106 protein-coding genes, 2 tRNA genes and 2 pseudogenes (2 of these 110 cut by a window edge) are annotated in these 115,343 nt (G+C 42.8%); 75 read left to right on the forward strand and 35 right to left on the reverse strand.

Annotated features, from left to right (window positions below):
* Together nadB and nadA are read right to left on the reverse strand one after the other, a co-directional pair.
* Window positions 1-669, reverse strand: partial view of an L-aspartate oxidase gene (gene nadB / locus NJD71_RS00250; protein ID WP_319049929.1) — the 5' end (the start) only. Its footprint begins 1,362 nt before the window's first position; only the first 669 of its 2,031 coding nucleotides appear in the window; the start codon lies at window positions 667-669; its stop codon lies off the left edge, out of view.
* Between the two features lies 1 nt (window position 670).
* Window positions 671-1,810, reverse strand: coding sequence for a quinolinate synthase NadA (nadA, locus tag NJD71_RS00255; RefSeq protein WP_319049930.1), 1,140 nt, complete (start codon window positions 1,808-1,810; stop codon window positions 671-673).
* Window positions 1,811-2,155: 345 nt separating this feature from the next.
* Between nadA and NJD71_RS00260 the strand changes: the two genes are divergently transcribed.
* The 3 genes from NJD71_RS00260 to NJD71_RS00270 all read left to right on the forward strand — a co-directional run bounded on the left by NJD71_RS00260 (window position 2,156) and on the right by NJD71_RS00270 (window position 5,098).
* A complete protein-coding gene (locus NJD71_RS00260; RefSeq protein ID WP_319049931.1) occupies window positions 2,156-3,187 on the forward strand; it encodes an NUDIX hydrolase in 1,032 nt (343 codons plus the stop codon).
* A gap of 176 nt (window positions 3,188-3,363) precedes the next feature.
* A complete protein-coding gene (gene nadC, locus NJD71_RS00265) occupies window positions 3,364-4,224 on the forward strand; it encodes a carboxylating nicotinate-nucleotide diphosphorylase (RefSeq protein WP_319049932.1) in 861 nt (286 codons plus the stop codon).
* A gap of 232 nt (window positions 4,225-4,456) precedes the next feature.
* The gene (locus tag NJD71_RS00270) at window positions 4,457-5,098 is read left to right on the forward strand and encodes a MarC family protein (protein ID WP_319049933.1); all 642 of its coding nucleotides are present in this window, start codon (window positions 4,457-4,459) and stop codon (window positions 5,096-5,098) included.
* Window positions 5,099-5,273: 175 nt separating this feature from the next.
* Here the strand turns inward: NJD71_RS00270 and NJD71_RS00275 are convergent, their stop codons facing one another.
* Window positions 5,274-5,876 carry a LysE/ArgO family amino acid transporter gene (locus tag NJD71_RS00275; RefSeq protein ID WP_319049934.1) on the reverse strand — a complete coding sequence of 201 codons (603 nt, stop codon included), beginning with the start codon at window positions 5,874-5,876 and terminating at the stop codon, window positions 5,274-5,276.
* Window positions 5,877-6,058: 182 nt separating this feature from the next.
* On the opposite strand from NJD71_RS00275, the gene NJD71_RS00280 reads away from it, so the two are divergent.
* From NJD71_RS00280 to NJD71_RS00290, 3 genes are all read left to right on the forward strand, one after another.
* Window positions 6,059-6,823, forward strand: a complete 765-nt coding sequence (locus NJD71_RS00280; RefSeq protein WP_319050416.1) for a hypothetical protein — start codon at window positions 6,059-6,061, stop codon at window positions 6,821-6,823.
* Between the two features lie 212 nt (window positions 6,824-7,035).
* The gene (locus tag NJD71_RS00285) at window positions 7,036-7,725 is read left to right on the forward strand and encodes a hypothetical protein (RefSeq protein WP_319049935.1); all 690 of its coding nucleotides are present in this window, start codon (window positions 7,036-7,038) and stop codon (window positions 7,723-7,725) included.
* A gap of 53 nt (window positions 7,726-7,778) precedes the next feature.
* Window positions 7,779-8,345 carry a hypothetical protein gene (locus NJD71_RS00290; RefSeq protein ID WP_319049936.1) on the forward strand — a complete coding sequence of 189 codons (567 nt, stop codon included), beginning with the start codon at window positions 7,779-7,781 and terminating at the stop codon, window positions 8,343-8,345.
* A 171-nt stretch (window positions 8,346-8,516) separates the two neighbouring features.
* Here the strand turns inward: NJD71_RS00290 and rluB are convergent, their stop codons facing one another.
* Window positions 8,517-9,464 (reverse strand): 23S rRNA pseudouridine(2605) synthase RluB, encoded by a 948-nt coding sequence (rluB, locus tag NJD71_RS00295; protein WP_319049937.1) that lies wholly within the window; start codon window positions 9,462-9,464, stop codon window positions 8,517-8,519.
* 576 nt (window positions 9,465-10,040) lie between these two features.
* On the opposite strand from rluB, the gene NJD71_RS00300 reads away from it, so the two are divergent.
* From NJD71_RS00300 to NJD71_RS00420, 25 genes are all read left to right on the forward strand, one after another.
* The gene (locus tag NJD71_RS00300) at window positions 10,041-11,126 is read left to right on the forward strand and encodes a polysaccharide biosynthesis/export family protein (protein ID WP_319049938.1); all 1,086 of its coding nucleotides are present in this window, start codon (window positions 10,041-10,043) and stop codon (window positions 11,124-11,126) included.
* A gap of 12 nt (window positions 11,127-11,138) precedes the next feature.
* Window positions 11,139-11,570, forward strand: coding sequence for a low molecular weight protein-tyrosine-phosphatase (locus NJD71_RS00305; RefSeq protein WP_319049939.1), 432 nt, complete (start codon window positions 11,139-11,141; stop codon window positions 11,568-11,570).
* 58 nt (window positions 11,571-11,628) lie between these two features.
* Window positions 11,629-13,833: a polysaccharide biosynthesis tyrosine autokinase gene (locus NJD71_RS00310; protein WP_319049940.1), complete on the forward strand. Its 2,205-nt coding sequence runs from the start codon at window positions 11,629-11,631 to the stop codon at window positions 13,831-13,833.
* Window positions 13,834-13,937: 104 nt separating this feature from the next.
* Window positions 13,938-15,215 (forward strand): Vi polysaccharide biosynthesis UDP-N-acetylglucosamine C-6 dehydrogenase TviB, encoded by a 1,278-nt coding sequence (tviB, locus tag NJD71_RS00315; protein ID WP_319049941.1) that lies wholly within the window; start codon window positions 13,938-13,940, stop codon window positions 15,213-15,215.
* Window positions 15,216-15,241: 26 nt separating this feature from the next.
* On the forward strand, window positions 15,242-16,279 hold the full coding sequence (locus tag NJD71_RS00320; protein WP_319049942.1) for an NAD-dependent epimerase/dehydratase family protein: 1,038 nt from the start codon (window positions 15,242-15,244) through the stop codon (window positions 16,277-16,279).
* An 11-nt stretch (window positions 16,280-16,290) separates the two neighbouring features.
* Window positions 16,291-18,093: an ABC transporter ATP-binding protein gene (locus NJD71_RS00325; protein WP_319049943.1), complete on the forward strand. Its 1,803-nt coding sequence runs from the start codon at window positions 16,291-16,293 to the stop codon at window positions 18,091-18,093.
* Between the two features lies 1 nt (window position 18,094).
* Window positions 18,095-19,705 (forward strand): aldolase catalytic domain-containing protein, encoded by a 1,611-nt coding sequence (locus tag NJD71_RS00330; protein WP_319049944.1) that lies wholly within the window; start codon window positions 18,095-18,097, stop codon window positions 19,703-19,705.
* The gene (locus NJD71_RS00335; protein WP_319049945.1) at window positions 19,702-20,394 is read left to right on the forward strand and encodes an acylneuraminate cytidylyltransferase family protein; all 693 of its coding nucleotides are present in this window, start codon (window positions 19,702-19,704) and stop codon (window positions 20,392-20,394) included. The genes NJD71_RS00330 and NJD71_RS00335 overlap by 4 nt, the downstream gene beginning before the upstream one ends.
* A complete protein-coding gene (locus tag NJD71_RS00340) occupies window positions 20,391-21,056 on the forward strand; it encodes an HAD family hydrolase (protein ID WP_319049946.1) in 666 nt (221 codons plus the stop codon). The genes NJD71_RS00335 and NJD71_RS00340 overlap by 4 nt, the downstream gene beginning before the upstream one ends.
* Before the next feature lie 175 nt (window positions 21,057-21,231).
* Window positions 21,232-22,458 carry a hypothetical protein gene (locus tag NJD71_RS00345; protein ID WP_319049947.1) on the forward strand — a complete coding sequence of 409 codons (1,227 nt, stop codon included), beginning with the start codon at window positions 21,232-21,234 and terminating at the stop codon, window positions 22,456-22,458.
* A gap of 19 nt (window positions 22,459-22,477) precedes the next feature.
* Window positions 22,478-23,476, forward strand: coding sequence for a UDP-N-acetylglucosamine 4,6-dehydratase (inverting) (gene pseB, locus NJD71_RS00350; RefSeq protein ID WP_319049948.1), 999 nt, complete (start codon window positions 22,478-22,480; stop codon window positions 23,474-23,476).
* The gene (pseC, locus tag NJD71_RS00355) at window positions 23,477-24,634 is read left to right on the forward strand and encodes a UDP-4-amino-4,6-dideoxy-N-acetyl-beta-L-altrosamine transaminase (RefSeq protein ID WP_319049949.1); all 1,158 of its coding nucleotides are present in this window, start codon (window positions 23,477-23,479) and stop codon (window positions 24,632-24,634) included.
* Window positions 24,631-25,317, forward strand: a complete 687-nt coding sequence (gene pseF / locus NJD71_RS00360) for a pseudaminic acid cytidylyltransferase (protein ID WP_319049950.1) — start codon at window positions 24,631-24,633, stop codon at window positions 25,315-25,317. Before pseC ends, pseF begins: the two co-directional genes overlap by 4 nt.
* A complete protein-coding gene (gene pseG, locus NJD71_RS00365) occupies window positions 25,314-26,411 on the forward strand; it encodes a UDP-2,4-diacetamido-2,4,6-trideoxy-beta-L-altropyranose hydrolase (RefSeq protein ID WP_319049951.1) in 1,098 nt (365 codons plus the stop codon). Before pseF ends, pseG begins: the two co-directional genes overlap by 4 nt.
* Window positions 26,401-27,309, forward strand: coding sequence for a UDP-4-amino-4,6-dideoxy-N-acetyl-beta-L-altrosamine N-acetyltransferase (gene pseH / locus NJD71_RS00370; protein WP_319049952.1), 909 nt, complete (start codon window positions 26,401-26,403; stop codon window positions 27,307-27,309). The genes pseG and pseH overlap by 11 nt, the downstream gene beginning before the upstream one ends.
* Window positions 27,310-28,347, forward strand: coding sequence for a pseudaminic acid synthase (gene pseI, locus NJD71_RS00375; RefSeq protein WP_319049953.1), 1,038 nt, complete (start codon window positions 27,310-27,312; stop codon window positions 28,345-28,347).
* Between the two features lie 31 nt (window positions 28,348-28,378).
* Entirely contained in the window at window positions 28,379-29,362 is a 984-nt protein-coding gene (locus NJD71_RS00380; RefSeq protein ID WP_319049954.1) for a glycosyltransferase family 52, read from the forward strand.
* A complete protein-coding gene (locus tag NJD71_RS00385) occupies window positions 29,349-30,470 on the forward strand; it encodes a glycosyltransferase family 4 protein (protein ID WP_319049955.1) in 1,122 nt (373 codons plus the stop codon). The genes NJD71_RS00380 and NJD71_RS00385 overlap by 14 nt, the downstream gene beginning before the upstream one ends.
* A gap of 133 nt (window positions 30,471-30,603) precedes the next feature.
* Entirely contained in the window at window positions 30,604-31,695 is a 1,092-nt protein-coding gene (locus tag NJD71_RS00390; protein ID WP_319049956.1) for a glycosyltransferase, read from the forward strand.
* Between the two features lie 66 nt (window positions 31,696-31,761).
* Window positions 31,762-32,946 (forward strand): hypothetical protein, encoded by a 1,185-nt coding sequence (locus NJD71_RS00395; RefSeq protein WP_319049957.1) that lies wholly within the window; start codon window positions 31,762-31,764, stop codon window positions 32,944-32,946.
* A gap of 57 nt (window positions 32,947-33,003) precedes the next feature.
* A complete protein-coding gene (locus NJD71_RS00400) occupies window positions 33,004-34,164 on the forward strand; it encodes a glycosyltransferase family 4 protein (RefSeq protein WP_319049958.1) in 1,161 nt (386 codons plus the stop codon).
* Between the two features lie 174 nt (window positions 34,165-34,338).
* The gene (locus tag NJD71_RS00405; RefSeq protein WP_319049959.1) at window positions 34,339-34,953 is read left to right on the forward strand and encodes a sugar transferase; all 615 of its coding nucleotides are present in this window, start codon (window positions 34,339-34,341) and stop codon (window positions 34,951-34,953) included.
* A 48-nt stretch (window positions 34,954-35,001) separates the two neighbouring features.
* Window positions 35,002-36,444, forward strand: coding sequence for a capsule assembly Wzi family protein (locus NJD71_RS00410; RefSeq protein WP_319049960.1), 1,443 nt, complete (start codon window positions 35,002-35,004; stop codon window positions 36,442-36,444).
* A gap of 343 nt (window positions 36,445-36,787) precedes the next feature.
* Window positions 36,788-37,672, forward strand: coding sequence for a bifunctional methylenetetrahydrofolate dehydrogenase/methenyltetrahydrofolate cyclohydrolase FolD (gene folD / locus NJD71_RS00415; protein ID WP_319049961.1), 885 nt, complete (start codon window positions 36,788-36,790; stop codon window positions 37,670-37,672).
* 91 nt (window positions 37,673-37,763) lie between these two features.
* Window positions 37,764-38,282 carry a phosphate-starvation-inducible protein PsiE gene (locus NJD71_RS00420; protein WP_319049962.1) on the forward strand — a complete coding sequence of 173 codons (519 nt, stop codon included), beginning with the start codon at window positions 37,764-37,766 and terminating at the stop codon, window positions 38,280-38,282.
* Between the two features lie 64 nt (window positions 38,283-38,346).
* On the opposite strand, the gene corA is transcribed toward NJD71_RS00420, so the two are convergent.
* Together corA and NJD71_RS00430 are read right to left on the reverse strand one after the other, a co-directional pair.
* Window positions 38,347-39,501: a magnesium/cobalt transporter CorA gene (gene corA / locus NJD71_RS00425; protein WP_442967634.1), complete on the reverse strand. Its 1,155-nt coding sequence runs from the start codon at window positions 39,499-39,501 to the stop codon at window positions 38,347-38,349.
* Window positions 39,502-39,681: 180 nt separating this feature from the next.
* On the reverse strand, window positions 39,682-40,071 hold the full coding sequence (locus tag NJD71_RS00430; protein ID WP_319049964.1) for a DUF2237 family protein: 390 nt from the start codon (window positions 40,069-40,071) through the stop codon (window positions 39,682-39,684).
* Window positions 40,072-40,577: 506 nt separating this feature from the next.
* Between NJD71_RS00430 and NJD71_RS00435 the strand changes: the two genes are divergently transcribed.
* From NJD71_RS00435 to NJD71_RS00500, 14 genes are all read left to right on the forward strand, one after another.
* The gene (locus NJD71_RS00435; protein ID WP_319049965.1) at window positions 40,578-41,873 is read left to right on the forward strand and encodes an ATP phosphoribosyltransferase regulatory subunit; all 1,296 of its coding nucleotides are present in this window, start codon (window positions 40,578-40,580) and stop codon (window positions 41,871-41,873) included.
* A 153-nt stretch (window positions 41,874-42,026) separates the two neighbouring features.
* A complete protein-coding gene (locus tag NJD71_RS00440; RefSeq protein WP_319049966.1) occupies window positions 42,027-43,316 on the forward strand; it encodes an adenylosuccinate synthase in 1,290 nt (429 codons plus the stop codon).
* 332 nt (window positions 43,317-43,648) lie between these two features.
* On the forward strand, window positions 43,649-44,080 hold the full coding sequence (ndk, locus tag NJD71_RS00445; protein ID WP_057759031.1) for a nucleoside-diphosphate kinase: 432 nt from the start codon (window positions 43,649-43,651) through the stop codon (window positions 44,078-44,080).
* 285 nt (window positions 44,081-44,365) lie between these two features.
* Window positions 44,366-45,463: an RNA-guided endonuclease InsQ/TnpB family protein gene (locus NJD71_RS00450; RefSeq protein WP_319049967.1), complete on the forward strand. Its 1,098-nt coding sequence runs from the start codon at window positions 44,366-44,368 to the stop codon at window positions 45,461-45,463.
* Between the two features lie 190 nt (window positions 45,464-45,653).
* The gene (rlmN, locus tag NJD71_RS00455) at window positions 45,654-46,883 is read left to right on the forward strand and encodes a 23S rRNA (adenine(2503)-C(2))-methyltransferase RlmN (protein ID WP_319049968.1); all 1,230 of its coding nucleotides are present in this window, start codon (window positions 45,654-45,656) and stop codon (window positions 46,881-46,883) included.
* Between the two features lie 298 nt (window positions 46,884-47,181).
* Window positions 47,182-48,489: an RNA-guided endonuclease InsQ/TnpB family protein gene (locus NJD71_RS00460; RefSeq protein WP_319049969.1), complete on the forward strand. Its 1,308-nt coding sequence runs from the start codon at window positions 47,182-47,184 to the stop codon at window positions 48,487-48,489.
* 114 nt (window positions 48,490-48,603) lie between these two features.
* Window positions 48,604-49,539 (forward strand): type IV pilus biogenesis/stability protein PilW, encoded by a 936-nt coding sequence (pilW, locus tag NJD71_RS00465; RefSeq protein WP_319049970.1) that lies wholly within the window; start codon window positions 48,604-48,606, stop codon window positions 49,537-49,539.
* Complete coding sequence (locus NJD71_RS00470; RefSeq protein WP_319049971.1) at window positions 49,530-50,357, forward strand: helix-turn-helix domain-containing protein; 828 nt, start codon at window positions 49,530-49,532, stop codon at window positions 50,355-50,357. Before pilW ends, NJD71_RS00470 begins: the two co-directional genes overlap by 10 nt.
* Window positions 50,358-50,466: 109 nt before the next feature.
* Window positions 50,467-51,582 carry a flavodoxin-dependent (E)-4-hydroxy-3-methylbut-2-enyl-diphosphate synthase gene (gene ispG, locus NJD71_RS00475; protein ID WP_319049972.1) on the forward strand — a complete coding sequence of 372 codons (1,116 nt, stop codon included), beginning with the start codon at window positions 50,467-50,469 and terminating at the stop codon, window positions 51,580-51,582.
* 127 nt (window positions 51,583-51,709) lie between these two features.
* Entirely contained in the window at window positions 51,710-52,999 is a 1,290-nt protein-coding gene (hisS, locus tag NJD71_RS00480; RefSeq protein ID WP_319049973.1) for a histidine--tRNA ligase, read from the forward strand.
* Window positions 53,000-53,069: 70 nt separating this feature from the next.
* Window positions 53,070-53,864 (forward strand): YfgM family protein, encoded by a 795-nt coding sequence (locus tag NJD71_RS00485; RefSeq protein WP_319049974.1) that lies wholly within the window; start codon window positions 53,070-53,072, stop codon window positions 53,862-53,864.
* A 143-nt stretch (window positions 53,865-54,007) separates the two neighbouring features.
* The gene (gene bamB, locus NJD71_RS00490) at window positions 54,008-55,228 is read left to right on the forward strand and encodes an outer membrane protein assembly factor BamB (RefSeq protein WP_319049975.1); all 1,221 of its coding nucleotides are present in this window, start codon (window positions 54,008-54,010) and stop codon (window positions 55,226-55,228) included.
* A 332-nt stretch (window positions 55,229-55,560) separates the two neighbouring features.
* Entirely contained in the window at window positions 55,561-56,982 is a 1,422-nt protein-coding gene (der, locus tag NJD71_RS00495; RefSeq protein WP_319049976.1) for a ribosome biogenesis GTPase Der, read from the forward strand.
* Window positions 56,983-57,202: 220 nt separating this feature from the next.
* On the forward strand, window positions 57,203-59,164 hold the full coding sequence (locus NJD71_RS00500) for a sensor histidine kinase (RefSeq protein WP_319049977.1): 1,962 nt from the start codon (window positions 57,203-57,205) through the stop codon (window positions 59,162-59,164).
* Window positions 59,165-59,484: 320 nt separating this feature from the next.
* Here the strand turns inward: NJD71_RS00500 and NJD71_RS00505 are convergent, their stop codons facing one another.
* Together NJD71_RS00505 and NJD71_RS00510 are read right to left on the reverse strand one after the other, a co-directional pair.
* On the reverse strand, window positions 59,485-60,651 hold the full coding sequence (locus tag NJD71_RS00505; protein ID WP_319049978.1) for a D-alanyl-D-alanine carboxypeptidase family protein: 1,167 nt from the start codon (window positions 60,649-60,651) through the stop codon (window positions 59,485-59,487).
* A 462-nt stretch (window positions 60,652-61,113) separates the two neighbouring features.
* Entirely contained in the window at window positions 61,114-61,548 is a 435-nt protein-coding gene (locus NJD71_RS00510) for an MCR_0457 family protein (RefSeq protein ID WP_319049979.1), read from the reverse strand.
* Between the two features lie 631 nt (window positions 61,549-62,179).
* On the opposite strand from NJD71_RS00510, the gene surE reads away from it, so the two are divergent.
* The 12 genes from surE to modB all read left to right on the forward strand — a co-directional run bounded on the left by surE (window position 62,180) and on the right by modB (window position 72,957).
* Window positions 62,180-63,058, forward strand: coding sequence for a 5'/3'-nucleotidase SurE (gene surE / locus NJD71_RS00515; protein ID WP_319049980.1), 879 nt, complete (start codon window positions 62,180-62,182; stop codon window positions 63,056-63,058).
* Between the two features lie 223 nt (window positions 63,059-63,281).
* Entirely contained in the window at window positions 63,282-64,070 is a 789-nt protein-coding gene (locus NJD71_RS00520; RefSeq protein ID WP_319049981.1) for a LysM peptidoglycan-binding domain-containing M23 family metallopeptidase, read from the forward strand.
* A gap of 109 nt (window positions 64,071-64,179) precedes the next feature.
* Window positions 64,180-65,478, forward strand: a complete 1,299-nt coding sequence (locus tag NJD71_RS00525; RefSeq protein WP_319049982.1) for a lytic murein transglycosylase — start codon at window positions 64,180-64,182, stop codon at window positions 65,476-65,478.
* 471 nt (window positions 65,479-65,949) lie between these two features.
* The gene (locus tag NJD71_RS00530; RefSeq protein ID WP_319049983.1) at window positions 65,950-67,245 is read left to right on the forward strand and encodes a molybdopterin molybdotransferase MoeA; all 1,296 of its coding nucleotides are present in this window, start codon (window positions 65,950-65,952) and stop codon (window positions 67,243-67,245) included.
* A gap of 132 nt (window positions 67,246-67,377) precedes the next feature.
* Entirely contained in the window at window positions 67,378-68,475 is a 1,098-nt protein-coding gene (gene moaA / locus NJD71_RS00535; RefSeq protein WP_319049984.1) for a GTP 3',8-cyclase MoaA, read from the forward strand.
* 125 nt (window positions 68,476-68,600) lie between these two features.
* Window positions 68,601-69,131, forward strand: coding sequence for a molybdenum cofactor biosynthesis protein B (moaB, locus tag NJD71_RS00540; RefSeq protein WP_319049985.1), 531 nt, complete (start codon window positions 68,601-68,603; stop codon window positions 69,129-69,131).
* Window positions 69,132-69,149: 18 nt separating this feature from the next.
* Entirely contained in the window at window positions 69,150-69,908 is a 759-nt protein-coding gene (mobA, locus tag NJD71_RS00545; RefSeq protein WP_319049986.1) for a molybdenum cofactor guanylyltransferase, read from the forward strand.
* 42 nt (window positions 69,909-69,950) lie between these two features.
* On the forward strand, window positions 69,951-70,457 hold the full coding sequence (gene moaC, locus NJD71_RS00550; protein WP_319049987.1) for a cyclic pyranopterin monophosphate synthase MoaC: 507 nt from the start codon (window positions 69,951-69,953) through the stop codon (window positions 70,455-70,457).
* 75 nt (window positions 70,458-70,532) lie between these two features.
* A complete protein-coding gene (locus NJD71_RS00555) occupies window positions 70,533-70,814 on the forward strand; it encodes a MoaD/ThiS family protein (protein ID WP_319049988.1) in 282 nt (93 codons plus the stop codon).
* A 53-nt stretch (window positions 70,815-70,867) separates the two neighbouring features.
* On the forward strand, window positions 70,868-71,359 hold the full coding sequence (locus NJD71_RS00560) for a molybdenum cofactor biosynthesis protein MoaE (RefSeq protein ID WP_319049989.1): 492 nt from the start codon (window positions 70,868-70,870) through the stop codon (window positions 71,357-71,359).
* Window positions 71,352-72,209, forward strand: coding sequence for a molybdate ABC transporter substrate-binding protein (gene modA, locus NJD71_RS00565; protein ID WP_319049990.1), 858 nt, complete (start codon window positions 71,352-71,354; stop codon window positions 72,207-72,209). The genes NJD71_RS00560 and modA overlap by 8 nt, the downstream gene beginning before the upstream one ends.
* Window positions 72,210-72,255: 46 nt before the next feature.
* Window positions 72,256-72,957, forward strand: a complete 702-nt coding sequence (modB, locus tag NJD71_RS00570; RefSeq protein WP_319049991.1) for a molybdate ABC transporter permease subunit — start codon at window positions 72,256-72,258, stop codon at window positions 72,955-72,957.
* Between the two features lie 204 nt (window positions 72,958-73,161).
* On the opposite strand, the gene NJD71_RS00575 is transcribed toward modB, so the two are convergent.
* Window positions 73,162-73,238, reverse strand: a tRNA-Asp gene (locus NJD71_RS00575).
* A 52-nt stretch (window positions 73,239-73,290) separates the two neighbouring features.
* Window positions 73,291-73,366: transfer RNA gene (locus tag NJD71_RS00580), tRNA-Val, on the reverse strand.
* Window positions 73,367-73,647: 281 nt separating this feature from the next.
* Between NJD71_RS00580 and NJD71_RS00585 the strand changes: the two genes are divergently transcribed.
* The 7 genes from NJD71_RS00585 (at window position 73,648) to NJD71_RS00615 (ending at window position 84,134) form a co-directional block, all read left to right on the forward strand.
* Window positions 73,648-75,285 carry a cardiolipin synthase gene (locus tag NJD71_RS00585; RefSeq protein ID WP_319049992.1) on the forward strand — a complete coding sequence of 546 codons (1,638 nt, stop codon included), beginning with the start codon at window positions 73,648-73,650 and terminating at the stop codon, window positions 75,283-75,285.
* Window positions 75,286-75,393: 108 nt separating this feature from the next.
* Window positions 75,394-76,893, forward strand: coding sequence for a sel1 repeat family protein (locus NJD71_RS00590; protein ID WP_319049993.1), 1,500 nt, complete (start codon window positions 75,394-75,396; stop codon window positions 76,891-76,893).
* A 145-nt stretch (window positions 76,894-77,038) separates the two neighbouring features.
* On the forward strand, window positions 77,039-78,655 hold the full coding sequence (locus tag NJD71_RS00595) for a 3-deoxy-D-manno-octulosonic acid transferase (RefSeq protein ID WP_319049994.1): 1,617 nt from the start codon (window positions 77,039-77,041) through the stop codon (window positions 78,653-78,655).
* Between the two features lie 81 nt (window positions 78,656-78,736).
* Window positions 78,737-79,459, forward strand: coding sequence for a 16S rRNA (uracil(1498)-N(3))-methyltransferase (locus NJD71_RS00600; RefSeq protein WP_319049995.1), 723 nt, complete (start codon window positions 78,737-78,739; stop codon window positions 79,457-79,459).
* Between the two features lie 263 nt (window positions 79,460-79,722).
* Entirely contained in the window at window positions 79,723-80,850 is a 1,128-nt protein-coding gene (locus tag NJD71_RS00605; protein WP_319049996.1) for an extracellular solute-binding protein, read from the forward strand.
* A gap of 157 nt (window positions 80,851-81,007) precedes the next feature.
* The gene (locus NJD71_RS00610) at window positions 81,008-82,684 is read left to right on the forward strand and encodes an ABC transporter permease (protein WP_319049997.1); all 1,677 of its coding nucleotides are present in this window, start codon (window positions 81,008-81,010) and stop codon (window positions 82,682-82,684) included.
* A 124-nt stretch (window positions 82,685-82,808) separates the two neighbouring features.
* Window positions 82,809-84,134, forward strand: a complete 1,326-nt coding sequence (locus tag NJD71_RS00615; protein ID WP_319049998.1) for an ABC transporter ATP-binding protein — start codon at window positions 82,809-82,811, stop codon at window positions 84,132-84,134.
* Between the two features lie 64 nt (window positions 84,135-84,198).
* On the opposite strand, the gene NJD71_RS00620 is transcribed toward NJD71_RS00615, so the two are convergent.
* The gene (locus NJD71_RS00620; protein WP_319049999.1) at window positions 84,199-85,056 is read right to left on the reverse strand and encodes a methyltransferase domain-containing protein; all 858 of its coding nucleotides are present in this window, start codon (window positions 85,054-85,056) and stop codon (window positions 84,199-84,201) included.
* A gap of 162 nt (window positions 85,057-85,218) precedes the next feature.
* Complete coding sequence (locus tag NJD71_RS00625; protein WP_319050000.1) at window positions 85,219-85,500, reverse strand: hypothetical protein; 282 nt, start codon at window positions 85,498-85,500, stop codon at window positions 85,219-85,221.
* A 469-nt stretch (window positions 85,501-85,969) separates the two neighbouring features.
* Between NJD71_RS00625 and gyrA the strand changes: the two genes are divergently transcribed.
* The 6 genes from gyrA to NJD71_RS00655 all read left to right on the forward strand — a co-directional run bounded on the left by gyrA (window position 85,970) and on the right by NJD71_RS00655 (window position 93,833).
* Entirely contained in the window at window positions 85,970-88,756 is a 2,787-nt protein-coding gene (gyrA, locus tag NJD71_RS00630) for a DNA gyrase subunit A (RefSeq protein WP_319050001.1), read from the forward strand.
* Between the two features lie 142 nt (window positions 88,757-88,898).
* Window positions 88,899-89,969 carry an EamA family transporter RarD gene (gene rarD / locus NJD71_RS00635; RefSeq protein WP_319050002.1) on the forward strand — a complete coding sequence of 357 codons (1,071 nt, stop codon included), beginning with the start codon at window positions 88,899-88,901 and terminating at the stop codon, window positions 89,967-89,969.
* A gap of 240 nt (window positions 89,970-90,209) precedes the next feature.
* On the forward strand, window positions 90,210-91,280 hold the full coding sequence (gene rarD / locus NJD71_RS00640) for an EamA family transporter RarD (protein WP_319050003.1): 1,071 nt from the start codon (window positions 90,210-90,212) through the stop codon (window positions 91,278-91,280).
* Window positions 91,281-91,608: 328 nt separating this feature from the next.
* Window positions 91,609-92,277: a glutathione S-transferase gene (locus NJD71_RS00645; RefSeq protein WP_319050004.1), complete on the forward strand. Its 669-nt coding sequence runs from the start codon at window positions 91,609-91,611 to the stop codon at window positions 92,275-92,277.
* A gap of 114 nt (window positions 92,278-92,391) precedes the next feature.
* Complete coding sequence (locus tag NJD71_RS00650) at window positions 92,392-92,664, forward strand: hypothetical protein (protein ID WP_319050005.1); 273 nt, start codon at window positions 92,392-92,394, stop codon at window positions 92,662-92,664.
* A gap of 32 nt (window positions 92,665-92,696) precedes the next feature.
* The gene (locus NJD71_RS00655) at window positions 92,697-93,833 is read left to right on the forward strand and encodes a ribonuclease Z (protein WP_319050006.1); all 1,137 of its coding nucleotides are present in this window, start codon (window positions 92,697-92,699) and stop codon (window positions 93,831-93,833) included.
* A 71-nt stretch (window positions 93,834-93,904) separates the two neighbouring features.
* Here the strand turns inward: NJD71_RS00655 and NJD71_RS00660 are convergent, their stop codons facing one another.
* Complete coding sequence (locus NJD71_RS00660; RefSeq protein WP_319050007.1) at window positions 93,905-94,846, reverse strand: ATP-binding protein; 942 nt, start codon at window positions 94,844-94,846, stop codon at window positions 93,905-93,907.
* Window positions 94,847-94,910: 64 nt separating this feature from the next.
* Between NJD71_RS00660 and NJD71_RS00665 the strand changes: the two genes are divergently transcribed.
* Window positions 94,911-95,975 (forward strand): serine/threonine-protein kinase, encoded by a 1,065-nt coding sequence (locus tag NJD71_RS00665; protein WP_319050008.1) that lies wholly within the window; start codon window positions 94,911-94,913, stop codon window positions 95,973-95,975.
* A gap of 623 nt (window positions 95,976-96,598) precedes the next feature.
* On the opposite strand, the gene NJD71_RS00670 is transcribed toward NJD71_RS00665, so the two are convergent.
* From NJD71_RS00670 to NJD71_RS00710, 10 genes and pseudogenes are all read right to left on the reverse strand, one after another.
* Complete coding sequence (locus NJD71_RS00670; RefSeq protein WP_319050009.1) at window positions 96,599-97,762, reverse strand: Arm DNA-binding domain-containing protein; 1,164 nt, start codon at window positions 97,760-97,762, stop codon at window positions 96,599-96,601.
* Between the two features lie 208 nt (window positions 97,763-97,970).
* Complete coding sequence (locus NJD71_RS00675; RefSeq protein ID WP_075106291.1) at window positions 97,971-98,237, reverse strand: hypothetical protein; 267 nt, start codon at window positions 98,235-98,237, stop codon at window positions 97,971-97,973.
* Between the two features lie 2 nt (window positions 98,238-98,239).
* The gene (locus tag NJD71_RS00680) at window positions 98,240-98,437 is read right to left on the reverse strand and encodes a TraR/DksA C4-type zinc finger protein (RefSeq protein WP_160021621.1); all 198 of its coding nucleotides are present in this window, start codon (window positions 98,435-98,437) and stop codon (window positions 98,240-98,242) included.
* Window positions 98,438-98,680 carry a hypothetical protein gene (locus tag NJD71_RS00685; RefSeq protein ID WP_286797791.1) on the reverse strand — a complete coding sequence of 81 codons (243 nt, stop codon included), beginning with the start codon at window positions 98,678-98,680 and terminating at the stop codon, window positions 98,438-98,440.
* Complete coding sequence (locus tag NJD71_RS00690; RefSeq protein ID WP_319050010.1) at window positions 98,677-98,955, reverse strand: hypothetical protein; 279 nt, start codon at window positions 98,953-98,955, stop codon at window positions 98,677-98,679. Before NJD71_RS00690 ends, NJD71_RS00685 begins: the two co-directional genes overlap by 4 nt.
* 14 nt (window positions 98,956-98,969) lie before the next feature.
* Window positions 98,970-101,840: a toprim domain-containing protein gene (locus NJD71_RS00695; protein WP_319050011.1), complete on the reverse strand. Its 2,871-nt coding sequence runs from the start codon at window positions 101,838-101,840 to the stop codon at window positions 98,970-98,972.
* Between the two features lie 14 nt (window positions 101,841-101,854).
* Window positions 101,855-101,938, reverse strand: a pseudogene (locus NJD71_RS13970) (hypothetical protein); the annotation flags it as partial.
* A gap of 12 nt (window positions 101,939-101,950) precedes the next feature.
* On the reverse strand, window positions 101,951-102,112 hold the full coding sequence (locus tag NJD71_RS00700; protein ID WP_160021626.1) for a hypothetical protein: 162 nt from the start codon (window positions 102,110-102,112) through the stop codon (window positions 101,951-101,953).
* On the reverse strand, window positions 102,105-102,383 hold the full coding sequence (locus tag NJD71_RS00705) for a hypothetical protein (RefSeq protein WP_075106283.1): 279 nt from the start codon (window positions 102,381-102,383) through the stop codon (window positions 102,105-102,107). Before NJD71_RS00705 ends, NJD71_RS00700 begins: the two co-directional genes overlap by 8 nt.
* 26 nt (window positions 102,384-102,409) lie before the next feature.
* Window positions 102,410-102,616 carry a hypothetical protein gene (locus NJD71_RS00710; protein WP_319050012.1) on the reverse strand — a complete coding sequence of 69 codons (207 nt, stop codon included), beginning with the start codon at window positions 102,614-102,616 and terminating at the stop codon, window positions 102,410-102,412.
* A gap of 118 nt (window positions 102,617-102,734) precedes the next feature.
* Between NJD71_RS00710 and NJD71_RS00715 the strand changes: the two genes are divergently transcribed.
* Entirely contained in the window at window positions 102,735-103,175 is a 441-nt protein-coding gene (locus NJD71_RS00715; protein WP_160021629.1) for a helix-turn-helix domain-containing protein, read from the forward strand.
* A gap of 68 nt (window positions 103,176-103,243) precedes the next feature.
* Here the strand turns inward: NJD71_RS00715 and NJD71_RS00720 are convergent, their stop codons facing one another.
* The gene (locus NJD71_RS00720; RefSeq protein ID WP_319050013.1) at window positions 103,244-103,948 is read right to left on the reverse strand and encodes a hypothetical protein; all 705 of its coding nucleotides are present in this window, start codon (window positions 103,946-103,948) and stop codon (window positions 103,244-103,246) included.
* A 188-nt stretch (window positions 103,949-104,136) separates the two neighbouring features.
* Complete coding sequence (locus tag NJD71_RS00725) at window positions 104,137-104,304, reverse strand: hypothetical protein (protein ID WP_319050014.1); 168 nt, start codon at window positions 104,302-104,304, stop codon at window positions 104,137-104,139.
* 129 nt (window positions 104,305-104,433) lie between these two features.
* Between NJD71_RS00725 and NJD71_RS13975 the strand changes: the two are divergent.
* From NJD71_RS13975 to NJD71_RS00740, 3 genes and pseudogenes are all read left to right on the forward strand, one after another.
* A pseudogene (locus NJD71_RS13975) lies at window positions 104,434-104,575 on the forward strand (Arc family DNA-binding protein); the annotation flags it as partial.
* A 332-nt stretch (window positions 104,576-104,907) separates the two neighbouring features.
* On the forward strand, window positions 104,908-105,750 hold the full coding sequence (locus NJD71_RS00735; protein WP_319050016.1) for a hypothetical protein: 843 nt from the start codon (window positions 104,908-104,910) through the stop codon (window positions 105,748-105,750).
* A 132-nt stretch (window positions 105,751-105,882) separates the two neighbouring features.
* Entirely contained in the window at window positions 105,883-106,809 is a 927-nt protein-coding gene (locus NJD71_RS00740) for a hypothetical protein (protein WP_319050017.1), read from the forward strand.
* Window positions 106,810-106,811: 2 nt separating this feature from the next.
* On the opposite strand, the gene NJD71_RS00745 is transcribed toward NJD71_RS00740, so the two are convergent.
* The 10 genes from NJD71_RS00745 to NJD71_RS00790 all read right to left on the reverse strand — a co-directional run.
* Window positions 106,812-107,825 carry a contractile injection system protein, VgrG/Pvc8 family gene (locus tag NJD71_RS00745; RefSeq protein ID WP_319050018.1) on the reverse strand — a complete coding sequence of 338 codons (1,014 nt, stop codon included), beginning with the start codon at window positions 107,823-107,825 and terminating at the stop codon, window positions 106,812-106,814.
* On the reverse strand, window positions 107,822-108,247 hold the full coding sequence (locus tag NJD71_RS00750; RefSeq protein ID WP_319050019.1) for a phage tail protein: 426 nt from the start codon (window positions 108,245-108,247) through the stop codon (window positions 107,822-107,824). Before NJD71_RS00750 ends, NJD71_RS00745 begins: the two co-directional genes overlap by 4 nt.
* Before the next feature lie 20 nt (window positions 108,248-108,267).
* A complete protein-coding gene (locus tag NJD71_RS00755) occupies window positions 108,268-110,760 on the reverse strand; it encodes a phage tail tape measure protein (RefSeq protein ID WP_319050020.1) in 2,493 nt (830 codons plus the stop codon).
* Between the two features lie 79 nt (window positions 110,761-110,839).
* Window positions 110,840-110,956 carry a GpE family phage tail protein gene (locus tag NJD71_RS00760; RefSeq protein WP_319050021.1) on the reverse strand — a complete coding sequence of 39 codons (117 nt, stop codon included), beginning with the start codon at window positions 110,954-110,956 and terminating at the stop codon, window positions 110,840-110,842.
* A gap of 8 nt (window positions 110,957-110,964) precedes the next feature.
* The gene (locus NJD71_RS00765; RefSeq protein ID WP_319050022.1) at window positions 110,965-111,291 is read right to left on the reverse strand and encodes a phage tail assembly protein; all 327 of its coding nucleotides are present in this window, start codon (window positions 111,289-111,291) and stop codon (window positions 110,965-110,967) included.
* 81 nt (window positions 111,292-111,372) lie between these two features.
* The gene (locus tag NJD71_RS00770; RefSeq protein ID WP_240365240.1) at window positions 111,373-111,900 is read right to left on the reverse strand and encodes a phage major tail tube protein; all 528 of its coding nucleotides are present in this window, start codon (window positions 111,898-111,900) and stop codon (window positions 111,373-111,375) included.
* A 38-nt stretch (window positions 111,901-111,938) separates the two neighbouring features.
* The gene (locus NJD71_RS00775; protein ID WP_319050023.1) at window positions 111,939-112,538 is read right to left on the reverse strand and encodes a phage tail sheath C-terminal domain-containing protein; all 600 of its coding nucleotides are present in this window, start codon (window positions 112,536-112,538) and stop codon (window positions 111,939-111,941) included.
* Between the two features lie 16 nt (window positions 112,539-112,554).
* Window positions 112,555-114,363 carry a hypothetical protein gene (locus tag NJD71_RS00780; protein ID WP_319050024.1) on the reverse strand — a complete coding sequence of 603 codons (1,809 nt, stop codon included), beginning with the start codon at window positions 114,361-114,363 and terminating at the stop codon, window positions 112,555-112,557.
* Window positions 114,364-114,554: 191 nt separating this feature from the next.
* On the reverse strand, window positions 114,555-115,106 hold the full coding sequence (locus tag NJD71_RS00785; RefSeq protein ID WP_319050025.1) for a hypothetical protein: 552 nt from the start codon (window positions 115,104-115,106) through the stop codon (window positions 114,555-114,557).
* Between the two features lie 38 nt (window positions 115,107-115,144).
* Window positions 115,145-115,343 carry the 3' portion of a phage tail-collar fiber domain-containing protein gene (locus NJD71_RS00790; RefSeq protein ID WP_319050026.1) on the reverse strand. Its footprint extends 803 nt past the window's final position, so 199 of the gene's 1,002 nt are visible here — the last part of the coding sequence; its start codon lies off the right edge, out of view — the gene reads right to left on this strand; its stop codon occupies window positions 115,145-115,147.

Below are 115,343 nucleotides of genomic sequence, written 5' to 3' on the forward strand. Positions count from 1 at the left end.
GAATACAAGTGCGCCTTGGCAGTGCTTGGTACCATAGCCACCGAGGTGTTGAGTATCAGCTATAGGCGATGTGAGTAACTCTAGAGCCTCGTGATAAGGCAATATAGTAATATTAGTCGCAGACTGTGCTTTTAGGATCAAGGTGTCCATCACGTGCCTGCCAGTCGCATCATCTGCGTGGGCGACGCGTCTACAGCCATGCCCGCCTTCTTTTGTTAAATGCAACTCGCTAATCTGTAACTGAGAGAAGTCTTGTGCGTTTATTTTATCCGAAGCTTTAGGTGAGTTCTGAGTAAAGGGCACGCCTTGCGCGCATAGCCACTGAACCGCTTGTTGTCCAGCACCCAAAATGCTGGCAGTATTGTCAGCCGTGCACAGTCCTGCACCAGCCACTAGGGTATCAGCGATATGGTCACTGACAGAGTCATCTTTGTCTAAGCTGGCGGCAATACCACCTTGGGCATAGTGACTTGAGCAAACCTCAAGTGCTGCTTTACTCAAAACGGTAACATGCAGTGATGTAGGTAGGGATAGTGCAGTGCTCAAACCTGCCAATCCAGCACCAATAACAAGGACGTCAGTTTTTATAATCGTGTTCATGTTACTGTTACTCCCATTATTATCAGGTTCAATAGTGCTGGCATGGTTGGCTGAGTGCTGCTGCTTCATATTATGCTGCTCCAACATTAGCGAACAGTGTACGGTCTTTGACAATATCGCCACTGGCAGCGACGTTTTGCTTTTGTGCTTCAGCAAAATCAAGCATACGCTGCAAAGGTTTTTTGGCGGCAACTGCCAGCTCAGGTGTCATCAACACCTCACCGCTGTTATTAGTTAGGCATTGCTCGATACCTTTTAGACCATTCATCGCCATCCAAGGACAAAACGCACAGCTCTTACAGCTCGCACTCTCACCAGCAGTAGGCGCTGCCAAAAATCGTTTGTTTGGTGAGCGTTTTTGCATTTCGTGCAATATGCCTAAGTCAGTGGCAACGATAAAGGTATCAGCGTCCATCTCGTAAGTTGACTTTAACAATTTACTGGTCGAGCCTACTACGTCAGCGAGTGCAACCACGCTATCAGGTGACTCAGGATGGACCAGTACTTTGGCCTCTGGATGCTCTGCTTTTAATTGTTCAAGCTCAGTAGCTTTAAATTCATTGTGTACAAGGCAAGAACCCTGCCACAGCAACATATCTGCGCCCGTCTCACGAGCGATGTATTTGCCCAAATGCCGGTCAGGTCCCCAAATGATGGGCTCACCTTGCGCATGTAAATGACGGATGATTTCGATACCGACAGATGAGGTCACTACCCAGTCAGCTCTTGCTTTCACCGCGGCACTGGTATTAGCATAGACAACGACCGTACGCTCAGGATGCGCGTCACAAAATGCCGAAAACTCATCAGCAGGACAGCCCAAATCTAGCGAGCATTCCGCCTCTAGATCTGGCATAAGTACCGTTTTTTCCATACTTAATATCTTTGCCGATTCGCCCATAAAGCGCACTCCAGCGACCACGAGCGTTTGGGCACTATGGGCCTGACCAAAACGCGCCATCTCGAGCGAGTCACCAACACAGCCGCCTGTTGCGAGCGCCAAGTCCTGGATAAAAGGATCAACATAATAATGCGCTACCAGTACGGCGTTATGTTCCTTTAAGAGTTTCTTGATGTTCTCTTCAACCACGATGCGCTCAGAACGCGGCAAGTCAGCTGGCATCTTTGCCTTGGCATAGTCGATATTCATTTGAGTAGCGATACGGTTGTCGGTACTCATAATGGGTGCGTCGTAAGGATAAATTTTCATAATGGCGACCTCTATTGGTACGATAATGATAAATGTATGTGTCAAAAATTCAGATAATTTAAGATTAGAAAATGATTGAGTTAACTTAATTATGCTCATTTTGAGCATAATTACAAGTGTTTTTTGTATACGGATGGATATACATCAGATGATTAAGCGCTCCTAATTCATATATTTTGGTGATTTTACTAAGCGAAGCTGATGCATTATGTTTACAACGGCGGTCTACGATAGTGTCAGTTTCACGCTATAATATTCTGGATCCACGTTATACTGAGGCGTAAGAGATTCTTATTATTGGTAGTCTGTTCGCCGCAGTTCAAAAAGAAGGTAGTCCTAAACATTATGACGTTGTCTTATTCACATGCGCATCAGCAGGGTAGCGGCACGACAGAAGTTGTCGCCGTTTTGGTTGCTATTACTGATCATATCGCTCGAGTCCTGACCGTTGATCAAGGCAAGCTATTGCCAAATGGCCCCCTCATGCCGCTACACCGATCATTACAGGCAGGCGTACGTCAGTGGGTGGAAGAGCAGACACAGCAGCCGCTTGGATATTTAGAGCAGCTATATACCTTTGTCGATACCAATAGACGTAATATCGACGGTCATGCGCTCGTCTATGTCAGCTATTTAGGTCTGGTACAAGAGACACAGACGCAAGAGCTGCAAAGCCAAGCGTTATGGCGAGACTGGTATGATTATTTCCCGTGGGAGAATCACCTAGATGGTATGCCAAGCATCATCATGGATTTTATCGTGCCTGTGCTTTTGGAATGGGCAAATGCCGCTGAAGACTCAAGTGTTCGAGAGCGTAGACATCAGCGTATTGGACTATGTTGGGGGCTAAGCGAGTCGTTTTTGGCAGGTGGTGAGTTGACGAATATCAAAGCAGTAAATGATGACGCTCATGAGCAGCGAGAGTGGATTGCAGAGCATGTGCTGCTACGTTATGAGATGCTCTACGAGGTAGGTCTAATACCCGAAGCGCCTAATTACCCACCCAATTATCAAGCAGTTGTGCTGCCAGAGGATTGGTCAAAGCGTATCGGTGTGCCCATGTACTATGATCATCGCCGTGTCATCGCCACTGCAATCTCAAGACTGCGTGCTAAGATTGAATACCGACCACTTATTTTTGGTTTAATGCCAGATGTATTTACCTTATCGCAATTACAGCAGAGCGTTGAGGCTTTATCAGGTATGCGTTTGCATAAGCAAAATTTCCGTCGTCTGCTAGATTCACAGAACTTAGTGATGGAGACTGGGGAGAGCAGTAGCGCTCAGCGTGGTCGCCCTGCCAAACTATATTGCTTCCGCCACGATATCGAACTACAGAGTTTATTGATGGATAGTAAACTTCCCAAGCGTAAATAGCTTAGAGCATATGCTCAGTTTAAAAGGTGTTCAATTTCACTCTGAAAATTTTTGATGAACCAATAAGTTTGTCACATATCCTTGCCAGTTGGTCAGCTTTGCGTTATATTTATGCTCATTTTGAGTTTAAATGCTTAGCAGTTTCCATTACTATCATGGCTATATGAGGGTCAAAAATGACAATTGAAAAAGAACCAGCATTAGATGAAGTATTGCTCACACCATTAGTCAAAGATGCTTTGAATGAGGATCTGGGGAGACGCGGTGATGTCACGTCACAAGCGACTATTCCAGCTGATATGCAAGCGAAGCTACAGATCAAAGCACGGCAGGCAGGGGTGATATGTGGTATGGATTTGGCTCGCTTGTCATTTGCAGCAGTCGATAAGCAGATTGAGTTTGTGGCACACGTCCATGATGGCGAAACCGTCGCCGCTGGTACAGTACTAGCAACGGTACGCGGTAATGCGCGTCATTTGCTCACCGCTGAGCGTACGGCATTGAACTTTATGACGCATCTTAGTGGTATTGCGACAGCGACCCGTCAGATTGTCGATAGCGTGGCACAATATCCGGCGCAGATTACTTGTACACGCAAGACCATTCCAGGTCTACGTATCGTCCAAAAATACGCGGTACGCTGCGGCGGTGGTCGCAATCATCGCCTAGGGTTGGATGATGCTATTTTAATCAAGGACAATCATATCGCTATTGCAGGCGATATCAAAACTGCCATTCAGCAGGCACAAGACTTTGCTGGGCATCTGATTCCCATTGAAGTTGAAGTAGACACATTAGAGCAATTAGAGCAGGCATTAGATGCCGGTGTGAGCTTGGTGCTACTAGACAATATGTCGCCTGAAACGCTATCGCAAGCAGTGGATATGTGTAAAGGACGTGCAAAGACTGAAGCGTCAGGTGGTATTACGCCTGAGACTGTAGAGGCAGCCGCAAGTACAGGCGTAGACTTTATTGCTATGGGTTATCTGACACACAGTACTACGGCTTTGGATATTGGCTTGGATTTTAGCGCATAATACAAACGCTTAGCGAATTGTAGGAGATAGATTGTCTACTAGTGATATCGCTCTGTAGATACAAACTGTTTAATAACATAAAGCAAGCGTGTAATCGAGCAAAGTTAATGATTTAATTCGCTTATCTGCCTATGTTACAATGCCGTTTGTATCTGCCTATTGGTCATCGTTGCACTCGCACGATGGCCTTATCTTTTTGCACAAGTGGTATTAATAGACAAGCGAGCGCTCAGTGAATACTGAAATTATCAAGATAATCCTAGCTTTTATGGTGTTGATCAATCCATTTAGCGCATTGACGTTATTTTTGGATTTGACTCGTGGCTATTCGATGAACAACCGCCGCAAAGTTGCGCGCGTTGCTTGTTTGACCATTTTTATCACTATCAGCTTTTTTACGCTTGCAGGTGAGACCTTACTAAAAACCCTTGGTATTTCTATCGGCTCGTTCCAATTGGCGGGCGGTATATTGGTGTTTTTAATTGCCTTAAATATGATGAACGGAGAGGGTAACCCCGTAAAACCTGATCAAGAAAACTTCGATGTGGATCATGTGAAAGATGCGCCTGTTTCTATGGCAGCTGCCGTGGTACCTCTCGCCATTCCAATGATGATCGGGCCTGGTGGTATCTCTACGGTTATTATTTACTCTTCACAAGTCTCAGGCGTGTTGCAGGTGTCTGCCATATTGATCGCGGGTCTGTTTATCAGTTTGTTTTGCTATTTGGCACTGATGGCAGCAGGTCGTATCAGCCGCTTGTTGGGTGACACCGGTCTAAATATTATGAGCCGAATCATGGGCATGCTACTGGCGGCTGTTTCTATCGAAATTATCGTTAATGGCCTGCGTACCCTGTTTCCTGCTTTGATGTAGGCTGTCTACTTTGTCCCTGATAGCAATTATAATTCTAGCAACTACAACTCTAGCAACCATAATTCTAGTATCAATCTTCACCGCATAAAGTCCCAATAGTTAAATTAAGAGGCCGTGCCAGATACAAATAACGACCTCTTAATCTAACACTCTATATCTAATGGCTAGCCTGTCTTTAGCTCTGGTATAAATGCCAAGCCAAATACAGCATCAGCAATCCTACCAACGCATCGAGTATATTCCACGCTTTTGGCTTCGCAAATAGAGGTCTCAGCAAACGTGCGCCATAACCAAGTGCAAAGAAGAAAAAGAACGACGCACTAACCGCCCCTGCGGCAAAAGTCATCTTGCTACTTGCACCTGTTGAAACCATCCCAACGAGCACCAATGTATCTAAGTAGACATGGGGATTTAGCCAAGTGAAACCAAAGCATAAAAGCAGTGCTTTTTTTAAGCTGGTCACCACTTGACCATCGACTGTCATTGCATGCGATCGTTTAACACTGGCATATAAGCTCTGTAAGCCGTAAACCAGCAAAAATAGCGCGCCTGCCAGTCTGGCTATATCGACAGCATGTGGATAGCGAGCCGTTACCGCACCAAACCCAGCGACGCCTGCTGAGATCAGTAGCGCATCACTAATGGCGCAGAACAGGCAGATAAAAAAGATATGTTCACGTTTAATGCCTTGCTTGAGCACAAACGCATTTTGAGAGCCAATTGCCAAGATAAGCGACAACCCAAGCAGAAAACCAGAAATATAATCGGGAGCATTCATAATAATAAGGTGCTTAGCGTTTAGAGCATCGGTGCAGAGAGTAAGAATGTTGACACTTTGCGTACTGGCAGGTCAGCAAAAACCTGTTAAGATACGCTATTGAATGAAGGTATGCAATACAGGCACAATAGGCATGTATTAGATGAGGGGCAGAGCGCGTCATGGTAGTTAGTTTGACAAGAATGCTAAAGTCATTTGGGCAAGCTCAAGATGATCTACCGACGCTCGCTGCCAAAAACGTGCAGCAGTTAGTGGACAGTCATCATGTAGAGGATGTCAATCATACTAGCGATGAGCATAATAATAGCAGCACTCCATTAAACCCCGCACGTACTGCAAGCCATGAACGTACCGCGCTGACACCGCCTGAGCGGATAGATCGTATATGTCATGCTTTGGCGCAAGTCAGCGATATTCATTCAGCAACGCCTTTGACTGATCAGTATTTAGCCAATCATGCTCAAATGCGCCCAACCAATAGACCGCCTTTTGACCCAGATACTTTGTGGTATCTCAAACATGGACGTTGTCCGATTATGACTGAGCTTATTGACGTGGTCGATGAGGCCACCCTAAATGCTATGCCTATAGAAGCCGTTGCGATACTCGACCGTATCAATGGTAAGCTAAAGCGCTATCGCGAGTGGAGTAGCGAGCTAAATGAACAACAACAGCAGCAACATAATGAGCGTCAGTTCGTCATCGACAAGCTCGTATCTGAAAGTATCCCTGAAGCGCTATACCATTATGAGCAGCTACAGCGATTTAGCCCGCATCGCACCAAAAACAACATGGCACAAGGTAAAATGACTGCTGGTGATATGTTGACCGATTTGTTTTTAGAGATTGATTATGAGCTTGATGAGTTGTTAGATGAGCTGCATCAAACGGTGTTGAATCGTCTTGCCTCGACACATCGTTACGTCAAGAGCCGTACGCAAAGCTAATGGTTTTCTCGTTTACTGTGAGCAAGTCATAACTGATAAACACAATCGACTCAGTACATAACAATATAGGGCTTTAATAGAGCCTTATTTTTTTGTTTAATAAAAGCAGTGCCCTATATATGACTGGCTATATTGAAGCTACTTAGCTGAGCATATGGGCTAACATAATAAGAATTTACCACACCATTCTGCCGAACTATAAGGATAATCTGATGACCCAAGTGACTGCCATGCTAGTAATGTTTGTACTGTACGGGGTGCTACCAGCTGCTGGGTTATATCTGGGATATCGCGGTATCAAAAAAGTCACAGCGCCCAAAATGCTTGAATATACGGCGATGCCACAATTGGGATATATCCCAGAAAAAAGCTTGCCAGTTGATGTCAAAGCAGCCCTTGATCAAATCAATCAAAAAGGCAAGAAGTTGCGTTTGATTTATGGCGATACCAATAATGATGGAAAAATAGACGATAAAGATACCGTCAATGAAACCTATATCATGATTCAGAATCTGATGGACAGACATATCCCACAAGCAGTGGCAGACTATCGCCGCTTGCATGATTTAGATGGGGCAGACGGCGCGCGCGCTGATACTACCAAAATTAAACACTCAGACGTTACTGGCAAACAAGCTTTGCTAGACGTGCTCAAAACCATCAATGTTCAGTTTGATGATCTACTAAATGCGTCATACCATCAAGATGGACAAAAGCTACTTGCGACCAATCGTTATTTGCAGACGCGCTTTGAAAACCCAAATGCGAATTCAACGACGCAGTCATTGAGTGAGCTGAATGACAATACAGATATAGAGACGATTCAATCTCCTATGTCAAAGAGTGTTGCATCAAAGAATACCGTTGAGACAAGCGAAACGGTAGACAATATCAAGCTGTAAGTGATAATGATGAGTAGGGGTATACAGAATTGAGTAACAAGTAGCGAGTGTATATGAGTATATTAATAGGGACTGGCATCGTAGTGACTGTCGCTACTTTCTATCTGGGCAAAAAAGGCTGGCACGCGCTGCATAAGGCGGTTGGTATCACACCAGGTGTGCTCACGTATCAAGAGAGTAATGCAGCGTTATCATTAGCTACGATAAGTTGGCAACAGCTAAAACTAAATAAAAAGCATCTACAAGACCTACCTGAACAGCAGCTAAGGCAACTACGAAACATAGATAACAAAGTCACTCACTATCAAAGATATCAGAAGTCACAATCAGTGCAGACAGCTCAAAACAAAGTACCAGAAGTGACTGAGCAGCAGTTTGTGTTGAATAAACTACTGCAAACTCGGTTACCTGAAATGCTGGCTAGTCATCACCATTTAATGAATACTTATGCAAGTACTGACCACGCAAGTGACGAGAAAAAGATTGAAGCCAATAGATTGCTACAAAAAATGTTAGATAATATCGAGCAGCGTCTAGATATATTAATGGCGCAAATAGAGGCACAACATTTACAGGATTTAAAAGCTATGAATAGCTACATGGACAGCCATGATGATTAAATCATTGTTCATATGTTTTATATACTGGGTATGAAAGTCATGTATAAAGAATCTATCAGACAGACAAAATCTCAGACATACAAATATAGAAAAAGCTGCCAATGACTATGTATCATTGGCAGCTTTTTTATAACACGTCTAATGCTGTAAGTGTTTTACAGAAAACTTAGACTAGCGCTTATTATTGCGGTCACGAGTGTTACGTGTACCGCGGCTTGCAGGGCTAGCGCTACTTTTAGGCTTTGCACTGCTATTACGGTTGTCGCTACCGCTGCGGTTATCACTACGACTGTCCGTAGTACGGCGTGCTTTGAGCGGCTTGTTTCTGATACGTTCTTGCTTTTCTTTGGCTGCGCCATGCAGACCCGTACCATAACGTGGACGTAAGCTTACTAAGTCCGTCAACGTATTGATTTCTTTTTTGTCGAGCTCTAAGAAACGACCAGTACGTAGCTCTTTTGGTAGGGCAATCGTACCATAGCGCGTACGTAGTAGGCGACTGACTTTTAGACCTTGAGATTCAAACAGACGACGTACTTCACGATTACGGCCTTCTTTTAACTGAACGTGATACCACTTATTGACACCTTCACCGCCACCGTCTTTGATATCATCAAACTGTGCCATACCGTCTTCTAACATGACACCAGAGGTCAATGTGCGAGCGATATCAGGAGTCACTTCACCCAATACACGTACCGCGTATTCACGAGTCACTTCACTAGAAGGATGCATCAAGCGATGCGCCATTTCACCGTCATTGGTAAACAATAGTAGACCAGTCGAGTTGATATCCAAGCGTCCAACCATTACCCAGCGATCATGAGTCAGTTTTGGTAGACGCTCAAATACAGTTGGACGACCTTCTGGGTCTTTTGCAGAGCAAACTTCGCCTTCAGGCTTATAGTATGCCAATACACGACGACGCTTCTCGTTTTCAGCAGTATATTTAATCTGACGACCATCAACGCGAATCTCATCACCCTGTGAGACGCGATCACCAATGGTTGCCGGTCCGTTATTGACAGAGACGCGACCAGCTTTGATCACTTCTTCCATTTGACGGCGTGAACCCAGCCCCATACGGGCTAGTGCTTTCTGTAATTTTTCATCTTTCATCTTGATGTCCTTGAGTCGGTGGGTTTACATTTCTCAATGTATGACTGTTTATAGCTTCTAGACATTGGCTAAGTATAGACAATGTTTACTACTACTAATTAATAGGTAGATAGTATATTTGCTTTTAGCGACACATATTATACTAATAAATTGAAATAATTATCAGACTTTTTAGTCTTTTATTTTATCCGCTCAATAGCCATTCTTCTTTACAACATCCGCATATGACATGGTAAGTATGAACTTACTTTCTAAATGTGTTTTGAACTTGGTTAGGTAACAGTTGTAGGCTAAGTTGACAGATCTTTTATTGTGCCCTTACAGATACTGCTTGAGATTAATGTATGTAAAACAATGAATTAACTGTAGAGTAAAAGTAAGTATGAGTACAGGAAGTATTGAAATAGCTTTTTGTATCAATCAATAAGAACATTGCTTACTGTTAGCTAACTTATGTTATGATGCCGATTATTTTTGTTAAAGATGTAAAGAAATAACATCAAGGCAAAAGCAGCAATATAGAATTGTTTTCTTAATCGTTTTACGTGATTGCAGTAACAGAAGAGGCTCCTTGATATGAAACAGACAACTAAGTTGTTGAGTACAGCGTGTTTGTTAGCTAGCAGTATGCTTTATGGGTGTGCTACTACAACCATCAATTCTGGGCTTCAAGCTGGAGAGTTACCACCCAGTGGTTCTTTTACTGCAGACAACGGTATTGACTTTAATGTACTGCCACTGACACTCGCCACATTACCGCCTAAGCAAATCGCTCGCTCACAAATGAGTAGTAACCTGTCTAACCTAGTACGATCGTCTAATAGGATGAATTACCGTATTGCGCCATCTGATGTATTGAGTATTGTTTTGGTGGACTATCCTGATATTAATGCTGCAGGAGCATCTGGTTATCCTGTTGATCAGCAAGGGTTCATACAGTTTCCATTGATAGGTCGTATACAGGCGAGTGGGCTCAGTGTGCCACAATTCACTGCAAACTTGAGTTCACGATTACAGCGCTATCTAAAATATGCAGATCCGCAAGTGAAAGTTGCTGAATATCGGGGCAATAAGTTTTTTATCGATGGTGAAGTTAACAAGCCTGGTCAATTCAATATTGCCGACGAACCTGTATCATTATACAGTGCAATATCTATGGCTGGTGGTACGACGAGAGAAGGTAACTCAAACAGTATTGTGTTGAGAAGAAATGGTATTGATTATCGTATGGGATTACAGTCTCTGCAGCAGGCGGGATTGTCAGCCAATCAAATTTATGTCCAAGATGGTGATTCTATTCGTGTCAGTAGCGAAGATATCAATAAAGTATATGTCTTGGGAGAGTTTGGCAAAGTTGCGCCTGTACCTATTCTTGACCAAGGATTGAGCTTAGCGCAGGTGATTGGGGAGTCAGCTGGACTGAACTCTAATACGGCTAATGCCGCTAAGATCTACGTAGTACGCGATCAGCCTGAATATCAGCGTACAAACATATACTACGTAGATATGCAAGCTCTGACTAGCTTCCCACTGACTAGCCGGTTTGAGATGTTGCCTAATGATATCGTTTATGTCGACCCAACAGGTCTGACACGCTGGAACCGTGTACTTAGTTCCCTGTTACCATCAACTTCAGCAGTCAGAAGTTTTTCAACTCTATAGGAAGCAATTATTATGGCGTTTGATAATATTTTGGTCGTCTGTGTCGGTAATATTTGCCGTAGTCCGATTGCTGAAGCTTTACTAAAAGAACAGTATCCGCAAAAAAATGTTAACTCTGCTGGACTCTCTGCAGTAGTTGGTAACCCAGTGGATCCAAAATCACAAGCAGTAATGGATCCATACGATATCGATATGTCAAATCATATAGCAAAGCAGATAAATGAAAAGCTGGTTATGAATGCAGATCTTATATTTACTATGTCAGATGGTCAAACCAAATGGATAGAGGAGCGATGGCCATTTTGCCGGGGCAAAACATTTAAGCTTGGTCACTGGCAAAATAAAGATATTGCTGATCCATATAAACATGAAATGAGCGCTTTTGAGACGGCATATCAAGATATTGTTGACGGCCTCAATCAGTGGGCCGACAAAATTAGTTGAACAAAAAAACTAATTAATTGGTATCAGATAATTAACCTAATACGATGAATATATAGTTATGACCCTAGATTCAGATAATCTATCGAAACCTTCTGCAGAATCAAATAATGATATAGACATACTAGCCATTATATTTTCAATATTACGCGGCTGGAAGACAATATTGTTTCTTGCATTATTAGGTTTGCTAATAGGCGTACTTTATAGTCGTTATGAAACGACTATTTTTAAATCGGATGCTTTGATACAGATCGAATCCTCTTCTGGAGGCGTCTCGGCATTGGGGTCAAATATTTCTGATTTGGTAGCTTCAGAATCTAGTCTTGCGCAAACAGAAGCTGAGCTGATTAAGTCACGTATGGTGCTAAGGCCTGTGGTAGATATGCTCAATTTATCTATTCGCTTAAATGACCCGACAGTTGATGCAATAGATAAAATCAGAGCCAATCGCACTTATACTCAAGAAAATATGCCTGAGTATGTATTCCTCGCTACTGGTGATGGGAATGCTCAAGTCAGTCAGTTTAAGGTATCAGAAGACTATCTAGACAAGTCATTTACTTTAGTCGGTTCAAGTGAAGGCTTCACATTGACTAATGGACTTGACACGTTCAAAGGCCGCTTAAATACGCCAAATCGCTTTAACGGAACAGATGGTTTTATTGAAATTACGGTTGATAACTTACCAGCTAATGAACGTCCTATCAGTATTACCAAGCAGTCATTACAAAACACGACAGATGCAATAAAAGGTGCTTTGACCGTATCAGAACTCGGTGCCAAGACGGGTATTATTCAGTTATCTATGATCGGCCCTAACCAAGAGCAAATCAGTCGTATTTTACGTCAGATTATTTTATCTTATATTGATCAAAATAATTCTCGTGGTTCGGAAGAAACGACTAGAACAATTGCATTTATGGAAACTCAAATTCCAGAGTTAAAACAAACGCTTGAAGCGTCTGAAAAAGCATTTAATGATTTTCGTACTGAGAACGGTACTATCGATATCGGACAAGAATCAAGCATACTATTAGCAGAAAATGCCCGAATTGATAGTCAACTCAGTGAGCTTAGACTCAAAAAAGCTGACTTGACAACTTACTATACAGAAGAACACCCTCTAGTCATTCAAATTGATGATCAAATAGCAGAATTACAAAGCCGCATACAAGTTATCGATAACCGGATTGAAGGCTTACCCGAAGTACAGCGCGAGTTCTTACAATTGTCAGAAGATGTGAATATTAATAGAGAAATATATTTGAACTTGCTAAAAAACTACCAGCAGCTACAAATTGCTCAGGCAGGACAGGTCGGTTTTGCGCGTATTATTGATCTACCGATTAATACCTATCGCGCGATCGCACCCAAGAAGTCGCTCATCATATTGATTGCAACGCTCACTGGTTTATTACTGGGTATCATGCTTGTACTGCTCAAAAATCTACTGAGAAATCTTGTCAAGGACCCTGAACGCCTTGAATCAAAAACAGGCGTCCCTGTCATTGCAACAGTGCCGCGCTCTCCGCTACTGGCTAGAATTGGCAAAAATAGCAAATCTACCAACCGGCTATTGGCATACAGCGATAGCAATAGTTTGAGTTATGAGGCAATCAAGAGCTTAAGAACGAGTTTGATGTTCGGTATGCCGTCGGTCAGTAAAACAGGAAACCGTGCCAAAGTTATTTTAATAACTGGTGAAAGTCCTGGTGTTGGTAAGTCCTTTATTTCATCGAACTTATCTGAAGTGTTTGCTCAGTTGAACAAAAAAGTGTTGATTATTGATGCAGATATGCGCTTAGGTGAGCTGCACAAAGTATTCGCTATGACACAAGATAATGGCCTTGCAGATTACTTCCAAGACGAAGCCCACACCTTAGTGAGTATCATCCATCCGACCAGTATGGATAATGTTGACTTTATGCCACGAGGCAAAAAACCTAACAACCCAGCCTCGTTATTATCGAGCGATAAGTTTGAGGCCTTAATGAATGAGCTTAATGTTCATTACGACTACATATTTATTGACTCGCCACCTGTACTTGCAGCTTCAGATGCTACGATCTTATCGCAATACGCGGACAAGGTGCTAATGGTCACAAGGTATGATAAGTCAATAGAAGGACAGTTAGTATATGCGATTAAGCTGTTGAATAAATCCAATGTTCAAGTAGATGGTATTGTCCTTAATGATGTTAAGCAGGGACTTACGAGTAAATACAGCTATCACTACAGCTATGCTTATGGCAATGACAAGTAATCACTGATGAGCGAACTGCATAATAGATACTATTTTATTAACAAATGTATATCTTTAGATATGTAGCAATTATCTAAAATTTTAAAAACAGCTTGAGAGTAACTATGTTTAATATTAATAACTTGAAAATAGCAGTAATAGGTCTCGGCTATGTGGGGCTACCGTTAGCAGTAGAGTTCGGTAAACATCACTCAGTTATGGGCTTTGATATCAATGCTGAACGTATTGCAGCTCTCAATACAGGTATTGATCATACTTTAGAGGTTGGCGAAGAGGAGCTGGCAGAAGCTACACATTTAAGATATAGCTCAGATATCAATGAGTTAAAGGACTGTAACTTCTTTATTGTAACTGTACCTACTCCTATTGATGACTACAAGCAGCCTGACTTGACACCTTTGATTAAAGCATCAGAAGCTATCGGTAGCCTAATAAAACAAAATGATATTGTGGTTTATGAGTCAACGGTATACCCTGGCGCGACTGAAGAAGTGTGTATCCCTGTGCTAGAGCAGGTATCAGGCCTAACCTTTAATCAAGACTTTTATGCAGGTTATAGCCCTGAGCGTATTAATCCAGGGGACAAAGAACACCGTGTGACTAATATTCTGAAGGTGACGGCTGGTTCAACGCTTGAGATTGCGGACTTTGTCGACGAAGTCTATAACTTAATCATCACTGCTGGTACTCATAAAGCACCTACTATTAAGGTAGCAGAGGCAGCTAAAGTTATTGAAAATACACAGCGGGATGTCAATATTGCACTGATTAATGAGTTAGCGGTTATCTTTAACAAAATGAATATCGATACTGAAGCAGTGTTGGAAGCTGCTGGTACTAAGTGGAATTTCCTACCGTTTCGACCAGGCTTGGTTGGCGGTCATTGTATTGGGGTTGATCCATACTATTTAACGCATAAAGCCCAAGCCATTGGATATAACCCAGAGATTATATTAGCTGGCCGTCGTTTGAACGATAGTATGGGTGAGTATGTCGTCACTCAGTTAGTCAAAACGATGATCAAGAAGCGCATTCAGGTCGAAGGCGCTAGAGTGCTCATATTAGGACTGAGTTTTAAAGAAAACTGTCCTGATGTGCGTAACACCAAAGTGATCGATATCGTCCATGAGCTAGAAGAGTACAATATCGAAGTCGATGTCTATGATCCGTGGATAGACAGCAGCGAGGCTGAGCGCGAATATAATATTACCCCAGTTAAAATGCCCTCGTCCAATCATTACGATGGTATTATCCTTGCAGTCGCTCATAGTGAATTCGTTGATATGGGTGTTGAGCGTATTAAAAACTTTGGCAAAGACAGTCATGTTCTCTATGATTTAAAGTACGTCTTTGATAAAGACAAAACTGATATACGTCTATAAACACTCAAAGCAACACGGAAAATACTATGACAACGACTACGTATGAGACAGTTAAACAACAACTAGTAAGTGAACCTAAGACTTGGCTTATTACTGGGGTAGCTGGTTTTATAGGCTCAAACCTACTCGAAACTTTACTGCTACTAAATCAAAAGGTAGTGGGTCTAGATAATTTTGCGACAGGATTTCAGCATAACCTAGATGAAGTACAGTCAATAGTTAGCGCTGAGCAATGGGCAAACTTCAGTTTTATAGAAGGCGATATTCGTCGACTAGAAGACTGTCAAACGGCCTGCGCTGATGTCGATTATGTGTTGCATCAAGCTGCACTCGGCTCTGTACCGCGCTCTATTGCTAATCCAATCGCCACTAACGAGACTAACATTTCTGGATTTTTGAACATGCTAGTTGCGGCTCGTGATGCACAAGTAGCTAGCTTTACTTACGCTGCTAGTAGTTCAACGTATGGCGATCATCCTGCATTGCCTAAAGTTGAAGAAAATATAGGCAATCCATTGTCGCCTTATGCGGTGACAAAGTATGTTAATGAGCTATATGCAGATGTGTTTTCCCGTACATACGGCTTTAATACTATTGGTCTACGTTACTTCAACATCTTTGGCAAGCGTCAAACACCAGATGGTGCATACGCGGCAGTGATCCCTAAATGGACGTCAGCGATGATTACTGGTGACACGGTCTATATCAATGGTGATGGCGATACCAGCCGCGACTTTAACTTCATTGAAAATGCAGTACAGGCCAATATCTTGGCCGCAACTGCCAACGATAATGCCAAAAACGAAGTCTATAACGTCGCTGTTGGAGGTCGTACGACACTCAATACGCTATACGTGGCTCTAAAAGAAAACCTATCGGCAAACGGGGTGGACTACGCGCAAGAGGCTGTATATCGTGATTTTCGAGAAGGAGATGTACGCCATAGTCAGGCTGATATTAGTAAGATTAAAAACGCATTAGGTTATGCGCCAGAGTTCGATATCATTCAAGGAATTCAGAAAGCAATGCCTTGGTATGTAAATTTTCTCCAAAATAGTTTGTAGTTGAGTAAATTATGTTAAAAATAATCAAGCAGCTTTTTTCACTGCTGACTGATAAACAATTAAAGCAATTTTATACTTTGCAAGTCTTGGTTGTTATCATGGCTTTTGCAGAACTATTAGGCATTGCTTCTATTGCGCCATTTATGACATTAGTGGGCGACATCTCTATACTAGAGAAAAAAAATATGTTTGCTGAAATATATCAAATGTCTGGTATGACAAATCCTATGGATTTCGTATTTTATACTGGTTTAATTGTTTTAGTGGCCCTAACAACTTCTACAATAATTTCTATGTATACCACTTGGAGGCTTTCACTTTATGGTGCAGGGGTGGGTATCGAAATTGCCGATCATTTATACGCTTATTACATGAAAGAAGACTGGCAGTTTCATGCTAGCGGTAGTAGTGCACAGCTGACCAAGCAAGTGTCTGTAGAAGCTATGCGCTTAACCACTGGAATCATACAGCCATTAATGCGAATGAATGCCAAAGTCGTATTGGCAGTTTTAATCTCGATTAGCGTCATTGTTTATAACCCAGTTATTGCGATTGTAGGTTTGATGATATTTGCTTTGGCTTATTTTTTACTCTACAAAATCGTTAGAAAAAAGCTTGTGATCCAAGGTCGAGAAATATCACAGGTATCAACAGATCGCTTTAGACTTATGAATGAAGGCTTTGGAGGTATAAAGGATGTTTTGCTACTTAATAGAAGTGAATACTTTATAAACCGATTTGAGCGTAGCGGGAGAATTTATGCTCGTGCTCTAGGTGTAAATGCTGGTATCAGTCAAGTACCTCGTTATTTCATGGAACTAATAGCCTTTGGGTCTATGATAGGGTTAGTACTTTTACTAATAAAATGGCATGAAGGGAATTTAGGCGCGGTTTTACCAATACTTGCCGTATATGCATTGGCTGCGTTTAAGTTGTTGCCTGCACTACAGCAAATATATGCAAGTATTGCCCAGATAAAAGGTAATTTGGCTGCTTTTGAAGCAGTTAAAGTTGATTTAGAGCGTTCATATGAAGATAGCAACGAAATTACAGACGCACAAGTAGCTCAACAGCGACCTACTCTAAGCAAAGAAATAACATTGAGTAATATTGTTTTTAGCTATCCTAATAAGTCTAGTGTGGCAGTGAACGATGTCAGTATGACTATTCCCAAAAATAGCGTCATCGGCTTAGTTGGCTCTTCTGGTTCAGGCAAGTCTACATTAATTGATATACTTCTTGGTCTGTTGACACCGCAAAGCGGCAGTCTAAACATAGATGGAAAACCAATCACCGCGGAGAACAAACGTGTTTGGCAAGATATGCTAGGATTTGTACCACAAAGCATTTTCTTAAGTGGGGGCTCCATAGCTGAAAACATTGCCTTTGGTATACCTGTCAGGAATATCGATTCAAAGAAAGTTGATGAAGCTCTAAACATGGCCAACTTGAATGAAATGGTAGAACAACTTCCTGAAGGTGTCAATACTAAAGTGGGAGAGCGTGGTGTACAACTATCAGGAGGTCAACGTCAACGAATTGGTATTGCTCGTGCTCTTTATCATAAAGCTGATATTTTAGTATTTGATGAAGCAACGAGCGCACTTGATGGTATTACCGAAAAGATAGTTATGGACGCTATACATGATTTTAGTGGTCAAAAGACCATAATAATGATTGCCCACCGTCTAAAAACGGTACAGAAATGTGATATCATTTATTTGATGAAGCAAGGGTGTATAGTCGATTCAGGTAGTTACAATGAATTAATTCTTAAAAATTCTGACTTTAAAAAAATGGCGGAGCATGCTTAATATGAATACTTTATTACTTGACTGTACACTACGTGATGGTGGTTATTACAATTCTTGGGACTTTTCACCTGAACTCATCAACGACTATCTGGTCGCTATGCAGGCAGCAGGTGTAAATATTATAGAGCTAGGTTTACGATCATTAAACAACAAGGGTTTTAAAGGGGCATGCGCTTTTACGACTGATGAGTTTTTGCGTGACTTGCCCTTGCCTGCTGATTTAATTATCGGGGTAATGGTTAATGGCAGTGAATTAGTGGGCGATATCCAGCAACATGTAGTACTGGAGCAATTGTTTCCAGTACCAGCTAAAGAGTCACCGGTAGATTTAGTACGTATCGCTTGCCATGTACATGAGTTTGAAAAAGCACTACCTGCAGTGACGTGGTTAAAAGCGCAAGGCTATAAAGTGGGTTTTAACTTAATGCAAGTAGCGGATTGTTCAGAGCAAGAAGTAAAAGCACTAGCACGTTCAGCCACTAACTACCCCATGGATGTTTTATACTTTGCTGATAGTATGGGCGGTATGAGCCCTGATCAAGCCGCACAAATAATTGGTTGGCTTCGTAGTGAGTGGACGGGTGCATTGGGTATCCATACTCATGACAATCAAGGTCTGGCGTTGTCGAATACTTTGAGAGCTATAAATGAAGGTGTTACTTGGGTAGATGCGACCGTAACTGGTATGGGACGTGGACCTGGAAATGCATTAACCGAACAAGTTGCTATAGAAGTAGCGGCTTATCGTAAACAACCGTTAAACCTAGTACCTTTAATGACACTAATACGTAAATATTTTGGACCGATGAAAGAAGAGTGCGGTTGGGGTAGTAACCCCTATTATTACCTTTCTGGTAAATATAATATTCATCCTAGTTATATTCAAGAGATGTTAAGCGACTCTCGCTACAACGAAGAAGACTTACTAGCAGTGATTGAGCATTTACGTGTTGAGGGCGGTAAGAAATTTAGCCTTAATACCTTAGATGCGGCTCGTCATTTCTATCATGGTAAGCCGCAAGGTGCATGGTCGCCAAGCAGTCTATTTTTCGGTCGAGATGTCTTGTTGCTAGGCACAGGTCCAGGTGTCGCTAAGCATCGTACTGCACTAGAGCGTTATATTCGCAAGGAAAAACCTTTAGTGCTAGCATTGAATACTCAGAGTGAGATCGATGCTGAGCTCATTGATTTGCGTGTCGCTTGTCATCCGGTACGTTTATTAGCAGACTGTGAAGCTCATACTAAATTACCTCAACCATTAATCACACCCTATTCGATGTTACCGGAAGATGTACAGCAAGCATTAGCAAATAAAGAGGTTCTAGACTTCGGTTTGAACGTGCAGGCTGATACTTTTGAGTTCAATGAAACTTACTGTATTACGCCTACATCCTTGGTAATGGCCTATGCCTTCGCAATAGCTACGAGTGGTAAAGCTAAGAGATTATTATTAGCTGGATTTGATGGCTATGAAGGTGAGGACCCACGTAATTTTGAAATGAATGAAGTCGTAAAGACATACTCCAATAACGGCGATACAATTCCACTGATTGCAGTCCTACCTTCTCGTTATGATGTGAGTATTCAGAGCGTTTATGGAGTAGTTAAATGACAGTAAAGATAACAGCTTTTCTACCGTGTAGAGCTGGCAGTGAGCGAGTACCACATAAAAACATTAAGCCCTTTTGTAACTACAATTTTGGTTTGATTGAAATCAAGTTAAAACAGCTTGATAAAGTAGAAGAAATTGATGAAATTGTACTCTCGACTAACGATTTTGATATTTTAGAGTATGCTAACACTCTTAAAATAGAGAAACTAAGAGTACATAAAAGAAACGAACAGTTATCATCGAGTCAAACCAGTACAGATCAGTTAGTGAAGCATGCGTTACATTTGATACCACAAGGTGATATTTTATGGACACATGTTACCTCTCCTTTTGTTACGAATAAGCACTATGATGAGATTATCAGCTGCTATAAGAATAAAAAAAGAGATGGTTATGATTCATTAATGACAGTGACTGAAATTTATAGTTTTTTATGGCAAGAGGGAACACCACTGAACTATGATAGAAGTTTAGAAAAATGGCCAAGAACTCAAACGATTAAACCCATCAATGAAGTAAATAGTGCTGTTTTCCTAGCGTCTAGTGAAGTATATAAAAAAAATAATGATCGAATTGGCAGTAATCCATATTTATACAAATTAAATAAAATTATTAGTCATGATATAGATTGGCCAGAAGACTTCGTTATTGCTGAATGTATGGTTGAAAAAGGGATAGTTAGCTTATGATAAAATACTCATTGAGTTATCAGACTTTTGTTTTCGACTGTGATGGAGTGATATTGAACTCTAATAAAATCAAAACGGAAGCTTTTTATCAATCAGCTTTAGCTTATGGTGAGCTAGCAGCGCAAGCACTGGTTGAATATCATGTGGCAAATGGTGGTGTATCACGCTATAAAAAGTTTGCATATTTGTTGGATGAAATAGTACCTGCTTTACCTGATGAAGTGTTTGGGCCAAGCTTAGAAGAATTATTAGAGAAATATGCCAAAATAGTATTAGATGGACTATTGTCCTGCGAAGTGACAGAAGGACTTGAAAAGTTACGTAGCAAAACATCTAACGCCAAATGGCTCATAGTTTCTGGTGGTGACCAAGCTGAACTGCGTCATGTTTTTAATGAGAGAGGGTTAGACAAGTATTTTGATGGAGGAATATTCGGCAGTCCTGATAATAAAAGTCAAATACTTGAGCGTGAAATAAATAATGGTAATATTCAGCAGTCGGCTTTATTTTTAGGCGATAGCAAATATGACTATCAGGCGGCAAATATTGCTGGACTTGACTTTATTTTCTTAAGCGACTGGACAGAAGTTAAAGATTATAGAGACTGGTGCAAGATTTTTGATATAACAAGTTTGGCAAGTCTTAATAAATTGAGTAGTTAGATATGTATTTTATATGGTGTATTAGATATCTAGTGACCCTTGGTTCTCAAGTCAAAGCTATCTAATAAATTAGTGCTGTGAGTGTTTTTTCGAGAATAAACTGATATCTAGAATTCCTAATACTTATGTATAAAATATGTGTTGCTGCTTATCATGACTTCTAGGATATAAATGTATGAAAAAGTACTTGGTTTTTATAGACAGTTCAGAAGGAGAGCTCGACTGGATTTCTCCTTTCGTCAAATATGAATCCAAAAAAGGGGCAGAATTTTATTTTTATTTAGACAGACTGGGTAGGGATTATGAAGAAAAATCTTCTATCTTAAAAAAATATGGTTTTGATAGTAGTAACCTTATTAATGGTGATGAAATTTTTGACCCATTCGATATTTTTATTTATAAAGTTGTAAATAAGCTTAGCTATATTTATTCTGGCAGAAGTAAGCTTAGCCGTATTTTTCCTACTGATAAAAAACGTAATGATTTTTTTCACTTTCTTTTAAGACCATACTTTTTTTTGAAGAAGCCTAACCAATCTAATGAAAAAGAAGTGTTTGATGGTATATTTAGAGATTACAACATGACATCTTCATTGGCGTTATCCTATTATCTAAATATTAATAAAAAAGCCAACGTTATTGTTTATCCTCATGCTGTAGGGATACAACCCAAAAATGAAAATAGAGTACCTCCTTTTAAAATTAAATGTGATCTTTGGTTGGAAAACACTAAACGCTCTCTTCATGCCAAAGAGGTGTATGAAAAAGAATTCTTTGTTTCAGGTCCTCCGGCGCTATCAAATGCAATAGACAACCCTTTGTTCGATAGTGAATCTAAAAATGTTCTTGTATTAACTAGGAACTGGATGGAGCAGTATGGATACAATTTCGAGGATGCTTTGGTATTGTTTGATAAGTTATTAGAAAACCTATCACATCTCGGGTTTAAAGCCATAATAAAACATCATCCAAGAGATGAGAGCTTAGAAAGATGGCGAGACATACAGAGTAAATATGATCATATAGAAGAGTTTAAGGGCAGTCTTTCGGATTTTGATATATCCTTGCGAGTTTGTCTAACGCTTTTTAGCACTGCAGGAATATATGTATTAGCGAAGGGTGTACCTGTAATAGACTTTTCTCCTTATAAGAAATTATCTGAATTTAATGTGACTTTGCCGTTTCACTTTGCGAGTAAAGACACGGAAGTTGTTACCCACGAACTGCCTTCTTTAGGTATTTATAAACAAGAACAAAACCTAGAAGAGATTGTTAATATTGTCTCTGATGGCTTGAAGCTAGCTCATATGTCCGCCTCCCAACAAAAAATATTATATAGTAACTTTCCTTCTCGTGCTAACCAGGTCATTAGTAGCAAGCTCAAAGAGATTCGCAATCGTTAATCTATAAGGTTTTGTAATTATGCTAGAAAATAAAACAATTCTCATCACAGGCGGTACAGGTTCTTTTGGGAACACTTTCGTTCCTATGGTGCTAAAAAAGTACAATCCAAAGAAAGTAATCATCTTTTCGCGTGATGAGATGAAACAGTGGGACATGGCAAAAAAATTCGTTGGTGATGACAGAGTTCGCTTTTTCATTGGTGATGTACGTGACAAAGAGCGACTGTACCGCGCTTTAGACGGTGTTGACTATGTTGTACATGCGGCTGCTACTAAAATTGTTCCTACAGCCGAATACAACCCATTCGAGTGTATCAAAACCAATATCAATGGTGCTATGAACTTGATAGACGCTTGTATTGATAAAGGCATTAAAGGTGTCGTTGCACTGTCTACAGATAAGGCCAGTAGCCCAATAAACCTTTATGGTGCAACTAAATTGGCTTCTGACAAGCTGTTTGTTGCGGCCAACTCATACTCTGGTGAGCATGGTACTAAGTTCTCAGTCGTTCGCTATGGTAATGTTATGGGTTCACGCGGTTCAGTCATTCCATTCTTTATGTCTATCAAGGATAAAGGTATTTTACCAATTACAGATGATCGTATGACCCGCTTTATGATTTCACTAGAAGATGGGGTTAAACTGGTTTGGCACGCATTCGAAGATATGGTAGGTGGCGAGATATATGTCAAAAAAATCCCGTCAATGAAAATGACTGATTTGGCTCGCGTTGTAGCACCAGAGGCAAAACAAGAAGTGATAGGTATTCGTCCAGGCGAAAAGCTACATGAGCAGATGATCAGCGTTGAAGATGCTTATTACACTTATGAATATCCAGAACATTTTAAGATACTACCGACTATTAATAAATGGGCAACTGATCCTGCACGAATCAAAGACGGCAAGCGTGTTCCTGAAGGGTTTGAATATGCGAGTAATAATAATTCTGAATGGATGAGCGATGCTGATCTGCAAGAATGGATTGATATCAACCGCGATAAAATTGGGAGTATTTAAATGATTCCTTATGGCCGTCAAGATATCAGTCAGCAAGATATCGAGGCAGTGATCAATGTCTTAAAGTCAGATTTCTTGACCCAAGGTCCACAAGTTCCAGCATTTGAGCATTCTGTCAAACAAGCTTGTGGTAGTGATTATGGTATAGCGGTCAATAGTGCAACATCTGCTCTACATATTGCTTGCTTGGCATTAGAGCTAGGAGAGGGTGATTTGCTTTGGACAACTCCCAATACTTTTGTGGCTTCAGCGAATTGTGGACTATATTGCGGTGCTGAAGTCGACTTCGTCGATATCGATTCTCAAACTTATAATATGTGTGCAAAAGAGCTTGAAGAAAAGCTAATACGCGCTGAACAGTCTGACAAGCTACCCAAAATAGTAGTCCCTGTACATTTTAGTGGTCAGCCTTGCGATATGGAAACGATCCATAATTTATCGAAAAAGTACGGCTTCAAAATTATCGAAGATGCCTCTCATGCTATCGGTGGTAAATACAAAGGCGAGCCTATTGGGAGTTGTCGCTATAGTGACATTACTATATTTAGCTTCCATCCGGTCAAGATAGTGACGACCGCTGAAGGCGGAATGGCAATGACCAATAGCTCGGAGCTAGCCACAAAGCTAGAGCTACTACGTAGTCATGGCATCACTCGTGACACTAGTTTGATGACTAAGACTGCTGATGGTCCTTGGTACTATGAACAGATTAACTTAGGTCTGAATTATAGAATGACGGATTTACAAGCAGCATTAGGCGTGTCTCAGATGCAGCGATTAGATAGCTTTGTTACCAAGCGTCATGAGTTAGCACGGCGCTATAATGAATTGCTAAGAGATTTGCCAATTACTTTACCTTGGCAGCATGATGATAGCTATTCAGGTCTACATTTATATGTGATTCGCTTGCAATTGGATAAGATCGATAAAACTCACCTTGAGGTTTTTGAAGGAATGCGCGCTGCAGGTATTTTGGTTAACTTGCACTATATTCCTGTCCATATGCAGCCTTATTATCAAGAATTAGGCTTTGAAGTCGGTCAGTTTCCTCAAGCAGAACAGTATTATAAAGAAGCCATTAGTATTCCGATGTTTCCGACAATGACTGATGAGCAGCAAAATGAGGTCGTTACTAAGTTAAAAGAGTTATTGATATGAAAATTGCTGTCATTCCAGCGCGTGGTGGTAGTAAGCGTATACCTCGCAAGAATATCAAAGAGTTTTGCGGTAAGCCGATGATTGCATATTCTATTGAGGCTGCGCTGCAGTCTGGTTGCTTTGATAAAGTCATCGTTTCGACAGATGATACAGAGATTGCTGAAGTGGCTAGACGCTATGGCGCAGAAGTGCCGTTCATCAGACCAGCTGAATTATCTGATGACTATACTGGTACGATTCCTGTCGTACGCCATGTAGTTGAATGGTGTATGCAGCAAGGTGTTGATCCACAGCTGGTATGCTGTTTATATGCTACTGCTCCTTTTGTGACGCCTAAATATCTACAACAAGGTCTTCATCAAATTATCGAACAAGATGCTGATTATGCTTTTACGGTCACTAGCTATGCTTTTCCTATTCAAAGAGCGATAAAAATTTCTCCGCAATTAGGAATTGAGATGTTTGATTTAAATAACTTTAATACTCGCTCACAAGATTTGGAAGAAGCTTGGCATGACGCAGGTCAGTTTTACTGGGGTAAAGCAGAGGCATGGTTATCTGAAAAAATAATCTTCGGCCCTGAGTCTACCCCAGTTATTTTGCCAAGACATCGAGTACAAGATATAGACACCTTTGAAGATTGGGATAGGGCTGAATGGTTATTTAAGGCTATGCAAGTATGAAAGCAGTCTTTCGCTGTGACGCGTCAATACAAATAGGTACTGGGCATGTCATGCGTTGTCTCACCTTAGCTGATGCCTTGAGATCAGAAGGTGTAGAGAGTCATTTTATCTGTAGTGAGCATGCAGGGCATTTGCTTGAGCTTATTGCGCAGCGGGGTTATCAGTCGTACAGATTACCTTATACAGACCAAGTACAAGAATCAGATGAGGATGTTCTGGAACATGCCAGTTGGTTAGGTGTGACGCAAAAAGAGGATGCTAAGAGCTGCGGCGAGATTCTGCAACTATTACAGCCTGATTGGTTAATCGTTGATCACTATGCGCTAGATATATTTTGGGAAAGCGCTATGCGCTCATACTGTCAGAAAATTATGGTGATTGATGACTTAGCAGATCGCTCTCATGATTGTGATATTTTACTTGATCAGAATTATCTGCCTAGCTATCAGACTAGATATGAAAAATTAATATCTGAAACGACAATTAAACTTTTAGGCCCTTCTTACGCTTTATTAAGAGATGAGTTTAAAGAACTTAGAAGATTGAAGCATAATATAAATGATAGAGCGCGACCACAAATTTTAATTAATTTTGGTGGTATAGGAAATTTTAAATTACTATCTAACGTAATAGAAGCAATCAATAATATAGATAGTTTTAATTATTACATAGTAACTGGAAAAATTAAGCCGGCAGAAATATGTGAACTAAGAAAATCGATATCTAACCCAAATATCACGATGATAGATTACACTTCTGAAATGCCTAAATTAATGACAGAGAGCAAATATGCTTTAGGAGCATCTGGTTCTACAGTTTGGGAAAGATTTTGTTTAGGATTAAACTCAGCTTTAGTAAAAATGGCTTCTAATCAATCACCATTATTAAATTATTTAAAGACGAATGACTTAGTAGATGATTTAGGTGATTATAAAAATTTAAGCATGGCTTCTCTTTCACTATTTTTTGCTAACTTAGATCTAGATAATGAAAAATACTTAAAGAGAAAAAAAGAAATAATGAAGTTGATTGATGGTAATGGAACAAATCGTGTAGCTAAAGTGATCATTGAAGGAATCAAAAGTGAAAGGTAATATAAGACCAATTCAACTAACAGATGCAGAGTTGATTTTAGAATGGCGAAATACTGATGCTGTTCGACTCAATATGTATAATCATGAAAAAATAAGTTTAGATTCACATATGACTTGGTTTAAATCTATGTTATCTAACGATAGTTGTAAATATTTTATTTATGAAAGAGATAATATTCCTTTAGGAGTTCTGTCTTTCTCCGATATTGATCCAAAAAATAGGAAAGCATTTTGGGCATTTTATTCAGGTGCTACAAACGTTAGAGGTATTGGTTCTGAAATGGAACAGTTAGCACTTGATTATGCTTTCAACATTTTAAATCTAAATAAATTGTGTTGTGAGGTTTTAGATTTTAATACTAGTGTAATAAACTTCCATCGAAAATTTGGTTTCAAGATTGAAGGTATAAAAAAACAAGACTACTTTAGAGATGAAAAGTTTTATGATATTTATCAGCTAGCAATATTCAAGACTGATTACATTAAAACCAAAAAAGATATTCTAGCGAAAGTTGAAAAAAGATTTAACTGGGAGTTTGTTCTATCAGAAGCTAAGGTTGATGCTTTTGCAGAAATTTCAGGCGACAAAAATTTAGTGCATCTTGATAGAAGTATAGCTGTTGAACAAGGTTTTGAAGATAGGATCGCACATGGAGCTTTGTTAGCAGCAGAGATCTCAAGAGTAGCTGCAATGGAGTATCCATCAAAAAAACCGATATATTTATCGCAAAATTTGCAATTTAAATCGCCTGTGTATCTTGATAAAGCACTGATGGGAAAAGCACAATTGAAGACGCAAATTGGTAGATTTACAATAATAGAATACAATATCTACCAAAACGAAATATTAGTTGCAAGTTGTGAATCGGCTTTTATATTGAATGATAAGGATAATTAGATGAAAGTTAATGGTAGAAAAATCGGCTTAGATTACCCTCCATATATCATTGCAGAGTTATCGGCAAATCATAATGGCTCTATGGAAACCGCATTAAAAATCATTGAGCAAGCTAAGCTTTGTGGGGCAGATGCGGTAAAGCTACAAACTTATAAAGCAGATACAATTACTTTAAACAGTCAGAATGAAGAGTTTATGATTCGTGGTGGTCTATGGGATGGACAGTCATTATACGAGCTATACGAAAAAGCGCATCTACCTTGGGACTGGCATAAACCTTTATTTGACTATGCGCGCGAATTAGATATTACTATCTTTAGCTCACCGTTTGATAATACAGCGGTGGATCTATTAGAGGACTTAAATGCTCCTGCCTATAAGATTGCTTCTTTTGAAGCGGTCGATTTGCCCTTGATCAAATATGTAGCAAGCACGGGCAAGCCTATGATCATATCTACTGGTATGGCTGACGCTGAAGAGATCCAAGAAGCTATCGATGCTGCTAGATCCGGTGGCTGTAAAGAATTGGCTATTCTGCATTGTGTCAGTGGCTATCCTGCGCCTAGCGAGGATTATAATCTACGTACGATTCCTAATATGATGGAGCGTTTTGGTTTAGTCACAGGCTTATCAGATCATACTTTGGATAACACGACCGCTATTGCCTCAGTAGTATTAGGTGCATCGATTATTGAAAAGCACTTTACGCTTGATCGCAATGCTGGTGGTCCTGATGATAGCTTTTCTTTAGAACCTGCAGACTTAACGGCGCTTTGCCGCGATAGTAAAACTGCTTGGGCAGCATTGGGTCAAGTAGATTACGGGCGCAAAGCTAGTGAGCAGGGTAATGTGAAGTTTCGTCGTTCGCTATATTTTGTAAAAGATTTGAAAGCTGGGGATGTTATCACTGAAGATGCTGTACGTAGTGTACGTCCTGGATTTGGATTGGCTCCTAAGTTTTTGGAAAATATTTTGGGGTCTAAAACAATCAAAGCGATAAAAGCCAATACAGCAGTGACGCTTGACTTAATAAAATAGTGCTTTCTAACTAATTAACGGTTGTATTTTTATGGATAGTGCTAAATTAAGTTCTAGAAGCTTGATCATGTGTGTTACCCCTTTACAGATGATAATAGCCGAAAAAATAATAGAACTAAATCCAGATGAAATTTTTGACGTTCTTGTTATAGCTTTAAATAATAATGATAAATATAAATACTATTTTGATAGGCTAAAAAAAACTTGTGTAGCTAGTCTTTATTACATTCCAGACAAGGGTGTAAAGGGTTTTTTTAGTTACACTAGAAAATTAGAAATATGTAAATTAAATGCTAAGTATCAAAATATTTATCTAGCCAGTATAGATTCTAGACATTTTCAATATATTATTTCCAAAAATAAAGCTGCGAATATATATACTTTTGATGATGGTACAGCAAATATAATACCATCTAGTTTGTACTATTCAAATAGTAAGCCTAAATTTTTCAAAAGGGCTATTTGGAGGATTTTAGGTGTAAAATACTATATGGAAGATTTAAAAAAAATCTCCTTATCGCATTATACTATTTACAAAGATATTCCCAATATTATTGAAAATAAAGTATTTTTATCACTTTTTCCTAGAAGTGATGTTAGCAATGACAAAGGTAAGCAAAAGCAAGTAATAAAATTTTATTTAGGACAACCGCTAACTGAGATTTCTGAGATTTTTGATATCTCATATGTAGAAAAAAATATCAATAAGCTAGGAATTGACTATTATTATCCTCATCCCAGAGAAAAGGTCTGCCCAAAAGGAGGATTTAAGTTAGTTGAGAGTCCTTTGATTTTTGAAGATTATATCGTCCAATTCTTGGTAGAAAACCCAGATGTTAATATAGAGGTTTTTAGCTTCATTAGTACAACTTTACTAAATATTATGAATTTAAATAATGTTTATGTTAGTTATATTCATGATACTCAGCTTTTCAACTTACATCAAGAATTTTATAATTTTGCTTATAATTCATTCGGTATAAATCATTTAGATCTAGATAATGAGTTTTTATAATACATGCTTGATACAAGTATACAAGGTTGCTGATTTGAAGATTTTAATATTAGGTGGTAATTTCAATAACACTGGTGGTACTGAGCGAGTAGGTTCTATGCTTGCTAATGGTCTATCTGAAGCAGACTATGAGATAGTATTAGCTAGTATCTCAGGTGGCAACAAACCTTTTTTTCCGTTAAACGAAGAGATTAAAGTTGTTTCATTATTTGATACGACAGGTCGTACTCTCTATCGTACCCATAGTATTATCAAGAGAATAAGAAAGTTACTCAAAGAAGAAGATATTGATACGTTAATAGTCGTAGAGACCATGTCCGTTTTATTCACTTTACCTGCAATTATAGGTTTATCAGTAAAGCATATTTGTTGGGAGCATTTTAATTTTAACAATGATTTAGGAAAGTCCGGTAGACGATTGGCACGGCAACTAGCAGCACGATATTGTGATTCTGTAGTTACTCTGACGGAAAGAGATAAAAGCTATTGGTTACAAGGCACTCACCACAAATCACAAATCACAGCTATAGCCAATCCTTGCCCGTTTCCCATTCAAAAATATACTAAAGAAGAGAATACAAAAATCGTTTTAGCAGTCGGTCGGCTAACATATCAAAAAGGCTTTGATATGTTGCTTGAAGCTTGGGCCAAGGTCAATCTATCTATGCCAGATTGGAAGTTGAAAATAGTTGGAGAAGGTGAAGATAAAGCCAAGTTAATAGATTTTATTGAAAAAAATAAATTAACTAACAGTATAGAGTTGGTTGGCAATACGAATGATGTTAGTCAGTATTACGGACAAGCTGAGATATTTTGCCTGAGTTCTCGCTTTGAAGGATTTGGTATGGTTCTAATTGAAGCTTTAGCTTTTGGCATCCCCATTGTGAGCTTCGATTGTGAAGTTGGCCCAGCAGAGATCTTAGAAGATACAGGATCTATCTTAGTACCGCAGAATGATATTAGCGAGTTTGCACTATCGTTAATCGATTTAATGCAAGATGATGAAAGACGAAAAATGATTAGTATAAAAAGTAAAGAAAAGGCTAAGATTTATCAGCCTGAAAATATAATAGATCAGTGGATTAGTCTGCTTAAGAGTCTGCCTTAATTTATGATTGTAGATATTAAGTAGTCTCTCAAAAGTCTACACGAACAAAGAAGCTTTAAGTAAATTAGGCCAATATTGACAATAATGCAAGTGAATGATCGTTGAATAAGTAGACTAAGGTTGGAAGTATTATATGAATATATTGCACATAATATCGTCTCCGGCATCTGGAGGTGCTGAAGTTTATGTTAAGGACTTAGCGAAATATCTAGCCAACCAAGGTCACAATGTGCATGTGGCTTTTTTAAGTTCAGCGACTGATACAGGGCGAGACATAAAGTATGAAACCAGTTTTTTGGAAGACTTAGAAACATCTGGTGTTCAAACCTATGTTATTGGCAATGAAACACGGAAAAAGCCTTGGCTTGGTGTGCTGAGAGTTAGAGCCTATATAAAGGAAAACAATATAGAGGTTTGTCACACTCATCTTGCCTATGGCATTGTGTTCTCAGCTTTATCGCCAGTTCCTGTTGTTTACACGCACCACAACATTACACAAAGATGGGGAAAAACTACCTATAAAATGTTTAACCTGATAGTAAGTGAGTATGTAGGCATATCTAATATATGTGCAATAGCTCTTAGTAAATATACAGGTAAGAATGTTAATACTATATTTAATGCTGTTTCATTAGATAAGTTTGAAGGATATTCTCGTACAAGAAAGTTAAGTGGTACTGATGTAATTAATATAGCAATGGTCGGGGCTCTACACCCTCAAAAAAACTATTTAAATATGTTTAAAGCTTTGTCTTTATTGAATAAAGAGACGAGAGATCAAATAGCAGTACTAATTGCGGGTGAGGGAGAAAAAAGGTATAAGCATGAGTTATTAAGTTATATTAAAAAATATAAATTACAAAATACTGTTCGTTTTATCGGTATAACTAACAATATTCCTCAGTTTTTGTACGATGCAGATTTGTTTGTAATGAGTTCAGATTGGGAGGGACTTCCTATCGCATTAACCGAAGCTGCGATATCTGGATTGCCCTGTATTGTGACAGATGTGGGAGGCTGCTCAGAAGTGATTGCTCGCAGTAGTAATGGAATTGTTGTAGAGCCTCATGATCCTCAAGCTATCGCTGACACAATTACCAAGGTTATAATAGATAGATCACTCATAGAAAAATTCTCTCGTAATGCTTTAGATAACGCTGAACAGTACTCAATTAAAAAGGCAGCGGACTTGCACATTAGCTTATATAGTTCTTTGATCACATGAAGGTAATTGAAACAAGTGAAAGACAAAAAACTATCAATTCGATATACAACTTGTAGAGTTAATTAAATGTCAGATCTTAGCTGGATCAACGCCTATGGGTTTTTTGGTGTTAGGTTATTCGAATTGCCGAGCCTACTAGTTTGTTTATTATTGATATTTTTACTTGGATATAAATTTCAAATAAAGCAAAAATATCAAATAACATTAATCCTCCATTGTTTTTTACCTTTCGTACTAAACGATGTCTTGTTTGATGCCTCTTACATGCCTGACCAATTTAAGTACTGGCGAGGTGTTAATGCATTAAGAAATGGTGAGTTAAGTTATATCGATGCACTAGTAAATGGTGGAAATGTAGAGCAGGCTAGTGCTTTTTTAGCATTAATTCCATTCCCAGCACCAGTTTCAGTAATAAGTCTAGGATTTTACAATACATTCCTCTACATTATTTTATTTTTTATTTTAGATGTAAAAAAGATATTTACAGATATATCTATATGGTTCTATTTGTTATTCCCAAGTGCTGCTTTATATACAGCGTTAAGCTTGAGAGAGACCCTAATATTTTTCTTTATGGTTTTAACCTTAGTTTATGCTCGCGAATCTAAAATATTTAAAAGTATGCTTTTTATCGCTCCTTTATATTTAATCAAATTCCAAAACTTTTTTATTTTGGGTCCTATCGTCTTATTATATTTCATGTTTAACGTTGCAAGGAAAGGTATGGGAGTGGCAAAAGCAGTTACTATTGCTGTTATTGGTCTAGTAGCTTTGTTGCTATCAGCACCTATCGCTATTCCTCTACTTAACAGCTCTAGAGTATCAATGTTCGTTGAAGATGGCGGTAGAGCAGAAGATATTAGTCTTATTACTGGCGCAGGTGACTTTGTATTTCAGGGTTTGACCTCAGCGCTTTATTTCTTATCTAAACCTTTACCTTGGGAAGCAGCGAGTGCTTTACAGCTCGTTCAGTCAATTGAAAATTTAGCAGTATTGGTAATTTTATTCTTGATCACTCGCGAAGCTTGGCGAAAATTCCCTGATAAACTTACCTTCTGGCTGCTATTTATGGTGTTATCTATGTCTGTATATGGTTTGGTAGTGGCAAACTATGGTACAGCCGTACGTTATCGCTACCCATTTGTAATGATTTACGTGTTGTTTGTCTGCGCAGACTGCAATATTACTAGACTGAGAAGTAATAAAAGAATAAAGAACTATACTCAACCTATATTTAAATCTTCAGAATAAACTTAAATTTTGTGGTCTAAATTTTACTATCTATATCTAATATACTGTGTACCAATTATGAAATTTTTAATATGTGCTAACTATTTACCTCATGTGCTGAACTTTCGCGGTAAGTTATTACAAGATATCGCTGCACTAGGCTATGAGATACATGTAGTAGCACCAGATCTAAAGGCTTATGCTACAGATTACAATATTTTAAGTGAGCTTGGATACAGTCTGCATGAAGTACCTATGCAACGTACTGGTACTAATCCTATTGCGGATACAAAAATGCTCATGGCGATGTATAGTCTATTGCATGAGATACAGCCTGACTTTATGCTCTCATATACTATCAAGCCCGTTATATACGGCACTTTGGCTGCTTGGCTTGCTAAAGTGCCTAATCGTTTCGTATTGATTTCTGGACTGGGTTATACCTTTCAGCAGGTGGAAGAAACGAGTAAACGTACAGTATTTCAAAAACTCGTCCATAGTATGTATCAACAAGCACTAAAAAAATCATCAAAAGTATTCTTTCAGAATACAGATGATCGTGATTTATTTAAAAGTTTAAAGTTGTTAAGTTTTAAAACACCCAGTGTGGTAGTAAATGGGTCAGGTGTGGACGTTACTGATTTTGATGTCTTACCATTTCCTAGAGATACGGCAGGGAGTATCAAACCTTCTTTCTTATTAATTGCTAGATTACTCAAAGATAAAGGTATATTAGAGTATGTAAGGGCAGCTAAAAAGATAAAGGCAGAATATCCTAATGCTGAATTTCATTTGGTAGGCTGGATAGACGAGAACCCTGCAGCCATTAGTCAGACTCAGCTAGATGATTGGATAAAGGACGGTGATATTAACTATTGGGGTAAGCTTGACGATGTTCGTCCGGCAATACAGGAGTGTTCTGTATATGTACTGCCCTCATACCGTGAAGGCACGTCGCGTTCTGTGTTAGAAGCAATGTCGATGGGTAGAGCAATAATTACTACAGATGCGCCAGGGTGTCGTGAAACTGTAGTATCTGGTGAAAATGGTTACCTTGTTCCTGTCCAAGCTGTTGATGAGTTAGTCGATGCCATGAAGCAATTTATAGACAACCCTGGCTTGTGTGAAAGAATGGGACAAGCATCTAGAGGTATTGCTTTGGAAAAGTACGATGTGAAAAAAGTAAATGCACATATGATCTCTGAAATGGGATTGATGTCATTAGGTAATAAATTATAAATGTATGATATTGCAATATATTAACTATTATATATACTCTTGTATTTCCTACCGATTTAAAAGTAATACTTTCCAATTGTTTATCAATAAGAAGTTATTCAAAAGTAAAAACATCAAAGATGAATTGCCACTACAAACGCTAATTAACGTTAATTAAAAATGCTGGGTTTATAAATGCTTAAAAGAATATGTGACATTACAATCGCCACAACTGCTCTAATTACTCTCTCACCTGTGTATACTGTAGTGGCATACAAGGTTAGAAAAAATCTTGGCTCACCGGTCTTATTTCGCCAAACTAGAGCAGGTATTCATGGTGAACCTTTCAAAATCTATAAATTCCGTACTATGACAGATACAACAGATTCTGAAGGTAATGTGTTACCAGATGAAGATAGATTAACTGAATTTGGTAAACAGCTTCGTGCGACCAGTCTCGATGAACTTCCTCAGTTATGGAATGTCATTAAAGGTGATATGAGTATTGTAGGTCCTCGTCCTCAGCTTATGGAGTACCTGCCTTATTATAACGAAGAACAGTTTCGACGACATTTGGCTCGACCAGGTGTGACAGGATACGCACAAGTAAACGGTCGCAATGGTATCAGTTGGGAGAAGAGGTTTAAGCTAGATGTCTGGTATGTCGATAACCAATCTATGTTATTAGATATCAAAATTCTTTTAAAAACCGTCAAGCAGGTTGTTACCCGAGCGGGTATTAGCGCTGAAGGTGAGGCGACAATGAGTAGATTTACAGGCAATATAGTAGAAAACGAAGCAAAAGAGTAAATAAACCATTTGGATAACCTTGGTATAACTGTGGATGGGTAGGTCATTATGTACAAAAAAATAAGCGTTTTACTAGGCTTTGGTATGGTGTCTGTAGTAGCATCTGCTCAAAATCTATATATGAATGACATGAAACTCAAGTCTGAGCTAGACTGGTTAAATGCGCAAGGTGTGACTCATGTTAGTACCAGTACATGGCCGTTGACTGCTAATGAAATTACAAATGCACTTAATACGGCTAAAGTGACGACTGATACTCAACAAAGAATATTGCAGTCTGTACGTATCATGCTTGCTCAAAATCCAAACTCTTTAGTCAAAGCAGAGGCAGAAGCTTACTTACAAACAAACCGCCAGCAGCTGCCACAAACTTTTGCAGATGACAATCTGGCAGGACAACAGATATCAGCTGCGATAGGACTCAGTGAAGAGAACTGGGAGATGAAGCTACAAGCCAACGTAAAAAACGATGAGCTTATCGATGACGATAGTGATGTTAGTTTTGAGGGGTCGTATATTGCTGGTACAGCAGCCAATCAGTGGTTAATAGCAGGTAAAATTCCAGCATGGTGGGGTACAGGGAATGATGGTAGCCTTATTCGAGGGGATGCTAGTATCCCAGTCACAGGTATTACCATGCAGCGTGATACACAAACTGCACCGACTAACCAGTATCTGAACTGGGTTGGCCCTTGGCAGTATCAGCTGTTTGCAGGTCAATTAGATGATTATGAGGCGATACCAGATGCTAAGCTATTTGGTGCTCGCCTCACTGCGAGTCCATGGGAGTGGTTAGAAGTTGGTGCGTCTCGAACCTTTATGTGGGGCGGAGAAGGTCGTCCAGAGAGTTTTAGCTCCTTTGGTGATGCTGTTTTAGGTACTAAAGATAATGAGGCTACTGCAGGTAATACTGACAATGATCCGGCCAATCAGTTGGGTGGTTTTGATGCCAAAATACAGTTAGCACCGCTACTTAATGTACCAGCGAGTGTCTATGGACAATATGTTGGTGAAGATGAAGCGGGTGGTTTACCTGCCAAAAATATGTATTTAGCGGGCGTAGACTATGCTTCTGAAGCTTATGGAAAACCCTATCAGTTATATGCTGAATACGCAGATACTCGTAGTAGTGGAGAAGTAAAAGGTGTGTCTTATGATCATTTTTTATACACCGATGGCTATTACCAACAGGGCTATCCGCTCGGACACTCTTTAGGCGGTGATGCTGAGAGTGTATCAGTAGGTGGTAAGCTATGGCTCGATAGTCGGAACTTTGTCAATACAAAACTGCAATATGCCAAAGTAAACCAAGCGGATGAGGCAGACAATCAAGCCTTTCCAACGACGGATAAATTAACAGCTATTGACGTATCATGGGCACATCAATGGCAACCTCAGACACTAATAACGAGTAGGGTATGGGCGGTAGACTCTGATACTCAGTCAACTGATATTGGTGCAGGTGTGGGTATAGAGTTCCAGACTTATTAGACAAGAATAAGTAAATACCTTAGCGTTTTAGAGAGTAAGAAACGGTCTACTAACATCATAGTAGGCCGTTTTTTATTTGAGCTGTTGCTAGAGCTATGTGTTGGTAAACTGACGCGTATGTTCTATAAGTAATCGTCAATTTGATAGGTCTTTACTTGTATATTGCATAGTAATAGCTAAAGAATTAGTTTTTAGCTGCACTCTAATACATGCTAGGATTTTGCAGCGTACACAGGTACAATATTATTCTTAGTCAAAGGTTGACGAAGCAAAGGACAGGCATGCAAAGTATTTGCGCGCGCTGTCTTTATTTTTTTATATCGTACCCCCTATTGGAGTTACTATGTCTATTGCCCACGAGTCCGCCACCGTTTTAGACGGCAAAGCACTTGCCAAACAAATAGAACAGGATCTACGCACGCGCGTGGATGCGATCAAAGATAAAACGGGGCGCACCCCAAGCTTAGCGACGATATTGGTTGGTGAAGACCCAGCCTCTGCCACTTATGTCCGTATGAAAGGCAACGCTTGCAAGCGTGTTGGTATGGACTCCATACGTGTTGAGATGCCAAGTGCCACGACCACTGAGCAGCTCATGGCAAAGATTGATGAGTTAAATAGCAATCCAGACGTACACGGCATTTTGCTACAGCATCCTGTCCCTGAGCATATTGATGAGCGCGCTTGCTTTGAGCAAATCGACTTGGCAAAAGACGTCGATGGCGTGACTTGTCTTGGTTTTGGTCGTATGGCTATGCAGCAACCTGCCTACGGCTCTTGTACACCGCAAGGCATCATGCATTTGTTAGAGCATCATAATGTCGAATTATCAGGTAAAGAAGCGGTAGTCGTAGGACGTAGTGCTATCTTGGGCAAACCAATGGCGATGATGCTACTCAATGCCAACTGTACGGTGACCATCTGTCATTCAAGAACCCAAGATCTAGCAGCTCATATCAAGCGTGCCGATATCGTAGTTGGTGCTGTGGGTGTGCCTGAGCTGATTAAAGCGGAGTGGATCAAAGCAGGCGCCGTTGTTGTTGATGCAGGCTTCCATCCAACAGATGATGGCGGTGTCGGTGATATTGAAATGAAGGGTATGGAAAGTATTGCCAGTGCTTATACCCCAGTGCCAGGCGGCGTTGGTCCAATGACTATCAATACGCTTATTCGCCAAACGGTCGATGCGGCTGAAAAGTCAGCAGGTCTAAACATCAGCCAAAAGTAGTGACATGAATGCTGATCGCCGACAGTTAAGAGGCTTGAGGCAATATAGACTCAGGCTAAATCAACCACCTTTTAGTTGATAGGACCTAAAAATGTCTAAGAAAAACGTAGGTTTTCATGAGCGACTGCAAGGTATTGGCAGAGAGTTTGTCGATATTTGTCATTACGTCATTTTGTTTTTAATCAGCGTGGTGGTGGTTTGGACGGCAGGCAAGGAGTTTGTTGATATTGTCCAAAAGGGTTCAGCGGACTTAAAAGATATCTTGATGCTGTTTATTTACCTTGAGCTGTTGGCTATGATAGGTATCTATTTTAAAACCCATCGTTTACCCGTTCAGTTTTTGATATTTATTGCCATAACCGCATTGTCACGACATTTAGTTGTCGATGTACAGGCGGTCTCAGATTATTTTCACCTATGGCTGCTGGCGACAATTTCTGTAGCGATCATGCTATTGAGTGGCGCTATTGTCGTGCTGACGTGGACCGCAAAAACCTTTGGTCGCCCAGAGGATAATCTCGACAAACAGTATGCAAATTTAACGGTCAAAGCAATGCTACCTGACGACGCGCAAGCACCAGATAGTCACACAAAGCATCGCCGTGAGTAATGTTTGATACCTATGCACAAAAAAGGCTACCACTGGTAGCCTTTTTTTATATAGGAATGGGCTATCATAGCCATTTTAGTTTTTTGAAGTTGTAGTATAAGAAGCTACACAACGCGATGATGATAACCATGATCACAAGGTAAGCGTACTTCCAATGCAGCTCAGGCATAAAATCAAAATTCATCCCATAGATACCAGCAATAGCGGTCGGCACTGCTAAAATACCTGCCCATGCTGCAAGCTTGCGTACGACTTCATTCTGCCCCATATTGACCATGGCCATATAGGTATTCATAACCACACTTAACATTTCATTGAGACCGTTAATAGCATCTAGTGAGTGCAATAGATGGTCGTTCACATCGCGGAAATATGGCTTGGCCGCTTGAGAGAAACCAGAGACAATTTCGCTCTTTTTGTGATTGATAAAAAAGCTACAGATGTCTTGGACTGGTAGGATAATAGCTCGCATGTGCACCAGCTGCGACTTGAGTTCATAGAGGTTTTTTAGTGTGCCTTTATCAAACTCATAGGTAAAGACGTAGCGCTCTTGCTCACGCAAATACCGACCCAACCGATCAGTGATCGGCATATAGTTATCAACGATAAAATCAAGTATGGCATGCAGCACAAAGATAGGACCCATACGTAGCTTTTCAGGGCGACGATGGCAATGCTCACGGACAGGGGCGTAGGAGTTTGATGGACCATTACGAATAGTAATTAGGTAGTTTTTGCCCATAAATATCGCAGTTGTACCATAACGAATGACATTGTCTTCAAGCTTGGCAGTACGTAGCACCACAAAGACCATGTCGTTATCGTAGTTTTCTACCTTGGCCCGCTGATGATCAGCGAATGCATCTTCAATTGCCAACTCATGGATATCAAAAGCGTCTCTTACTTTGACCATGGTTTGCAGGCTGGGGTCATAGAGACCAAGCCAAATAAACTGACCGTTGTTACTGAGCGCACGGCTCACATCATTAAGTGCCACCTTGTCTATATTCTCGCCTGTTTTGCGAGAGTAAGCGTAACAGTTGACCACTTCATCGGCACTCGATGAATCAATATCTTCATAGCGTTCAGAGTCAGGATCGTAGACCGTCATGGTCTCGATAGTATCTTCTGTTGTCGCATCAATATCGCCATAAATATAGCTGTCATCACCATCTAGATAGAGATGCTTGTCATTCATATTGGCGTAAATGTGGCTCATATTAGAGTCAGGAGCAATATGAGCCGTTTTTTTGATTAATTGGTTATTGTCGTTTTCCATATATCCTCCTGCCACATAATAAAAAACTGCAATAATTTAACATTTAAAGTATAAAGGCCGTGAGCATGACTGCTGTGACTGAGTATGGCTAAGTACTAATGCCTTTTATTCAGCAATCCTTTATAAGGCATAGCTTTTTAGGGTGTCAATATCTACCAATGCCAATAGACTCTCGTGACAGGCTTCTAGTTTGATTTGTGGCGCGATATCAAAGTCTAATGCTTCAACCCAGCGCAGCGCACAAATGCACCAATAATCACCAGGCTTGAGACCTGCAAAGTTATATTCAGGTAACGGGGTGATAAGGTCGTTACCGCGACTGGCTGAAAAGTTCAAAAACTCGCTGGTCATCTTGGCGCAAACCGTATGCTGACCAACGTCGTGATTGCCGGTATGACAAAAGCCGTTGCGGTAATAGCCGGTGATAGGGTCGAAGCAACAGCTGGCAAGGGCAGTGCCTAGTACGTTGGTTTGGTTATTGGCAGGGTTTGGGTGATAATCAGATGACATAAGGCTTCCGAGATAAAAATATGGGTTAGTGTATCATGAGTATGTGTCAAAGACGCTGCTGTAAACGTAAGCAGCACGCGATGGATAACAAAAAATACACGCTATCATCAGCCACATCTTCATCAAATAAATATCGTGTTAAACCCTATTGTAGACGGGTCATAGATGAGACAGCATCTGCTTTACTTATAAGGCGTCATCAGATATCAATTAGATACCGATTGGAGATAATTGTCACTAGGCGAACCTTAAGTGCTATGCTAAACTAAAGCATAAAGTGCCTTGATTATTTGTCGCAATTTTTTAGCGCATAAAGATACTCGTCTTATCATTCAAAATTATACTTATTATTCACCCTTTTGCGGTTACCTGGTTTGTTTATAAATAATTGGGTCAATGATGTTGCGTGTTGAAAAAACACGGCGTCAATATTTGGCAAAACAACCCTCTGAGTACCGCTTCAGTACCGCGTTTTTGGTAAGCGATACGCCAAACAAGGATTTATTGTGTCTGTTAGTTCTGATTCTGCAAAACCTACCCAGCAAAACTCCATAAACGAGACAGCGACTCAGCCTGTAAAAGACAGCGCTGCATCTACCAGTATGCCCTATCTAAGTGGTTTTGCGAGCGATGTTGCCAACAGCTGGCTATTACCTGATGGGGTAGTCGATGTACTGTTCGAAGATGCGCATAAGCAAGAGGTGCTTAGGCATCAATTGATTGAGCAGCTTATCACTCACGGCTATCAGCTTGTGTGTCCACCCATGCTCGAGTTTACTGAATCTTTGCTCAGTGATGCATCAGAAGATCTCAAGCGTCAGACCTTTAAGATCATCGATCAGCTGACCGGACGTCTAATGGGTGTGCGTGCTGATATTACGCCGCAGATCTTACGTATAGATGCGCATCATGGCGGTACGGGTATTGCACGTTATTGTTACGTTGGTGATGTGATCCATACGTTGCCATCAGGACTGTTTGGCTCGCGTACACCGTTACAGTTAGGTGCTGAAATATTTGGTTGTGAATCACTGACAGCAGATATTGAGCTGATTGATGTGTTGTTTACGATGGTAAATAACTTAAATATGAGCGCCGCACTTCATATTGACCTGGGTCATGTAGCGATATTTAAGCGCCTAGCTGAATTGGTTGAGTTACCAGATAACGCGACTGAGCGATTGATGTATTTATATGCCAATAAAAACCTTCCAGAGCTCAAGCGCGTCTGCCGTGAGTTGCCGATGGGCGATGATTTTTATGTGTTGGCACGCTTCGGTCATGATATTGCAAACTTGTTGGCCAAATTGTCAGGCGCAGCGCAACAAGACAGCCAAATCGCAACCGCTGTGGATGAGCTACAACGCCTAAAATCTCATTTAGAAGATCAGTGGCAGTGCCCAGTCAGTATCGATGTGACTGAGCTATCAGGCTATCACTACCATACGGGTATCGTATTTAACGGCTATATCAATAGTGAGACCCAGCCACTAGTACGTGGTGGTCGCTTCGACGGTATGCAGAGCCAAACGCAAACCCTACGCGCCGCCACCGGCTTTAGTATGGATATCAGTCGCTTGCTCGCTCATACACAGCTTGATGCGCCAACTATTGTACTGGTTGATTTTGGATCGCTGGCTGACGCAACTGCAGATGAGACACAAACGCTATCTGTGCAAGTTGAGAGTCTACGCCAGCAAGGTTACCGCGTCACCATGCCATTGAACGCAGATGATCGTCCACATGATGTTACTCATCGACTGGTTATGACGGACAATCAATGGCATCTACAGACTGTTTAGTTGCCAGTTCAATAAATAAAATTTATTAAATACACGTTATTAGAACGCTCAATGGTTCGTTAGATAAAAAGATACAGTAAATAAAGCACAAAGCTATTTTAGCTTTCCAACTGTTATTGCACACACCTCAATACATAAAGGTAAGGATTGATCATGGGTAAGAATGTTGTAGTCTTGGGTAGCCAATGGGGCGATGAAGGTAAGGGTAAAATCGTTGATTTACTTACCGAAAAAGCCTCAGCAGTAGCCCGCTTCCAAGGCGGTCATAATGCTGGTCACACGTTGGTTGTCGATGGCAAAACCACTGTCTTGCATTTGATTCCATCAGGTATCTTGCGTGAAGGCGTTACTTGCTTTATTGGTAATGGCGTGGTGCTCGCACCTGACGCATTACTAAAAGAGATGAAAGAGTTAGAAGACAACAACGTCCCAGTGCGTGAGCGTCTGCGTATCTCTCCAAACTGTCCACTTATCATGCCTTATCACGTGGCACTTGACCAAGCTCGTGAAGCCAAGCGTGGCAGCGGTAAAATTGGTACAACGGGTCGTGGTATCGGTCCTGCATACGAGGACAAAGTAGCACGCCGTGCAATCAAGCTTGCCGATTTGTTCCGTGACGATCTAGAAGAAAAGCTACGCAATCTCATCGAATATCACAACTTTCAATTGACTGAGTACTACAAAGTTGACGCGATTGATTTTGATGAGACACTCAAGCTATGCCAAGAGTGGAAAGAAGAAATCAAAGGTATGGTTACTGATGTCACCGAAGACCTAAATCAATTGCGCCTTGCTGGCAAGAACCTCATGTTTGAAGGTGCTCAAGGTACACTACTTGATATCGATCATGGTACTTATCCGTTTGTGACCAGCTCAAGCGTGACAGCAGGCGGCGTATCAACGGGTACTGGTATCGGTCCATTATACTTAGACTACGTACTTGGTATCACCAAGGCGTATACCACGCGCGTTGGTAGTGGTCCATTCCCAACAGAATTGTTCGATGATGTTGGTGCTCATTTAGCCAAAGTCGGTCATGAATTTGGTGCGACGACTGGTCGTGCGCGTCGTTGTGGTTGGTTTGATGCAGAAGCATTACGCCGTGCCGTGGTGCTGAACTCGATGTCAGGTATCTGCTTAACTAAGCTTGATGTACTAGATGGTCTTGAAGAATTGCTCATCGGCGTGGGTTACAACCTACCTGAGACTGAGTGTGCAGGCGCGCATGATGCTGAATTCTACGAGTCAGTAACGCCTAAGTACGAGACTATGCAGGGCTGGAGCGAGTCAACGGTTGGTGTTACTAACTATGACGACCTACCAGAGAATGCAAAAAAATACATCAAACGTATCGAAGCATTGATCGGTTGCCCAGTTGATATTATCTCAACTGGTCCTGATCGCGAAGAGACTATCGTATTGCGCGATCCGTACGACGCTTAGTTTTTACTACAAACTTGATTAAATAGTTTTTAGTATCAATGAAAAACCCCAATGCTAAGCGTTGGGGTTTTTGCTTATATAATGGCTCATAGTATTGTGAACTCTTGATGCATACTACATTTACTTTTTTGCAAGGTGCGGTCATAAATTAACCCTATCATTTATGGCCTTAATCATTATAATAGGCAGCAATCCTATGTTGGCACTCAGGTATTAGATTTGACTGACTATGAGTTGGTTCATTCAGCTGAGGTCAATATGGCGGCTAAAGATAAAACAAAGCATTAACCCTTTCATTTTTTATCGAATTTATCATTTATTAGGAGCTTTTCATGGCTAACGAACGTACTTTATCTATCATCAAACCTGACGCAGTTGCTGGCAACCACATCGGCGCTATCTACAGCCGTTTCGAACAAGCTGGTCTAAAAATCGTTGCAGCCAAAATGCTACAACTTGATGACGAAAAAGCAGGTGGTTTTTACGCTGAGCATGCTGAGCGTCCATTTTACAATGACCTAAAGTCATTCATGATGTCAGGTCCAGTATTGGTATCAGTACTAGAAGGCGAAAACGCTATCGCTCAGCACCGTGAAATCATGGGCGCTACTAACCCAAAAGAAGCGGCTGAAGGCACTATCCGTGCTGACTTCGCTAGCAGTATCGATGAAAACGCAGTCCATGGTTCAGACTCAGCTGAATCAGCAGCACGTGAAATCAGCTACTTCTTCAGCGATGACGAAGTTTGTGCACGTACGCGTTAATAGCAGCAGTTATTGATATCAGCTACTCTGTAGCATAGTGAGTGTTAATAATTGGTTTTGCAAGACGGCTTATATCTTATGGGTATAGGCCGTTTTAGCTATTTGCTGATGGGCAACTTAGATTATAATAAAGCAATCTAGATTGAAATTATCTGAAGAGTCTCTCATTATAAGTCCTATTTATTCTTACCAAAATCGTCATAAAGTCTTGCAATTTAGGATAGTGATATAAAGACTCACATATCGTCGGTTGATTTCCCTGTCAGATTGCTAAACACTCAAACTATGAAAACACTTAAATTACGCATTAAAAACAAGCACGTCAATCAGCTCAATAAACTGGCTGAGGCGGTTAATTTTGTGTGGAACTATGTAAATGATTTGAGTTTTAAGCACGTGCAACGTACTGGGCGTTTCTTTTCAGCTTACGATATTGCACCGTACACCAAAGGTGCAGGCGAATTTTTAGGTCTGCACAGCCAAACGCTTCAAGCAATCACTGAAACTCATGCTAAAAGCCGAAAACAATTTAAAAGAGCCAAATTAAACTGGCGTACCAATAATCCGAAAGCCAAACGTAGGTCGCTTGGCTGGATCCCTTTTAAGAAATCTGCAATCAGGTATTTGGGTATCAAGAAGGCTGGAAAGAAAAGTCTTAAATCTATAATTCAATTTAGCCTTGCAAAAGGCCAAAAAATTACTATCGACGTCTGGGATAGCTATAACTTATCTTTGTATAACATTAACACCTGTGAGCTCGTACAAGACAGCCGTGGACTATGGTATGCGTGCGTGACTGTTAAAGAGCACTCAAACTTGAAGTGTGGTACTGGTAAGGTTGGTATCGACTTAGGATGTAAAAAAGCGGCAACTACCAGTGATGGCGATACTCTAGCTACCAAGCTAACTTATGAATATGCAGCTAAATTAGGCATTGCTCAACGAGCCAATAATAAAAGGCGTGTCAAAGCGATTCATGCCAAGATAAAAAATACCCGGCAACATCTAATCCATGTTTTCACCAGCAAACTGGTTAAAAACAACAATATAATTATTATTGGTAAACTTCAATCGAGATCATTCATCTCAAGCAAGCTAGCAAAATCTGTTTATGATGCTAGTTGGTTCGAAGTGAAGCGGCAACTGGATTATAAATGCAAGCATGCAGGTTGCCGTTACTTAGAAGTGAATGAAAATTACACAACCCAAACCTGTTCGTGTTGCGGTTCACGCCAAAACAGTCCGAAAGGTAGAAAAGGCTTAGGAATAAGAGAATGGTCTTGTGCTCAGTGTGGCACAACGCATGATAGAGATGTCAATGCGGCAAAGAATATTCTTGCGGTCGGGCTTGACCGTCTAGCAGTAGGAATCTCTTCATTTTAGAGAGGAAGTCAACAATCCCTTATCAGCATCCTCTAATCAGTATCAACGCGTTGTATTGGCATTGGTTGCTCATGAGATAAACGCTACGCTCATAACGGATTGCTCATGCATTCAAGCCATACGTGTGTACGGCAACGCTCATATCAATAATTGCATCGCTTATTAGACTGATGCAAAAAGGTTACCTATTATGTCAACTGTTCAAGCACCAACCCAGCATATACCTGCCAAGCTTACTGATAGCATCAAATTAGTAGACGAGGCCCATGCCAAAACCAATCTACTCGGCATGACCCAAGCGCAGCTGGCTGATTACTTCAAAAGTATCGGCGAAAAACCTTTTCGTGCTACTCAGGTTGTTAAATGGATATATCAGCATGGGGTTACCGACTTCGAGCAAATGACCAATTTGAGTAAATCGTTGCGCGATAAATTATCGCTCAATGCTTGTGTGGTGCCGCCCAAAGTGATTCATCGTCAATACAGCGATGACGGTACACGTAAGTGGGTGTTTGAAGTGACGGGCGGCTCATTGGTTGAGACGGTATTGATTCCAGCAGATGACAGCAAGCTAAATGGCCGTAAGACGCTATGTGTGTCTTCACAAGTCGGCTGCGCGCTTGACTGTAGTTTTTGTAGTACGGGTAAACAGGGATTTGAGCGCGATTTGAGTGCCGCTGAGATTATTGGACAGCTATGGGTTGCCAATGCCTCATATATGACTGACGAAAACGAAAGCTTAGAAAATGTCGATCACAGTCTATGGGAAAACAACGTCACCAACGTCGTCATGATGGGTATGGGTGAGCCGCTATTAAACTATAAGCCAGTGGTTGGCTCAATGGAATTGATGCTCAGCGATCATGCTTATGGGTTATCAAAGCGCCGTGTGACTTTATCAACATCAGGTGTCGTTCCCAAAATGTATCAACTTGCCCAAGACATCGATGTGGCATTAGCAATCTCATTGCATGCGCCAAACGATGAGTTGCGTAATGAGCTGGTACCAATCAATAAAAAGTACCCGCTAGATGAGCTGATTGCCGCGGCAAAAAACTACGTCTATGATGTTAATCCACGTCACAAAAAGCACGTCACCATTGAGTATGTGATGCTTGACGGGGTCAATGACAGCAATGAACATGCGCATCAGTTGGTCGCACTATTAGACGGTCTACCAAGTAAGATCAATCTTATCCCGTTCAATCCGTTCCCACACGCGCCATATGATAAGTCGAGCAACAACCGTATTCATGCGTTTAGTAATATACTTAGCGAAGCTGGATTTGTCTGTACTATTCGCCAAACGCGCGGCGATGATATCGACGCGGCTTGTGGTCAGTTGGTTGGACAAGTGGCTGATCGTACCAGACGTTCGGCTGCATGGCAGCAAAGCATCAAGGATCGTGAAAACGTATAGTTGATTCTAAACCAGCACAGTTAATCCATAGTGCAATTAATAACAACTAAATTGTACTATGGATGCTAAATATATTAAAAAATCGAAAGAAAGCTCTAACCGATATTGGGGTAGAGGTGAGTTTCGCATAGTAGTTATTATATTCTTATACAAATTGGCTACTGAAACTAGGGTTAATAATCTTTAGTATTAAGTATTAAGTATTAAGTATTAAGTATTAAGTATTAAGTATTAAGTATTAAGTGCTAGTATGATATACATATTATCAAACACACACTCATTAATAAATAAAGCATTTATGAAAATCAACAAAGCGTATAAATTTAGGCTTGAGCCTAATGCAGAGCAGAAGATTATTTTAAATAATCTTGTCGGCTCTGCACGTTTTGTTTGGAATCAAATGCTAGCGATCTCATTTGAGATGTTTGCTAAAGATGAGTTTATTAATGCTACCAACCTTGTTAATAAAATTATAGATCTAAAGAATAACCCTGATTTCGAGTTCTTAAAAAGCAGCTCAAACGCGGTGTCTTTACAACAAAAAGTACGTGATCTGGCATCGGCTTGGTCGCGTTTCTTTGATCCTAAAGCACATGCCAGATTAAAAGAAAATAAAAAGAAACCAAGAAAACCCAAGTTTTTTAAACTGGTGGATGGCACAGAGATTCAACGGCGACCATTGATGCCACAATTTAAGCGCAAATCCGCTGGCTGCGACTCAATTCGCTTGGTTCAGTTTGACAAATACTGCCGTGTTGAGGGCAATCGAGTAAAACTGCCTAATGGTGTGGGCATAGTGACGTTTAGGAAATCGCAAGACATTATTGGCACGATTAAAAACGTCACCATCAGCAAGAAGTCAGGGCACTGGTACGTGTCGTTTGGCACAGAGCGCAAATTGACTGAGAACCCTCGTCACCCCTCTAAAAGCGCCATTGGCTTGGATATGGGTATTAGTAAACTACTGACCACCTCAAACGGTGAGTACGTCAAACCTAAGAACAGCTTTAAAGCCAATCAACTCAAACTGGCCAAATTGCAACGAGGACTGGCAAAGAAAGTAAAATTCAGTGAAAACTGGAAAAAGCAAAACCGCAAGATTCAAAAGCTACACAGCCACATTGCTAATATTCGCCATGACTACTTGCATAAAATCACCACCCGCATCAGCAAAAACCACGCCATGATTGCTTGTGAGGACTTGAAGGTCGCTAATATGTCGAAATCAGCCAGCGGTACGACGGAAAGCAAAGGTCGCAATGTCAAAGCCAAGTCAGGATTGAACAGATCTATTTTAGATCAAGGTTGGAGCATGATGGTCAATATGCTTGAGTACAAGCAGCAATGGCGCGGTGGTTTACTTGTCAAAGTAAACCCACGATACACTAGCCAAACCTGCTCTGAATGCCAGCATATCGCTAAAAAGAACAGACAAACTCAGTCAAAATTTGAGTGCGTCAAATGCATGTATGTTGCGAATGCAGATTTTAATGCGGCTCGTAACATATTAGCGGCAGGACATGCCGTGTTGTCTGCGGAGGGAGGATGCGGTAAAGGTCGCCCGTTGAAACAGAAAACAAGTGACGGTCGTGAGAAAGTCGCCTAAGAGCGTTTGCTTTTAGAATCCCTTACTTGAGCTTCGCGAAAGTGATGGGAGTATGTCAATAAACTGATGCCTCGAAGATCGAACGCATTGAATCACAGTTTTATGATGGCGGCTATGATGACTTCTAAAAATTCTTGTCAGTTTGAACCTAACAAACCATTTTTTAAACGTTATAAGCAGATAGGTGCAATGACGACTCACATCAATGCGCCGAAACAAATGTTGTTTGTGGCTGTGCTCGCAGGATCATTATTAAGTGGTTGTCAGAGCATGTCAAGTAATGATCTGACAGGTGGTACAGTCTATCAAACCTCTACGGGCGTAAGCGGTGATCGCAATTCAGACCAGCAAGAAGTTGCACGTGTGCGCACCTCACTGGCGGCACAATATATCCGCAAAAATGAGCTGGATGCGGCGCAGCGTCAGCTCGAAAAAGCCTTTGCTGCCGATAGCCGTTACGCGCCAGCCTATGATATGATGGGCGTTTTGTTGCAACAAGAAGGCAGCCGCATCAATCTTGTAAAAGCCGATCAGTACTTCAAAAAAGCAATCGCGCTAGACAGAGATTTTGTGCAAGCACACAATAATTATGGTGTTTACTTGTCACAGGCGAAGCGCTATCGCGAGGCGGCAGAGCAGTTCGAGATTGCAGGCGCATCATTAGGCTATGAAGGTCGTATCGGTGCATTAGAAAATCTAGGGCGCACATACCTTCAGCTGGGTGATAACAGCGCTGCTGCTAAAGCGTTCCTGCGAGCGCTTGATGGTAACCGCAATAGCATCATCGCCCATATTGAATTGGTTGATTTATTGCTTGAACAACAGCGCGTACCTCAGGCTCAAAGGTTATATGATGAGACATTGATCTTGGTGCAAGGGCAGGGCGTCAGCCCCCGCTTGCTCCTACAAGGTATCAAACTTGCGGCAGCACAAAAAAACACGACAACGCGCCAGCAATTGGCCCAGCAGCTTTTATCTGCTTATCCACTGAGCGATGAAGCGAAACAACTTAAGACTTGGCTTAACAATCCAGAGGCACCATGGAAATGACCACCCCATCATCGAACACTCAATCTAACGCTCAGGGATCATTTGGTGCCATGTTGCAGCAAGCCCGAAAAACTAAGCAAGTCAGTTTAGATGAGGCGGCCGCCGAGTTATTTATCTTAAAACGCCATCTAGAGGCATTAGAGAGCGAAAACTTCTCTGAATTACCACAAGCTGCATTTGCTCGTGGCTTTGCCATCAACTATGCCAAATACTTGGGTATAGATCCAGCCAAAATTGCAAGTAGCTTCGATGCTGCTTATCCTAATGAGCTTAAAGCCAAGTCAGTAAATAACACGGATACGCCACTGCGACCAATGGGAACATTGCAGCGTGATACGCATAGTCGTATCCGTTTCAATCCACTATTGATCATCGGTGTGATTGGACTCATTATTTTGGCGATATTTTTATTCCGTATGGTGAGTAATGCGAGTAAAGAAAATAACCAAGAGCCTGTCGCTGCTGTGGAAGATGTATCAGCCATAGAGCAAGCGCAGGGGGCCGCGATTAACATTGATAATGATGCCAGTAGCGTTGGCGCTTCTGGCTCTGCGCTGAATCTGGGTGATGCCAATGCTAGTACGGCTTTTCTGAATGTTAAGTTGAGCGATGATGCCGTAGTTAGTATCACTGATGCCTCTGGCAATAATCTGATTAGCGGCGCCCAGACAGCTGGCGACTATGATCTATCAGGTATGCCACCATTCGATGTGCAAATCGATAATATCGATAATGTCAGCTTGATGCTCAATCAAGAAACGGTCGCTTTAGAGACTTATGCAACTGATAAGCAAGCGACTTTTGAGTTAACGCCTTAATTATTGATGAAAGGTTTGATTGCCTGTTTTCGCTAAAGTGGTCACATGTGCAAGCTCGTTTATATATACAAGCCAGTGGCTTTTTTATTTTTGATTCAAGGATTTATGTATGTCAATGCCATCGCCTATCAACCGTCGTTTGACCAAAAAAATCTATGTGGGTGATGTTGCAATTGGTGGTGATGCGCCAATCAGTGTGCAGAGCATGACCAATACTGACACCTGTGATGTGGCCGCAACGGTTGCCCAAATCGAGCGCTGTGTTGAAGCTGGTGCTGATCTAATGCGGGTGTCAACGCCAACGATGGATACCGTAAAAGCCTTTGGCGAGATTCGTAAACTTGTAAGCGTGCCTCTCATTGCAGACGTACATTTCGATCATAAAATCGCCCTAGCAGTTGCTGAAGCAGGCGCTGATTGCTTACGTATCAACCCTGGTAACATCGGTAGCGATGCCAAGGTGCGTGAAGTGGTTGCTTGTGCCAAACATCATAATATTCCTATCCGTATCGGCGTCAATGCAGGCTCTTTAGAGAAAGACATTCAGCGTAAATATACTGAGCCAACTGGGGAGGCGATGCTTGAGTCAGCGATGCGCCATATCGATATCTTAGAGCGCCTTAACTTTGATCAGTACAAAGTATCTGTCAAAGCCAGTAATGTGTTTTTGACATTGGATGCTTATCGTCTGATATCAGCACAAATTGATAATCCACTTCATCTTGGGGTAACCGAAGCGGGGGTATATCGTACTGGTGCGGTGAAGTCTGCAATTGCCCTTGGTGGTCTCTTACTAGACGGTATTGGTGATACTATTCGCATCTCTTTAGCTGCCGAGCCTGAAGAAGAGATTAAGATTGGTTTTGATATCTTAAAATCGCTGAATATCCGTTCAAATGGTGTCAACTTTATCGCTTGCCCAAGTTGCTCGCGTCAAGAGTTTGATGTGATTAGAGTGATGACAGCGTTAGAGTCGCGTTTAGAAGATATCCGTGAACCGATGGATTTATCTGTCATTGGTTGCAAGGTAAACGGTCCAGGAGAAGCCAAAGAGGCAGATATCGGTATCGTTGGCGCCGCACCAAGATCGCTAGTATATCGTATGGGCGAAAAAAGCCATCTTATTGATACCGACAATTTGGTCGATGAAATAGAGAGCATGGTTCGTGCTCACGCAGAAGACTTGGCAAAAAAGCGCGAAAACGAAATCATTCGCGTAAGATAGGCCAGTGTGTTGATACATGTGTCACACTGATACACAACGTCAAGCAGTTAATTTAAAATACGATGAACATTTAGATAGATAACAACAATAGATATACCTGTTAAATTTTTAAGGATACGACCGTACCATGATCAAAGCTATTAAAGGGTTCAATGATATTTTGCCTGATCAATCAGCAAAATGGCTACATCTAGAAGCAATATTGGCTGATGTACTTGGTAGGTATGGTTACGAGCATATCCGCCTGCCTATCGTTGAGCAGACTGATCTGTTTGCACGTGCCATTGGCGGCGCTACTGATATCGTCGAAAAAGAGATGTATAGCTTTACGGATAAGTCTGAGCCGCCCACGCCTTTGACGCTACGTCCTGAAGGTACGGCAGGCGCAGTACGCGCTGTCATCGAGCATAATCTGCTGCGCGGTGATACTCCTAAGCTTTGGTACATCGGTCCAATGTTTCGCTATGAGCGTCCGCAAAAAGGCCGCTATCGTCAGTTTCATCAGTTGGGTGTCGAGAGCTTTGGTAGTGCGTTACCAGATGCTGACGCTGAACTGATTGCGATGACTCATCTAATGTGGCAAGAGTTGGGCCTAAAAGATGAGATGCATTTGCAGCTTAATAGCTTAGGTGAGAGTGATGAGCGTTATGCTTATCGCGAAGCATTGGTCGCTTATTTAACTGACAAAAAAGATCAGTTGGATGAAGACAGTCAGCGCCGTTTGACGACCAACCCGCTACGTATCCTAGATAGTAAAGAGGCGAGTACACAAGCACTGTTGGCAGACGCGCCAAAGCTGGCAGAATTCTTGGGTACAGAGAGTAAAGCGCACTTTGAGCAAGTTCAATCATACTTAACAACACTTGGCATCAATTTTGAAATTAACCCGCATCTGGTACGCGGGCTTGATTACTATAATAAAACGGTCTTTGAGTGGGTAACGGACAAGTTAGGTAGCCAAGCGACAGTTTGTGCTGGTGGTCGTTATGACGGTCTGATCGGACAGTTAAAGTCTACAGGCACTGATGGTAGCAAGCCGGCAAAATCTGAACCAGGCGTTGGTTTTGCGATGGGGCTTGAGCGCTTGTTATTACTTATGGAAGCGGTTGCACCAATTGCTGATGTACCTGCTTGTGATGTGTTCGTTGTCGCTCACCCAGAGGTTTATGGTGCTGGTGTTGATTATGCACAACGTTTACGCTACAGTCGCCCAGATGTACGTGTAAAAATGGCAAGTGCCACAAGCTTAAAAGCACAAATGAAAAAAGCAGATAAGTCAGGTGCTGCACTGACGGTTATTATTGCCCAACAAGAGCTAGATGATAATACAATCAGTGTTAAAGACATGCAAACAGGTGAACAACAAACGGTCGTACAAGACTGGTTATCGAGCGAAGACAACTTTTCTCGTAGCTAATCATCTTGTTATACCGTCGTTTTGACTTTGGTATCAGTAAATTAATGTACATTTTATCAGGTAAATATATATGGCTCTGACCCCCAACTCGCCGAATGCAGACAACTCCATGCAAGCACTAAAGCAGTATGGCAGTTATATCGTCACTGCGATTTTGTTGGCGCTGGCCGCTTATTTTGGCTGGACATACTGGCAGAATAACCATGCGCGCGTAGATACGGTCGCCGCCGATCAATACGCAGATATCCAGCGATTGAATGAAGAGGTCAGCATCGCATCGCAGAACCCAGATCTAGAAGCACAAGCGCAAGAAGCTCTGGCACAGAGCCGTACACAATTAGACGAGAATATTGATGCATTAGTAAGCACCCATGGCGACTCAGTTTATGCGTGGCAAGCACTGATGATTAAGGCTCGCCAGCAAGTAGATAGCGATGACTTCACTGCAGCAGCTGAGACGCTCAAGCAAGCACTCGCAATTGACTTGGGGGATGCGGGGTTAGAGACGATTACTCGTCTGCGTTATGCCAAGACATTACTGGCTACTGGGGACGCAGATGCAGCTTTATCAGAAGCCAATAACGATATGCCAAGCTCGTTTGAAGCCAGTCAGCAAGAATTACTAGGTGATATTTATTTGGTTCAAGACAACAAAGACTCAGCGATTAAGTCTTACAATAATGCTTGGGAGCTGTTACGTAGCCGTCAAGAAACGCGTGCAGTATTGGCATTAAAAATGGAAAGTCTAGGTATCACGCCTGAGCCTATCGCAGAGCAAGCGAGTCTTGTTCAAGAGTCAACGAACCCTGAACAGCCATTAGTAATTGATAGCTCAGAAAGTGCGGCCGTTGAGACGATACAGTAAGTAGGATCGTATTGAACGATAACACTTACTGTAGTCGTTTAAATAATAGTTAGTAGTCGATCAAAAACTTGTAAATAAGATTACTAATGTGCGGTTAGCCAATGTACTAATTAATAATAATTCATCTGTAGTGAGAACGTATAATGACCCAATCTATTCGCGCAAGCAAAATGTTAAGTACCAGGTTCAGTACTAAGACTGTCAAAAAGACAGTCATGCATGTAGCAGTACTTGCTGTGATGAGCACTGCAGTGATAGGGTGTACTCGCGGTATCAAGCCCGTGGTTAATGACCCAGTAAAATTAGTACAAATTGCGCAGCCAATCAGCGTGCTACAGCCAGTATTTAGCACTGACGTGGGCAATAAAAAAGCCAGCAAAAAAGACCCATTAGATTTGCAGGTTGGTTATGCCAATGGGCAAGTCGTTACTGCCTCACGCGGTGGCGACTTAATAGGCTTTAATCAAGCAGGTGAGCGCTTGTGGTCAATCAATGTCGGTGATCAAATCACAGGTGGCGTTGCTTTAGATGCACTCAGTCAAACTGCTGTTATCAGTACTCGCAGTGGTCAAATCATGGCATTTGATAGTGCTACGGGTGCCAAGCGCTGGCAGCAACAGTTATCAGGGTCGGTCTTGTCTCCTGCATTGATCAGTAATAATCGTGTGGTGCTATCAGCAAATGATGGTTTCTTGCATGGCTTATCACTACAGACGGGTCAATCAGTATGGCAGTTTGCGACCCAAGTACCAGCCATTAGCGTTCGCGGTAGTGCAGCACCGACGTTATTAGATAATGAAACATCATTGTTGTCTACTGCTGATGGTCGTCTGCATGCGATTACCGTTGATAATGGCTTACCGCAGTGGTCAAGACGTGTCGGTATCGGTTCTGGCAGTAGTGAAGTTGAGCGCATGAGCGATGTCGATGGCACGCCAATTGTAGATAAGCAGCAGATGTTTGCCATCAGTTATAGCGGACAGCTACTAGGTATTGATTTGGCTTCACGTCAAGTAATGTTCGTCAACGAGCTTGCAAGTCTCAAGTCGCTTGCCGTAAATGCTCAGCAAGTTATTGCGACTGGCTTGGATGGCAATGTGGTCGCTTATGATCGCAATAGTGGCGAGACGTTATGGGAAAGTAAAGCGCTAGCGTATCGTGATCTCACTAACCCTGTGATGATTGGTAATTATATTGCAGTTGGTGATTTCGATGGTGTGGTGCATTTATTTGATCCTGCGACTGGCAATATCGTTAGTCGCGTGGAGACAAAAGGCGCACTGACCAACCTGCAAGTACAGGGCAGCCGCCTCATGACCCAAAGTACATCAGGACAAGTGGCTATTTGGCAGCTGGTGCGTTAGTCAGCTAACTAAGTGCTTATTGTTTTAGAACACAAACGCTGCTTGGTCAGCGTTTAGTGCTTTGTGTAAATCGCTTGTTTATAGACAGGCTTTCGCGTACTCTATGCGACCGATGCGCTAGCCATGTATACTGTATATCGTTTAGCCATTCCAGATATTTTTTAAAACTACGATTATTTTTGATTGTAAGATAGCTATCTACTATTCTTTCTATTGTTTTATTATTCATTTTAATTTGCGGTTAAGTACAGCCTATTCGCTGCTATTGTTATGTTGCTGGTTATAAGAACAGCTGTACTGTCCGTCATTGTGCCTTTCACTGAGAGTAACCCATGAGTATCAAGCCTGTGGTCGCCTTAATTGGTCGTCCAAACGTCGGTAAATCCACCTTATTTAATCAGTTCACAAAGAGTCGGCAGGCATTGGTCGCTGATTTGTCAGGATTGACTCGTGACCGTCAATACGGTGACGCGACCTATGAAGACAAATCTTTCATCGTTGTGGATACTGGTGGTATTGGTGAAGCGGACGATGGTAGCGGTAATATTGACGACTATATGTCTGAGCAGTCGCATACTGCGATTCATGAAGCAGATATTATTGTATTCGTTGTTGATGCCCGTGCTGGTATGATTGGCGCTGATGCCGAAATTGGCAAGTTTTTGCACACGTTAGGCAAGCCTGTTTATGTCGTTGCCAACAAAGTTGATGGTGTTCATGACGCCGCGCCTGCCGAATTCTATGCATTAGGGTTGGGTGAGCCTTACCCGATGGCCGCCAGTCATGGTCGCGGTGTGGGTAACTTACTCGAAATCTTAACGGCTGATATGCCTGAGCAAGAAAACATTGTAGAGCCAAGAGGCTTAAAGCTTGCGATTATCGGTCGTCCAAACGTCGGTAAATCAACCCTAGTGAACCGTTTGCTGGGTGAAGACCGAGTAGTGGTGTACGATATGCCAGGTACCACACGTGACAGTATTTACATCCCTTATCAGCGCGAAGGCAGAGACTACGTATTGATTGATACTGCTGGTGTGCGTCGCCGCGGTAAAATTGATGAAAAAGTAGAGAAGTTCTCCGTCATCAAGACGTTGCAAGCAATCGAAGACTCTAACGTGACTGTGATTGTGATTGATGCGCACGAAGGTATCGTTGACCAAGACTTACACATGATTGGTTATGCCTTGGATGCCGGTCGCGCTTTGGTAGTAGCGATCAATAAATGGGACGGCCTGACGCCAGATCAAAGAGATTATATCAAGCTTGAGATGGATCGTCGTTTTAACTTTATTCCCTACGTAAAAGTGCATTTAATATCAGCGCTTCATGGTACTGGCGTTGGCAATCTATACCCCTCTATTTTGCGTGCGTATAAATCTTCAATGTTTGAAGTGTCAACCAATCGCTTGACGCAAATCTTACAAGATGCGGTTACGGCCAATCCGCCACCAACTGTTGCTGGTCGTCGTATCAAGTTGCGCTATGCACACATTGGTGGTCACAATCCACCAGTTATCGTGATCCATGGTAACCAGACAAGTGCGCTTCCTAAGAGCTATCAGCGTTATTTAGAGAACCAGTTCCGTCAGGTGTTCAAACTTGAAGGCACACCGCTCAATGTTATTTTCAAGCAAAATGACAACCCATATGCTAATAAAAGCGATACGCCAACCAAGGCAAAAACCCAGCAGTTGCGCCAACGTGAGCGTAATCGTGCAAAGAAATTCACCACAAAAGACAAAAAGTCTCGTTAGTAACTTTTTATCTAACCCTTCTGTTTGATTCATTGCGTTGTCTAACAGTTACTCATTTTACCGTGTCACTATACACGGTAAAATGAGTATCAAGCATTATTTAGCAATGGTGCTGCATCCGTCCGGTCAACGCAGTCATAAATTACCTCAATCTTTCGCTTATAACATCTCCCAAATACCTGTACTATAAGTAAAAGTTTTCTTTACTCAGTAGAGTGATATGAACAACCGTTCGTCTCAAACCATTTCTATGCTTATCTGGCGCTCTGTTGGGCAGGCCGTAACTTTGGCCGTGCTAGCAGGATTTGTGCTGCCTTTTAGTTATGGGTTGGTGCATCATTACCAAGAAAAGCAGCAGCATATCCAGCAGTTGGCTTCGCTATTGACGACTAGTGCATCGACAGCAGATGGTGCAGATATTGTGGCTGATCAAGTCAATGTTTTGCTAGAAAACGAACCTACGATTCAAAGTATTGTCTTCTATTCAACCTCTAAACCGATCAGCGATGTGAACCAGTCCCTTGATGACTGGCGAAATGCTTTATTTGCCGATACTGTCAGCTTTAATTATCCAGTCGTGAGTAAGTATGAAGATGATAATGAGGCAGGTGCTGATAATGCAGCATCTGACCGACAAATAGCCAGCACTTTGTCAGAAAGTATGGCGAACGCGCCAAGTACCAATCAGTTGACTGATGACTCTGCCAAAAACAGTGCGCTGATTGGCTATATCAACATTACAATGGACGTAAAGTTGCTACGGCTGCACTGGTTCCAAAGTGTCTTATGGTTATGGCTCACAACCGTCGTACTGATTGTTATATTTGCTTTATATATCTTTAGAAAGCTTAACTGGCCTGTCAAAGATATCGAAGCATTGACAGATATCTGCCAAACCATCACAAAAAACTCGGAGTTAGAGCAGCTACCGATCATCCCGCAGCGCTTCAATTTCCAAGAGCTTACGCAAATAAAAAAAGCATTAGTCATACTATTTGGTCGACTACAAGAGGCCAAAATAGGGTATGAGACATTAGCGGCTTTTGAGCAGCAGCTACATAACAAGGATGTCTCGCTTGATGTACAGCTGCATAATTTTCAGAGCATGATCACCCATGAGCTAAAAACATCGCTCAATGCGATTGTGGGTGGCCTGCAGTTGTTGGATTATGAGAGTCTAACCAGAGAGCAGAAAGATGCTGTTGAAATTATCAGTGATGGTAGTGATAAATTGGTCTTATCGCTCGACCATATTATTCAGCTCAATCAGATACAAAAGGGTCAAATAAGGATTCATACCAACGAATTTAATCCGCTACAATTAATCTCTGATCTATTAGTGAAATTTGAGCCTATTGCCAGTCAAAAAGGCTTAGAGCTTATTAGCAATATCCATCACATAGACTATAGCTTGCATGGGGATTCGGCCAAAATTCAACAGATACTATCGATCCTGCTCAATAACGCTATCAAGTTTACCCCTACCGGACAGGTGATTATATCGTCGCAATTGACTCATTTTGATAAGAGTAATCGCTGGAAAATCAGCGTAAAAGATACCGGTATCGGTATCGATAGCGATCATATTGAAGATATCTTCAATCCGTTTTTTCAGGTGGACTCATCACAAACACGTCAATATGAAGGCTCAGGTATAGGTTTGCCTGTTGTGAAGCAAATGGCGCAGCTTATGGGCGCTACAATTGAAGTTGATAGTACGTTGGGCTCAGGCACTGAGTTTACGCTTACTGTAGCAATGCCAAACCAGCAGCAGTCCCGTCAGCAGCGGCTCTTAAATGGGCTAACGATTATTTATTATTATGATCAAGAGACGGGTGCGTTATTCAATGAGCTAGAGTATCTGGGCGCTAGGGTGATCTGTCACCAGGACGTACAGCAAGTCATGAATGAGATAAGGGCACAGAAGGTCGATATGGTGATGTTCGCTGAGGACGTGCTCGCGGATAAAGCTGAGCTATTAGCAAAACTTATTCGCCAACATGAAAACGAAGAAAGCGTGCAACGTGCGTTATTGATATATTGGTATCCCCAACATCAAGCGCGTTATGTCGATAATTTCGAGTATGGTTTAAAAGCAGCTGGCATTGACTACTGCCACAGTTCCAATTATACAGACAAGGCATTGAGCGATTTGTTAAAGCGCTGGTTGGTATGGACGTAATGCGACAGCTCAATACATGATTGGTGATTGGCTCTGTCAAATTCGTATGGTGTGCTCGGTAGTACGCTAGATATGATTGACCAGCAATAATACTCTTATAGAGTTTCCTACCGCTACTATGTTTGCTAGCGATTAAGCAAACGTTTTCTAGTACAAAAAAAGACGCCCAATGTTGAGGCGTCTTTTTGTTAACGGGTCTTTACTGATTCATACGTTGTTAGCGTTATTATTTATGTTGTTATCTATAAGAAGGGTAACTTCTAAAAGGATAAAGTATGTCCTATAAAGATAAACTACGTCCTATAAAGATAGGGTAACGCTTAAAAAAGATTCTTTGCCCAGCGTACAACATGTTGCCAAGTACGGCTGAAGAATCCCGACTGTTCGATATCACTGGTCGCGATAACAGGAACGGACGCCACCGCTTTACCATCAATAACCGCCATCATCTTACCGATTTCTTGACCTTTTTTGATAGGTGCTTCTAAACTCTCAGGAATATCGACTACCGTAGTGATTTTATTCTTTTGTGTTTTGCTGGTTAGGATCTGTAAGTTATCGCCAGTAGCCAGCTCTATCTCATCCGCTTCCCCAAACCATACTGGAATTTTGCTGACAAACTGACCAGCAGGTGCTTTAGTGACTGTGGTGAAGTGACCAAAACCCCAATTGAGTAGTTCACGCGATTGATCCGCACGCGCTTGTTGGCTCTTAGTGCCCATAATGACAGAAATTAGACGCATACCGTCGCGGTTACTAGAGGCCACTAAGCAATAGCCTGCAGCATCCGTATGACCTGTTTTTAGACCATCAACAGTTGGGTCAGTGATGAGCAGAGCGTTACGGTTACCTTGGGTGATGCCATTGTAGGTAAACTCTTTTTCGGCATAAATACTATAGTAATCGCCACTATTTTTGATAATAGCGCGGGCAAGTTTAGACAAGTCTAAGGCTGATGCTAAGTGACCCTCATCAGGCATACCGGTTGCATTGACGAAGTTGGTATTTTCCATACCAATCTTCTGCGCCTGTTCATTCATCAAGATAGCAAAAGATGTTTCGCTACCAGCAATATGCTCAGCCATTGCTTTTGAAGCATCATTACCTGATTGGATAATGATACCGCGTAGCATGTCGATAACGCTGGCTGTCTTATTAACTGGAACATACATACAAGACTGGCTGCTACTACCACGGCACCATGCATTTGGACTCATGAGCACTTGGTCGTCTTCTTTGAGGTCACCCGATGCTAGGCGCTGCTCAATGATGTAACTGGTCATCATCTTGGTTAGGGACGCTGGCGGTAGCGCTTCATTAGCATTCTTTTGAGCCAAAATCTCACCAGTATTATAATCCATCAATACATAGGCGGTATTATCCATCTCAGGCGGCTGTATGGCTGCGTTTGCCATCACTGCACTCATTGAGATACTTACACCCACTACCAACTGTACCAGCTGATTTTTCACACGCTTTACTGTCATATATCGTTACACCGCATCATGGAACCAAATGTATCTATCGCTTATGCTCAGTACCAATTTTCATATATTATTTTAGGCAATATACCTTAGACATCATGTCTAAAATCATGTATCTACAAAAATAGGGACGACGGCACGATAGACATAAAATTAACGCCTTATCTTAGCAAAATGCCAACCGATGGGGAATCGATAAATGCAAAAAAGTAAGACAAGAATAAAAAGAAAAATGAATACTAATCAAGTGCTTGCTTTTGTTGAAGTATAACTGGTTTGCGCTTGTCATAAATGTGATAACCACAAAAAAGCCTGCCGTGCCATCTGTGATTTATAAATGGCATTACGGCAAGCTTTGTATGACATAAACCACAAGATATAGTCTATATCATCATATTCTATAACGACTGCTAAAAATTAATAGCTAATGATTAACGCCGTTATTTTATCTGCTAATACACTCTATTAATATTCAGCGTCTGCTAAATCTTCGCACAGAGCTTTGTTTTCTTGCTTTGAGAAGCCCATTGTCCAACTGCGGATACCTTGCAATATCTGACGGTAGTCTTGCTGCGTTGACAGATATTGAATGGCTGCTTTTGGGTCTTCTAGAGTTGGCATTAATTCGTGCAGTTGTACAGTGTATGACTTATAAAAACGTTGTTTCTGCTTACCGTTCAGCATTGATGGACAGATCTCTGATAGTACCTGCATCACAGCGATTTCATGCTTAGTGATATTAATGCCAGACAGATCTAACGGAATAGTAGTCGCAGGATTGTTTGCAGCATTAGACGCTTGAGACAGCATGGCAATAGACGTTATCAGTCCTGCAAGCCCGATTTTTGAGGCAGTCTTTGCTATCACAGAAGCTATAGATAATATCGATTGATTCTTCATTCAGTATTACACTCGCTTATCTTTATTTGATGGTGATATGTTAATGGGTAAAAAAACAAAAGTCACATAAAATATTGATTTATGTGTAGATATCTTGTGAGCCGATGGCACTTCATAGAAACATATCAGTAGCATATACCAACGAGGTCACCTCAGTATAAATGCATCAGTTTGTATTGTTGTATGGTGTTGCGTATTGTAACGCACTGTTTGTTCCTACTTTTTTCTCAGTTTGGTTTGATAGCAATAGCACAGTTATCGACAAAAAACGCAATACATTTTCTAGTGAAAACCGGGGATTTCAGAGTACATTATTAAGATATAATCACTCGAGCAATTAAAGTGAGCTATCTTACGATGGTTGACGTCATTTAGATGAGATACAAGTGGAAGAGGTATAAGGTAACTAAGTGCAGGTGTCTAGTATAGATATATATTGAATACTTCAAGCGCAGCTAACACTAGCACTCTTTTATAGAGGATTGACCATATAATGATATGGCAAGGCTTTTAAGATGGAAGCGTTAAATTTTATCTCATTTATAGTTGCAATTTTTGCATCAATAAAGATATGGTACGGTAACAAAACCACGGGCAGATAGAACGTCTGATACAAATATAACGAGCTGATATGAAATTTTTGATTAGTAATGATGATGGGGTGCATGCGCCAGGATTATTGGCTTTGTTTCAAGCACTATCGACTATTGGTGAGGTCGTAGTGGTTGCCCCAAACGACGAACAAAGTGGCTATGCTAGCGCACTGAGTGTCTCAAAACCATTACATACGCATCAATTACCATCAGGGTTTGTAGCAGTAAACGGAACCCCTGCTGACTGTATTCACTTGGCACTGCATGAGCTACACCGTGATATGGAATTTAATTGCGTCATTACGGGTATCAATTCAGGAGCAAACTTAGGTCAAGATGTGATGTTTTCTGGGACCTTTGGTGCGGCGTTGACAGCACAGCTCTTTGGAATACCTGCTATCGCGACGTCTTTGGTAGGTGGCGGCGTAAAAAATGGCGGGCAAGAATCAGCAGACGATTATAAGGTAGCAGCCAATGAAATCGTCAAACTGCTTACTGATACACCGATTTTAGATACTCTCAAAAGTTTGCCCTATCATGTATTAAACGTTAATATCCCTGATGTGGGTAGCGCAGATGACATTAGAGGTCGAAAGATAACCTCATTGGCACACAAACAGATTGCTCAGCCTGTACGTCATATGATTGATCCGCGTGGCCGGGATGCATACTGGCTGTCTTTACGAAAACGTAAAAACGACGAGTGTATGGAAGAATCGCCTCTAGATACTGCCGCTCCGTTATCAAGACCCAAAGATGGCGGGTTTGGAAGTGACGGCAAGTGCGGAGATATCGCTACGCCGGTGATGACAGATGATCAGGCTGTAGTGGCAGGGTATGTCAGTTTATCGCCAGTACGTCTGCACCATACGCCGACGGTGGCATTGGCTCAGTTTTCGACGCTGTTTAGGCACTAAAGCTATAAGTTAGGCAATAAAGCCATAAGCTCGATACGATGTAATCCAAACCATATAAATAGCCATCATGGTTACTTTACCATCTACTGTGTTAGTGATATAAGTCATTTGATGGATGGCTAAGTGTAGTGTGCAGTCAAAATACCAAAAGAGCTTTTAGTGATGTCAAAAGCTTTTGGATGATAAAACAATAGATCAGCAATACAAAGAACAGGAACCTTGTATGAAAAAAATTACGACCGGATCGCACCTTGCCAAAGCGGCGTTAATTGGCACAATGGCAGTTGCTACCTTGTCTGTGGTGGGCTGTGCAACTAAGCCGACTTATCAATCACCTAATCAAGCTGGCCCTAAGATCATAACCAACGCGCAAGGCGTCCCTAACTACCATCGCGTACAGCGCGGCGATACGGTCAGCCAAATTGCGGCGCGCTATCGTCTCAACTATCGTCAAATTGGGGCGCTGAATAACCTAGATAGTAAATATACGATTTATAGTGGGCAGTGGCTCAAGCTATGGCAGGGCAGTGCGGCAACGACGGCTAGCAATAATAGCTACAGCAGACCAGCACAGCCACAACCTACTTATACGCCTCCTGTGACGACGGCTCCAACGCCAGCGTATGGGGCAACTACCAGTTCGACCTCTGGCTATGACTATCCGACTCGCAATCCAGTAACTCGTAATATTGATCCTGCTGCAGGCAACATGGGGATGTGGTTTGCTGGAAACGTTGGCGATCCAGTACTTGCCAGCCAATCAGGAACAGTGCTTTACTCAGGTAATGGTCTACCAGAGTATGGCAATTTGATTATGATTCGTCATAGTGATGACTATATCACTGCCTACGCGCATAATAGCCAACTGCTTGTAAAAGAAGGGGATACGGTACAGCGTGGTCAACGCATTGCCAATATGGGCAGCAGTGGTCAAACCAATCAAGTCGGCTTAGAGTTCCAAGTTCGCTTGAATGGTAATCCGATAGATCCGCGTACGGTACTTGATCGTTAGTACTAATATATAAGTACTAAGATATCATTATTAATACATTAACATTGAGGCATTGTTGCTGATGGCTAGGCGACTTTGAGTCATTCATTTATTCATATTTGAGATTTTTATGAAATTAAAAAAACAATACCTCACCCTGATGCCAGCATTAGTAATGGTCGGGTGTACAAGTCAACAAGCAATGCAAAAAAAGCCTGTCCGTCAAGGCGGTGTTGAGATCACTCAGACTCAAACTGTTCAGGTAAAGCCGACACCTGCACCAGTTGTCAAGCCGCAGCCAGCACCAAAGCCTAGTTATAGTAGTTTTTCTGATTGGAAGTCAGACTTTTCTATGCGCGCAATATCAGCAGGCTATGATGCTCAGGTTATTCGCCGGATGTTGGATTCGGCATATCTGAATCAGCAAGTCATCTCGCTAGATTCAGGGCAGCCTGAATTTTCTAAAATGCCGTGGGAGTATGTAGACTCTGCGGTATCAAGTGGACGTGTCAGCGTCGGCAAGCGTAAATTTGCAGATCAGCGTGCGTTTTTGTCGCAGCTAGAGTCGCAGTATGGTGTTGATGCCGAGATTATTGCAGCGATATGGGGTATGGAGTCATCATATGGTGCGGTCACTGGCAACAGTAATTTGCCAAGCTCGCTTGCCAGTCTTGCCTATGATGGTCGTCGTCAAGCCTTTGCGGAGGCCCAGCTGCTATCGCTAGCAACGCTGCTACAGCGCGGTGATGTCTCATGGTCACAGCTCGATGGCTCTTGGGCAGGTGGTATGGGACAGACGCAGTTCATTCCTGAAACGTGGCTCAAACAAGGTGTGGATGGTGATAATAATGGTCACCGCAATCCATGGGCAACAGGCGATGCATTAGCTTCTACGGCCAACTATCTTAGTAACTCAGGTTGGGTTCGTGGTCTAGCGCCTTTTTATGAGGCAACCGTGCCAGCGTCGTTTGACTACTCGGTCGCTGGTAGCAAACAACCTGCGGCTAGATGGGCGGCAATGGGTGTGGATACGATTGCTGATGTTTACCTAGATGCCAATACCGAGATGGAGCTGTGGTTGCCAGCTGGTAAAGATGGTCCAGTGCTACTGCTGAGTCCCAACTTTGATGTTATTAGAGTGTACAATAACTCATCGAGTTATGCGTTAGGAGTGAGTCTGCTGGGCAAAACGATTGATGGACAGAGTGGATTGCAGAAATCATGGCCTCGTTATGAGCGTCCATTATCTACCGCACAAGTCACGAATCTACAACGTCGTTTGACCAGTATGGGTTATGATACCAAGGGCGCTGATGGTATCGTGGGTACCAATACGCGTATGGCATTTCAACGCTGGCAGGCAGACAATGGGCGAACCGCAGATGGATTTATCACTCAAAACAGTGCATCTTCATTGGCTGGATGGTGAGGGACACTGGCGGTATTGATACACTGGATAAAAGCAGCTTTTGCTAACTGTCTTTGATTGCTGTTGACTAGCCATTAGTTCGCTAATAATTACCTATCAGCTCTCAAACACCCATTTTACTTTGCTCTACAAAAAGCACCTTGCCAAGGTGCTTTTTTTGCTCCAGTCTATGTTTGATCTTGCCATACCTCATTAATGCAATAGATGTGGTTACGAGTATTGAATGTTGAGGGTACTCTAATTAACGACATATGCTCGTTTTTTCAAAACTTATCAGGACAAGGTTAATACAAGAAAGTTGATACTTTGGGTGATAGACTCTAGATACTGAATTTTTAAAAGCTTTATCTTTAATAGCATCTTTATCTTTAATAACTGCTTTTAGTTAGAGCTGTCGATAGTAATAATTGAAGCTATTGATAGTATGTATTTTATAAAAAATAATTAGAACGATCAAAAGAGCGTACCTTTATGATTACCATGGAAGAATTACAAGCGGCAATAAAGCTGCGTATCAATGATTATAATGATATGGATTTTCCGCTACAAAAAAGAGCCATCAATACTTGCGATTTATTGGACAGTCACAACCGCATACTGGCGCAAGATATTACCTCACCTTTCGACGTACCCAGACAGAATCTATCCGCCATGGATGGTTATGCCATTGCTGATGGTAGCGATCTATCAGAAGGTAATACTATCGAAATCATTGGTGAATCTCAGGCTGGTAGTGCTTATACTAGTGTGATAGCAGCAGGGCAGGGTGTCCGTATTTTTACGGGAGCAGTTGTACCTAAATGTTGTGATACGGTCATCATGCAAGAAAATACCAACTTTGCTGATATCAGAGATACCATCGATAAGTCGCAGCCCTATAACATCACACTCACACAAACGGCTAAAATCAACAATAACATCCGCGCGCAGGGCGAAGAGATTGAGTCTGGCGAAGCCGTTTTAAAGATAGGTAAGCGCCTCAACTCTGCTGATATCAGTTTGCTTGCCAATTTAGGCATCAGCCAAGTTAGCGTGTTTCAACCACTCGTCGTCGGTGTGCTCGCAACCGGCGATGAGCTGGTCACTATCGGTGATGAGCTTCAGAGCTTAGCCCAAATATACAACTCAAATACCCCAACGCTCAAAAGTCTACTATCAGATTTGCCAATTGTTATTCGCGACTATGGCATTATTCCTGATAACCTAGACAAGACGACAGCCGCTGTGCATGAAGCCATGCAACACTGTGATGTGCTGATATCGACAGCAGGTGTCTCAGTTGGTGACTATGACTTTTTAACAACAGTGATCGAGACGCTTGGGCAGATTAACCATTACAAAGTAGCAATGAAGCCGGGTAAGCCTTTTGTGTTTGGTGAGTTAAACAAAAATCTTGATAAGCCTGTATTGTATTTTGGACTACCCGGTAATCCACTCTCTACAGTCGTGGGTACGCTACAGTTCGTCATACCTGCACTATGGCAGATGTCGGGTGCTACTGTGTCAGAGCAACCTATGCTGCTAACCATTAAAGCAAGGCTTACTAATGACATCAGAAAATCTCCCGGTCGTAAAGACTTTCAACGCGGTATATTATCTCAAGATAATGCAGGTAATTATCAAGTTGAATGCTTCTCTAACCAGCAATCGCATAGAATTAAGCAGCTAAGCCGTGCCAACTGTTTTGTTGTTTTGAATAAAGACAGCAGTAATGTGATAGCGGGTAGTGACGTTGTTGTACAACCATTTCCTTGGCTACATCGCTAGCTTGGCGTTTGCTAATTTGATGTAAGCTGATTGAATACAGTCAAAAAAACAATGTAGAAAATCTAGCAATGGCATGCTAAACACGAATAATAAAGTAACGCTTATAACAAGCAATACTGATGGCAGTAAAATATGAATGATGACCACATCCAAATAGACAGTCCGCAACTATACTCTCCTGCGTCAGCGCCGGCGTTTGCTGACAGCTATACCCAGTCAGCTGTAGTGGAACCAACGGATCAAATACACGCTCATAAGCCTTTGACCGATGGATTTTCGCGTCGTCTGACCTATCTGCGCCTATCGATTACCGATTTTTGTAATTTTCGCTGTGAGTATTGTTTGCCGAACGGCTATCAAGGTAAGCGTCCTGATGATGAGCTGAGTATTTCTGAAATTGCGACATTGGTGCGCGGCTTTGCGCAAGTAGGTACCAAGAAAGTAAGAATCACTGGTGGTGAGCCCTCTATTCGACGTGATGTTGTCGAAATTATTGAAACAATCAAGCAAATGGACGGCATCGAAACAGTAGCAATGACCAGTAATGGTTATAAATTAGGTAAGCACTTAGCCAGCTGGCAAGCAGCCGGACTCGATCAGCTTAATATCAGCATGGACAGTTTTGATGCCGCCACCTTTCATAAGATGACTGGCTTTGATACTTTGCCGCAGATACTGGCGGATATGGATACGTTGTTAGAAACGACCGATATCAAGCTCAAAATAAATAGCGTTTTGATGGCGGAGACTGCTTTTGAGAATTTAATCACGGCGATCGACTATGTCAAAGACAGACAAGTCACTTACCGTTTCATTGAATTCATGCAGACCAGCGACAATAGCGATTTGTTTTTTGCACAGCACGCTCAGTCTGATATTATCACGGACTATTTGCTAGAGCATGGCTGGCAGCCACATGAGCGTGGTAGTGCTGATGGCCCAGCAGTAGAGTACAGCCACCCTGAGTATGTCGGTCGTATCGGTATGATTGCCCCATATGCGGCACACTTCTGTGATACTTGTAACCGCTTGCGCGTAAGCAGCCAAGGTAAGGTGCATTTATGTCTGTTTGATCAAGGCAACTACGATATCCGTCCATACTTACAGCAAGACGATATCCAGGGACTGGTGAGCACTTTACATAGCTTTATGCCGATCAAACCTGAGCATCATCATCTGCATGATTCTAACAGTGGCATCATGCACAATCTATCGATAATCGGTGGCTAGGATAAGTTAGCTTCTTATACTAACACTCGATTAATTATTCTTTGCTCAAGCTGTTTTTTACCCTGAATATTTTATTAAAACCATTTTTGATATAACTATAAAATCATATTTAGAAAGGATCTTTTATGAGTAAGTCCGCTGCACAATTTACACCGCTTAATATTGCTGTACTGACAGTCTCTGATAGCCGTACGTTGGCAGAAGATACATCAGGTCAGTACTTGGTAGACAGCTTGACAAAAGCGGGTCATCATTTAGCAGATCGCCAATTAATCACTGATGATATTTACCAAATTCGCGCCGTTATTAGTGGCTGGATTGCCAGTGCAGACGTGCACGCGGTCATCACTACTGGCGGTACAGGGTTCTTTATCAGAGACAGTATGCCAGAAGCCGTAAGCGTACTATTTGACAAGTCTATTGATGGTTTTGGTGAAATGTTCCGTCTGATTTCAAAAGATGAGATTGGGATGTCTACGGTGCAGTCAAGAGCAGTAGCTGGTATGGCAAACGGTACGGGTATATTCTGTCTACCAGGCTCATCTGGTGCCTGCCGTACTGGTTGGGAAAATATCTTAAAAGAGCAGTTTGACAGCCGTACGCGTCCATGCAATTTTGTGCCACATTTTTTGGCACAAAATCCTAGCCATGATTGAGTTATAAATAATTGACCTATGAGTGATATACAATCAAGTCTGAAAGGTAATAGAGTAGTAACAGATTGCTCAAATAATCTGGATGGTTTGGCAGGTGTGGTTATCTTGGCAGGCGGTGCATCTAGACGCATGGGCACACCTAAAGCAATGCTCACGTTGCCATCAGGTGAGCAGTTATTGGACTATCATGTCCGTCAAGCAAGCAAGTTACAAATTCCTATTTTGATTGCAGATAATGGACGTAGTTTTCAAATTGGTTCAGATATAAATCTAGAAAACCCCAATTCGCCTGTTATGCATATTGCTGACTATAGTTCTAATAGTAATGCCAGTAAATGCGACGATACGATCAACACTGGCGGCGCTCTAGTCGCTATTGAATCAGCACTGCAAACATTGCTTGGATTACAGGATTCACATGAATCAAAAAATAAGAATAAATCATGGTTACTGGTTATTAGCTGTGACAGCTTAATACCTGCAACCGATCTGTGGTTGACATTACAGCAATCGGTGTACCAAGCCATTGATAAACAAGCTGTCGATAAAAAAGTCATTTGTTTAGAAGATAACAGTCATTTTTATCCACTACTGGGTTTATACCGTTTAGATATCGAGCCTGATCTAAAAGCCTATATTGATAGTGGTCAGCGTCGAGTGATGCCATTTATTCAGCCGAGGGTAGAGGCTGTGCCATTTATTGTAGAATGGCAGCATTTAACCAACTTTAATACGCCTAAAGATTTTAAGCAGGCATGTGCCGCTCTACCAAAATAATAAAAATACTAATAAAAAGATTACTAAGAAAAGGCTATATCAATGAGTAACAGTGCACAAAAAAATCAGCAATCTGCTTTATCGCATTTAGACGGTAATGGCGATATCACTATGGTTGATGTCAGTGGCAAGACCGCCACGACAAGAGAAGCCAATGCCACTGGGCAAGTTCGTTTTCCCAGCGAGATTTATGCGCAGATCAAAGCAACTGATGGTATGACCAAAAAAGGCAGCATCACCCAAACGGCACATATCGCTGGTATCATGGCGGCCAAACGTACTCATGATTTGATACCGCTTTGTCATCCACTGCCATTGGATAAGATCGGTCTTGTTTTTACGTACCATGATGCACTTAGCAGCATTGTGGTAAGCGCTACTGTCAAAGTCACGCACAAAACAGGGGTGGAGATGGAAGCATTAACCGCCGTGAGTGTTGCCTGTTTGACCATCTATGACATGACTAAAGCGCTATCGCATGACATCGTTATAGATGATATTCATCTAGTCAAAAAGACAGGTGGTAAGTCAGATTATAGTCATGCTTAATACAAAAACAATGAGCTCATGTTCGAAGAGATATTGACTATCAAGTAGGGAAGCTTGCAAAGAGAGGAGAGGGTTATGAGTGCTATCGATACAAAAGCTGATATCGAATCAATGATGGATATCAATGTCATCTATTTTGCGAGTTTGGCGGATGAAGCCAATCGTCAGCAGGAGACAGTAAAAGTGCAGCAGAATACTTCATTGACTGAACTGTACGAACAGCTCAATCAAAAGTATCACTTTAGCCGTCCGCAGGCAGACCTACGCGTCGCTGTAAACGACTACTTTGCTAAGTGGACAGATCACATAAATGATGGCGATAGCGTGGTATTCATCACTCCAGTTGCTGGTGGTTAGGTTTGTATTTATGAGCGGTGATAACGCCGCTATTAGCACAAAAGAGACAAGATATGATAGATAACGTCCATGATCATTCAATGACTATTAAACGTAGCGCTGATGAGGCTTACCTTATCGCTGAACGTGATGGCTTTGCATTACTAGATATTGCTATTGATGAAGACAAGCTCAAAAGTACGCTAGACAATGACAGCTGCGGTGCGTTTGTCTGCTTTGAAGGGCGGGTGCGCAATCATAATAATGCTACAAGCGTAGATCGTCTTACCTATTATGGTTACGAAGATTTGGCCATCAACCAAGGCCGTGCCATTATAGAAGAGGCCAAAAAACGCTTTGAGATTACTCATGCCATTGCGATACACCGTATTGGTGCCTTGGACATTGGTGATGTGGCTGTATGGGTAGGGGTGGTGTCAGCACATCGTTATCCTGCATTTGATGCGTGTCGCTGGATATTGGATACCATCAAAGCAGATATTCCCGTCTGGAAGCAAGAGTATTACGAAGACGACTCGTCCAAATGGTTAAGCAATAATGGTTAAAGTGGTCAAGTCAGTAGCTGCTGCCGGAGCATTTACCTGTCTTCTGCTCGCACTAAGCGCTTGTACACAAGATAGTGGGGCCAAGTCTTCGGCTGATACGACTGAGCAGGACAAAACGCTGCGTATCGCTGCGGCTGCTAATCTATCTGATGTGCTACCCAGCATCGTTGATAGTTATCAGGCAGATAATAATGTCTCTAAACAAGATACCTTAGATATTGAGGTCACTTATGCCTCCTCTGGCAAGCTATATGCTCAGATTAGGGCAGGGGCGCCTTATGATATATTCTTGTCCGCCAATCAGGAATTTCCAGCAAAGCTTGCTGATGAAAGCATCGCAAATAAAGCCAGTGAGTCAGTGCGTCCGTTTACCTATACCAGAGGGCAGTTAGCACTTTATAGTGTCACAGAACCTTTGAGTAGTATCACGCCAACCTCACTTAGTGAGGTGTTTAGCATTGCCAACTTTACCAGTAACGGCAAGATAGCCATTGCTAATCCTGATCTTGCCCCTTATGGCGCCGCGGCAAAAGCCTATCTACAATCACAGAAGATGTATGACACATTAAATGCTCAAAAACGTTTGATACAGGCAGAGAATATCGGTCAAGCGTTTCAATATGCACACACAGGCAATGTGGACTATGGTTTTGTGGCGCAGTCTCAGCTTGTCTCAATACAAGCCAAACCTGAGCAGTTTGTTATTTTACCACCCGCAGCCTACCCACCTATTCTACAAGATGGAATTATCATCAATAATACAACTGCTGCCGCAGCGTTTATAGGCTACTTGCGCTCGGAGGTGGGGCAACAACACTTCTCACAAGCAGGCTATCTGTCTATCAATTAATTCGTTAGACTAGACATTCTACCTATAAAACGAGCAGTGACATTATATGATCGACCCGTCTCTTATGTCAGATATGCTCAGTCCATTTTGGGTGAGTATCAAGCTCGCTACTGTTACGACCTTATGTCTATTGCTATTTGCCACGCCTATCGCTTATTGGCTGGCAAAACCTAGCCGTAGACAAGCTATGGGACGTCTCAAAGTAGTCCTCATGGGCATCATTGCTATGCCTCTAGTGCTACCACCTACCGTCATTGGTTTTTATTTACTACTACTACTAAGCCCCAATGCTGGTATCGGTAAGTGGCTCATTGAGCATAATATCAGTTCATTGATTTTTACTTTTGAAGGATTGGTGATCGGTTCGATTATTTACTCGTTGCCTTTTTATATACAGCCAGTATATGCACAGTTTTTGCGTATTCCCCAAAGTGTGACGGAAGTGGCTCACCTGTTAGAGCCCAGTCGATTGCGCCGATTTATCAAAATCTCCCTACCGCAAGCACGCGTGGGTATCATTTTGGGCAGTTTAGTGAGCTTCGCTCATACCATTGGCGAATTTGGTGTCGTACTGATGATCGGCGGCAGTATCTCTGGTGAGACTAAGGTGGTGTCGATTGCAATATATGAACAAGTAGAAGCACTTAACTATGAGGCGGCGCACATGATGTCGGGTGTCTTAATTATTATGGGGGTGGTGATGGTGGCGTTGATTGCCAGTGTCAGCCGCATGAATCAGCGTCCATAGTCATAAACAGATATATGCCCGTTAAATGATTATAACTATCACTAATGCAAAATAGAGGCTTATTGAGAGATACCTATATCAGTAAAAGTATAGATGTTAGAGGAAATATGGAAAGCAAGAAACACAGACACAAAAAAACCTCAAACAATCTAATGTTTGAGGCGAAACTTGCTTAAACTTTACAGTCTAAATTCGTTTTAAATATGGCGCAGCGGACGGGACTCGAACCCGCGACCCCCGGCGTGACAGGCCGGTATTCTAACCAACTGAACTACCGCTGCTTAGGTCGTCTTAGCTTTTTGCTCTTATTTAAGGAGCCCACTTGCTAAGAAGTGGTGGGTGATGACGGATTCGAACCGCCGACATTCTGCGTGTAAGGCAGACGCTCTACCAACTGAGCTAATCACCCCTCGAACAATTGCAATGCAATTTATTCAACATCAACTGAGCTCTAAGTTTGTCACTAAGCTCTGCTGCTGTGGGTGTGTATTATATAGATTTACACATGGCTGTCAAACGTTATTTTGACTATTTTATGAAATAATTCATAATAATTTTTTAATATTATTAAAAACAACAGCATAAGGCCGATATTGATTGGCATTTTTCATAACCCATTAATTATCGTTAGCTGTTGTTTGATAATGAAAAGCTACTATACTACGGTTACTTTGTTTTTAGGCATCATTGATGGAGGTCAGCATAAATACTTTTACTATTGGACAGACCTTCACCAATTGGTCGTTGGGCGACTTTGCAGGTCTGGGTCTGATATTGCATATTGTACTCATGATTGTCATGACGTTACGCGTGGTGTCAGTACAGCGTAATATTGGGGTATCCATTGCTTGGATTGCTGTGCTTTATACGGTGCCCGTGTTCGGTCTGATTGCGTACATATTATTGGGCGAGCCGATGATCGGACGACGCTATCGTGAGCGTGTGGATCAAGCAAGTATCGTGATGAATGATATGGCACGCCGCGCGCATTTGGTGTTCGATAAAGGTCAGGAGCTATTGCCAATCAAATACCGCGGCGTCAGTCAAATTGGAACACGCTGGACAGGGCTTGGAATATACCCCAATCATCAGATGCAGTTGTTGACAGATCCTGCTTTGATTTTCCAGCGCTTGATAGAGGATATCCATGCAGCAAAGCGCCTTGTTTTTATGGAGTTTTATATTGTATACCCAAAAGGACAAGTATTAGAGGTAATAGAGGCGCTATCTGTAGCGGCGCAGCGTGGGGTGGAATGTCATATATTGGCCGATAGTGTGGGTAGTTTTAGCTTTATCAATAGTAGCGAGCATCGCCGCTTAGAAAAGGCGGGTGTTTTTGTTCATCAGTCATTGCCAGTAGGGTTGTTTAAGACATTGTTTAAGCGCTCTGATTTGCGTAATCATCGCAAAATGGTCGTCATTGATGAACATATTGGTTATATCGGCAGCTTTAATTTGGTTGATCCACGGTTTTTTAAACAAAATAAAAACGTTGGACAGTGGATTGATGTGGCGATACGAACCACCAGTCAACAGGCTATCAGTATTAATACAGCGATGGCCAAGGTTATCGTGACAGATATCGGCGCCGAAAATAACGATAATCTTGCCCAGTTGCATCAGCGAGTCAATAACTATACGCGTAAGCTGTACGTGATGGACCCAACCATCAATGACTTGAATAGTCGAGTGAAGGTACTGGACGATACTATTGATGAGCATGAGCAACCAGAGATTGGTGCTACCTCCATTGTGATACCAAAGATGCCTGTTGTCGATAAGGTATTGGCGCAGTTAATACCTTCAGCCCCGCAGCTGACCGCTCACGTGATATATAACACGTTGGTCACAGTCGTCCATCGTGCCAACAAACGCATTCGCATCACCACGCCATATTTTGTACCTGATGAATCCCTATCAGGTGCATTGACTATAGCGGCTAAACGCGGGGTAGAGGTGACGCTTATCGTTCCTGAGAAGGTTGATTCTTTCCTTGTACAGCATGCGTCACAGGCCTATTACCAAGAGCTACTCGATGCTGGCGTGACCATTGCATTGTTTCGAGGCGGTTTATTACATGCCAAGACCGTGGTTATCGATGACGATTATTGTCTATTTGGCACGGTCAATATTGATATGCGCAGTTTTTATTTGAATATGGAAGTCAGTTTGGCGATTTATACACCAGAGATGGTGGCCCAAGTGGCTGACTGCCAAGAGGTCTACTTGCAAAACTGTCGTATCTTGAATAGTGAAGAGTGGCAGCAGCGCCATGGCTCAAAGCGCTTGTTTGATAATGTGGTACGCTTGTTCAGTCCGTTATTGTAGCGCTTTGGTTTTTGGGTTAAGGTAAGCTATTCAGATTTTTAATCGTGTGATCACGCTAACTGTCTCGTCTCTACGACCAGTTTATCTACTAAAAGGACTCGCCTGTCTATGTCTGTATCGTCTGCATCGCCCTTAACGCCGCTGGATTATATGGCAGCAGGCTACTGGCAGGATTTTCTGGCTGGACGTCCTGTCGCAGGTGGTATCGCATACGAGGCAGAGCTACATGCTTGTGTGCTGGATGAGTCACTTGAGAGTTTGCAACGTATCGATACGTTATTGTCTCAGGTACGCCGTGATATGGTTAAGAGCGGCATATGGGATGAGTCGACCTTATTAGTCGATGAGTACTACCGTAATTTTTTGGTGTTTTTGGCATTTTATGCAGGACGGGTATTGGCGCAGCAGTGGCAAAGCAGGCCCCATTGGTATGGTCAGTTTGAGCTACGTAAGCGCTATTCTGAGTTGCCACTCAGCACTGATGACTTTTATCAGCATATGGCGGTTGGCTATAATGATAATAATGCGGCTACTGATGCTAGGCCTTTATTTTTTGCATTGGAGCCGATAGGACTGCGTTTGTTTGGTCATATTGATCGTCCGTTTGATGCAGTACAAGGTGGGCAGATTGCTAGTGGATTGTACCAAGCAGTTAAGACAAGACTGCCAGACCTCTCTGATCCATCGAGTTATCATACGAGTGAAGTAGCAACGCCCGATGCGGCCCAAAGCGTACAGTCGACGATAACGCCAAGTGCACACACTGAAACAAGTGCAATAGCCAATGTCCATGAGCAGTTAAAAAAGGCACCTGTCAGTCATCCGTTGACTCAACCTGACAGGGTAGTAGCCGACACAGAGACAGCTTCTGCTATCGCTACGACCTCTGAGCCATCGATGGGCGCTGCACCGTTACCAGTAGATAACCATGTGCGCCCTGAGCTGACTGAAGTGGCTGAAGTGACACAGCCAGTCACCAAACCTATAGCACCAGCAAAAACTTCGCCAACCCCAGAGATGTTTACGCAATTGCTCATAGAATTGGATGAGATTGAAGTACCACAAACAGTAGGTGTGGCTGAATACCAAAAAGCGTGCAAAGTGCTTGATCAGTTTGAGCAGCATATTGCCAAGCAGGACAAACCTCGCAGCCAAATTGTCTTTTCAGATGATCATATCGAAGCAAAGAATAAAGCGCTGCAAACCCTGCAAGTAGCGGCCGAGACTGGCAATACGGCTGCTATGCTGCGTTTGGCAATGTATCAGTTGTTGGGCGAAGGACTGACGGCAGATAATGAAAGCGATAAAAAAGCGGCTGTGGATTGGGTGAAGCAAGCCGCTAGCAAAAACGATAGCCGTGCACAGCGCTTACTCAGCAAACTGTATTACCAAGGAGTAGGTGTCCCTCAAGATATGACTAATGGTAAGTACTGGTTGGAGCAAGCCTCAGACAACGGGCATATGGAAGCTGCCAATCTAGTACGCCAATGGGAGCAAGCGCAAGCATTGATCACAACCCAAAAACAAGAGCAGCACAGTACTAAACGTTATCAGTTATTATTTGGCGCCGTGATCCTAATCGCATTATTGATTTTGATTATTGTCTAGTAGCTGTTTTTAGTGCTCTTTTTTTAGTAACTGTTTTTCAGTAACCGTTTAAAAGCTTATTGTTACGCGCTGATTTCAGGTAAAATTGGCGCGTTTTCACATTTACCCTCCTATTGTTTGATCCATTACTAATTTAGGCTGCTCAATGCCATCAACACATTCTTCATCTGACAACGCTTCGAACCCGGCGGACACTATGCTAGCAGACAGTCAGCCATTGACTGAAAAGGCGGTGTACCAGACGCCGTTTTATTATCAATTCCTGATCAGTTTGCTAAAGCCACTGTACCGCTTGCAAGTGTGGCGTCGCTCTCATAAACGCGACAACTACCAGCAAGAAGTGGCTCAACGTTTTGGGAAGCAATACCCATCGCCCCCAATAGCTATCGATGAAGATCATAAAGGCGTTATTTGGTGCCATGCGGTCTCGCTTGGAGAAACCAATACCGTTGCGCCTTTGTTAGATATGCTAATGGCGAATGGTTATCAGATATGGCTGACCAATACCACACAGACAGGGTTTGCTCGCGGTGCCAGTCGTTTTGTAGATGAGATAGCCCAAGGTCGCATGAGTCACAGCTATGTGCCTGTCGATAGTCCTGCTGTGATTGAGACGTTTTTGGCTCATGTACAGCCTATCGCTGCGCTATTTGTAGAGACCGAGCTGTGGGCCAATATCTTGACCAAGCTGGCTCAGCACCAGATACCTAGCGTCTTAGTCAATGGTCGTCTATCGTCTGCTTCTTTTAAGAGCTATCAAAAAATTGCGGCAGTCAGCACCAGCATGATGAAAAATCTTGCTCTCATCATTGCACAAGACAGCGATTCTGCGAAACGTTTCAGACAATTGGGGGCTGATAGTGCACAAATTCGCGTGGCAGGGTCACTAAAGTGGGTCATCAATACACCCAAAGCCAATAGTAATACTATCAATATTGATGATCAGGACGCCGATACAGCAGAGGTGTATGCACATATAGCACATCAAAAAAATCAGCTGGCAAAAGAGTTTGCCACAGTAGGTCGACCAGTGTGGGTCGCAGCGAGTACGCATGAGGGCGAAGAGGCGGTGGCACTATCCTTGCATCAACAGCTATTGTCACAATCAGCACTGGCTGAGAGCTTGTTGATTATCGTTCCTAGGCATCCTGAACGCTTTGATGCGGTCGCAGAACTGATTCAAAAGACTGGGCTCACTATGGCTCGTCGCAGTAACGATGAGCCGATTGGTGCAGACACGCAAGTTTATTTGGCAGACAGTATGGGTGAGATGATGACGTGGTACACGCTGGCAACTGTTGCACTAGTGGGAGGGTCACTGGTAGATATAGGCGGTCACAATCCAGTTGAGCCGGCTAGCGTGGCAACGCCTGTCATCATGGGGCGCTATACCCAGTCTTGCCAAAGTGTGGTCGATAAGCTGGCAGAGGTAGGCGCTTTATATCAACCAAACAACGAGTGTTATCGTTCAGTTGTAATGAATGAGTCATCCGAAACGGCACAACGCACTCCAAATCAACAGACATTAAATAGCAATAACAAACCCTCTCACAACCACGCTACTGGTAATACTGGCAGTACAGATGACACTGCACTTATTTATCAACAGTTAGAGCGCTGGTTAAGCGACTTGTCGTTAGCAGCAGCGGTAGGGCAGGTTGGTGAGAAAACAACCGCGCAGCAGCAAGCAGTATTGCTCCGTCAATTTGCGATGATCGAAGATGTCATCGAGCAATACGCTATTCGAGAACAGGCTGTATAAGAGCTGGCTATTCATAAAGCTAACGATCAAAAAACCAGCCATTAGAGCACCAGTTATTAAGAAGCTAAACCAAGAGATGCTATGAACTGTATACTGTTACCTGCTGAGAACTTCTCGACAGACAAAGCAAAAATTGATGCTCTGGCACAAGTCAATCATGTCAATAAAGTATTGGGTGCAAAAGTCGGTGACACGCTAAAAATCGGACAGCTCGGTGGTCATTTGGGTACAGCTACCATTGAGAATATGGCACCTGACCGTATTCAACTGTGCAATGTTCAGCTCGACGTTATACCGCCTGCCAAACCAGATGTGACAGTTGTTTTAGCCTTGCCACGTCCTAAAGTGCTACGGCGTCTAATCATCGATATGACGGCGCTTGGCGTACGTAATATTGTTCTGATTAATAGCTACCGCACACAAAAAAGCTATTGGCAAAGTCCGATGCTTGAGCGCCTCGATGAGTTTGTATTAGAAGGACTACAGCAAGGGGTTGATACGATTGCGCCTAGGATTACGTTACAAAAGCGCTTTAAGCCGTTCGTCGAAGATACCTTGCCACGTCTGATGACTAATCAAGCGATCGTTGCGCACCCTTATGGAGAGCAGTCATTTTCTGAATGGCTACAGAGTAACTCATCTCTAGGACTACCAAGTTTAGTATGCATCGGTGCTGAGGGCGGCTGGATTGACTATGAGATTGCGTTACTCGCGGCGCAGGGCTGTATGCCTGTGCATATAGGACCACGCATATTGCGTACAGAAGCCGCAGTCAATGCTATCTTAGGACAGTGGCTGCTCTAATCTAATACCACGTCTCTAAAGATTTTTAAATCGAGTCTCCAACGAAAATTATTGGCATCTATAATTGCTATCTATAAATAGCACTCAAGGTCAATAATGGGTGTGTTTCTGAGTTCAATAAATGTATTGATAACTACTATCATTTCCATTAGTATGTTGTTCTCACATATTATGGTCTTATGATTCCTGATATTTAAGGGTTTTATAGCCATTTTTTTTACCATTTGTTGTACCTTTTTTATAGCACTATTATGGGGAAAACCATGTCATTGAATACCATCAGCGCTAACCTTATGTCTACGAAGCTTGTTTTACCTGCGGCCGTATTTGGCATGATGTTGGGGTTAGCCGGCTGTAGCAATTCATCTACTACAGAAGAGAGCGCAGAAGTAGAAGCGCCAGCAGCTGGTACTGAACAACAAGTAGCTAACGATGATGGTGCTACTAGCGCAGATGGCCAAACGATTACTATTTATTCTTCACGTAACGAACAGCTCATCAAACCACTACTAGATCGTTATACCGAGCAGACAGGGGTAAAGGTTGAGTTGGTCACAGACCAAACAGGCCCACTCATGGCGCGTCTAAAAGCGGAAGGTCAAAATACCCCAGCTGACATGCTATTGACCGTAGATGCGGGTAACCTATGGCAGGCGGCAGAGCAAGGGTTGCTGCAACCAGTAGCGTCGTCTGTGCTAGAAGCAAATGTCCCTGCAAAGTATCGTGATCCAAAAGGTCAGTGGACAGGTTTGTCGCTACGTGCGCGTACGATCTTTTATGATCCAAGCAAAGTCACTGCTGACCAATTATCTACTTATGCTGATTTGGCCGATCCTAAATGGAAAGGCAAGTTATGCTTGCGTACTTCTAAAAAAGTATACAACCAGTCACTTGTGGCCAGCATGATTGAGCATTTGGGTGAAGAGAAAACTGAAGCCGTCATCCGTGGTTGGGTCGATAATCTAGCGACTGATGTATTCAGTGATGATACCAGCATGTTAGAGGCGATTGCTGCTGGGCAGTGTGAAGTTGGTATTGCCAATAGCTACTACTATGGTCGTCTATTGGACGAACAACCAAACTTCCCTGTTAAGATATTCTGGGCAAACCAAGACACCACGGGCACGCACGTTAATATCTCAGGCGCTGGCGTGGTTGCAGGCTCGGACAATCCAGATGGTACGCTTAAGCTTATAGAGTGGCTGTCATCTGATGAGGCACAAGGTCTGTACGCCAGCTCAGACAAAGAATTCCCAGTCAAAGAAGGGGTTGATGAGTCAGAGATGCTCAGATCGTGGGGTGAGTTCAAGAAAGACGATATCAATGTACAGAAATTCGGTGAGCTACAAACCCAAGCTATCCAGATGATGGACAAAGCGGGCTATAAATAAGAGGCTACCAATAATCGATATACCAAGCTCAAAAATATATGATTTAACGAACAGTTTTCACAGATAAGTCATTGAGACATAGTTGTCAAAGCAATGATAATTTTGAGTTTGGTATCAGTTTATAAGGTCTCGATGAGTATGACATGGTAATGAGAATATGATCACAACGCCAGATACGTCCCTTACTCAGAACGACACCGTCCATGACGGTGTCGATGATGAGCAGGCTATCAGCCAAGACCACGCCCTTCGTAAACGTATTATATCGAAATCAGTCTTAGGGCTGATTTCGTTGTTTATGCTGGTGCCAATTTTGATCGTGCTGTTATCGTGGACTCAGCCAGTTGCAGATATTTGGGTGCATATGGCAGACTATGTGCTGCCACAAGTGCTCAAAAACACCGCAATTTTATTGCTTATGGTGACGGTAATCTCAGGCATTATCGGTACGGCTCTTGCTTGGGTGACCAGTATGTACCGCTTCCCTGGTCAGCGATTTTTTTCGTGGGCATTGATGCTACCGCTAGCGATACCTGCCTACGTATTGGCATTTGTTACTATCGGTATTGTTGATTTTAGTGGGCCGCTCCAGACAGGGTTACGTGATTTTGGTATCAGCACCGCGATTCCGTCAGTACGTAATGTATGGGGTGCAGGTTTAGTCTTGTCGCTGGCGTTCTATCCTTACGTTTATTTGTTAGCCCGTCAGGCGTTTTTGTCTCAAGGCAGGCGAGCGATTGAAGCAGGGCAGATGCTGGGCTTGAGCCGGAGCCGAGTGTTTTTTCGGTTGGCATTGCCGCAGGCATTACCGTGGATCATTGGCGGATTGTTGCTGGCAAGTATGGAGACCTTGGCAGATTTTGGGGCGGTGTCAGTATTCAATGTTGATACCTTTACCACAGCGATTTATAAGGCGTGGTTTGGCTTTTTTAGTTTGACTACGGCGGCGCAGCTGGCCGCGTTGCTCATCGGTGTGATCTTTATCGTGGTATTGTTTGAGCAGTATTGGCAGGCCAAGCGTGGTAGCTCACTGACGCAAGGCAGTAATCAACGCTTTGATGCTAGCAAGCCTGCCAAAATAGGTATGACCTTGCTATGCACAGTTGTATTTTTGGTGGCGTTTTTAGTGCCAGTTTTACAGCTGATTTATTGGACAGCATTGAACTTTCGCCAAGATTTTGATGCGCGCTATATTGATTTTGTTACCAATAGCCTCATGATTGCTAGTATGACCACGCTTTTTATTGCCTTTTTGGCAATTATTATTGCGTGGATCAAACGGCAGTATTCTGATAAGTCGACCAAGCTTATGACCACATTGGCCAATTTAGGTTATGTGGTACCTGGTACGGTATTGGCAGTAGGTATATTTATTCCTATTGCGTGGCTTGATAATCAAATGATTGCCTTTGGTATTACCTCGCAGCAAGTGTTGTCTGGTAGTGTCATCGTGATGCTACTGGCATTATCGACACGTTTTATGACGGTGAGCTTTCAGCCAGTAGACAGGCAGCTGCAACGATTAACTGTCAATCAAGAGGCGGCGGCAAAGCTACTAAGCGATAGCGCCTATCAGCGCTGGCGTCATGTGATGTTACCTGTGCTTAGCCCCGGCGTGCTCACGGCACTGCTGATGGGGTTTGTGGAAGTGATGAAAGAGATGCCAATTACATTAATGACAAGGCGTCAGGGCTGGGATACGCTTGCAGTGCGAGTGTTTGAAATGACGAGCGAGGGTATGTGGGGACGGGCAGCACTACCCAGTCTATTGATTGTGTTGGTTGGTTTACTGCCTGTCTGGATACTATTGCGTCAAAGTGACAAACATAGCTAATAACAACAAAGCTAACTGCTGCTGCTTAAAAAACTGCTATATTCGATAGCGCTTAGCGTAACTGATATTATTATTTTACTGTTTACCTAAAACTGTACTTACCAATAGCGAACTGGGATTGTCTATGTATACTGACTCAATCAACGACTCATCAGATCCTAAGTCAGTCAAGGCTGGGGCAGATATCATCCCTGCCAAAAAATCACCACTCACCCAAGCTCGGATATTGCCGAGGCAGCCCAGCGAGCCTTTAGAAAAAACCAATAGCGTACGCCAAGACAATGAGAGAACTCTCGCTGGCAACCCTTATTTTAGTGTGCAAAACCTAATCGTCGGCTACGATGATACTATTGTCGTCAATGGCATGTCGTTGATGCTCGAGCAAGGAGAGATTGGCTGCTTTTTAGGTTATAGTGGTTGCGGAAAGACGACAGCATTACGAGCGATTGCAGGACTAGAGCAAAGCCGCGGCGGTACCATTCACTTAAACAACCAGCGCTTGACCGAAAAAACCACTCGTCACTCATTTGCCGTAGCACCAGCCAAACGTGGCATGGGGATGGTGTTTCAGGATTACGCGCTTTTCGGTCATCTAAGCGTGGCCAAAAACATCGCCTTTGGTCTCAATAAATGGTCAGCTGCTGATAAAAAAGCTCGAGTGGCAGAAATGCTGAGCTTAGTTGAATTGACTGAACATGCGGACAAACGTCCAAATGAGCTGTCTGGTGGGCAGCAGCAGCGTGTGGCTCTTGCAAGGGCGCTCGCACCAAAACCTAAATTACTGCTACTCGATGAGCCGTTCTCTAACCTAGATGTGGTATTACGTGAATCGCTGGCAATGAATGTCCGCGATATTCTCAAAAGCACCAATACCACAGCGATATTGGTCACTCATGATCAGAACGAAGCATTTGCCTTAGCAGACAAAGTCGGGGTCATGGATAAGGGTAGACTGGTACAGTGGGCGACTCCAAGCGAGTTGTATCATGAGCCTGTTAGTCCTTTTGTCGCGGAGTTCGTTGGTGAAGGTGCGATGATAGACGGTATCATCAAAGAAGGGCATGTAAAAACAGCACTGGGCAATATTTATCGCCGTATGGAAGTCTATGATGACTCGGGCCAACCACAGTACTGTGAGTATGACTATCCAAACGGCACGCCGATCAAAGTGCTGGTACGTCCTGATGACATTATTCATGATGATGACAGTACGCAGACAGCCTTGGTGGTGGGACGCGTCTTTCGCGGTGCTAATTATTTGTACCGATTGCAACTAGATGATGGGCAGACTGTCCTGTCGTTGGTTGCCAGCCACCACAATCATGCGATTGGCTCACATATTGGAATTTTGCCGTTGTTAGAGCATGTGGTCGTATTTGATGAAAAAGACATCAATGCGACCACGTGGTCAGAATATGATAGGTCATCAAGAGTCGATGAAAGTCTCTAGCAAATATAAAAGCTATTATTTATAAGAAATAATGGCTTTTGTCATTGATATCACCAGACACTAATTAAGCGTACTTCGTTGCCAAAATATGTAAATATCGTCCAAGCCACTTGTACGGCTCTAGCTGTGAGTAACGTAACTCCATTCGTATCACTGCATCTGGGTCGTTATGCCCACCGCGTTTGAGCGGGGCATAATCATGAAATACTCGCAGACCACTGCTGCGCACGGTTTTGTACTCATGCGCCTCTAACCACTGCTCAACCTCTTCTTTGGCAACCGGATGGTTGGGTGTCAGGCTTTTCTTGTTGTCTGCCTTATAGTCATTATTATCAAGTAAATTAAAATTCCCCATAATCAGGTTGCGATAATCAAAGCTGGCTGGGTTATAAAAGCACAAAGATAACGCGCCATTATCGGTCAAATACTGATCAAAAAAGTTCATGACCGCTGCTGGCTCTGCGAGCCACTCCAGTAGCGCATGACACATGATCAAATCAAACTTTTCTGTTTCTATGTGGGCCAGCTTTTCCTCAAGCGCTTGATAGGGACAGACATACCAAGTGATGTCTAATTTTTGCTCAATCTGATCTGCACTCGCTTTTGCTTTTTCGAGCATATTCGCTGATATGTCATTAATGACTACGCTATGACCTTGGGTGGCGAGCTCTATCGCAACCTGTGCAAGCCCTGCACCCACATCTAAGATACGTAGAGGTCGCCCAAGCGCCTCACTAACTTGCGCGCTATATTCAAAAATATCACGGCGCAGTACCGCCAGTCGAATCTCACCTTTTAGCCCACCATAGACCTTTTTTTCAAAATGATCAGCAATAGTATCGAAGCTACGATCTGCTCGCTCGCTCTCTGATGCTGTAGCGTGGGTTGGGTCAGGGTGGCTGTCTTGATGTTTAATTGGCATAAGGTATTTAGATCAATAATTAAGAGGTTTGGAGGATAATCAGCGAACTACTAAACCGCTACGATGTTACCCTCCCTAGAGGTACTATGTGTACAATCTGCGGTCGGCTGCCTTGTAGCTATTTTAGATTTCTTTGACTATAAGAAAAATATTCAATATGAACTAGCGTTTCAAACGTCTATTAATAACCCATTTGAAAACGAATTTCGATAAAACAATGATGATAAATACGACGATAACAAACACCCACATACCACTACCTTGTAGGTTTTCTTGGTAGGCTTGTGCCAAGTACGCAGATAACGCCATAGCAACCAAAAGCGCTCCCCAGCGGACATAAGGTACGGCACGATTGTTATGATTGGGAAAGCTAGCAACATAATCACTCGAAAAGCTATATAGCACCATTGCTAAAATCCAAATAATCGCAAGAATGATATCCATAATATAAGTAGCCTGTTAGGTCGTTATTTAAGTAGGACGTGTTCAACATGCCTTACTGTAGAAGATGAGTTAGTGTAGCGTTTAAAATTTTTTTGTCTAGAGCGTGTTTTCGATTTACTCGACAACCATTCAAACAGATTAAATGAGCTAAAAACAGCAAAATTAGCCAATCAAAACGTCCCTGTTAGTAATATATTTTTAGAGGATATTAATTACTTGAAATATTGGGGTTAATAGGCTGTTTTGCTTGATTTTAATGACGCTCAGAACCCCTAAATCAGCAAATTTGTGCTAAAATAGCTTCTTTTATTTATTATCAAAAATATCATCATTTTCCCAATATTTTTCACGCTTTATAGTGTTGCTTTGCTTGTTATATTTATTGGTTTTTATCAGTATTTAATGAGGCAAATACGCTATCTACAAAGCCTGCAAAATTAATAGCGTGGATATGAGTGAAGGAGTGTATATGAGCGAGTCGGTCAGTCCTATTGGCATCGTAGATGAACTGAAGCAGTCCTATCTGGATTATGCAATGAGCGTGATTGTCTCGCGTGCGCTACCTGATGTGCGTGACGGGTTCAAACCTGTCCATCGCCGCGTGATGTATGCTATGCATGTGCTATCTAACGACTACAATAAACCGTACAAGAAGTCCGCACGTGTGGTGGGTGATGTCATCGGTAAATATCATCCGCATGGTGATAGCGCGGTATATGATGCCATCGTACGTATGGCGCAGGACTTTAGCTTGCGCTATCCAATGGTTGATGGTCAAGGTAACTTTGGCTCGATCGATGATGATCCTCCGGCTGCTATGCGTTATACCGAAGTACGTATGACCAAGCTGACCCATCAGATGCTAGCGGATTTGGACAAAGACACCGTCGATTGGGAAGACAACTACGACGGCTCTGAGCGCATGCCAAGTGTAATGCCAGCGCGTATTCCTAACCTATTGGTCAATGGTGCGACGGGTATCGCGGTAGGTATGGCAACCAACATGGCACCGCATAACCTGACCGAAGTGATTAATGCTTGTCTAGCGTATGCTGAAAACCCTCAAGTCTCTGCCGAAGAGCTGATGTCACATATCTCAGGCCCTGATTTCCCAACGGGCGGTATTATTTATGGTCGTGCGGGTATTTTAGACGCTTATCGTACGGGTAAAGGTCGCCTGCATATCCGTGGTCGCTATCATATCGAGCCAATGAGCAACTCTGGGGTCAACCGTGATCGCGAGCGTATTGTATTCACCGAAGTTCCTTATCAAGCAAACAAAGCAAAGCTGATTGAGCGTATCGCAGAGCTGGTCCGTGATAAGAAAATCGAAGGCATTAGCGAGATTCGTGATGAGTCTGACAAAGACGGTATGCGTATCGCTATTGACTTGCGCCGCGGCGAAACCGCTGAAGTTATCGTTAATAACTTGTTCTTACAGACGCCGCTAGAGTCTAGCTTTAGTATCAATATGGTGGCGCTCGATAATGGTCAGCCAAAGCTATTGACTCTGCGTCAGCTTATCGCTGCGTTTGTCCGCCATCGTCAAGAAGTGGTGACACGTCGTACGATTTATGAATTGAATAAAGCCCGCGTTCGTGGTCATTTGCTCGAAGGTCTGACCGTTGCTCTAGCCAATATTGATGAGATTATTGCAACGATTAAAGCGTCGGCAAACCGTGGCCTTGCACGTGAAAGCTTATTAAATAACACGTGGGGTTCAGGTAGCGTCGTTGCGATGCTTACCGCTGCGGGTAGCCAGTCAGTACGTCCTGAGTTCATCGAAGGCGAAGATCCAAAAGCGCCGTTTGGCTTAATTGAAGGCGAGGAGCGTTATCGCTTGTCACTTGAGCAGGTCAATGCGATTTTAGATATGCAATTGCATCGCTTGACTGGGCTTGAGCAAGATAAATTGACTGAAGAATACCAAGACTTGCTACGTGAGATTGCTCATCTAGAGTCTATTTTAGGTGATTTTGATAAGCTAATGACTATTATCTCTAATGAGATGATTGAGATTCGTGATAACTTCGGTGATGAGCGCCGTACCGATATCATCGATTCGCGTATGGACTTTAGTCGCGAAGACCTTATCCCTGAGCAGACTGTCGTTATGACGGTATCGCGTACTGGTTATGCCAAAACTCAGCCAATCGATGACTATGTTGCACAAAAACGCGGCGGTAAAGGCAAGTCTGCAACCGCCATGAAAGAAGATGATGTGATTGACCATTTAGTCGTGACATCAACGCATTCGACAGTATTGTGTTTCACTGATAGTGGCCGTGTCTTTAGTCTACGAGGCTTTGAGGTACCGATCGCCAGTCGCGGCGCTCGTGGTCGTCCATTGGTCAATTTAATTGGTCTAAATAGTGATGAGACCGTAACGACCATACTACCGATTCCAAAAATAGTAGAAGAGTCACCAGTAAAAGATGACGCTTCATCAACAGATAATGAGTTGTCAGAAGACAGTAACGAAGCAGAAGCGCCATTTGTTTTCTTTGCAACGGCTAATGGTACCGTCAAGCGGGTAGAGCTCAAGCAATTTGCTAATATTCGCTCGAATGGTTTAATCGCAGTCGGGTTAGAAGACGGTGATAAATTGGTTAGCGCGCGTATTACTAATGGTAGCCAAGAAGTGATGTTATTTGCGTCAAGTGGCAAGGCGATTCGTTTCGATGAAAATGATGCACGTGCAATGGGCCGTACAGCAAAAGGCGTTCGCGGTATGCGTCTGTCTGCTGAAGAATTTATCAAGTCACTGGTCGTTATCGAAGATGACGTACGTGAAATCCTGATTGCTTGTGAAAATGGCTTTGGCAAACGTACCTTTGTCGAAGAGTTCAACACACAAAACCGTGGTGGCGGCGGTGTGATTGCAATCAAGACCAGCGAGCGTAATGGCGCACTAGTACGAGCGACCAAGGTTGACTCTACCGATGATATTATTTTGATCTCTGATAAAGGAACGCTCGTACGTACCCCAGTTGAGCATGTCGCCAGCTCTGGTCGTAATACACAGGGGGTCACGCTTATCCGTTTATCAAAAGATGAGAAGCTGGTCGCTATGGCACGTGTTGAGCACGAAGAGAGCGACGATGAGTTAGTCGACGCCATGAGAGAAGACGGTACATTTGAGGTAGAAGGTCAGGAGCAAATCGACATCAACACCGCCACTGACAATACCGCAATGACCGATGCCCATGATGCTATCGACATTGCAAATGACCATACGCCAAATGATGATCAATAATACTTATAGTAGTTAGCTTTTCAGTCTAGTTTTTCATCATTATTCTAGAAAAAAGCCTCTGACGTTCTCGTCGGAGGCTTTTGTTTTTTTGATTTATTTTTCTCAACAATTTACACAGGGTTCTATTTTTAAGGCTGTTGTTATGCTCACGACCAATCAAACTTTTCAGGGAACGATTGCATCCGTATCATCAAGCTTTTTGTTCTCGATGATGTTTTTGTTTGGGCTATTCATGTTGCCGTTGTCAGGGACACAGGTGGCGTCATGGCGGGTGCTCATGATGCTACTAAGCTTGGTGATATTGCTCAGTCTAACCAAGCAGTGGCAGCATGTCTTTGAGTATATAAAAACACTAAAGACACCCAAAGAGTGGCTCATATTTACATTGCCTGCACCAATCCTAGGCGGCCAGATATGGCTGTTTATGTGGGCGCCAGTTAATGGCTTTGGCTTGGATGTGACACTAGGCTATTTTTTATTACCATTGATGATGATCGTGCTTGGTCGGTTTTTTTACCATGAGCACATGAGTACTTTGCAGTGTGTGGCGGCGATATTTGCAGCACTAGGTATTGGCTATGATGTGTTTCAATATGGTTCGGTGTCTTGGGTGACGCTGTTTGTGTGTTTGGGTTATCCGCCGTATTATCTACTTCGGCGTACCCTCTCTGTACCACCCATCACGGGCTTACTGTTTGATTTGGCATTATTGACACCCGTGGTGCTCATCGTACTCTACATGACCGGTGGTTTTAGTGTGGCAGCACAGAACATAAAATTTTGGTATCTACTGCCGCTGCTGGGTGCTTTTAGTGCGATGGCGATGTCACTGACGATGGTCGCGAGTAGCAAGTTGCCAGTGTCACTATTTGGTGCACTGAGCTATATAGAGCCGATGCTATTGTTTGTGTTGTCCATTACGGTTCTGAGCCAAAGCCTTGAAGAAGGTGGTTCGCTCTTTATGTACGGCATGATTACGCTTGCACTAGTGGTTATGATGGCTGATAGTGTGGCAGGGTATCTGGCTCGTCGCCGAGATGATCATCTTCATGGATATAGAGAGCCGCAGGTAGGAGGCTTCCCGCCACGTCGTCATTTTATCAATCAGCGTATCGATGGCGTACTAAAAGCCCATCGTTTTCGCAAGATTCGTCACTACCAAAAGAAGATGAGTAAGATACAGCAAAAAATCGAAAAACTTGATGCAAAATAATCATTTATCTGCATTAAATTTACTCAATGTAGAAGTTAATCTACTAGATGCATACTGGCATTGCTTATCTATTCTGACTTTGACATAATGCGCCCCATGATGTAAGCCTAACACATCAAAAGCGTTCAACTTAGATTGCGCGACGACCTTATATGCAAAAGCCTCAGACGTTCTCGTCTGAGGCTTTTGTTTTTTTTAAAAATTGCCAAGGATGTGCCCCAATCTCTAAAGGCTGTTGTAATGCTGACTACTAACCAAACCTCGCAGGGTACGATCACTGCGGTGGCTGCAAACTTTTTATACTCTTTGCTGTTCTTATTTGGTTTGCTGCTGCAACCCTTATCAGGTACGCAAGTCGCTTCGTGGCGTGTGCTTACGATGTTTTTTAGTCTGGTGCTGCTGGTCAGCGTACTAAAGCAATGGCAGCACATTTTTGATTATCTAAAAACTTTAAAGAACGCAAAAGAGTGGCTGTTGTTTATATTACCCACACCGATTTTGGGTGCGCAGATCTGGATATTTATGTGGGCGCCAGTCAATGGGTTGGGACTTGAGGTCACGTTGGGTTACTTCCTATATCCTATGATTATGATTGTTGTCGGCAAGTTCTTTTACAACGAAGACATGAGTCTGCTACAGTGGGCTGCCATTGTGTGTGCAGGTCTCGGTATCGCTTACGATATCTTTGCATATGGTGCGATCTCTTGGGCAACGTTGTTTGTGTGTTTGGGTTATCCACCATACTATCTGCTACGTCGCAAGTTGGCAGTACCACCTATTACTGGCCTGATATCTGATCTTGTATTGTTATTGCCAGTGGTATTGGTCGCGCTGTATATGAATGGTGGTTTTGAGGTGGCAATCACCAACCATAAGCTTTGGTACCTGTTGCCTTTGCTCGGCATCATTAGCACGGCGGCGATGTCATTGACGATGGTCGCGAGTCAAAAACTACCGGTCTCACTGTTTGGAACTTTATGCTACCTTGAGCCAGTATTTCTATTTATATTCTCGATTGCAATTTTAGACCGTAATTTACATGAGGGCGGCTCCATCCTAATGTATAGCATGATTTTTATCGCATTGCTGATTATGATTGCGGATAGTACCCTTGGCTATCTGGCGCGCAAACGTGACAATCGCTTACATGGCTACAATGAGCCACAAGTGGGTAGTTTTCCGCCGCGTCGTCGTCTTAAAAACCGCCGTATCAAGGGCGTACTGATTGCGCATCGATTCCGTCAAATTAAGAAGTATCAGCAAAAGATAGATAAGATGACGCGCAAGATTGAAGCGCTAAATCTATCGTAATGCTAATGAATATAGCACTATCGCAGTCAATAGAACTGACTTGGTAGGTAAGATTTTTTGCTATTACTCTACAAACTTGCTGTGTCAAAGGGCACTAAATTACGCTATTATCGAGGAAGATGCTGCTGCGCTTAATTAAGGGCGCTGCACTATGTTTAAGAAATTATGTTTAAGAAATTATGTTTAAGAGATTATGTTTAAGAGATTATGTTTAAGAGATTATGTTTGAGAAACTGTCTCTAAGTGACGGGATCTAAAAGGCTGTCTCTAAGAACGTATCTCCTAAACCTCAGGGCTGACCCAAAACAATATATGACTAGGACGGTTTATGTTACATCTTCATCATTTAGCAAACTCACGCTCGTTTCGTATCATTTGGCTACTAGAAGAGCTAAACGCCGATTATCAATTGACTTGCTATGAGCGCAATAAAGCATACCGCGCCCCTGATAGTCTAAAAAAAGTGCACCCAATCGGTAGTGCGCCAATGCTAGAAGTAGACGATCGCATATTGCTTGAATCGGGATTCATTATTGAGTATTTGATTAAGCACTATGACAAAGAAAAACAGTTCAAGCCTGACGATAGTGACGAAGCGGCGTGGGAAGCCTATACGTTTTGGCTACATTTTGCAGAAGCCTCGCTGATGCCGTTGTTGGTTATGCGTCTAGTGTTTACAAAGGTTGTGAGTCAGTCGCCTATGCTGATCAAACCGATTAGCAAAAAAATCCAAGGTCAGGTCGAAAAGAACATGATCGGAAATGGTTTGGACAAAATGCTGACCATGATGGAACAACACTTGAGCAAAAACCATTGGTTCGCAGGTAGTGAATTTAGTGCTGCTGATATTCAGATGCACCTTGCTGTCGTAGGTGCAAATGCGGGCGCAGGTCTCAATAAGAGTAAATATGCCAATATCTTAACGTGGCTACAACGCTGTGAAGAACGAGATGCCTTTAAGCGCGCCGAAGAAAAAGGCGGTCGTCTTAATTTTTAGATGATGCTGGTATTATCAAATTGGTATCATCAATAAGCACTGCTCAGTACTGAAGTGAATACTAGATAAAAGGTTTTGTTTATTTTTAAGCAAAGCCTTTTTTAGGATAAAATAATGACAGATTCCAATAGACCGAATCATACAGATCTAAGCAAAAACATCAACTCCAATCAGCCATCAGGACAGAATATGCAAGATAGACAAGCTATCGACAGCCAACAGGTATCTATCAAGGCATGGTCACAAAAGCTACTGGTTGTTATTCTATGTGCCGCCAGTTTCTATGGTGGTTGGAAGTCTTATGAGTCCAACATGGTCAATGAGTGTACCGCAAATGGTGGGCAAATGATTGAGGCTCAACGAACCATGATATGTCAGCGGTCATAATAAATACCTCTGACAAATAAAAGGTATCACCTATGCTAAAGCTAACCTTTTTGGGAACCTCTGCCGGTGCACCAACCAAACAGCGTAACGTAACTGCGTTGGCAGTTGAGTGCTTGAGTATTCATAATTCTGGTTCGCAGCAGCAAGGCAAGCCGAAGCACAGTAGCAATCAAAATAAGAAATCACGTCCTTGGCTACTCATTGATTGCGGTGAAGGTACACAGCAGCAACTGCTACATACCAAGCTGTCTTTACGGCAACTGACTGCTATCTGTATCACTCATGTACATGGTGATCACTGCTATGGTCTACCTGGATTGCTGGCGAGTGCTGCGATGTCAGGACGCCGTGATCCGCTAACGCTCATTGCGCCCAATGCGATTGCTAGCTTACTTGAGGCAATTGTCTCAACGACTGAGCTATACCTACCCTTTACGCTTGATTTTGTGTCGATAGAAGACTTATTTTCGCAAGAGGATGACAAAGGTAAAGTGACGCTAGAGTTAGATGGACAGCAGCAGATTATGATAGAGGTCTACCCGCTATCGCATCGCGTGCCGTCCCATGGGTTTGGTATCACTCAGACCATCAGCCGCCGACTATTAAATACCGATAAACTCAAAGAGAGTAGTATCCCAGCAAGTGCACTATGGGGCAAATTACAACAAGGCGAAGATGTTATCACTGAGGATGGTCAGCAATTGCGTTCAGCAGACTATGTCCATAATGATATGCAGCGTACAAAAGTAGTGATAGCGGGTGATAACGATACGCCAGAATGCTTGAGCGATGCTGTTGCTGATGCAGATTTGTTGGTACATGAAGCCACTTATACGCATGAGGTCTTGATGGCTATTCAGGCCAGAAACCCAGAGTTTGATCCCATGCATAGCAGCGCTCATGTAGTGGGTACATTCGCGCAAAAGATAGGCGTGCAGAATCTAATTTTGACCCATTTTAGTGCTCGTTATCAGAGCTTTGATAATCCAGAGAGCGAAACGCCAAATATGGCCTATATCCGCTTAGATGCGCAAAGTGTCTATAAAGGTAATCTATGGCTGGCGGCAGATTTTGCACAGTATACGGTAGATGGTGCTGCCATTTTGGCAGACGACCAACAAGATAACCGCGTACAGTATGTGGGTTCTGCACGCAGCAATCAGTCATGACTTTATAGACATAACTTTATAGGCATGACTTTATAGGTAAGGTGTTACAGGTATGGATTAGCAGCTATTGTTTATTTGTGGTCCTCAAGCGCCAATTGTATTTTACCGCTCCAGTAACGGCTAAATTGATAAGCCACTCGTCCTGAGCGCCCACCACGTTCAGAAGCCCAGCGCAAAGCATCCATTCTTATCTTGTTGGCCAAGCTGCCATCATCTGTAGTCACCTCCACATCATGATCAGTATGTGCCGAGATTTTCCGTTGTTCTAAATTCAGGTAATGCTGAACAATCTGTAAATAAGTCTGTTGATCCATAGGATGAAAGGTCAATGATAAGCCAAACCGATCTGACAACGACACAGTCTCATCAATAGTCTCATAGGGGTTGACCTCGTCGGTCTGACCATTATAAATATCAAGATTGTCTTTCATCATTTGAGGAAGCAGACGACGGCGATTACTGGTGGCATAGACCAGTAGCTTGTCTTGCTCAGAGTCTAGCGCGCCATCAAGCACACTTTTTAGCGCGCGGTAACTTTCATCTTGACCATTGAACGCCAAGTCATCACAGTAGACGATGTAACGACAGTTCGAGTCTGCTGGCAGCTCATTAATAGCAGTGCGAATCTTATCCAGTACTTGTAGATCGTCACGCGCAATCTCAATAATACGCAACCCTTCGCTATGATACGCTTGTAGCAAGGCACGAATCAGTGAAGATTTACCGGCACCGCGTGTGCCTGTCATCAAAACGTGATTGGCAGGGTAATCTCTTAAAAATTGACGCGTGTTCTGTACCAGTTTTGATTTTTGCGTATCGATACCTTGCAAGTCATCTAAACTCAAAAACAGATTGACTGATAAAGGCTGCAGGTGACCAGTACGTCCACCAACCCAGCGATACGCCAGTTGATCAGGGTCAATCTCAATGGTGGGTGTGACGTGCTCTTGTAAATACTGACCGAGCAACTCTAACAAGGGAGCAGGTAGGGCATATTGGGTAGACTGTGACATAATAACTCTAGTGGTAAAGTGGCGGTTGGGTAATAAGATGGTGGCGTGATTGGGGCGGTGCAATATGATAGATAACAACACTGTGCAAAATAGTGCCAGTAATTCGCCTATTAAACAAGCCTTGCAAGCGAAGTCTGGGCAACTATTGCCAGTCATCACCCAAGCACTGACAGAGCGAGCATATAGTAAAATAGTGCATCAGCGTATTAGTCAACAATACAGAGAGGGAAGCACAGAGCAGACTCAAGAGAGCGACACGCAACATATCACGCAGAGCAGGCAGCAAAACTGCTATCAAGGTCTAACGCGCGCCCAACATTTACAGTATGGTAGTGTGATGATCAAATGGGAAATATCCAGTACTTCAAATGTGCCACAAAATATCTCAGATCTAACTCATGAAATAAGCGTATTACAATCGCTAAGTGTTTCGCAGAAGATTCAACTTACTACTATCACACCATCTGTATTTGACAATTACGATATAGATATCCAAGCGTTGGAGCAGCCTCAGCGATTAACGGTGTTGGTTATGCCGTATTATGAAAATGCTAGCCTAGCCAAGCTGCTCAATCATCAGCGCCACTCATTTCTAACTAACGAGCAAAAGCATCATTTGCTTGTACAGTCCGCTCAGCTCATCGTCAGTCTACACACAGCTGGTTGGTTGCATAATGATATTAAACCCAGTAATTTTTTGCTTAGCAATATTAGCAACAACCCGAAGGATAATGCTGGTAGCGACCACAAAGCATCCGACTTACTACTGACGGATTTTGCATTAGCCCAAAGAAGCGATCAACCAAACGCAATAAATTCTGCTAGCGGCACACCAGCATACTTAGCGCCTGAGCGTTGGCAGGGGCAAAAGGCAACCATACAAAGTGATATTTACGCGTTTGGTATCATGATGGTTGAGATGTTGACGGGCGCGCGACCATTTAGTATAAATTCTAAAAGTCAGCAAAAAATGACAGATTGGGCCATGCAGCACTGCCAACAACCTATTATCAGGCTGCCAATAGCGTACATTCACTATCAAGGCATTGTCGATAAGATGCTGGCGAAGCGAGTAGAGAAACGATATCAGAGCATGGAGGTTGTATTGGAGGCTTTGAAAAGATTGTAATGGTGAGTAGTAAATTACAGACACAAAAAAACCTGCTAAAAAGCAGGTTTTGATATTTGGTCTAAGATGTACTATCCGAAAATGGTGGGGCTGGAGAGACTCGAAACCTCTATGATTATTAATTTTAGGATTTTTGGGATGCTAAGTACATGATATTGTTAGAATGTAGTGTCGAATTAAGCAGGTAGGGATATCCCATAGTAATCCCACGTAAGATATAAGCAGATCGTGAGCGTGTCCAGCGCACCATCTTATTTTGGTGTTTTTAAATTTTTGGGGGTGGTGTGCAAACTAGGTAATATAGGTAATCATATTGATTTTATTGGGTTTTTTATGTAATTTAGAGGTAATTATTAAGTAATCCAATACACAGCTAAAAGGTATTAATCAAGAAACTATAATATGTATATAAATCATATACTTATACTATAGATGTAATAATAATTACTTTTGATTACTATATTAAGGTATTTATAAATGATAATAATATCAAATACTTATATCTGATTTATTAAGCTATTACTATGATTACCTCATATTGCTACCCCTGTGGTATTTTATTACTTAAACCTATAAATGAGGTATAAAAAAAGCCCTATATTTAGGGCTTTTTGCTGATTGCATTATTGGCTATTGTCTAGTGCATTGGCTAAGTTGCGGATGATATGGCGCGTGTCACTGGGAATGAACTTTGCATAGTGTTTGTGGATCATGTCTGTATTTACGTGGCCCAGTTGGTTGGCCAACCATTCGGCGCTAATAATGCCTGTTGATAATACTTGGCTTGCATAAGTATGACGACCATTGTTTAAAGCGCGATATGGTATGTCGCATCTATCAAGGTGGAGTTTCCAGCGTTTTTCCAGCTGTGGGTATGTGTAATGGCTGCCGGTGCGCGGGTTGTACCAAAGCCACGTTAGATGCTGTTTTTCATAGGTGTGATTATCTCGCTCAAGTACTTTGACTGATTGAGGGTTTTGATCAGTTAGCAATTCGCGTTGATTGACCAAGGCATTCGCTACGATCGGTAGTAGTTCGATTTGCCGTTTGCGTCGTCGGTTTTTAGTCGCCTTATGAATGCCCTTCACAAAGCCACGTCTGATATACGCTGTTGCCTGATCAAAATCAATATCTTCTATGGCCAGTGGCATGAGCTCATGACTGGATAGACCTGACCATAACATGACCGTCCATAAGTTCCGAAAGGTCGTGTCCGTTTCGGTATTGATGATTGATGTTATCTCTTCACGAGTGAATGGCTCGATGTCTTTTGGGTCTTTTGCGTTAAGCTTGATGTACTGGCTTGGGTCGTTAGGGTTCTTTTGATGACGTGCCCAGTAACTCCATATTGATCGCCATAAACCTAGTATATCGACAATCGTTTTCGGTGATAGATTGACTCTAAGCACTTTGTATACCCAATATTCGACATCTTCAGCACTGATTTTGCTGATTTGTTTGTCTTGCCAGTATGGCGTTATGTGGTTGGCCACTTTGCTGGTGTAGGTCGTCCAAGTCGTTGGAGAGACTGTACTTTGCTCGGCATTCTTCCAAACGGGAATGTAATAGCCAAAATATGATGCTTGTCGCTTTGGTGATGATGGGAATACGGCATCACGGTTGAATATGCCCATTTGTATCTGTTGCTCAACCATATCCGCTATTTTCTGCGCGTTAGCCTTGTTTGCTGCGGTTGGTGGTGTGTTTAGCAAAGTTTCGCTGTCTTTTTCACCGTTTATGTACCAAATAATGCGAATACTGGTTTTGAGTGGTTCAATACTGGCCACTTTGGATGCTCCTATGCGTAAAAACGTGTGTAGATAGGTCTTAAAATGCTGATATAACTAGCTTTTACACGGATTTGACGCTATAATAAAGGTCTGGTTTGGTAACTATTGAGCCACTTAAAAGTTCTTGGTTTGGGGCTTTTGGCTCAAATGATTTGACGAAACAGCCCTCACAATTGTGAGGGCTGTTTTTTTGTCCATAGTATAGTCATTTGATAAACCTGTCATCAATGATGATTGAGAACGGGTTGTCTAGATCCAGTTTCATTGTTTTTGCCTTCTTATGCGCCAATCTGGTCAGTTCGTCTATACCGTAGGGCTTGTTATTATGTAAGATAACGCTACCTTCTGGCATTTTATTTACTGGGGATTTTCTCCCCATACGATCACGGTTCAGATGCTCATTGACCATATTTTCATCAGTTGCTATGCAAACGCTGTCACGACAACGATATAAACTTAATGGTAATGGCATGGCTACCTCCTTCCCTCTATATTGTTTTGGCAATCGATACATCGGGTTACACCGCCTAAGCGCTGCCGGCGCTCAGGAATATCTTCGCCACAATCGATACACTCTGCCAGTGATGGCTGATCAAAACGTGCAGCCTTGGCTAGGTTACGTTCTAACTCTTCTTGCGCTTGGTCGTTGGCGCGGTCAATAATGTCGCTCATTTAGTTTTTTCCTATTTTGATTTCAGTTAATTTTTCGTATTTACGTTCTTGGTAGACTTCGACCTTGCAGCGCATTTCAATCTTGTCTTTATTGATGCTGTAATGCTTGCCTTGATAGAGGTCTCGCTGCTTGTGCGTTGGGTGCATCGAGCAGTCAATCATCTGACCGCTCACGGTGTCGAAAGTCAGCCAATGCAGTGGGCTTTCACGGTTGTAAGGGAATAAGGCGCGGACTAGGTTCATCGACCTGCCTCCGTTTTAAGTGCCATATCAATAACTATATTTTTTGCATTACCCATCAGCTCAAGGAGTACCTCTTCTTGTTCGTCATCAAGATAACCGACGTTGTCGATGACTTCTTTCATGGACAGAGATAATTCGTGCTCACGTTGGACTGGTGGAATGGTTCGGATAAAGGTCAAAGCCAATAGTTCAAAAGTTGCGTTGTGTTGGATCTTCGATGCTTCTTGCTGCTGCTGATGTTCTATGGCCATTTGCATTAATTTGTTTAAGTCCATTATTTGATTTCCTTTTAAGTGATGCTTAGATTTTTAGGCATTTCAAACACCCAGCAACGAATGCTACGGCCTGTGATTTGAGACGCTACGGTCTTGTTTGCTGCCACAAACTTGAACTGCCTAGACTGGCGTAGCGCGTGATGCATATCGGATTGTGGTGGTAGGTCATAGCGGTACTCATTCGCAAGCTGATAGATCTCTGGCATACTGATCGCCAATAGTTCTGGGTTCTTGCTGTGGTTGATATGCAAGCGGCGAATATGATGACCAGCACCTTCGATTGCGTTGGGCGCTGCATTCAATCGTTCGAGCACATCAAAAAACTGGATATTGAGCGGATGCTCGGTATCGAGCGTCTGATCGCGCTCGGTTGCCATGTTAAATACTTCCTGCTTTACCGCACCGTCCAAGCGTTGCAAATCTGGCAATACCAGTTTCATCGCATCAAACATGGCGAGTATCTGCGCGTGGCAATGAGCAACACGGAAAGCTTTGACACCGCTGTCTTTTAACCAATTCTCATGCGCTATTTTGGTATCAAAAAATACCTGCAGTATCTTGTCTTCCATCTTGAGGATATCGACTAAGAAATGACTGACATCTTCGGTCTGTAGTGCCTCAATACGTCTGGCAGCTGCTTCAGAATCTCGGGTCTGGTTGTCCAATGCAAAGAATAGGTGGCAGATACGGCTTAGTACTGCTTTGGACGCCACCACGGGCAAATTCTGACTGATGACGATAGTGCCGCGAAACGGTGGCTCGTAGACTTCGTTGCCGGCTGATTTGACGCCGCGTGTACCAATCGTGCCGCCGTCATATAGGTTTTTTAGTTCGTCCCAATTGAACTGACTATTGCGACCAGTGCCGGCACCATCACGGTCAGACTCAATAAAGACGCTAGGCATATTTGAGGTTTGTGATAATGAGCGCAGACGACCGGCTTTGGTGGTTTTGTTGGGATCGATACCCTCGTAGCCATCACGACCTATCAAGCGCCAAAAAAAGCTAAGTAGGGTTGATTTACCAGTACCAGGCTCACCAACGATTTCTAGAAAAGGGAATGATTTTTGACGGTCGCGTACTTGCTGGGCAAATAGGCTGCCCATGAAGCCGACCAGACTAATGACGCCTTGCACACCCCAGCCAGATATGATGTCTGCTAACCAGTTGGCTGGATCTTTGGGGCGGTCACCGATTCTGATATTTGGACTGGCAGCGAGTGTCTTTAGGCTTTTATTATTTGGCAGGTCAAAATAATCATCAGCATTGAGCGGGTAGCTCTGACCATGACGGATGGCTACATCGTTAAAAATGTAAGTCTGATGGTCTTTGCTATAACCAATAAAATCGATGGTCTCTACTGTCTTGATGCCATTAATCATGCGTCCTAGCATGACATCTAGCTGCTTTGAATTGCCTTGATAAATGACGCCAGGCGCGACTGATAATAGGCGCTTTTTAAATTCACCCGCTGCAGAGAGTTGGCTACCGGTAAAGGTATTTTTGGTGTCCGCTTGTGGTGTGCGAATACGAAAAAAGTACCATGACTCATCGGTGACCAGGTTTTGCTGATAGTAGAGTGCTTGCGGTTGACAGTTCATGATCTGAGTGACGGTCATGCAAGACTGCATTAGGTCGTCATGCCATAGCTGTACGGCTTCTTTTAATTCTTCTTCAGTATTGAATAGATCCTCTGTCGGTTCGCTGTCCGCGTCCATTTGCTTGGCTTTATCAAAGCTTTCGCTGTCTACTTTTACCCAGTAGGTGCAACTGTTGAAAAACATATAAAAGCTAGTGGTACCATATTGGTTGTACGTCAGTAGCGCCTTGTCCTTTGCTGTCTCAGCAATAAGCAGCTCCCCATAAAAGCGGTAGCGTTCAAGGTCTGACTTAGTGAGTTTTTCCGCTTTGTGTAGGTCGTTCCAATCATCACCGTTACTGTATTCGCTCGACTGAGCCGCAGTGACTTCCCAACCGTTTTGACGTGCAGTGGCTACCAGTTTGTCAGTGGCTTTGCGTCCGGCATGGTCGCTGTCTAAGGCGATCACTAGCCTGGGTAGGGGCTTGCCAAGCTCAATCATTCGCGCTTTGATCTGCGCTAATGTATGCGCTGGGAAGTTACCAGCGGTGATATTGCTGATAGCATGTAGACCATTCTCAGTCAGTGCCATGGCGTCAAAGATGCCTTCAGTAATCCATAGCTCTTTTACATATGACCAGACACCATGCTGTAGGTGCAGCTTTGGCGGTAACCAAGCATGACCTTTAAATTTAAAGCCTGTTTGTACACGGGCCTTTTTTATATTTGCGGCGGGTTCTATCAGCCGTTCCCAATACCCTAGAGTTTGCCCTTCGCTTGTGATGTTGAAACGGACACTAGGACAAGTAAAATCAGAATAGAAGTCTTTGAATACTTCTTGGGTATAGCTGCCTTGCCATTTGACAATATCAAAGCCACGTCCCGACTGAAGATAAGCGTCAGCCGTGGCATTTGGGTTGCTGGGTGTTGGTGGGTTTTTCTTCGTCCAATTGGCGAATATATCAGGATAGATATCACGAGTAGATGCTTGATAATTGCACTTATTAGCGCGACCACACTGGATCGTCCACGGTGCATCTGCACCAGTGAATAATTCTTTTTTATTACATGATGGGCAGCGGCCATAACGCAAAAACTGACGGTCGCTGGAGAATTTGAGACCATAATCTTGTACGAGGCGAGTGATTAGCTCGCTACGGGTATCATCTTGCATGGTTTGCATAATATTGCTCGTCTGGTTTGGTAGTTTGGTTAGGCATTTGCGCTGATTGGTTTGTCTCTCTGCACGTCTGGCTTGACTATCGAGCGTACGTACTCTTGCTGAGTGACGAATATATGTCCGCATTCGTCATTTTTGCAGCGGTGTTCTATGTCGCGTAAGTAGTCAGTAATGACGCGGGTACGCAGGATTAAACAGTTGGAATGACAAGCTGGACAGCGCATATAAGACCTCTTTTAGTGTTTGACGATGAGTTGTAACTCTTTATCTGTTTCAGCGAGTGCTTGTCTCAGTGCCCAAGCGACAAACTCATCGACGCTTACTCCATGCTCGGCAGCCTTACGTTCAAGTAAGCGCTGCTCTGCAGGGGTTGGGTGGATATAGACATCGTTAGGCATGGCTGGTGACTCCTGAGGTACTGACCGGTGCTTGTGTCATCGCCCAAAAGTGACCTAATGGCATCTCGACTGTGTTTTGTGATGGCAGTATCATAGCGATAGGTTGTTCACGAAATACCAGGTCATGGATCTTGCTCATGGCAAGCTGTCTTACCAGTGTGGCCATCTCGATACCTGACCGCTCGGAGTGGGCCAGTAATATCTGATAGTCGTAGTGATCGACACTGATTTTGATCGGGTTATCGCGTAGTTTTTTGGTGTTTGGGTTCATGGTTTGGTTTCCTTCTGGTTTTGGTTTTAGTGTTGCTTTGACTGCTCTAGCTCTAGACCAGCCTGATAGCGACGGTATGCAACATAGCTCATGGATCGAACTTCATTACCAGCTGTGCTTACCAACTCTTCATGTTCATTTGGCGTTAGCCGTAGCTGTATGGGTTTGCGTTTACCATCTTTTAGATGTGGCAGCTCTCCCTTGGGCGTTGCCTGTAATGTTGTTTCAGTCATTTGGTGGTATCCTATAGCTAATTGAAAGCGTGTTAACGTGGTACGGTTTAATAATACAGTCAAATGAACGTATTTGCAATCATATTATACATTCAAACGAAAATATAAGGGGTATGCTGTGGAGTCAATTGAAGTGGGGAAGCGCTTAGAAGCAGAGCGTCAGCGTTTGGGCCTTATGGCAGTTGAGGTTTATGAAGAGCCAACTATCAGAATTGCTCAAACAACATATAAAAACTATGAGACAGGTAAGCGTGATATGCCTTCATCATTGCTAATTAAGCTATGGAATATTGGGTTTGATGTGATGTATGTCTTGACTGGTCAGCGTTTAGAGGATATTGCGCTTGATGTAAGATCTCATAAGGATCTGCCGTCATATCATCAGAGATTGATTAATCTACCCGATATACTGGATCTAGAAAGCCCTTCAGATAGGCTGTTGGGTGCGATGTATCACGCAGAGGAAGCGTTGGTACAAGCCGGGGCAAATGCCAATGAAGACTATGACTATAAGATACTGGCAACATTAGGACTGGGTTTGATCGATACAGTCAAATGAGGCAATTGAGTAAATGGTAGGCACAAAAAAACCAGTCACTCGGACTGGTTCCTTATACTATTGAGCTGTTAAAACGCATTGTCTGACATATCTTTTTGACTGTGTACTAAGTCCAGTAGGTCGCTGCTGGTCATGCTGATACGGGCATTCGGGTCTGCTACGTGCAGTGTCTCTGCCATATCAATGATGATGCCACGCAGTGATTGAATGGTGTCTCTATCAATGGTCTGCTGTTCATGTAGCTTTAATGCTTTGGTTTTCCAAGCTTTGGCATCTGTCTCCCACTTGCCAGGCTTGATTGGTGTCTCCGCAAAGGTTACTTGGGATAGTTCGAGCGCAATCTCGTCTGTCTTAGATTTTTCTAGTGGAATGGTCTTATTAGTATGACCATACTCTAAACGTATTGCATTAATTCTTTTACCATCTAACTCAGAATTAAAAACAATGGTCGAAGGTTGTAATAGCTTGGGTTCTTCTAAATCGTAGAGAGCGTCAACTATCTCCATATGCGTAATAAGTTTGCCACAGTGTGACTGTATGAGCTGCTGTACCTGATAGATATCAAGTGTCATCATTGTTGGATGAGTAGGCGTATGGTCGGTTTTGATACTATGCTGACGTTCGCTAACAAATAGCGCATTAAATAAATTGCGTATTATGCTTTCATGGTTTGCGCTAGTATCGCCTTTCATTATGTAGTCACCGCGATTGTCAGCTTTGGTGAGTGTTTTAGCTTTAGCGGTAGTTTCTTGTGCTGTGTTATACTGTGACATACTGATTAACTCCATGAGTTATTTGGTTAAAGGAATTAACTTTAGTTAGGTTAATTTCATTGTTGTTAAAGGCAGATACTTCTTGGCGGGAGCGGTCTGCCTTTTTTATGCGCTTACATAATTGCAGGTGGCGATATAGCAACTGCTGACTGCGGATATAAGTGTTGATCTGCTGGGTGGTGTTTGGTCTATTTAGCATTGCTGTCTTCCTTTTGTGCGGCTTTACATGCTTTGTCCAGATGCATCGTAATTTCGGCTGATAGCGTGCGGTAGTTTTCGGCGGCGTGGACTTTTAGCCAGTGGTGCAGCTCAGGGTCTAGCTTGAGCTTATAATCAACGGTTTTTTTTGCTGCCATTTTGATTTCCTTTTAATCGTGGTAATATTAAACCTTATAGGTTTATAAAAGTACCTAGTAGGTACGTTTGTAACTTTATTCTTTTATACTTGTGTTGTCAACACCTAGTAGGTACGTAAGGCTAAATAAATGACTCTACAAACTGAACCCCAGTACAAATTAAGGCTTCCAGAAGAGCTAAGGGACAAAATAAAAGAATCAGCAAAAGAACATGTCCGTTCAATGAATGCAGACATTGTGGCGCGCCTTGAAGCCAGTTTTGCCACTGAAGAGTCACCGCCAAAGCCCATCAGCGTACCGTTCGATGATAGTTTTCTTAAAGATGCTGGGCTGACTCGTGAGCAGTTTGGGGCGTTCGTGCGGAAAAGCATTTCGGATAGTTTGAAAGACGACAAAGGGAGTGACTAAGTATGGCTACAGACTATATGACACTATGGATTGAGCACTTCTTGCAACATGCTACGTTGGTTACAGACTTGCCATTTGGATGGGGTGTCTATCGTGAAGCGGTAGATTGGGACTGACAAAAGTCAAATATTTATTGTGATAAACGCTATGGTTTGATAGATTGCTACTTTATTACACAATTGTAGGGAAAGTAACATGGCAGCCGTTTTAATGGGGCTTATAGCTTTTATCATATTGCCAGCAATTTTGATCTACTCGTTGATTAAGCCTTCTAAGCTAAATATTCGTACACAAAAAAATCCTAACGGCAAATGGACACGCGGTAAGTTCTTTCTAGGCTGGGTCGTCGTCTGGTTTATTTCGATAGGAATTGGCGTTTCTTTAACACCAGAGCAGGAAGCAACTGATCTTGAACAAATAGCCACTGATGCAGGCCTCTCTCCTGATGAATATGAAATGCAGGATAATGGGGCACTTAAGATTAAGGCACCTGAAGAACCTGATGCCTCTGATGATGTTGCAACCGATCAAGTAGACGATAAACAAAATGCTGAAGTAGAGGACGTCGCTCAGACGGCTGACAAAACTTTTGGTATTACCCCAGCTGAGTTTAGTCGTCGTTTTAGTACTGAAGCTGAAGAAGTGGGTCTTGGAAACGTAGCCTACGGTGATTTTGAAACCACTAAAGGGACTGTTAATGACAGTTTTTCAGTTACCCTGAGTGAAGCTATCGCAATGAGTGGTAGTGTCGACAAGAATGGAGAGCTAAAGGGTCTTACGTTTATCATGGGCAAAACCCAAAATGGAGATACAGAAGGGCTGAACATGGCGATGATGGCGGGACTCTCTGCTCGTGCTATTAGTCCTGACCTGCCTAAAGAAGAGAGTGCTGGAACAGTTATGAAGGTGCTAGCAGAAGCTCTTGAGGGATTTCAGGCAAATGGTGAGGGAGAAAGCAGTAAAGTCGTAGATGACGTTAAATATACTGCTTTTGCTAGTAAGACTGTAGGTATGTGGATCGTATTAGAACCTGCTTAAACCTAAACAGAAGTTAAATAGTTATTGATGAAAGCGTACCATAGTGGTACGCTTTTAATGTAATTGAGTTTATCGATATGAGCCGGTTAGAACTGGCTCATTTTTTTAATTTTTATGATAGGTGGTATGTGCATGACTGCTTTAGCTGATGGTAATATGGAGTTTTCCACATCTTATAGAGTACGCTTTACAGTAGAAAATCCAGTGCCAGTTGCTATAGTTATTGAGTCACTAAAAGCGCACGAAAGGCTCTTAAAAAAATCTAGTAAGTTTTTGGAGAGTGTGTATGATGGGTTACATATCACCTCTACAGATGTCTATGTAGAAGAAATTGTTGATGGTAGCTGGGTTGCGGACTTTTTAGTAAAATATGTCATAGGTGAAGCAAATGAAGCTCAGGCTCGTCAACTTTGGCAAAATATAGTTAGGGACAATACCAGGATGAGAACCGCTTTAGCTGTAGGCGTAGGAGCGCTGCTAAGTATTGGAGCAACATCTGCCTATAATGCATATATGCCAGATGCTCCAAGTCAACCAGCGATTGAAGCTTATAATTCAGTGGTTATAAATGCTGCTGGAGATATCAATATACCAGCTGAAAAAGTAGAAGAGTTTATTGAACAAAATCGAAACAACAAACAAGTAGCAAAGGATACTTTGAGCGCCCTGAAACCTGCTTCGGTCACTCCAGGTAGCATAATGGAAGTACAGGGAGTTCCTGTTGATCTTACGTTAACTAGTGAAGCTATTGAATCCTTACCTGAAGATATGTCATTTATTCCACCTAATGAACAAGATGATATCTATAGTGATGTTAGTATATATGTATCTGCTAGTGATGAAGACAGTGGCAAGCGTGGATGGGCAGGATCAGTACCCAACATTATTGATAATCGTGTAAAGTTTGTTTTGGATGATAGTATTGATCCAAGAGTACTGCACGGAAGAGTACGTATCCAAGCAGATATTATTGTACACAAAGTGTATGACGCTAGTACCAATCAATATAGAGCAAAGTCTGTGACAATCACTGATATCATCACTCCTGAAACTACCTAGTATTAAACCAACCCAGCCTCACACTTAATACCAGTACTATAACCACTGCCTGATAGGTCATGTGTCACTTCTACGACCGTCCATTGATGCTCATCGATATAAGGTCTAAAACCTCGCACTGACGCAGGGCTGTCAGCAATAATGTCAGGGCGTGCCATTGCTAACGTCAAATCAAAGTTCGCCACTTGGCGGGCTTTTTTATTGGCGCTCGCTTTTGCTTTAGAAACTGCCTCTGCTTTGCTCTTAGCAGGTTTAGTCAGGACATGAGACTTGTCATTGGGTAGGGCATCCAGTGGTTTGGACTTACCATCCTTAACGCTGATATGCTTGGTCTTACCTGACTTATCATCATGATAGCTCGATGTCGTCTCGTCATAGTCGCTGGTACGATCGGCGCGACTATAGCGATGACTGTCCCCAGACTGACGAGTGATAGTGACTGTTCCCAATGCCGCCCCTGAAGGTGACCTTGCATTGGCAATCGGTTTGATAATCAGTCGTCCTGCTTTGATCGTGCACATTAAATCATGATCGTCACAAAGCCTGGTCAATAGATTGATGTCAGATTCGCGGTGCTGATCGATATGATTAATCATCATTGCGGCTACCGTGTCATCAATGGCCAATACTAAATCATGACGCTTGGCCACGCTCGAAGCTATCTCGCCCAGCTTACGCTGATGATAGCTGTCACTGCGTTTTACCTTCAGCGATGACTTAAAGTCAGCTGACTTGGCGCGGATCTGCAACTGGTCGGGTGTGCCGCTGTGCTCGGCTTGGTCAATCGTAAATGTGCCTTTGTCGATCATATCCCCAGTGTCAGGCATCGCAAGCCACAAGCGTATTTTATTACCCTTAGTGGGCAAGGGTAGCGCCGCATCATGATCAGATAATGTCAGTGATAGCTCATCCGCTTCAGTACCACGCTTGTCTGTCATCGATAGACTAATCAGCCGCTTCTCTACCTGCGCTGTGCGATCAATGCCTTCGATTGTCAGTTTGAATAGTTTCGTCATACGTCTGCTCGATCCTGATCTAAGATAGCGACCTGCTCACGCTCGCTATCGTCTGCTAGCTTTAGCGATAGACTAAAGCTAATTTTGCGAGCGCTACCATCAGATAGTAGGTGTGATTGAGTCTCACTGATGTCAGTGATATAGCACATGCCGTAATAGTAGCCATTGCCATTCATGAGCGCGTAGGTTTTACCAGTCGCCGCCATGTCTCGTAATTCATCTAATGAGACAATACCTTTCGTGATCTCTGGGTACAGCGTACCTGATAGCGATATATCATCGTTATCTTGACCGATATACTGCATATGGGGTCTGGTACCGACCGCGTTGCCGGTACCAAAACGATAACCAGACTTGCGCGACAATTCATCGAATGCCGCGCTGGTGGTCTCAAAAACGAATAGTCCAAGGCTTGCTAACATAACTTAATCCTTATATGCCCTTAATCAATATCAGATAAACGGCTACGCTCACGTGCCATTTGATTGCGTTGCTCACCAGCCAAAACGCGCTGGACTTCACGCGCTACGGCTTGCGGATCGGTTGCGCCATTGATATTGATAGTGATGTTGCCACTACTCATGCCACCCATCATCGCCATACTAGACTGACCACGAGGCGGTAAGATGGACTTTCGACTGTCGATACTGATTGGTGCATAATCATTGATTTGGCCAGCGATAGATTTGGTGGCACTGACGGGAATGCCAGCATTGGATAATATGCCACGTCCCAAGCCTTGCATCATATAACCGCCATAGCTGTCAAAGACTCGGCTGGGGCTATGGATATCCATACCTTTTGAGCCAGTAAACGCGCCCTTGATACGACCGACGACGTTGCTGATTGAGCTAACCACTGCTTGAGCTTTGCCTAAAATGCCGTTTTTTAGCCCTTCGAGCATATTGGCGCCGTACTGCCTGAAGGTCGTACCCAGACCAGCCAAGTAACCCCAAACTGCAGCGAATGCCGTCATGAATGATGCGACTGGATTGAAATTAGATATAAAAGATTTAAGCGCCTGAATACCCGTATTGAATATGGCTTTGATACGTTCCCAAAGCGCCGCAAACATCGCCCCTAGGGTGTCCCAGTTCTTATAAATGGTGAAAGCCAGTACTGCTAATGCTAGGCATAGTGCCAAAATAGGGTTGGCCATTAGCGTGAGCGTCAATGCTCTGACAGCACCACCAATCATACCGAACGCCTTGGCTAATAATCCCAACGGTGTCAGTGTCGTCGGTAGTCCCATCGTGATCAGTGATGCACGTAGTAACGCCATAGGGCCTAAGATGGTTAGCATGATCGCGCCCAGACCACCAATAACGACTGCACCAATGGCTAACGTGGCGAACATTGTCCCTAGTACTGACATTAGCTGTGGATGAGCATTGGCGAACGCGGTCAAGCGTTGGGTCATGACCGTGATCGTCTGAATAAACTCACGTAGCGCACCGCCATTTGCATCAAAGATAGAGGTCCTAAGGGCATCAATGGCTGAGGTCATTGACTTAAAGTCACCAACGGTATTGTCGCTCATGGTTTTTGCCAAGTTACCAGCTTCGCCTTGGGCGTTTTGTAACTCACCAATGAGATTTTGTAGCGCACCGCTACCAGCTTGATCAACGAGAATGGCTAAAGCACCACCGGCTTCTTCTCCTGCAATATCCTTGAATAACTCAGCTTGCTCTGTATTGCCTAATTTCTTGGTCTTGTCATGAATCTCTTTTAATATATCTGGCATTTGGCGCAAGTTGCCATTTGCATCGGATGTTTTGACACCCAGTCTTTCAAATGCTTCTATGGTCGCTTTTGGGCCTGATGCCATTCTAGACATAATAGCTCGCATCGCTGTACCGGCCATGCTTGCCTGAATGCCATTGTCGCCAAGCTTAGCTGCCATTGCTGCTGATTGTTCTAATGACACACCCATTAGTGCAGCATTCGGTGCGGCGTACTTCATGGTTTCGCCAAGCATTTCAATGCTAGTATTGGATCGGGTAAAAGTACCTGCTAGCACATCTCCTAGTTGACTCATCTTGGCGGGATCAAGCTTCATGCCTGAGAGAATATTTGACGCGATATCAGCTGTTCGGTCTAACTCCATGCCACCAGCTAAAGCAAGATCAAGCATCCCCGGCATAGCAGCCTTCACAGATTCAGGGGTAAAACCAGCCATCGCTAAGAATGTCTGTCCAGCCGCGGCATCGGCTGATGTGAACTGAGTCGACGCGCCTAGCTCTTTAGCTTGTGCAACAAGGGCCTGATACTGTGGACTGTTTTTATCTAGACGAGTGACCGCCTGAACTTTACTGAGGTTCTGTTCTAGGTCTAAGCCTGGTTGAATGAACCGTGCACCGGCATAAGTTGCTGCTGCACCACCTACGGCCATTCCCACAGCCTTGTTACGCATATCACCCATTTGCTGTGATTGCCGTTCAAGCTGTCGAACTTGTTGCATCCGTCGGCGCTGTTCTGCCAGCTGCTGATTGGTGCGTTCAATGTTGCGAGCAAGGTCACGCTCATGGTCGGATAGTCGACGAGTATCTATTCCTGCATCTGATAGACGACCGCGTAACTGCTGTAAATGCTGCCGTTGACTATCAAGGCGAGTATTGAAGCGTTGAGACTCACGACCAGCCGCCTCGAACTGACGTACCAATGAGGCACTAGGATTGACCGTATCGCGCATTTGCTGCTCTAATTGCTGTAATCGGGCACGGCTACGAACAGCGGCCTCTGATGTATCAGCTAGCGCTTGTTTTTGTTGTCTGAAGCTATTGATCAAGCCTTGCTGTGACTGAAGTTTACGCGCTGCTTGTGCTGTCTCACCAAACTGACGACCTAAGCGATCAGCTTGGCTACTGAGTGAGCGCATGGGTGCAGTCATGCGGTCGATAAGTTCTATCTGTGCTCGAAAGCTTAGGTCTGCCATGTAGTTGCGCCCACTTTATTGTTGACATCAATGATTCTGATTTTGTCCTGGTTCCCTCATTCGTGAGGGAACCAAGTTATCATTCATCAGGGTTGTTACGGATACGCGCTCGTTCGCGCCAATCAGCAAGCTCTTCGATAGTCATGTGATACATCGATTCTGGTGTCCAGCCGAACACCAAGGCGATATCTGCCATGCAGTCCTCTACGCGGTTGGGATAGCTGCGGTTTCGGCTTGCAACTGATGTTTCGCTTTGGTAAAAAAACCTGCAATAGTTAACCCCACATCCATCAAATCAGCGGCGTCCATATTTTTAACTTCATGCTCATGAATAACCGGGTTGCTGATACGAGGAAGTACCACGGCTAGGGCATCGACTTTGGCCATTGAAATATCGATTAACGATTGGCCACGCAAGTCACCACCCATCGGACGACGCAGGGTAAATTCTTTAATCTCTTTTTGCTTGTCGCCAGTACCGCGAATGATAGGGTAGTCTAGTTCGATAGTCGGCATTTCTACGTTGCTCATGGTGTATCCTTAATTAGTCGTTTTAATAAGTTTTTTAATCAAATAGGTGTCTGGTTTGGCCACTTAATTTGTATGATCAGTTTAGACGGTGGTAAACATTCCCATTGCTTCACGGATCTCTTTTAGTCGGTCTTCACCATTGACGATACACTTCATCGCCATTGCATCAATTTCAATGATGTCTTCACCGTCTACGACCAGCTTGTAATACGCCAATGAATACTTGAATGACTCTTCTGTGTCGTCGCCTAGCTTGGCGCTACCAGGGTCGATCTCTTCTAAGCGACCACGGCAATAGATATCGACCGCTGACACACTGCAGTCATCATCACGCTGATAGGCACCTGAATAAGACAAGACGACCTTATCAATACCAGCACGCGCAAAGTCACGGTACAAATCTGCTTCATGACCACCGCACTTAATGGTCATCTCCATGGCTTCTTGGCCCAAGTCCACCTTGACCGGCATATCCATACCACCAGCGCGATACTCTTCGAGCACGCGAGTCAGTTTGGGCAGCTCAATCTCTGGGATCTGACCTTGATAGCGCTTTTGGTTACCAAGGCCTTTGTAGGCCATGAAGTTTTTTAATTTACGAGGTAACATAGGGGTTCCTTTTTAGTAATAGGGTCGTCAGGTGGCTATTAGTCCGCTGCTGCTATCAAGTCGGCAAAGTTGACCAGGTATGTATCAGTGATCGTCTGATTCAAGTTAAGGTTTTCGAGATTAGGCACTGGGGTAAAGTCATAATCTAGATATAGCTTGCCTTGCATGAGCAACGTTTCGCTGTTTAGCTCGTTGTTGTACCAGCACTTTGCACCGATTAAATAACCGAAGTTGACCATCTCCTGCAGCTTGGCATTGATGGCACGAATGATGTCACGGACAGTCGTTGGTGATAGCGGCTGATCGATGAACTGAAAGCAGCCGTTGATGATCGTATCGAGCAAAAACTGCGAGGTACGCACGACCGGCTCAAACATATATTCAGGCTGATCAGAGCAAGTATGACTGCCCCAAAATCTAAAACCGTTATGCTGAATCAGGCTGGTCACGTCATTCGCGTTTAAATATCCGACCTCAGTATCTGGATCTTCTAGATCCCAGGTACGTGGATATTTGATACCACTAACAGTATCGATGGCGACGTTGGACAGCGACTTGACGAAGCTGTACTGGTGCGTCTTGTCTAGGTGGGCGCGTAGAGCTGCGGCCACGGCGATGATTGGGGTTACTTGGGTCATGGTTCTTTCCTTTAGGTTATTTAATATAAATTTTCGCGCTAACAGCATCTACATCGACATCATTGCCGTTGCCAGCATACCTATCTGCCCTGAATAAAACATCAACAAACTGTGCGTTACCCTCTATTGACTTGGACATAGCCCTTGAATACCAATCATGAGCGCCTGAAGCAGTACCATTTGTTGGTGTGGCAATTATGTCGCCGTAATCCTCGCTTATTTTTACTGCATTACCGTCAATCGTTCTAGCGCCCATACTACCAAGATCGGAACCGCTCCATGTTGATTGATGCCACGAAACAATGGCGTAAGCGCCTATCAATGAATTAGGGGCTGACAGCGCCGCTACATCAAACCTCTGCCTTGCTATTGTTTGTGCGTTCAAGCCACCATTAATATAATCAACTCCCTCAAATGGCGCGGGGCTAAAATCACGCGAGGCAACGCCGCCGATTTCGTTTGTCCATCCTGTCGCAGCGTCAACAATAGGTAAGTCGATAACCGTTAAATTATTAGGCTCATGATTGCCGCTTTCATAATTCTCATAATTCGCGGCATTTACAGGCTTATCGCTTAACGCGACATTTCTAATAGTTGCCGTAGAAAAACCATTTTGTATACCTTTTACCACATTGGGTAATGCGCCGATGCTCATAACATTAGCTTGAATACTAGGCGTGGCGGTGAAGTCCTTATAAAAGACATTATCAATCATTAATACATGATCATTGTTTGTGCGATTGAGCGTGTAAGTAGCAAAGTTTTTGCTATCATCTAAATCACTTGACCAAATAGCCAACCAATCATTATCGCCGTCTAAACTTTCTCGGCCTTCGGTTGATGTCCAAAACTCATTAGTGTTGGGTCTAAATTTGCAATCTTCGGGATAATTACTAGGTGCGTAAAACGATGCGCTTGGCACTATCGCTGATCCAGTAGCGTTATTTGCAAAATAATTGCTGATATTGTCATAACGCTCAACATAACCCGAATGATCCAAACCCGTATGATCTCTATTACGTGACAGATAAAGGCTATCGTTATGTATAGTTAAACCTTGTACTTTTTGACCAATAACAAAATACTTGTAAGCATTTGCGGCGTTAAAGGTATAGGTAGACGCTAAACGGCTAGCGGGCAACAAATACATTTTTGCTGTATCCACAGTGTTAAATTCACTAGCAATAAAATATTCAACACTACCAATAGTTATAAAACCAATTGATGATAAAAATTGCATATAACTAAAATTGCACACAGTATCAAACACAGCTTGACCAGTCGCAAACGACTGCGCTAAATCAATACGGGCGACTTGAAAAGTTGTATAGTCACTAAACCAAACGTCACCGTTAGCACTTTGTGCTAAGTTTGCTACATGCTTATGAGCGGCATCAAACAAAAATTCGCCTGTTATTTGATTGGTTGTTAAATCAATCTTAAAAGCGCGGCTTTTTATGTCTTTATAATGCCCAGTTATAACCAAAGTATTTTCATCTATAAAGTGCATTGCTTGCGGGCGCGGCTTATCAGTGTACGCGTCAATCTTTGGGAATAGCATTTCACGCTGCCAGCCTTGGCGCGGTAAGAAAATGCGTTGTAAAGCTGTGTCGTAATACTCCAAAGCTAAATAAGGCGCTTTGCTATCAAGCCTATCTCTGTTTGCAGTGATGGCGTAACGCGGTTTTGATGCGTTATCTCCCAAAAATAAAACATGCTCAATACCGCTTGTAGCCCTGACTTTTTTGTCGAGCGAACCAATAGTTGCTTGTATACCAAACTCGCTATCGCTATTAACGTATTCTGGAATTTCGGTAGTAGACAAACGTGTGTCATAGCCGTTCAACTCAAAGCCATCTGGTGTAATAGTTGGCGCGGCATGCAATCTATTTAAGACAATAGCGTCATCATGACTGTTTTCATCGTAGGTTAAGTTAAATACAGTTTCGTTAGCTTCTGGAGTAACTGGAGGTATGTCGCCGCCACCACCTCCATTATCAGGAGGTGTAACGGCTACTACTTTCCCGGCTCACCAAAAGCCCCTTCAATCAACATCAACTCACGAGCCGCAAACGTATCGCGATACGCGACAATATCTTCTTTCACCGTAATCAAAGTACCGTCTTCAGCTCGCGGCGACGCATATACAAAGGCCCGACGCTTTTGGGCGATCTCAATCAGCTTGCGTGTCATGTTTGGCGTATCAATTTCAGGCGCGATCAAAATCTTTGGCGTAACGCCAAGGCGAGATTGGCAGCTCAGTAGCGTATCTACTGTCGTCAGATCGACCGGCTCAGATACTCGCAGAACAACAACAGTCGTATTCTGGATAGATTTAATCGTGCGTAAGCATTGATGCAATAACTGGTCATCGCTACCTGCGTTAGTGACATCAGTCGTGGTAATGCCGGTCAGTAGTACCGGCGTATCAAGAGGATAAGCGGTGTCATCAGCGTCAGCGCTAGTACTGATAAGTGCTATCGTGCTTGTGCTGACGGACTTGATAATTGGCGTGATATTACTGGTCTCAGTAACAGTGACACCGTGATGGTAAGTAGTTAATGCCATGGTCTAGATCCTTTTTTTTGTCCAAAATAAATAATGTTTTAAGCAGTACGTAACCACTTGCCGACCACTTTTGATGGCTGAATGTTGTTGTGCGGCTGGTCGCCACCTGCTTCATCTACGTAACCATTCTCATAGGTGCCCGTGGTGTCGACAGCTCTATCGGTTTCCTGTGAGTCATCATGAGCAATTTTAGTTCTAGTGGATATGCCCAACGTATGACCGTGACTTGCCGACTCT

The sequence above is a fragment of the Psychrobacter sp. PP-21 genome, assembly GCF_033790785.1.
Classification (GTDB): domain Bacteria; phylum Pseudomonadota; class Gammaproteobacteria; order Pseudomonadales; family Moraxellaceae; genus Psychrobacter.

Coding starts and splice junctions, on each gene's coding strand:
- NJD71_RS00785 (WP_319050025.1), bottom strand. CDS start 115,106: ATGGCATTAACTACTTACCATCACGGTGTCACTGTTACTGAGACCAGT.
- NJD71_RS00600 (WP_319049995.1), top strand. CDS start 78,737: ATGAACTGTATACTGTTACCTGCTGAGAACTTCTCGACAGACAAAGCA.
- NJD71_RS00525 (WP_319049982.1), top strand. CDS start 64,180: ATGAAATTAAAAAAACAATACCTCACCCTGATGCCAGCATTAGTAATG.
- gyrA (WP_319050001.1), top strand. CDS start 85,970: ATGAGCGAGTCGGTCAGTCCTATTGGCATCGTAGATGAACTGAAGCAG.
- NJD71_RS00260 (WP_319049931.1), top strand. CDS start 2,156: ATGACGTTGTCTTATTCACATGCGCATCAGCAGGGTAGCGGCACGACA.
- moaB (WP_319049985.1), top strand. CDS start 68,601: ATGAGTAAGTCCGCTGCACAATTTACACCGCTTAATATTGCTGTACTG.
- NJD71_RS00685 (WP_286797791.1), bottom strand. CDS start 98,680: ATGAACCTAGTCCGCGCCTTATTCCCTTACAACCGTGAAAGCCCACTG.
- NJD71_RS00555 (WP_319049988.1), top strand. CDS start 70,533: ATGAGTGCTATCGATACAAAAGCTGATATCGAATCAATGATGGATATC.
- NJD71_RS00675 (WP_075106291.1), bottom strand. CDS start 98,237: ATGCCATTACCATTAAGTTTATATCGTTGTCGTGACAGCGTTTGCATA.
- NJD71_RS00745 (WP_319050018.1), bottom strand. CDS start 107,825: ATGACGAAACTATTCAAACTGACAATCGAAGGCATTGATCGCACAGCG.
- NJD71_RS00275 (WP_319049934.1), bottom strand. CDS start 5,876: ATGAATGCTCCCGATTATATTTCTGGTTTTCTGCTTGGGTTGTCGCTT.
- pseB (WP_319049948.1), top strand. CDS start 22,478: ATGCTAGAAAATAAAACAATTCTCATCACAGGCGGTACAGGTTCTTTT.
- pseG (WP_319049951.1), top strand. CDS start 25,314: ATGAAAGCAGTCTTTCGCTGTGACGCGTCAATACAAATAGGTACTGGG.
- NJD71_RS00405 (WP_319049959.1), top strand. CDS start 34,339: ATGCTTAAAAGAATATGTGACATTACAATCGCCACAACTGCTCTAATT.
- NJD71_RS00280 (WP_319050416.1), top strand. CDS start 6,059: ATGCTAAAGTCATTTGGGCAAGCTCAAGATGATCTACCGACGCTCGCT.
- NJD71_RS00400 (WP_319049958.1), top strand. CDS start 33,004: ATGAAATTTTTAATATGTGCTAACTATTTACCTCATGTGCTGAACTTT.
- rluB (WP_319049937.1), bottom strand. CDS start 9,464: ATGAAAGATGAAAAATTACAGAAAGCACTAGCCCGTATGGGGCTGGGT.
- NJD71_RS00760 (WP_319050021.1), bottom strand. CDS start 110,956: ATGGCAGATATCGCCTTGGTGTTCGGCTGGACACCAGAATCGATGTAT.
- NJD71_RS00290 (WP_319049936.1), top strand. CDS start 7,779: ATGAGTATATTAATAGGGACTGGCATCGTAGTGACTGTCGCTACTTTC.
- pilW (WP_319049970.1), top strand. CDS start 48,604: ATGATGACTTCTAAAAATTCTTGTCAGTTTGAACCTAACAAACCATTT.
- NJD71_RS00325 (WP_319049943.1), top strand. CDS start 16,291: ATGTTAAAAATAATCAAGCAGCTTTTTTCACTGCTGACTGATAAACAA.
- NJD71_RS00655 (WP_319050006.1), top strand. CDS start 92,697: ATGCTAAAGCTAACCTTTTTGGGAACCTCTGCCGGTGCACCAACCAAA.
- NJD71_RS00395 (WP_319049957.1), top strand. CDS start 31,762: ATGTCAGATCTTAGCTGGATCAACGCCTATGGGTTTTTTGGTGTTAGG.
- pseI (WP_319049953.1), top strand. CDS start 27,310: ATGAAAGTTAATGGTAGAAAAATCGGCTTAGATTACCCTCCATATATC.
- NJD71_RS00380 (WP_319049954.1), top strand. CDS start 28,379: ATGGATAGTGCTAAATTAAGTTCTAGAAGCTTGATCATGTGTGTTACC.
- NJD71_RS00610 (WP_319049997.1), top strand. CDS start 81,008: ATGATCACAACGCCAGATACGTCCCTTACTCAGAACGACACCGTCCAT.
- NJD71_RS00300 (WP_319049938.1), top strand. CDS start 10,041: ATGAAACAGACAACTAAGTTGTTGAGTACAGCGTGTTTGTTAGCTAGC.
- nadC (WP_319049932.1), top strand. CDS start 3,364: ATGACAATTGAAAAAGAACCAGCATTAGATGAAGTATTGCTCACACCA.
- pseC (WP_319049949.1), top strand. CDS start 23,477: ATGATTCCTTATGGCCGTCAAGATATCAGTCAGCAAGATATCGAGGCA.
- NJD71_RS00385 (WP_319049955.1), top strand. CDS start 29,349: ATGAGTTTTTATAATACATGCTTGATACAAGTATACAAGGTTGCTGAT.
- corA (WP_442967634.1), bottom strand. CDS start 39,501: ATGAGCCACATTTACGCCAATATGAATGACAAGCATCTCTATCTAGAT.
- NJD71_RS00320 (WP_319049942.1), top strand. CDS start 15,242: ATGACAACGACTACGTATGAGACAGTTAAACAACAACTAGTAAGTGAA.
- modA (WP_319049990.1), top strand. CDS start 71,352: ATGGTTAAAGTGGTCAAGTCAGTAGCTGCTGCCGGAGCATTTACCTGT.
- NJD71_RS00735 (WP_319050016.1), top strand. CDS start 104,908: ATGGCAGCCGTTTTAATGGGGCTTATAGCTTTTATCATATTGCCAGCA.
- NJD71_RS00620 (WP_319049999.1), bottom strand. CDS start 85,056: ATGCCAATTAAACATCAAGACAGCCACCCTGACCCAACCCACGCTACA.
- pseF (WP_319049950.1), top strand. CDS start 24,631: ATGAAAATTGCTGTCATTCCAGCGCGTGGTGGTAGTAAGCGTATACCT.
- NJD71_RS00660 (WP_319050007.1), bottom strand. CDS start 94,846: ATGTCACAGTCTACCCAATATGCCCTACCTGCTCCCTTGTTAGAGTTG.
- NJD71_RS00585 (WP_319049992.1), top strand. CDS start 73,648: ATGGAGGTCAGCATAAATACTTTTACTATTGGACAGACCTTCACCAAT.
- NJD71_RS00750 (WP_319050019.1), bottom strand. CDS start 108,247: ATGTTAGCAAGCCTTGGACTATTCGTTTTTGAGACCACCAGCGCGGCA.
- ndk (WP_057759031.1), top strand. CDS start 43,649: ATGGCTAACGAACGTACTTTATCTATCATCAAACCTGACGCAGTTGCT.
- NJD71_RS00595 (WP_319049994.1), top strand. CDS start 77,039: ATGCCATCAACACATTCTTCATCTGACAACGCTTCGAACCCGGCGGAC.
- NJD71_RS00770 (WP_240365240.1), bottom strand. CDS start 111,900: ATGTTACCTCGTAAATTAAAAAACTTCATGGCCTACAAAGGCCTTGGT.
- moaC (WP_319049987.1), top strand. CDS start 69,951: ATGAGTAACAGTGCACAAAAAAATCAGCAATCTGCTTTATCGCATTTA.
- NJD71_RS00720 (WP_319050013.1), bottom strand. CDS start 103,948: ATGTCACAGTATAACACAGCACAAGAAACTACCGCTAAAGCTAAAACA.
- NJD71_RS00485 (WP_319049974.1), top strand. CDS start 53,070: ATGGCTCTGACCCCCAACTCGCCGAATGCAGACAACTCCATGCAAGCA.
- folD (WP_319049961.1), top strand. CDS start 36,788: ATGTCTATTGCCCACGAGTCCGCCACCGTTTTAGACGGCAAAGCACTT.
- NJD71_RS00390 (WP_319049956.1), top strand. CDS start 30,604: ATGAATATATTGCACATAATATCGTCTCCGGCATCTGGAGGTGCTGAA.
- NJD71_RS00510 (WP_319049979.1), bottom strand. CDS start 61,548: ATGAAGAATCAATCGATATTATCTATAGCTTCTGTGATAGCAAAGACT.
- NJD71_RS00345 (WP_319049947.1), top strand. CDS start 21,232: ATGAAAAAGTACTTGGTTTTTATAGACAGTTCAGAAGGAGAGCTCGAC.
- NJD71_RS00700 (WP_160021626.1), bottom strand. CDS start 102,112: ATGCCTAACGATGTCTATATCCACCCAACCCCTGCAGAGCAGCGCTTA.
- surE (WP_319049980.1), top strand. CDS start 62,180: ATGAAATTTTTGATTAGTAATGATGATGGGGTGCATGCGCCAGGATTA.
- NJD71_RS00710 (WP_319050012.1), bottom strand. CDS start 102,616: ATGACTGAAACAACATTACAGGCAACGCCCAAGGGAGAGCTGCCACAT.
- NJD71_RS00420 (WP_319049962.1), top strand. CDS start 37,764: ATGTCTAAGAAAAACGTAGGTTTTCATGAGCGACTGCAAGGTATTGGC.
- NJD71_RS00440 (WP_319049966.1), top strand. CDS start 42,027: ATGGGTAAGAATGTTGTAGTCTTGGGTAGCCAATGGGGCGATGAAGGT.
- NJD71_RS00505 (WP_319049978.1), bottom strand. CDS start 60,651: ATGACAGTAAAGCGTGTGAAAAATCAGCTGGTACAGTTGGTAGTGGGT.
- NJD71_RS00775 (WP_319050023.1), bottom strand. CDS start 112,538: ATGACCCAAGTAACCCCAATCATCGCCGTGGCCGCAGCTCTACGCGCC.
- nadA (WP_319049930.1), bottom strand. CDS start 1,810: ATGAAAATTTATCCTTACGACGCACCCATTATGAGTACCGACAACCGT.
- NJD71_RS00340 (WP_319049946.1), top strand. CDS start 20,391: ATGATAAAATACTCATTGAGTTATCAGACTTTTGTTTTCGACTGTGAT.
- NJD71_RS00335 (WP_319049945.1), top strand. CDS start 19,702: ATGACAGTAAAGATAACAGCTTTTCTACCGTGTAGAGCTGGCAGTGAG.
- NJD71_RS00430 (WP_319049964.1), bottom strand. CDS start 40,071: ATGTCATCTGATTATCACCCAAACCCTGCCAATAACCAAACCAACGTA.
- NJD71_RS00560 (WP_319049989.1), top strand. CDS start 70,868: ATGATAGATAACGTCCATGATCATTCAATGACTATTAAACGTAGCGCT.
- bamB (WP_319049975.1), top strand. CDS start 54,008: ATGACCCAATCTATTCGCGCAAGCAAAATGTTAAGTACCAGGTTCAGT.
- NJD71_RS00740 (WP_319050017.1), top strand. CDS start 105,883: ATGACTGCTTTAGCTGATGGTAATATGGAGTTTTCCACATCTTATAGA.
- mobA (WP_319049986.1), top strand. CDS start 69,150: ATGAGTGATATACAATCAAGTCTGAAAGGTAATAGAGTAGTAACAGAT.
- NJD71_RS00615 (WP_319049998.1), top strand. CDS start 82,809: ATGTATACTGACTCAATCAACGACTCATCAGATCCTAAGTCAGTCAAG.
- NJD71_RS00705 (WP_075106283.1), bottom strand. CDS start 102,383: ATGAACCCAAACACCAAAAAACTACGCGATAACCCGATCAAAATCAGT.
- hisS (WP_319049973.1), top strand. CDS start 51,710: ATGATCAAAGCTATTAAAGGGTTCAATGATATTTTGCCTGATCAATCA.
- NJD71_RS00285 (WP_319049935.1), top strand. CDS start 7,036: ATGACCCAAGTGACTGCCATGCTAGTAATGTTTGTACTGTACGGGGTG.
- NJD71_RS00650 (WP_319050005.1), top strand. CDS start 92,392: ATGACAGATTCCAATAGACCGAATCATACAGATCTAAGCAAAAACATC.
- NJD71_RS00725 (WP_319050014.1), bottom strand. CDS start 104,304: ATGGCAGCAAAAAAAACCGTTGATTATAAGCTCAAGCTAGACCCTGAG.
- NJD71_RS00765 (WP_319050022.1), bottom strand. CDS start 111,291: ATGAGCAACGTAGAAATGCCGACTATCGAACTAGACTACCCTATCATT.
- NJD71_RS00530 (WP_319049983.1), top strand. CDS start 65,950: ATGATTACCATGGAAGAATTACAAGCGGCAATAAAGCTGCGTATCAAT.
- NJD71_RS00590 (WP_319049993.1), top strand. CDS start 75,394: ATGTCTGTATCGTCTGCATCGCCCTTAACGCCGCTGGATTATATGGCA.
- NJD71_RS00755 (WP_319050020.1), bottom strand. CDS start 110,760: ATGGCAGACCTAAGCTTTCGAGCACAGATAGAACTTATCGACCGCATG.
- rarD (WP_319050003.1), top strand. CDS start 90,210: ATGCTGACTACTAACCAAACCTCGCAGGGTACGATCACTGCGGTGGCT.
- NJD71_RS00605 (WP_319049996.1), top strand. CDS start 79,723: ATGTCATTGAATACCATCAGCGCTAACCTTATGTCTACGAAGCTTGTT.
- NJD71_RS00305 (WP_319049939.1), top strand. CDS start 11,139: ATGGCGTTTGATAATATTTTGGTCGTCTGTGTCGGTAATATTTGCCGT.
- NJD71_RS00680 (WP_160021621.1), bottom strand. CDS start 98,437: ATGAGCGACATTATTGACCGCGCCAACGACCAAGCGCAAGAAGAGTTA.
- moaA (WP_319049984.1), top strand. CDS start 67,378: ATGAATGATGACCACATCCAAATAGACAGTCCGCAACTATACTCTCCT.
- NJD71_RS00500 (WP_319049977.1), top strand. CDS start 57,203: ATGAACAACCGTTCGTCTCAAACCATTTCTATGCTTATCTGGCGCTCT.
- NJD71_RS00310 (WP_319049940.1), top strand. CDS start 11,629: ATGACCCTAGATTCAGATAATCTATCGAAACCTTCTGCAGAATCAAAT.
- modB (WP_319049991.1), top strand. CDS start 72,256: ATGATCGACCCGTCTCTTATGTCAGATATGCTCAGTCCATTTTGGGTG.
- rlmN (WP_319049968.1), top strand. CDS start 45,654: ATGTCAACTGTTCAAGCACCAACCCAGCATATACCTGCCAAGCTTACT.
- NJD71_RS00665 (WP_319050008.1), top strand. CDS start 94,911: ATGATAGATAACAACACTGTGCAAAATAGTGCCAGTAATTCGCCTATT.
- NJD71_RS00460 (WP_319049969.1), top strand. CDS start 47,182: ATGAAAATCAACAAAGCGTATAAATTTAGGCTTGAGCCTAATGCAGAG.
- NJD71_RS00695 (WP_319050011.1), bottom strand. CDS start 101,840: ATGCGGACATATATTCGTCACTCAGCAAGAGTACGTACGCTCGATAGT.
- NJD71_RS00330 (WP_319049944.1), top strand. CDS start 18,095: ATGAATACTTTATTACTTGACTGTACACTACGTGATGGTGGTTATTAC.
- NJD71_RS00625 (WP_319050000.1), bottom strand. CDS start 85,500: ATGGATATCATTCTTGCGATTATTTGGATTTTAGCAATGGTGCTATAT.
- tviB (WP_319049941.1), top strand. CDS start 13,938: ATGTTTAATATTAATAACTTGAAAATAGCAGTAATAGGTCTCGGCTAT.
- NJD71_RS00410 (WP_319049960.1), top strand. CDS start 35,002: ATGTACAAAAAAATAAGCGTTTTACTAGGCTTTGGTATGGTGTCTGTA.
- rarD (WP_319050002.1), top strand. CDS start 88,899: ATGCTCACGACCAATCAAACTTTTCAGGGAACGATTGCATCCGTATCA.
- NJD71_RS00645 (WP_319050004.1), top strand. CDS start 91,609: ATGTTACATCTTCATCATTTAGCAAACTCACGCTCGTTTCGTATCATT.
- NJD71_RS00450 (WP_319049967.1), top strand. CDS start 44,366: ATGAAAACACTTAAATTACGCATTAAAAACAAGCACGTCAATCAGCTC.
- ispG (WP_319049972.1), top strand. CDS start 50,467: ATGTCAATGCCATCGCCTATCAACCGTCGTTTGACCAAAAAAATCTAT.
- NJD71_RS00520 (WP_319049981.1), top strand. CDS start 63,282: ATGAAAAAAATTACGACCGGATCGCACCTTGCCAAAGCGGCGTTAATT.
- der (WP_319049976.1), top strand. CDS start 55,561: ATGAGTATCAAGCCTGTGGTCGCCTTAATTGGTCGTCCAAACGTCGGT.
- NJD71_RS00690 (WP_319050010.1), bottom strand. CDS start 98,955: ATGGACTTAAACAAATTAATGCAAATGGCCATAGAACATCAGCAGCAG.
- NJD71_RS00470 (WP_319049971.1), top strand. CDS start 49,530: ATGGAAATGACCACCCCATCATCGAACACTCAATCTAACGCTCAGGGA.